Below are 113591 nucleotides of genomic sequence, written 5' to 3'. Positions count from 1 at the left end.
GCGGCGACGTGGCGCTCGCTCGCGGGGCTCGGTGCGACCGCGTTCGTGCGCGCCTTCGACCGGGCGCAGCGCCTGCAGACGGGGCTCGCCGGGCGGGGGTACGACGGGACCTTGCGGGTCCTGGTGCCCCAAGCGGCGGTGTCGACCCGCTTCCTCGCGTCGACGGCCGGCCTCCTGGCCGGTCTCGTCACGCTCACTCTCGTACTGGAAAGGTCCCTGCCGTGAGCCCTGCACCTCCTGTCGTGGAACTGGTGAAGGCCACGTTCGCCTACGAGGACGGGCCGGTCGTCCTCGACGGCATCGACTTCGCCGTGCCGGAGGGCCGGGCGATGGCTCTCCTCGGCCGCAACGGCGGCGGCAAGACGACGCTGCTGCGGCTGCTGAGCGGCGGTCTGCGCAGCAGCAACGGCGCGCTCCGGCTGGACGGCGAGGAGGTGTCGTACGACCGGAAGGGGCTGACCCGGCTGCGGACGACCGTGCAGCTGGTGGTCCAGGACCCGGACGACCAGCTCTTCGCCGCCTCGGTCGGCCAGGACGTGTCGTTCGGGCCGATGAATCTGGGGCTTCCGGAGGAGGAGGTACGGCTCCGGGTCCGCGAGGCGCTGGAGGCGCTGGACATCGTGGCCCTGGAGGACCGCCCGACCCATCTGTTGTCGTACGGGCAGCGGAAGCGGGCGGCGATCGCGGGCGCCGTGGCGATGCGGCCGCGGGTCCTCATCATGGACGAGCCGACGGCCGGGCTCGATCCGCACGGGCAGGAGCGACTCCTCGAGGTGCTCGGGCGGCTGCGGGACTCCGGTACGACGGTGGTCATGGCCACGCACGATGTCGATCTGGCGCTGCGCTGGGCGGACGAGGCCGCTGTGCTCTCGCCCGAGGGGCTGCGTACGGGCCCGATCGAGGAGCTGCTCGCCGACGACGAGCTCCTCGACGCGGCGCGCCTGCGTCGGCCCTGGGGCATGGCGGTGACGCGGCTGCTGCGCGCGCACGGCCTGCTCGCCGCGGACGCGGAGGGTCCGCGCACGGCGGAGGACCTGGACACCTGGGTCACGGCACCCCGAGGCGCGTGAGGCGCACGAGGCATCTGCGGCATTCAGGCACCAGAGGCGGCTGGTCGCCGCGACCGGTCCCCACAGGTGCCCGGGGCACGGGAAGCACCCGCGCGCCTGGGGCGCCTCACGCACCTGGCACCTGAGGCGCTCGAAGCACCACGACGGCCCCCTGGCGGATCCCCGCCAGGGGGCCGTGGTGGTGCAACGTCGCGCAGATCACCCTCCCCCTCTTATGCAACTTGTTGCACAAGCTCCCTCGGGTCGTCTACAACAGTCCTGACGACACTGCGCGAGGAGGCGCCCCCATGACCACCCCGTACCCGCACCTGCTGAGCCCGCTCGACCTCGGGTTCACCACCCTGCCGAACCGGGTGCTCATGGGTTCCATGCACGTCGGCCTCGAGGAGACCGAGAACGGCTTCGAGCGGATGGCCGCGTTCTACGCCGAGCGCGCCCGCGGGGGCGTCGGCCTGATCGTGACCGGCGGCATCGCCCCGAACGAGGCCGGCCGCCCCTGGGACGGCGGCGCCAAGCTCAGCACCGAGGACGAGGTCGGCGAGCACAAGCTCATCACCGAGGCCGTGCACGCCGAGGGCGGGCGCATCGCGATGCAGATCCTGCACTTCGGCCGGTACGCCTACCACCCCGCACTCGTCGCCCCCAGCGCGATCCAGGCGCCGATCAGCCCCTTCGTCCCCAATGAGCTCACCGACGCCGAGGTCGAGCAGACCGTCGAGGACTACGCCCGCTGCGCCGAGCTGGCCAAGGCCGCCGGGTACGACGGCGTCGAGGTCATGGGCTCCGAGGGCTATCTGATCAACGAGTTCATCGCGGCCGCCACCAACCACCGCACCGACCGCTGGGGCGGCAGCTACGAGAACCGGGTCCGCTTCCCGCTGGAGATCGTCCGGCGCATCCGTGAGCGGGTCGGCGAGGACTTCATCGTCATCTACCGGCTCTCGATGCTGGACCTCGTGCCGGGCGGTTCCACCCTGGAGGAGGTCGTCGCCCTCGCGAAGGAGATCGAGGCCGCCGGCGCCACCATCATCAACACCGGTATCGGCTGGCACGAGGCCCGCATCCCAACCATCGCGACCTCGGTGCCCCGTGGCGCGTACACCTGGGTGACCAAGAAGCTGATGGGCGCGGTGAGCATCCCCCTCGTCACCAGCAACCGCATCAACACCCCCGAGGTGGCCGAGCAGATCCTCGCCGAGGGCCGCGCCGACATCGTCTCGATGGCCCGTCCCTTCCTGGCCGACCCTGAGTTCGTCGCCAAGGCCGCCGCGGACCGCGCCGACGCCATCAACACCTGCATCGGCTGCAACCAGGCGTGCCTGGACCACACGTTCAGCCTGAAGATCACCTCCTGTCTGGTGAACCCCCGCGCCTGCCACGAGACCGAGCTCGTCCTCTCCCCCACCCGTCTCACCAAGCGGATCGCGGTCGTCGGCGCGGGACCGGCCGGACTCGCCTTCTCCGTCTCCGCCGCCGAACGCGGCCACTCCGTCACCCTGTTCGACGCCGCGAGCGAGATCGGCGGACAGCTGAACATCGCCAAGCGCGTGCCGGGCAAGGAGGAGTTCGACGAGACGCTGCGCTACTTCCGCACCCGGCTCGACGAGCGCGGGGTCGAGGTCCGGCTGAACACCCCCGTCGGGGCCGGCGACCTCGACGGCTACGACGAGGTGGTCGTCGCCACCGGAGTCACCCCGCGCACCCCGGCGATCGAGGGCGTCGACCACCCCAGCGTCGTCAGCTACCTCGACGTCCTGCGGGACGGCGCGCCGGTCGGTGAGCGCGTCGCGATCATCGGTGCGGGCGGCATCGGCTTCGATGTCGCCGAGTTCCTCACCGACGGCGGCGAGGGCGCGAGCCAGGACCCCGAGACCTACTTCCGCCAGTGGGGTGTCGACACCTCTTACGAGACGCGGGGCGGACTGCGCGCCCCCGAGCGGCCGAAGCCGCCGCGCCAGGTCCACCTGCTCCAGCGCAAGACCACCAAGGTCGGCGCCGGACTCGGCAAGACCACCGGCTGGATCCACCGCGCCGAGATGAAGCACCGGGGCGTCACGATGGTCGCGGGCGCGTCGTACGAGCGGATCGACGACGAGGGCCTGCACCTCACGATCGACGGCGAGCCGCAGACCGTTCCGGTCGACACGATCGTCCTGTGCACGGGCCAGGAGCCGCGCCGGGGCCTGTACGAGGAGCTGATCGCCGCGGGCCGCACCGCGCACCTGATCGGCGGCGCCGACGTGGCCGCCGAGCTGGACGCCAAGCGCGCCATCGACCAGGGCACGCGACTGGCGGCCACCCTGTGATCACCGTGGCCGGCCGCTTCTAGGATGCGTCCATGTCCCTCCCGCACGCGATCCTGACCGCGCTGCTCGAGAAGCCGTCCTCCGGCCTCGAGCTGACGCGCCGCTTCGACAAGTCGATCGGCTACTTCTGGTCGGCCACGCATCAGCAGATCTATCGCGAGCTGGGCAAGCTGGAGCAGGCGGGGCACATCCGTGCCCTGCCCGCCCCGGTGCCGGCGCGTGGGCAGAAGAAGGAGTACGAGGTCCTGCCCGCGGGCCGCGAGGAGCTGACCGAGTGGGTGGCGCGGAGCGAGGACCCCAAGCCGATGCGGGCGGCGCTGCTGCTGCGGATGCGGGCCGCGGCGGTCGTCGGGGCGCCCGGCATGCGGGAGGAGCTGAGCCGCCATCTCGACCTGCACCGGAGCCAGTTGGAGGAGTACCTGGCGATCGAGGCGCGGGACTTCCCGCCCGCGCGCCGGGAGAGCGAGCCGGACCGGCTGCGCCATCTGGTGCTGCGGGGCGGGATCGATCTGGAGCGGTTCTGGGTGGAGTGGCTGACGCACGCGCTGGCGGAGCTGGAGCGCTGAGGCGCACTCCATGAGGTGACGTGCCGACCTCCGCTCCGGTTCGTCGGCCCGCGCCTCGTCCTGCTACCCGGCGTCGCCGGCCAGCTGGTCCACGAGCTCCTTCTCGTCCTCCTCCGCGAGCGAGGTCTTGAGGACCGTTCCGCCGTACCCCTGCATGGCGGCGGCGAACTTCTCCTCGTTCATCTTCGACGCCATGATCACCACGGCGTTGGAACCGGGCTCGAGAAGGGACTGGACCTTCTCCCGGAAGCCCTTGTCGATGCCCATCTGGCTCAGCTTGCCGATCAGTCCTCCGATGGCGGCACCCACCACGCCGAGCCCGGGAGTGAGGACGACGATTCCGAAGACCAGGCCCCAGAGCGCACCCGCCGTGGCCGAGACGGCCGTCTTCTCGCTCTTCTTGGGCGTATCGACATGGATCTCGCCCTCCAGGTCCACGGAGACGACCGCGAGTCCGCCGAGGTCGACCACGTGGGCCTTCTCCAGCTCCTGAACCGTCTTGAAGGCCCTGTTCGCGACCGAGCGCTCTTCGTAGCCGATGACGATGAGATCTGACATCTGTTCCTCCGTGGTCAGTAGCGCAGGACGCCGGCGATCCGGCCCGCGCCGGTCAGCGTGTCGTCGGGTACGAAGCGCACTTCCGCCCCTGTCTGCAGGGCCTGCTCCACGATCTCGTCCACGATGTCGTCCCGCGAGTCGAGGTCGGCCGCCTCGGCCGGTTCCAGGTGGTCGCCGTAGTCGCGGACGATTGCCTGGAAGTGCTCCTCAACGGCCAGCAAACGGATACGGCCCTCCTTCGCGGCCTTCCACGCCTCGTCGAGACCGCCGGCGAACTCGCGTCGGCCCTGTGCCGCGTCCAGCTCGGAGACGACCGCCTCCTTCTCCGCCGCCGCCTTGTCCGTACGCAGGGGCTCGAGCGCCTGCCACACCTGGGCGGCCGGACCGGCGGCCAGCCCGCCGCGCTGGACGATCGTCGTGTCCTTGCCCAGCGGACCGATCTCCTCGAGGAGGGACACCGCCGCGGCCTCACCGAGCACGTACAGCGGGCGGGGGGAGGAGCTGAGGACCCTGCGCAGCGCCTCGTGCGCCTGGCGCATGAACTGGCGGGTCTGCTCGTCACGGAAGGTGCTCGGCATGTCGCCGATGCGCTCCTTGCGCTCCGCGTCCGGGTCCTCCAGGCTCCGCGTCAGCGGGAACCCGTCCTCGGTGTGTTCGGTGACGTGTTCGGCGTCGCCGTTCCACAGCGAGACCCGGTCGGCGGCCACGGCGAGCGCCCAGAAGGGCTGCTCGGCCGCCTGAGCGGCGACGAGGTTGCGCGTGAGAAAGGTGTCGGCGATCACGACGCGCTCGGGCACGGAGCGGGCCACGGACCAGACCTGGTGCTCTCCGGGCGCCGCATAGATCACGAGACCGTCCTCGGCATGGACGAGATCGACCTCCGCGAGGGCCTGCTCCAGCTGGCTCAGCACGTCGGTACGCCGCTCGCGGGTCACCGCCGGGTCCGCCTGGAGCAGCTCCCCGGCCTGGGCCAGAAGGTTACGGAGACGGACCGGATCCTGGGTGTTGTCCGGCTCTCGACGGTGTGTCGGCATGAGCAGCGACACGGCCGGATAGGGACGGGGCTGACGCAGTTTCGCAAGCACGTCGGTGCTGAGCGCGGGTTGCATGGGAGCCGACCTTTCGGAGTGCTTGGGCGCGAAGCCGTGGCAGGTCACGGCGGTACCGGAGGCCGGCCGGCTGGTCGGCCGGCCGCACTTCGGTGCGCGCCTGGGCCGCGGAGGCGTCGAGGACTCCTCCGTACGGCCATCGTCGCCCGGAGCGCGGTCGACCGCGAGCGGAGCGCCTCATCAGGGGCCCCGCCCTCCCCTTCCCGACCGCGTTTCCCGGCGCCTCGGCGTCACGGGACGCGGCGAACGGGTGCGCGCGGGGCCGAGCGACGGGGTCGGCCTGCGCGCCCGCCCGGACTCACTCCGACCGATCTCGGGCGATCGACAACCGCGACCGCCCGGCGGCGCGCTCGGGCCCGCGCGATCCGGCCGTTGGGCCCGCGCCCCGCGTGGGTGCTCGCTCCGAGCCTCGTGAGGTGGGGCGGCGCGGGCGCCCGCCCGGCTCGCTCCGACCCGCGCACCGGCAGTACGCCCGCGCCGTCGCCTGGGTCACTCCGAGCCGCGTGACGGCGGATCGGCCTGGTCGACCGTCTGCTCGCTCCGACCGATCCCGGGCGGTCGACAACCGCGACCACCCGGCGGCGCACTCGGACCCGCGCGATCCGGCCGTTGGGCCCGCGCCCCGCGTGGGTGCTCGCTCCGAGCCTCGTGACAGCGGATCGGCCCGGGCACCCGCCCGGCTCGCTCCGACCCGCGCACCGGTAGTACGCCCGCGCCGTCGCCTGGGTCACTCCGAGCCGCGTGACGGCGGATCGGCCCGGGCGCCCGCCCGGCTCGCTCCGAGCCGCGGACCGGCATAGCGCCCGCGCCACCGGTCGGCTCACTCCCCGGTCGCCGCCTTGCGCCAGGCCGCGTCGCGCAGGAGTCGCAGGCCGTTGAGGCCCACCAGGACCGTGGAGCCCTCGTGGCCTGCCACGCCGAGTGGCAGCGGGAGGTGGCCGAAGAGGTCCCAGATCACGAGGGCGCCGATGCAGGTGCCCGCGATCACCAGGTTCTGGACCACCAGTCGGCGGGCGCGCCGCGAGAGGGCCAGGACCGTGGGGACCGTCGCCAGCTCGTCGCGTACGACGACCGCGTCGGCGGTCTCCAGCGCCAGGTCGGAGCCCGCCCGGCCCATCGCGATGCCGCTGTGGGCGGCGGCGAGGGCGGGCGCGTCGTTGACGCCGTCGCCGACCACCAGGACCTTCGAACCGGCCCGCTCCCACTCCCGTACGGCCTCGACCTTGTCCTGCGGCAGCAGTGCCGCCCGTACGTCGGTGATCCCTGTCTGCTCGGCGACCCGGCCCGCCGCCCCGGCGTTGTCGCCGGTCAGGAGGGTGGGGGTGGTGCCGGTGAGGCGGGTGAGGGCGGCCACCGCCTCGGGGGCGCCGTCGCGGAGCCGGTCGGCGAGTTCCAGGACGGCGACCCTGGTGCCGTCGACGACGACCTCGACGGCGGTGTCGGCATGGTCGCCGTCCGCGCGTCGGACGCGTACCTCACGGCCCTCGACCACGGCCCGTACGCCCTCACCGGGCACCGAGACGAAGTCGCTCGCCTCGGGGACGGCCAGGCCGCGGGCGCGTGCCGCGGCGACCACCGCGCGGGCCAGGGGGTGTTCGCTGGGCAGCTCGGCCGCGGCAGCGAGGGCGAGCGCCTCCGGGTCCCCCTCGACACGGGTCACCCGGGGCGTGCCCTCAGTCAGGGTGCCGGTCTTGTCGAGCGCGACCCGGTCGACCGCGCCCAGGCGTTCCATCACGACGGCCGATTTGACCAGGACGCCATGGCGGCCGGCGGTGGCGATCGCGGAGAGCAGCGGCGGCATGGTGGCGAGGACGACCGCGCAGGGCGAGGCCACGATCATGAAGGTCATGGCGCGGAGCAGCGCACTGGTGAAGTCGGCACCGAGCGCGAGCGGGATCGTGAAGAGCGCCAGGGTGGCGACGACGACGCCGACGGAGTAGCGCTGCTCGATCTTCTCGATGAAGAGCTGGGTGGGCGCCTTGGTGGCGCTGGCCTCCTCGACGAGGGCGACGATCCGGGCGATGACGGAGTCGGCCGCGTCCTTGTCCACCCGTACGCGCAGGGCTCCGGTTCCGTTGAGGGTGCCGGCGAAGACCTCGTCACCGGGCGCCTTGGCCGCGGGCAGCGACTCCCCGGTGATGGTCGCCTGGTCGACGTCGCTCGCGCCGTCGAGCACCGTGCCGTCGGCGGGCAGCCGCTCCCCCGGCCGTACGAGAACGGTGTCGCCGATCCGCAGGTCCGCCACGTCAACCGGCTCCTCGGCCCCGGCCGTCAGCCGTACCGCCTTCGCGGGCGCGAGGTCGAGCAGACCTCGTACGGAGTCGGCGGTGCGGCGGGTGGCGAGCGCCTCCAGGGCGCCGGAGACGGCGAAGATGACGATGAGGAGGCCGCCGTCGAGGTACTGGCCGATCGCCGCCGCGCCGATCGCGGCGACCACCATGAGCAGGTCGACGTCGAGGGACTTCTCGCGCAGCGCCTGGAGCCCCGCCCAGCCGGGCTCCCAGCCTCCGGCGGCGTAGCTGACCGCGTAGAGCGGCCCCCAGGCCCAGGCGGGGGCGCCGGTCAGGTCCAGCGGCAGGGCGAGGAGGAAGGCGAGGGCGGACAGCGCGGCCCAGCGGACCTCGGGCAGGGCGGACGCACGCGTGCGGCGGGAGGCCGGCGGGGCCTTGTCCGCAGGGGCGGTGGTCCGGGCATCGAGCACCGGAGAAGCCATGGCTGGGCACCTCTTCGATCGGACGTCGGGGCGGAGGACATCACCATAGCGGAATACATGAAGAGGTCTTCATTCGTCAGTTTATCGCCGCCGCTACGATGAGCGCATGGGACACGGCGTGAACGGCGAGACAACCCCGGCAACCCACCTGGACGCGGAGTCCGCGGCCACCATCGCCGCCACCCTCCAGGCCCTCGCGACGCCCTCACGGCTGATGATCCTCACCAAGCTGCGCCAGGGCCCGTGCGGAGTGACCGAACTCGCCGACGCCGTCGACATGGAGCAGTCCGCCGTCTCCCACCAGCTGCGCCTGCTCCGCGCGTTGGGCCTGGTGACCGGGGTCCGGCAGGGCCGCCGGATCGAGTACAGCCTTTACGACAACCACGTCGCCCAACTCCTCGACGAGGCCGTGTACCACATCGAGCACCTTCGGCTCGGCGCACGCGACGTGCCCCGCGAGACCGTGGATACTTCTCAGTAGGAGATCCACTTCGGGGAAGGGGCGGGGATGGCCGACGAGTTGGGGCACCGCAGGACACGGCACGCGGTGGTCATCGGGGGAAGTCTCGCGGGCCTGCTGGCGGCGCGGGTGCTCAGCGAGCACGCGGAGAGGGTGACGGTCGTCGAGCGCGACCGCTTCCCCGAGGGACCGGACACCCGGCCGGGCGTGCCGCAGTCCCGGCACGTGCATGTGCTTCTCGACGCCGGGCAGCAGGCACTCGACGAACTGCTCCCCGGATTCACCGGAGAACTGCGCGAACTCGGCGCTCCCCGGGTGGGGATGCCCGAGGACATGGTCCAGTGGCAGAACGGAATGTGGTTCAGCCGCCACCCTGCCACCACCCACCTCTACACCGGACCGCGGGCCCAACTGGAGTGGCTGGTGCGCCGTCGGGTCCTCGCCGACCCTCGGATCGAGACGGTGCAGGGCACCGAGACCATCGGTCTGATCGGCGACGCGTCGCGGGTGCGCGGCGTCCTGCTGCGCAAGCGCGGAACGGGGAACCCGAGGGAGAGCCGCTCCCTCGAGGCCGATCTCGTGGTCGACGCGTCGGGCCGTGGCACGCACGCCTCGGACTGGCTTGCCGCCATCGGGGCGGAAGCCCCGCACGAGGAGACGATCGACACCGGCCTGTCCTACGCGACCCGGATGTACCGAGCCGGCGCGGGCCTGGACATGGACGCGCTGGGCTTCAACGTCGTGCCGAACCCTGACCAGGTGTACGGCGGCGTGATGCTGCCGATCGGGGACGGGCTCCATCTGGTCACCCTGTCCGGGCTCCGGGACGACCGGCCCCCGACCGACGACGACGGGTTCGAGGCGTTCGCCGCGAAGCTCCCCCACCCCATCCTGAGCGAGTGGCTGGCGAAGGCCACGCCGGAGTCCCCGGTCCACGGCTTCCGGCAGACCGCCAACATCCGTCGCCGGTACGACCGTCCGGGCCGCCGACCGGCCGGCTTCCTCGCCACCGGCGACGCGCTGTGCGCCTTCAACCCGATCTACGGACAGGGCATGACCGTCGCGGCGTTGAACGCCGTCGCCCTGCGCAGGGCGCTGGCCGACCCGCGGAACACGCCGACCACCCGTACCGTCCAGAGCGCGGTCCTCGACTCCTCGAAGCAGGCCTGGGACATCTCGGCCGGAGCGGACAAGAACATGCCGGGCGCCACCGGCAACGGGATCCAGGCGCGCGCGGTGGACAAGCCGGTCGGCTGGTACCTGAGGCGACTGCAGCAGCGGTACGGCGGGGATCCGGTCGTGGGCGCCGCGTTCCGCTCCGTACTGACCCTGACGGCTCCGATGACGACGCTGTTCGCCCCGGCCGTGGCCCGCGCGGTGCTCTTCGGCCCGGTCCCACGGACCCCTGCGGAGCCGCCGATGCGACGCGAGGCGTAGGGCGCACGACGGCGGTGTCCGGGGCGACGGCGACGGCGACGGCGACGGCGACGACCGGAACGCCGGCGGCCGCTCCGGGGTCCGACGGTGGCGGCGCGGGCGGTCGTCAGATCCCCGGCGCCGCCGTGATCACTCCGGCGGCGATCGCGGCGCTCAGCGCCGCGTAGTCGTCGGCGTTCTGGCCCGCGTACCGGATCGCGAAGTCGGCCATCGACCGGTCGAAGACGTCCGACGAGCCGAGGTAGGCGGCTATGGCGATGCGGTCGCCGGAGCGGGCGTGGGCACGGGCCAGGGCACGGCCGCAGAGGCCCGCGTACGCGCGGAGCATCGCCGGGGACATGGTCTCCACCTCGGCCGAGCCCTTCATGTCGCGCAACTGACGCCAGTAGAAGTGGCGCTTCTCGGGTCCGGTCATCCAGCCGAGGAAGATGTCGCTGGCGGCCTGTGTGAGGCGCTGTCCGCAGACGACGCGCTGTCCCTGATGGGTGTACGCGCTCGGGGACAGGTACGGCTCGAGGACCGAGCGGCCGGCCTCCTTGATCTGGAGGATCAACGGGTCGCCGTCGTCGCGGCCTTGGAGCAGCAGGACGAAGCAGCGGGTTCCCACGCTGCCGACGCCGACGACCTTGCGCGCCGCCTCCACGTAGTGGAACCGGTCCAGGAGCAGCCGGCGCTCCTCGGGGAGGGAACTGCGGTAGTCGCTGAAGATCTTGCCGAGGGTGACGCGGTCCACGTCCGTGACGCGTTCGAGGAGTGGTGGATCGTCGACGATGCGCCGGCCACCGCTCGCGTCCTCCTCGGTGATTTTGGCGAGCGCCTGGAGGCTGGTACGACGCCGGGCACGGGCGAGGCGGTTCTCGAGGCGCGCACGCCGCTCGGGACGTACGAGTGCGGTCAGGTCGTCGGCGTCGATCCGCTCGTACCAGACGGGGAGCTCGCCGAGTTCCGCGAGACGTGTCATGGCGGTGCGGTACGACTCGGTGGCGACGAGGGCGGCCCGGTGGGCCTTGGCCTTGGTGGTCCCGTTCTGGAGGGCTGCCACGACCACACTGGCGGCGAGCCGCTTCACATCCCATTCGAACGGACCGGGCAGGGTCTCGTCGAAGTCGTTGACGTCGAAGAGAAGCGTCCGTTCGGGTGAGGCGTAGACGCCGAAGTTGAGCAGATGGGCGTCCCCGCAGAGCTGGACGGTGAGCCCGGTGTGACGCTGGGCGGCGAGGTCGGCGGCCATGACCGCGGCGGCGCCGCGCAGGAAGGCGAAGGGCGAGACGGCCATCCGCCCGTACCGGATCGGGATCAGCTCCGGTACGCGGTCGACGGCCTGCCGCTCCAGCACGGTCAGCGGGTCAGGGCGCTGCGAGGACGGGATCCAACGGCCGTGTGAGGACCGTGGCACGCTCTTGCGGGCCGCTCTGCCGGCCTGGGCCCGCTCCGCCGGTGTCGTCATCCGGCCTCACCCGCCTCTTCCACCGCGCTTACCGGTCGTCACTCATTACAAGGTCAGACGGCGCCGCGCGCACCCCGGGGCGGTCCCGATTTCGGCCACTCCTCCCACCCCCCCTTCCTTGATGGTTTAGACCAATGGTAGAAATTGATCACCCACGCGGTCCGGACCGTCACGGTGAGCAGTCACGGCGGTCAGGCACCCGAGCAGTCACGCTGAGCAAAGAGAGGCTTGGAACATGACTGAGCCCGAACCCGAGCAGGCGGCGGTGGTCCCGCTCTACCTTCGCGTCGCCGCCGCACTGCGGAGCGACCTCGCCGACCGGCAGATCTCCCCCGGCAGCCGGCTCCCGTCCGAGCGCTCCCTCGCGCATCGCTACCACGTCAACCGGCAGACGGTCCGCAGCGCGCTCCAACTGCTGCGCGCGGAACGGCTCGTCGTCACCGACCGCCGCGGCACCTTCGCCGCGGGCAGCCAGCACAGGTCTCACGTACCGGCCCTGACGGCTCATCGGCAGACCTTTCCCGGCGGGGCGGAGGCGGCCGACGCCCTGGTGCGCGCCTCGCTCTCCTGGGAGGCGCCGCCGGCCTCGACGGCCGGGCGGCTCGCCCTCGCCCCCGGCGAACCCACCCTCGTCCACCGCCATGTGGTCCTCTCCCCCGGCGGCACACCGCTGCAGCGTTCGGTGTCCTGGTTCTCCAGACCTGCGGTCGCCGAGGTGCCGCAGCTCGCCCGCTATCGACGGGTCGGCAGCGCCGTGTCCCAGCCTGATCTGCGGCTGCTCTACCACTGGATGCACCAGGCCGGACTCCGGCTCACCCGCCGGGAGTCGATCGCCGTGCCACGGGCCTCCGCCACGGGCGTCGGGGACGGCACGGCCCGGCTGGTCGTCCACCGGGTGGTGTGCGACCAGCACGGGCACGCGCTGGAGATCACGGACATCGACTTCGCGGCGCACGGGGCCGCGTGGACCTACGAGTTCACTGGCTGACGATCCGTCCGCACCCGCGTCCGTCGCGAACTGTGCGCCGGCTCGCAGAACTCACACGATGCCCTCCGCGATCTCCGCCTCCTCGCGGGCGTTGCCGTACGCGGAAGGAGTGCCGTACGAGCGGCGGGCCACGTACCACCAGACGCTGGCGAGCAGGAGGACGACGGCGAGCGCGATGACGGCGTAGTTCATGGAGTCGATGGTCACCGGAGACTTCTGCGGCAGGCAGAACAGCACGGTGACCACGGCGACCCAGATCACGGCGATCCAACCGACCGGGGCGCTCCAGCGGCCCAGGTTCCACGGCCCCGGAGTGAACCGCTTGCCCGCCCGTAGCCGCAGGTAGATCGGAATGGCGTAGGCGGGGGTGATGCCGATGACGTTGATGGCGGTGACGGCCCCGTACGCGGTGGCGGAGTAGAGCGACGGCACGGCGAGGAGCGCGGCAAACCCGACCGAGAGCCAGACGGCCGGTACCGGGGTCTGCGTACGGCTGCTGACCTTGCGCCAGAGAGCGGAGCCGGGCAGGGCGTTGTCGCGGCTGAAGGCGAAGACCATCCGGCTGGCGGCGGCCACCTCCGCGTTGCCGCAGAAGAGTTGGGCCACGATCACCACGAGCAGCAGGGCGGTGGCGCCGCCGGAGCCGAGCGCGTCGAGCAGGATCTGGGCGGGCGGGACTCCGGTGGCGCTGTTCTGCGTACCGGCGTAGTCCTGGATGGCGAAGGTCAGTCCGGCGAGCAGCGCGAAACCGGCGATCCAGGAGACCCAGATGGCGCGGACGATGCCCTTGGCCGCACTGACCGAGGCGTTGGAGGTCTCCTCCGAGAGATGGGCGGAGGCGTCGTAGCCGGAGAAGGTGTACTGGGCGAGGAGCAGACCGACGGCGGCGACGTAGAACGGGTTGGCCCAGCCGGTGTCGTTGACGAACTCGGTGAAGACGAACTCTGCCGACTGGTGCCGGTCGGGGATGAACGCGAGGGCGCCGACGATCACGGCCACACCGGTCAGATGCCACCAGACACTGATCGAGTTGAGCACGCTGACGAGACGTACGCCGAAGAGGTTGAGTACGGCGTGCAGCAGCAGGATGGCGAGGAAGATCAGGAAGGTGGAACCGGCCGTGGGCATGATGCCCCACTGGAGGTTGAGAAAGGCTCCGGTGAACAGGGCCGCGCCGTAGTCGATGCCGGCGATGGCGCCGAGCAGACCGAGCAGGTTCAGCCAGCCGGTGTACCAGCCCCAGCGCCGGCCGCCGAGCCGGTCGGCCATGTAGTAGAGGGCGCCGGAGGTCGGGTAGGCGCTGGTGACCTCGGCGAGCGCGAGGCCGACGCACAGCACGAAGAGCCCGACGCCCGCCCAGCCCCACATCATGACGGCGGGTCCGCCGGTGCTGAGACCGAAGCCGTAGAGCGTCATGCAGCCGGACAGGATGGAGATGACCGAGAAGCTGATGGCGAAGTTGCCGAAGCCGCCCATGCGGCGAGCGAGGACGGGCTGGTAGCCGAGCTCGCGGAGCCGTGCCTCCTCGTCCTGCGCGGCGGGGGGCCTGCGTATCTCGTCGGCGGGGACGGTGCGGGACATGCCGGTACCTCCGGAAGTGGGTGGGCGGGGGCGGGCTGGGGAGTCGAGCGGGGTGGTGCGGGTACGTCGCGCCTTCGGAGTCACGGGTCGATACAGCGCGCGCGAGCGCGCACGAAGACCTCTTCGGCGAGGGCCCGGTCGTCGGGCCGTGGTGTGCGGTACGCCCAGGGCAGGACCGTCCAGTACGGGCCGAGGGCCTCGAAGACGCGGGCCGCGTCGGCGAAGCGGAGGGCGCCGAAGAGGGCGTGGGCGAGGTGGTTGAGGTCCAGGAGGGACGCCTCGGCGGTGGCACAGAAGAGGAACCAGGCGTCGAGGGCGCGGCGGGCGTCACGGATGGCGTCCTCGGCGACCCAGTGCAGGTCGAGTGCGTGCTCCTGCCCGCGCTCGCGCCGGTAGCGCTCCACCCGGACGTAGAGGGGGAGCGCGTGCAGGGAGCTGCCGGTGGGGGCCGAACCGGCTGCCCATTGCGCGTAGTTGACCGCCTCGGAGAGCGGTCCGGACTGGCGCCCGTAGAAGAACTGCAGCATCCGGTGGTGCGCCTCGCGGTTGTGCGGGTCGCGCTTCTCGGCCTCTGCGAGGAGTCCCCAGGGGCCGGGCGCCAGCATGGGCGCGGGCGGGCGGAGCCGGTGCTCCTCCATGCGCTGGCGCTCGTCGAGCGCGGCGAGGGCGAGCAGACAGACCCAGGGGACGGGGTCGTCGGGCGCCTGTTCTGCGGCGTCGCGGCAGGCGGTCCACGCCTCCTGCCAGAGGGCGCGGGTGCGGGGGTGGCCGCCGCGGTGGGCGCGTACGGCCCGCTCCACGGCGACCCGGGTGTGCATCACGGTCGCGGAGATGCTGTCCGGCTGTTCCGACCGCCAGATCCCTACGACATCGGTGCCGGCCGCGACGGCGGCGAGGACCTGGGTGCGCCGGGTCCAGCCGTCCCAGCCGGGCGTCTCGTCGAGTAATCGGGCCATGGACACCCAGCGGCCGGTCCGCAGGTCCTGGACGGCGTGACGCAGGGCGTGGTCGTGGCCCGCCGGATGGTAGACGGGCCGGAAGCCGTGTCCTGCCATCACGAAGCGGGGCGTGCGCTGGGAGACATGGGTCCTCGGTGGGCGGCGGGGGTGGTCAGTCCCCGGGTGGGTGTCCCGGCCGTTGATCGGCGATCACTATAGAGGTGCGTGGACGAGACCGATCCACTTTCACTTCTGACCGTAACTATCCAGCCACTGAATGAAATTGAAGATCCCTCACATATGCGTGACGAGCTGACCCCCGGCCGTGAACCGCTTGACGAGGAAGGGCCGCGTGCACCAGTCTGTCCGCTTCCGCGATCAGGAACCGAACGCGCTTCGGGGACGGGAGTACGACGATGACGGGCCCGGTACTCGCCGTCGACCAGGGCACTTCCGGGACCAAGGCGCTGGTCGTCTGTCCCGAGCGGGGCGTGATCGGCTCCGGTACGGCACCCGTGCGGCCGCGGTATCTGCCGGGCGGCCTGGTCGAGGTGGATCCGACAGAACTGTACGACTCCGTCGTCACCGCGGGCCGGGCCGCGCTGGCCGAGGCGGGCACACCGGTCGCGGCGGTCGGCCTGGCCAATCAGGGTGAGACCGTTCTCGCCTGGGATCCCGCGACGGGCGCGCCGCTCACCGACGCACTCGTCTGGCAGGATCGCAGGGCGGAGAACGTATGCACGGAACTCTCCTCGCATGCCGATGAGTTGAGGCGGTGGACCGGTCTTCCGCTCGACCCCTATTTCGCCGCCCCCAAGATGGCTTGGATCCGACGCCACCTCACCGGCGCGGGCGTGGTCACCACGAGCGACGCCTGGCTCGTGCACCGTCTCACGGGCGCGTTCGTCACGGACGCCGCGACGGCGGGGCGCACGGGACTGCTCGATCTCGACACCGTGTCCTGGTCCGATCCCGCCCTCGACGTCTTCGGGCTCGGCGGCGAACGCCTGCCGCGCGTGGTCGACGCCGACACCCGGGTGGGCGTCACCACCGCGTTCGGGCCGCCGCTCCCGCTGACCGGACTCCTCGTGGACCAGCAGGCGGCCCTCCTCGCCCAGAGCGTCACCGAGCCGGGCGCGGCCAAATGCACCTACGGGACAGGGGCGTTCCTGCTGGCACAGACCGGGCCGACCCCACGCCGCGGTGACTCGGGGCTCGTGAGCTGTGTGGCCTGGCGGCTCGCCGGACGGACGAGCTACTGCCTGGACGGCCAGGTGTACACGGCCGCGTCCGCCGTGCGCTGGCTGACCGACCTCGGGGTGATCTCGGGCGCCGAGGACCTCGACACCATGGGCGGCGCGGTACCGGATTCCGGCGGAGTCACCTTCGTCCCGGCCCTCGCCGGACTCGCCGCGCCGTGGTGGCGAGGCGATGTACGCGGCTCGCTGCACGGCCTGGGCCTGAACACGAACGGTGGACACCTGGTGCGCGCCCTGTGCGAGGGGATCGCCGCCCAGGTCGTGGAGCTGGCCGGCGCGGCCGGCACCGACCTCGGCAGACCGCTGACGGCCCTGCGCGTGGACGGGGGCCTGACCCGTTCCGCACTGCTGATGCAGACCCAGGCCGATCTCCTCCAACTCCCGGTGGAGGTGTCGGCGTTGCCGGACGCCACGGCGCTGGGCGTCGCCACGGTGGCGCGGCTCGGCCTCGACTCCGGCCTCACCGTCGAGGACGCCGTTCCGGAGTGGAAACCGTCGGCCGTCTACGAACCCGCCATCACGAGCACAGAGGCGGAGGAACGGCTGGACGGATTCCGCACGGCCGTGACGGCGCTCCTCGACGGCTCGCCCGGATCGTCACGGCCATGACCGCGGGACGGCCGGGCGGAGGCGGTACGGGGGCGGGAGCACGCGCGGGCGGCCTGGGCGGCGGGGCGCGGGCACTGCCCGACACCTCCGGCGTCGTCACCCGAAGAGGAGCGCTGCCGGACTCCTCCGCGCCGGGCTCGGAGTACGACGTCGTGGTGGTCGGCGCCGGAGTGGTGGGCTGCGCGATCGCCCGCGAGCTCGCCCGCCGGCCGCTACGGGTCGCGCTCGTCGAGGCGTCCGGCGATGTCGGCGAGGGCACGTCCAAGGCCAACACCGCGATCCTGCACACCGGATTCGACGCCGTTCCCGGTTCGCTGGAGGCCCGACTCGTACGGGAGGGGCAGCGTCTGCTCGCCGACTACGCCCACGAGACGGGAATCCCCGTCGAACCGCTCGGCGCGCTGCTCGTCGCCTGGGACGAGGAGCAACTGGCCGCGCTCCCCCGCCTCGCGGAGAAGGCGGCGCGCAATGGCCACCGCACCACACGCGTTCTCGATCCCGGGGAACTGGCCGCACGGGAAACGCACTTGGGGCCCGGCGCGTTCGGCGCGCTGGACGTCCCCGGAGAGTCGATCATCTGCCCCTGGACCACCACACTCGCGTACGCCACCCAGGCCGTCCGCTCCGGGGTCGATCTGCATCTCAACTGCCGTGTGGAGAAAGCCGATCGGGGCGATCCGCACCGGTTGGTCACCCCGCGCGGCGTGCTGCGTGCCCGGTACGTCGTCAACGCGTGCGGACTGTACGCGGACCGCTTCGACGCGCTGTTCGGCCGACACGACTTCACGGTCACGCCCAGGCGTGGCCAGTTGATCGTCTTCGACAAGTTCGCGCGCCCCCTCGTCCGGCACATCCTGCTCCCCGTCCCGGGTGCGCTCGGCAAGGGCGTCCTGGTCGCGCCGACGGTGTACGGGAACGTGCTGCTCGGGCCGACGGCGGAGGACCTGGACGACAAGGCGGCCACCGGTTCGACGGCCGACGGTCTGGCGGCGCTGCGGGCGCAGGGCCGACGGATCCTCCCCGAACTCCTCGACGAGGAAGTGACCGCCGTGTACGCCGGGCTACGGGCGGCGACCGAGTACGACGACTACCGGATCGCCGCCCATCCCGGCCGGCGCTACGTCACGGTGGGCGGCATCCGGTCCACCGGCCTGACCGCGTCCCTGGGGATCGCCGCACACGTGGTGGAGCTGCTCTCCGACAGCGGGCTGGCCCTGGGGGCGGAGCGTCCGCTCGTCCCGGTGCGGATGCCGAACCTGGGAGAGGCCTTCCCGCGCCCGTACCGGGATGCCGAACTCATCGCGCGTGAACCGGAGTTCGGCTCGATCGTCTGCCACTGCGAAAGAGTCACGCGGGGAGAGATCAGGGCCGCGCTCGCCTCGACGATTCCGCCGGGCTCGCTCGACGGTCTGCGGCGCCGGACACGGGCACGAGGCGGACGGTGCCAGGGGTTCTCGTGCGGGGCGACGGTCCGGGCGATGTTCGAGGAGGCGGAGACCCCGTGGTCGGAGCGGTGAACCGTACGGTGGATGTGCTCGTCGTCGGCGCGGGGCCCGCAGGACTCGCGGCGGCGGCCCGGCTCGCCTCGGCGACGGTTCCGGGCTGGGGCGCGGCCTCCGGCTCGCCCCCCGCCCCGGGCTCTGCGAGCCGGTACCGGATCGAGGTCCTGGAGCGGGAACAGGAGGCCGGTGGGGTGCCGCGCCACTGCGCCCACGGCGGCTTCGGCCTGACCGGACCGGGTCGCCCCACGGACGGGCCGGGTTACGCGCGGCGGATGGTGCGAGCGGCGGTCCTGGCCGGGGCCACGGTCCGTACGGGAGTCTCGGCGACCGGCTGGGCGGGCCCCCTCACCCTGGACGTCACCTCCCCGAGCGGACTGGAGACGATCAGCGCGCGGGCGGTGATCCTGGCGACGGGCGCTCGTGAACGGCCGCGCACCGCACGCCTGGTGCCGGGATCGCGGCCGGCCGGCGTACTGACGACCGGCGAGCTTCAGCAGTCCGTGTATCTGCACGGGGTGCGTGGTGCGCGGCTCGGGCGGCGGGCCGTCGTCGTGGGCGCGGAACCGGTGGCCCACCACGCGGTGCGGGCGCTGCGCCGGGGTGGGGCCGACGTGGTGGCCATGGTCACCGAACAGCCGCGCGAGCCACGGCGGTTGACGGCCGTCCGTCTCCCTCCGCTGCTGACGAGCGCCGTGGTGACGGAGTTGCTGGGCCGGCGGAGACTCACCGGGGTCCGCCTGAGCCGCCCCGACGGACGGAACATCACGATCCGGTGCGACACGGTCATCTTCACCGGTGACTGGATCCCCGACCACGAACTTGCCCGCGCAGGGGCGGTGCCGCTGGACCCCGGTACGCGAGGTCCCTCGGTGGACGGCGCGTTCCGTACCGGGTCCGCGGGCGTCTTCGCGGCGGGCGACGTTCTGCGCGGAGTCGAATCGGCGGGCGTGGCGGCGGCCGAGGGGCGCGGGGCGGCGGACGCCGTCCTCCGTTACCTGTCGGGGGAGGTGTGGCCGCTGTCGGCGGTGCCGGTGGTCGCGGACCGCCCGGTGGGGTGGGTGGCGCCGAACCGGATCACCGACGCGGAGGCGGGTCGTCCGCTACTGCTGAGGGTGAGGGAGCCGCTGGTGCGCCCGGTCGTGGAGGTCGCGCAGGACGGCCGGATCCTCCACCGCGTGAGGCTCCTGGGCACGGCGTGGCCGCACCGCTCCGAACGGCTGCGGGCCGCGTGGGCGCGCGAGGTGGACCCGGCGGGCGGCCCGGTGACGGTCCGGATCGTCCCGTAGACGCCACTGGCCTGGGCCAATGGCGAATGTTCGGCACCGTTGACCACGGCCTTCCGCATGGTCATGCTCATGGCGGAATCGGGCGGAGGTCCCGTGCGGTTCCGACACGGAGGTGTCATGGCCCGGCGCATGGTCAGATCTCTGCTCTCGATGGTTCTTCTGGTGGTCGCCGCACTGGCGGGCACCGTCGCCACATCCGGTACGGCACATGCCGACGAGTGCTACACCTGGGGCCGCACCCTGTCCTCGGGCATGTCCGGCGCGGACGTGACCCAGCTGCAGATCCGGGTCGCCGGATATCCCGGCTACGGCGCCGTGCTGACGGTGGACGGCGACTACGGCCCCGCCACCAAGGCCGCGGTGACCCGCTTCCAGCAGGCGTACGGACTCGCCGCCGACGGCGTCGCCGGTCCCGCGACCTTCTCGAAGCTGTACGCGCTCCAGGACGCCGACTGCACGCCGATCCACTTCACCTATGCCGAGCTCAACAAGTGCAACGGCGACTTCTCCGGCGGTGCCGTCACCGCGGCCACCGCGAGGTCGAACGCCCTGCGCGCGATGTGGAAGCTGGAGGCGTTGCGCCACGCGCTCGGCGACGTGCCGATCTCGGTGAGCAGCGGATTCCGCTCGCGGGCGTGCAACTCGGCGGTCGGCGGCGCGTCGGACAGCCGGCACCTGTACGGCGACGGCATCGACCTCACGGGCTCGCCCTCGCTGTGCACGCTGGCCAAGCAGGCCCGTAACCACGGATTCAACGGGATCCTCGGCCCCGGCTACCCGGGCCACGGCGACCACGCGCATGTGGACACCCGTGCCTCCCGGTTCTGGTCGGCGAGCAGCTGCGGCATCTGACGCGCTCCGCCACACTGGACGCCATGTCGGACAAGCGCAGTGCCGGGCTCCTTCTCTTCCGCAGGACGGCTGACGGTGACTTCGAGGTGCTCATCGGGCACATGGGCGGCCCCTTCTGGGCCTCGAAGGACGTCTCGGCCTGGTCGATCCCCAAGGGCGAGTACGGCCCGGAGGAGACACCGGAGGCCGCCGCCCGCCGCGAGTTCGAGGAGGAGCTCGGCCTGCCGGCGCCCGACGGCGAGCGACTCGCGCTCGGCGAGGCGCGGCAGGCCAACGGCAAGACGGTCACGATCTGGGCGGTCGAATCCGACCTCGACCCGACCCGAATCGTGCCGGGCACGTTCACGATGGAGTGGCCCCGCGGCTCGGGCACCCAGCGGGAGTTCCCGGAGATCGACCGGGTCGGCTGGTTCACCCCTGAGGCGGCCGCTCCGCTCCTCGTGTCGGGTCAGCGGGTCTTCCTCGAGCGGCTCGCCACGAGGCTGGACGGACGGAGCGAGCCCTGATCGGACCCCTGTTTCACACAGTGACGTCGGTGAGCGGCGCGTCGGGTTCCGGTTCCGGCAGGGGTTCGGAGAGCTGTTCGCGCAGGTAGCTCCAGATCACGGAGATCAGCGCGGCCACGGGCACGGCGAGCAGGCTGCCGACGATGCCGGCCAGGCTCCCGCCCAGCGTCACCGCCAGCAGGACCACGGCCGCATGGAGACCGAGCCCACGGCTCTGGATCATGGGCTGGAAGACGTTGCCCTCGAGCTGCTGCACGACGACGATGATCGCCAGCACGATCAGCGCGTCGGTCGGCCCGTTGGACACCAGGGCGATCAGCACCGCGACCAGGCCGGCGAAGAGCGCACCCACGATCGGCACGAACGCGGACACGAACGTCAGCACGGCCAGCGGGAGCACCAGCGGCACGTCCAGGATCCACAGTCCGAGGCCGATGAAGACGGCGTCGAGCAGGCCCACGAACGCCTGGGACCGCACGAACGTACCCAGGGTGTCCCAGCCGCGCTCGGCGACGACCGGAACGTCGACGGCGAGCCGGCCGGGGAGCTGTCGGGTGAGCCACGGCAGGAAGCGCGGGCCGTCCTTGAGGAAGAAGAACATCAGGAAGAGCGCCAGAACGGCGGTCACGACGCCGTTGAACACGGTGCCGACGCCCGTGGCGACGGCGGTGACCAGGCTGCCGACGCTGTCCTGGATGCGGGCCATCGCGGAGTCGAACGCGCCCGAGATCTGGTCGTCGCCGATGTTCAGCGGCGGCCCGGCGGCCCACTCCCGCAGCCTCTGGATGCCTTCGACCACCCCGTCGGCCAGCTCGCCGGACTGGGAAGCCACCGGCACGGCGATCAGTGCCAGGACGCCCGTGACGACCAGGAGGAACAGGACGGTCACGAATGCCGCGGCCGGCGCGGGCCGCCACCCGTGCCTGCGCAGGAATCGAGCAAGAGGCCAGGTGAGAGTGGTGAGGAACAGACCCACTATGAGCGGCCAGACGACCGGCCACATGCGCCCCACGATCCACAGGCTCACTGCGGCCATCACGAGGACCAGCAGGGACTCCGCGGAGACTCGTGCCGCGGTGCGAAGCGCGGCGGCGGCTTTGGTGGAACTCAACGTCGCAGACATGGGGTCACCCTATTGAGGCCGCGGGCACGTTGGGTAACCGCGCCTGGCCCATGAGGGCATGGGTGTCCGACGACAGAGGCGCTCGGACGTCAGGGCGGCGGTTCCTCGGGCGGGAACTCGAACGGATCGGGCCGCGGCTCCATCTGGGCCACCATCTCCGCGAACCGCATGCACACCCGTTTGATCTCGTCATGGGTCTTGTTGCGTTCGGTGATCACGACCGCGAGGAGGAGAGCCGTCAAAGCCGTCGTGCCGTTGAACGCCTGAAGCGTGACCATGCTGGAGAAGAGATCCTCGCCCTCGAACGGACCCTTCTCCGCGGTGGCGGCCACGATCGCCAGCGTCGAGACCACGAGCGCGCAGGGCGCCGCGCCGGCCAGCTGGAAACGGAAGGCCGCCCAGATCAGGAGGGGAGAGACGAGGAAGAGCAGGGAGGAGTCCGCCGCGCGCGTGGCCAGGAGCGTGACGAAGACCGTACCGAAGGCCAGCGCCCCCGCCTCGAGCCAGCGGGCGGGCCGGGCCCGCACCGGCCACCGGGCCCTGCGCAGCACGAGCAGGAAGGGTGTGACGACGAGGATCCCCATGGCGTCACCGGTCCACCACACCGACCATGTGGACCAGAAGTCGCCCGCGTCCTCGGCTCCGGACAGGACGAGTACGCCGCTGCCGATGGTCGAACTGATCAGCATGCCGGCGAGGGCGCCGAGGAAGATCAGCGCCAGGACGTCCCGCAAGCGGTCCAGCTCGGCTCTGAATCCGGCTCTGCGCAGCATCAGGAAGGCACAGACCGGCGCCAGGGTGTTGCCCACGGTGATGACCAGCACCGCGACCGCCGAGGGCCCGAGGAACACGTTCGCCAGGAACGCACCGAGGGCGATGCCCGGCCACACGCGCAGGCCCATGAGGAGCAGCGCGGCCAGCGCGACGCCGGTCGGCGGCCACAGGGGGGTGACCTGCTCGCGTACGAGTTGCTGGAGAAGCCCGATCCGGGCGGCGCCGTAGTAGACGGCTGCGACGGCAAGGACGCGCAGCGCAGCAGACCCGTAGCGACTCATCTCCGCACCGCGCACGACAGCAGTCTGCATGCGCATCGGGATCCCTGCGACTCCGGCGACGGACCCCGTGGTCAGACCGGTTCCTGCGGCGGGACCGTCTCCTGGGGGCCTTCGTAGCGCACGACGAGGACCGCGGCGTCATCCCGGTGCCCCGTCTGATCAGCCACTCTGACGACGGCGGAGGCCAGCACGTCCGGGTCGGCGTCGAACCCCGCGCGCACCAGATTGGCGACCTCGGCCAGACCGGACTCCATCGGGTAGTGCGGGCCCTCCACCACTCCGTCGGTGACCAGCACCAGGACGCCGGCCTCTCTCAGACGTCGATGGGTCACCGGATACTTCTCGCCCTGCACAATGCCCAGCGGCGGCCCGCCGCTGTCGAGCGCGATGCCCCAGTGGCCCGCGGCCGTGGCCCAGATCATGGGGACATGCCCGGCCCGGGAGACCGTCAGATCGCGGGTGACAGGGTCGAAACGCAGGAAACAGCAGGTCGCGAACCGGCCGCACCCCATGGCGATCAGCAGATCGTTGGTGCGCCCCAGCACTTCTCGGGTGTCGCTCGTCGACTCGGCGATGGCCCGCAGGCTGGTTCGTACCTGCCCCATGAAGGCGATCGCCTCCACATCGTGGCCCTGCACGTCGCCGATCGCGAGCCCCAGGGACCCGTCGCTCATCACGAAGGCGTCGTACCAGTCGCCGCCCACGTCCAATCCGTCACGCGAGGGCGTGTATCTGGCGGCGAACTGCAACCCGGGCACCTCCGGCAGTCCCGGCGGGAGCATGTGGCGCTGCAAGGCCATGGCCAGCTCGACCCTGGCCCGCTGGAACTTGATCCGCTCCAGGGCCTGATCGACGAGCTGCCCGAGTGCGACCAGAAGCTGCTGCGCATTGTCGGGCGGATCGGGACGGTGTCCGCGCATCACGGCTCCTGGGGGGTTCCGCCGACTCCCAACTTCACCCTAGCCGCCGGTGCCCCAAGGCTCCACACGGAGCCCCGCTCCACCGCACGACCGTCCAGGTCACCGAGGGTGACCACCGGAGGTGGCCTGCCGGGCGGCCCTGGAGCCCGGTGCCGGTGTCCGACATCCCGAACGATGTCGCCTCCACCCGCATTGTCAGACCCGTACGAGAGGGTGGAAGCGTCCAACCTGTCGAGAGGGAGCCCGACATGACCACGTTCTCCGTCCGTGAGCGCGCCGCCGCTCAGGCGTACCTTCGTCTGCTGGAGTCCACCCAGGCGGTGCTGACCGATCCGCGTCTGGAGCCGTACGCGGCGGCGATGCTCACCCACCCCATGGCCGAGGCCGACGCGGCGCTGCGGGCAGCGGGGCTCTCGGGCAACGAGGCGCATCTCCTGCGCCTCGTCTCGGCCCTGCGCGCCTCCCCCGCGCCGGATCGCGGCCGGGCGGGGTGAGGGGCGTGACGGGTTACCCGAGGCGCACCGGGAGGGACCTGACGCTGTTGCCGACGAAGCTCGCATGGCGGGTCAGCTCCGGCTCGGGGACGGCGAGGTCGAGCTCGGGGAATCGGGTGAACAGCGCCTCCAGGGCGATCGACGCCTCCATGCGGGCGAGCGGGGCGCCCAGGCAGTAGTGGGGGCCGTGGCCCAGGGAGAGGTGCTTGGCGGCGGGGACGCGGGTGATGTCGAAGTGTGCGGCGTCCGGGCCGTGGGCCTTGGTGTCGCGGCCGGCCGCCGAATAGGCCGCGAGGACCGGGGTGCCCTTCGGGATCAGCGTGCCGTCGACGGTCAGGTCGCGGGTGGGGTATCGGAACGGGAAGTAGCTGACCGGGCTGTCCCAGCGCAGGGTCTCCTCGACCACGTCGGCCCAGTCGGCGCGCCCCTCGACGACGTGGGCGAGTTGGTCGCGGTGCGTGCACAGCGCGCGGACGGCGTTGGTGACCAGGTTCAGCGTGGTCTCGTGGCCGGCGATGATCAACAGGACCAGGGTGCCGATGAGTTCGGGATGGCTGAGCCGGTCGCCGCCCTCGTCGCGGGCGGCGATCAGCGCGCTGGTGAGGTCGTCGCCGGGTCGGTCGGTGCGGTCGGCGGCGATGGCGGTGAGGACCTCCAGGAGTTCCCTGTTCGCGGCCATGGCCTGTGCGGGGCCGATGTCGGTGGCGACGACCTGGCTGGAGAGATGGTGCAGCCGGTCCTGGTACTTCTCGTCCACGCCGAGGAGTTCGCAGATGACACCGAGGGGCAGTGGCAGGGCGAAGTGACGACGCAGGTCGGCGATGCCGTCGCCGGCGTCGGCGGCATCGGCGAGCCGGTCGAGGAGTCCGGCGGCGACCGACTCGACCCGGGGCCGCAGTTGCTCGACGCGGCGGGCGGTGAACGCCTTGCTGACCAGGGAGCGCAGTCGGCGGTGGTCGGCGTCGTCGGCGGTGGTCATGCCCTGGACGGTGGCGAAGGTCCGCAGCGGCCATCCGTCGGGTATGCGGCCCTCGGTGAGCGCGGTGAAGTGCTGGGCGCTCTTGGCGACTTCCGGGTGCGCGAGGAAGTCGCGCAGGGCGTCGTGGCCGAGTACGGCCATGCCGTCGATCTCTCCGGGCAGCACCACGGGGGTCACGGAGCCCTGGGAGAGCAGCCGGGCATTGGCCGCGTGGGGGCAGCCGCCGGCGGGGTCGAGGCGGTACGGCGAGGCGTTCAACGGGCACTCCTGACGGCGAAGGCGGATCGATGCGGCTCGCGAGCGGTCAGATCCTACGGTCAACCCCGCTCGGGGCGTGTCGAGTTGGTCACCCCTTGGCGCGGCGGCGGTGGGCCGCGACGCGCTCGCGGGTGGCGCAGGCGGCGGAGCAGTACCGCTGCGCGCTGCCGGGCCCGGTTCCCGGGTAGAGCGTGGCGCACCGGGCGGAGGCGCATTCGCCCCAGGTGATCCGGCCGTGCTCGGTGAGGATCTGGGCGAGCGCGAGGGCGCCGGCCGCGAGGAACCAGTCGGCCCAGTCGGTGTCGTCACCCCGGTCGACGTGCAGGTGCCAGGGGTGTCCGTCGTGGCGCGAGAGCCGGGGCGGCCCCGCGTGTGCGGCGAGCAGGGAGTTGATCTCCTCGGCGGCTCGGTCAGGATCGGTCTCGGTGAGGACGCCGGTGATACGGACGACGGCCGCGCGCAGTTCGTCGGCATCGTGCACGGAGAACGCGGTCGGGGTGAGGTCCCGCGCGTTCTCCCCGTGGTGCGCGAGCAGCTCGGCGAGGGCTTCGCGAGACAGGTCGGGAGTGGCGCGTACGGCGTTGGCGAGGTCGATCATCCGTTGTACGGGCCGGAATCCGTGGCCGGAATCGTTCACGGGAGCCACCACGCCTTTCGTGTAACGTCTTGTCGAGATAAGACGTTACACGGGGGTGGGGGTCATGGGGAGAGCGGTACGGCTCTATCTGGCGACGGCGTTCCCGGCCCGCCTTGCGGAGGAGGGCTTCCCGGTTGCCCTGGTTCTGCTGGCGTTGGCCCGGACCGGCGACGCGGCCCTGGGCGCCCTGGTACTCACCGCGTGGATGGCGCCGCACATCGCGGCCGCCCCGCTGACCGGGGCGCTCGCCGAACGGGTGCGCAGACCGGCCCTGTTCTACGGCGGCGCACTGGCCGGCTTCGCGGCCGCCGTCGCGTGCCTGGCGTACGTGACGGGGCACGCGCCGGTCGCCGTCACGCTCACCGTCGCGGCGCTGGGCGGGAGTTGCGGCCCGGTGGTCTCGGGCGGCCTGTCCGGCCTGGTCGCCTCGCTCGTCACCGAGGGCCCGGCCCGGGACCGCGCGTACGCCTGGGACGCCACGGTCTACAACGCCGCCGCGGTCGCGGGCCCGGCCCTGGCCGGAGTGATCGCGGTGCTCGCCGGTCCGGCGGCCGCCGTGGCCGTACTCGCCGCCTCGGCAGCGCTCGCGACCCTACCGGCCACGGTCCTGTTGACCGGACTGCGTGGGTCACGGCCGGATCGGGAGCCCTTGGGTGCGGGGCGAACCGGATCCGGGCCGGGGCGGACGTCGGGAGCGGCGGCGGGGCCGACGTCGACGCGGGGGCCAGGGGCAGCGGCGGGGTCGCCGCCGGGGCTGAGGTCGGGACCGGGATCGGGGCAGACGTCGGGGCCGGAAGCGGGGTCGCCGCCGGCGCGGGGGCCCGGGGCGGGCTTCCGCCGGTCGACCGGCACCCCTGCCACCACGCCTGGGCCGCGCACCGACCCTCGCGAGAAGGCCGACACCGCTCGGCGGTCGTTGCGTGGTGACCTCGTCGCCGGGCTCGTGGCCGTTCGGGACGTGCGGGAGCTCAGGGCCGTCACCGCCGCCACCTGCCTCGGGTTCCTCGGCCTCGGTGGTCTCACCACCACCGCCGTGCTGCTCGCCACCGAGCGCGGTCGGCCCGGTGGCGGTGGGCTGTTGATGACCGCGTTCGCCGTCGGCGCGCTCGTCGGGTCGCTCGTCGTGGACCGGGTGTGGCCGCGGGTGCCGGCCGGGCGGCTCGTCGGCGTCACGCTCGTGGGCACCGGCGCGGCCCTCGGCGCGGCCGCCCTCGTTCCCTCGCCGTGGCTCTGCGCGGCCCTGTTCGGTGCGGCCGGGCTGTGCGACGGTCCGCTGCTGACGGCGACGTTACGGATCAGGGCGGATCACGCCCCCGCCGACGTACGGACCCAGGTGTTCACCCTCGGCGCCGGTCTCAAGATCTCGGCGGCCGCGTGTGGCGCCGCTCTGACCGGGCTCGCCTCCGGCACGCGGCCCGCGATCCTTCTGCTGGCTGCCGCCACCCTGCAGTTCGCCGCCGCGGCACTCCACCACCTGCTCCGCCGGGCCCCGGCCCAGACCCCGGAACCGGATGTCACATAGCCCCCCGTGGCTGACGCCCCAGCAGCTCCGCCAGCCCTCGGCGCGTGGCCGCCAGGACCAGCCGGTCCCCCGCGGCCAGGACTCGGTCCGGCTCCAGTTGCCAGACCAGGCCCGCTCCGTGGCGTCCCAGGGGCGCCGAACCCGTCGCCAGGGCGATCACCCGCCAGGCGCCCGGACGGAACGCCTCCGCCACCGTGCGGCCCTCCAGCAGCGGGTTGCCCGCGGCCTCCACCGCAGCGAACAGCAGCACGCGGCGCTCCACCGGGATGGCGCCCAGGATCTGGCGGCCCATCATGGCCCCGGCGAAGGCGGGCGCGGCCAGGTGGGAGACGCTGCGGCTGCGGGTGAGGGCGTCGGGGTGGGCCACGCGCAGGGTGCGGTACACGGCCGTGGCGAAGTCGTCGTCGTACAGCCGGAGAGCGACCCGGAGGTCGGCCTTGACGGAGCGGGCGGAGAGCGCGGCCTCCAGGTTGGTGATGTCGACGCTGGTCAGGGCGAGCAGGGCGTGCGCGCGGTGGACGCGGGCGGCCTCCAGGACACCCTCCTCGGTGACGTCCCCGATCACTGTGGGCACGCGCAACCGGCGCGCCAGTGCGATTCCGCGCGCCTCCGGGTCGGACTCGACGCAGACCACGGGGATGTTCATCCTCCGCAGTCGCGCGAGGACGCGCGTGCCGACCTTTCCGAGGCCGAGGAGGACCACATGCCCGGACAGCCCGCGCGGCGGGCGGCGCAGCGAGGTCGCCGACTTGAAGGTGCCGAGGGCCTCCAGGATTCCCGCGATCAGGACCGGCATCAGGAGGAGGCCGACGAAGCCGGCGAGGATCTGGAGCACCTGACGGCTGGTCGCGTCCTCGACGGCGGGATCGCCGATGGCGAAGAGGTCGAGAAGCGTCAGGTAGGCGGCGTGCAGGGGGTGGTCTCCGGTGGTGAGCCAGGTGGCGAGGGCGATCGCGCCGACTGCCGCTGTCACCCCCGCGAGCGACCAGCGCAGGCGGCGGGAGAAGAGCGAGCCGACGGGCAGGGCGGAGGTGCCGAACCTGTTCGAGGACAGCGTCGGACCGGCGTACGTGATCGCTTCCAGGGCGACCGTGCCCCGCCCGGGAGCGGCCCCGACCGCCCGGTCGTCGGGCAGCAGCAGCGGGCCCTGGTCGCCGCTGTGCTCCGAGCCCTCGCAGCCGGCCGGGTCGTTGGTGGTCGCCGACAGCAGGGCGAGCGTGCACAGGCCGGGGTCGGCGACCTCGCCACGGGCGGGCGGGGTCCGCTCGACGGCGTGCAGCAGCAGGCCACCGGCCTGCACCACCTTGCTCGTACCGGCGACGGCAGTGGCCGCGAGGGCGGGGGCGGCGGTGTCCGCGTCGGACAGGACGGTCGTGGAGGCGTCGAGGAGCTTGGGGTCGAGGCAGGGCTCGGCGATGGCCGCGGCCTGGTCGAGAAGCGTCTCCAGATGCTGGCCGAGCTTGCGGTTGTAGAGCCGGATGACCAGGCGCAGCCGCGGGTTGAGGCGGCGGGCGGCGAGCGCGGCCCGGATGTTCGTCTCGTCGTCGTCATGGACGAGGGCGAGGGCGGCGGCCTGCTCCGCCCCCGCCTCGACGAGCACCGCGTCGTCGACCTCCGTGGTCTCCACGACGCGTACCGCCCGGCCGGCGGGCACGCCCCGCTGTTCTCCGACCGTGGTACGGGTCACGGCCGCCGTCACGCGCCCGAAGAGCGCGGAAGCACGCCCCGGGCGGCCCGCGGGCTGCGGCTGGGCGTCGGTCCTCGCCGGTACGAGGAGGGTGACCCGCTCCCCGTAGACGTCGTTGAGCTCGCCCGCGAGCCGGTGGGCGAGGACGTCGTCCCCGCACACGATCATGTGGCCGACCGGAGCGGGTCGCTGCGGACGCTCGCCACGGAACACCGGTGCGCCGAACGGCCCGCCCTGCGGGTCGGCGGCGGACGGTGCCGCGGGCGGGCGCTCCACGGGATCCGGCGGAACGGGCGGGCTCTGGTACGGAAGTGAGGACACGTCACCAGGATGCCCTGCCGCACCGACAGCCCGACCGCCGGTCGCGGGTCACTTCCGGCAGGTCGTCGGAGCCTGCGAGGCCGGGGTTCGTCAGGGGGCGACGATCGCCCGTCCACCACTCGCCGTACGCCGGTCGGCGCACTACGAACTGCGGGCGCCGCCAGGGCTTCCTACGGTGGCTGAATGATCGTCACGTCAGCTGTGAGTCACGTTGCCGCCGGTACCGCGGCGCTGCTGCTCGTGCTGCCCGTCCCGGCGGCCACGGCATCGTCCCTCACCGAACCCACACCTCCCGCCGCCCGTGTCATCGACCCCGCCCAGCTCCACCGCTCGGGAACCCAGGTCCAGCCGCTGGCCGGAGCGCCTGACAGACCGTCCTCCGTCTCCGCGCTGTCGTGGGTGGTGGCGGACGCCTCGACCGGCGAGGTCCTGGCGGCGCGCAACGCCCATCGACGACTGCCGCCGGCCAGCACGCTCAAGGCGCTGTTCGCCGTGACCGCGCTCCCTCGTCTCGACCAGGAGCAGCGGCACACCGTCACCGAGTCGGAGCTGTCGGGCATCGGCGAGGGCAGCAGCATGGTCGGCGTACAGGCCGGCTACACGTACAAGGTGTCGGATCTGTGGAACGGGGTCTTCCTCAACTCGGGCAATGACGCGGTCCGGGTGCTCGCGGCGATGAACGGCGGCTGGAAGTCCATGGCCCGTCAGATGCAGGCGAAGGCCCGTGCTCTGGGGGCGCGCGACACCCGGGTGGTGTCGCCCGACGGGTACGACGCACCGGGTCAGGTGTCGTCGGCCTACGACCTGGCGGTCTTCGGCCGGGCCGGGCTGCAGGATCCGTCGTTCGTCCGGTACGCCTCCACGCGGTACGCCGACTTCCCGTCCGGGGACTGGTCGTACGGCATCCGCAACACCAACAGGCTGCTGACCGGGGAGGACGGCGTGGAGCGCTACCCGGGGCTCATCGGGGTCAAGAACGGCTACACGAGCAGCGCCGGGAACACGCTGATCGCTGCGGCGCGGCGGGGCTCGCGGACGCTGGTGGTGTCGGTGATGAACCCGCAGTCGGGCGGCGGACTCGCGGTGTACGAGGAGGCGCGCACGCTCCTCGACTGGGGCTTCGACGCGGCGGGCCGGGTGCAGCCGGTGGGTTCCCTCGCACAGGCTCGGGACAAGGCGAAGGAGAAGCCGGAGCGGACGGTGGAGGAGGTGAAGGCGACGAAGGGCCGACCGGCGCGCGAGTCGGCGCCGAAGGCGGGTCAGGCCGGTCCGCACTCGGGAACCACTCCGGCGGCAAAGGCGGCGGACGTGGCCGCGCTCGCCGCGCCGGCGAGGACCGTTTCACGCGAGTCGGTGCCGTCCCGTCCCTGGGCAGGGCTGCCCCTGGCCCTGGTGGGGGCGTCGCTCGGTGCCGCGATCTCCGTCTGGCTGTGGCGCCGCCGCTCGACCCGGCGCGGCGACGAGGGCGTCTGACGACCTCATCCGGGTCCAGGACGGTTCGGCGACCGCCGCACGATCCTGCGCCTAGCCTGCGGGAACGCCGTCGGGGAAGGACCCTGCGGCGATCCCGAAGGGGGCACGTGATGTCCGGACCGGACCTGCGGCGTCAGCTCGCCGACCGCTTTCGCGCCGTCAACGGTGACCATCCGATGACGGCGGCCGACGACGCCTACGTCTCGTCGCAGTTCGTCGCGCTGGGCGAGCTGTGCGCGTCCCGCGGCCGTGATGTCGACGAGACCCGGCGGCAGATGCTGGACGGGTTCCTGCCGCTCCCCGGCTATCTGAGCTCGGACGGTACGGAGATGGTGCCGGCCTCGCTCTTCGAACTGACCGAGGAGGCCGGAGGACCGGATCGACTCCGCTCCTGGTTCACCGCGCACTGGGACGACCCCGCCGTGGCCGGGGCCGAGTGGGAGGCGTATCTGAGCGGACAGTACGTCTGCCTGCACACGGTCACTCCGGGGACGATCCAGCGCAAGGACCGTTTGACGGCCGCGATCGGCGACGCCGAACTGGCCTCTGATGTGGGGTCGCCGCGGTGGACGGCGGCGCTGCACGCGCTCGTCGACGAGCTCGACCGGCTGGAGCCCGCCTTCACGGGGTACGACCGGCTGCGCTTCGGTGGCCCGACCTCGCGCGACACCTGCGTCGATGCGATACGGGCCCGGTTCCCCCGGCCCACCGAAGCGCCCTGACCGCGCCGGGGTCCCCGGCTCCCGGTCAGGCCGGCAGGAAGTCGCCCAGCAGGGTGGCGAACTCGTCCGGGTCCACCAGACGGATGCCCAGCTCCTCGGCCTTCGTCCGCTTGGAGCCGGCCTTCTCGCCCGCGACGACCAGGCCGGTGCGCTTGGAGACGCTGGACGAGGACTTGCCGCCCGCGCGCTCGATCAGTTCGTTCATCTGATTGCGGCTCAGTGCCTCCAGCGGGCCGGTCATGGCACCCGTGACGACCACCGACAGGCCCGCGAGCGGCCCGGCCGCCTCGACGGGGGCGGCCTCGGACGCGGACTCCGTCCCGGTCCCCGGCGGGGGCGGCGGGGTGGCTCCGGGCTCGGTCATGTTCACCCCGGCGGCGACGAGCTTGTCGACGACCACCGCGAGCTCCGCCAGCTCGGCGACGATGACCGGCGCCTTCTCCGCACCGATTCCGTCGACCTGCTGCATCGCCTCCGCGTCGGCCGCCCGGACGGCGTCCATGGTGGCGAAGTGGCGGGCTATGCGACGGGACATGGAACGTCCCGTCCCCCGGATGCCGAGGGCGCACAGCACACGGCCGAGCGGCCGGGTGCGCGCGGTGGCGATCGCGGCGAGGAGGTTGTCCGTGCTGGTCTCCCCCATCCGGTCCAGGCCGAGCAGCTGCTCGCGGGTGAGGGTGAACAGATCGGCCACGTCCGCGACCAGGGCGGCGTCCACGAGCTGGACGATCCTGCTCGCGCCGAGCCCCTCGATGTCGAGCTGGTCGCGGCCCACGGCGTACGAGAGGGAGGCCACGAGGTGGCAGTCGCGTCCGCGGGCGCACCGCCAGCGCTGCTCGCTGCGGTCGATCTCCGAGCCGCACTGCGGGCAGGCCTCGGGGAAACCGATCGGCTCCTCCTCGCCGGTCCGCAGGTGTGCGACGGGCGCTTCGACCCGCGGAATGATGTCGCCCGCCTTGTAGACCATCACGTGGTCGCCCACCCGAAGATCACGGCGGGTGATGTCGGAAGGGTTGTGCAGCGTGGCGTACGTGACCGTGCTGCCGTCGATCTCCACCGGCTCCAGGACGGCGCGGGGCGCGATGATGCCCGTGCGGCCCACGTTCCATTCGACCCCGACCAGTCGGGTGACCTTCTCCACGGCCGGAAGCTTGTACGCGATGGCCCAGCGCGGCGCGCGGGAGCCCGAACCGGCCTCGCGCCGGTCGGCCGCGAGATCGGCCTTGATCACGATCCCGTCGATCCCGAACGGCAGCTCGGCCCGCAGGGCCGCGATCTCGGCGACGCGGGCCAGTACCTCCTCCGTGCCCGCGACCGCGCGGCCGGGCGCGGCGGTGGCGCCCGAGGTGTGCAGGCCGAGGGCGACCGCCCGCGCGATCAGCTCGCTGTGGGCGAGCTCGTCCAGGCCGTCCGGGTCCACCGCCGGGCCGTCCGCGTCGGCTGCGGCCAGCGGCAGCATGTCGTAGGCGAAGAAGGTCATCTCCACGCGGTACGGACGGTCCTTGGCGCGCAGTGTCCCGGCAGCCGCGTTGCGCGGGTTGGCGAAGGGCTCGCCGCCGTGGGCGACCCGTACCGGGTTGGCCGCCTCGAACTGCTCGGTGGTCATCAGTACTTCGCCGCGTATCTCGACCGTGACGGGCTCCGTGAGTCGCTCCGGCAGCCCCACGATCGTGCCTCGCGCGTGCGACACGTCCTCGCCGGCCGTTCCGTCGCCCCGTGTGACGAGCCGGGTCAGCAGCCCTCGCTCGTAGCGCGCGGCGATCGCCAGTCCGTCGAGCTTCGGCTCCACGCTCCACCGCTCGACCGCACGGCCGATCCGGCGCTCCAGTGACGCGGCCCAGGTCGTGAACTGCTCGGCCGAGAAGACGTTGTCGAGCGAGAGCATCGGCCGGGTGTGCGGGACGTCGCCCTCCGCCGCGCCCCCGGCGACCTTGCCCGTCGGAGAGTCCGCGCGCACCTGGTCGGGGTGGGCGGACTCCCATGCGGCTATCGCCCGGCCGAGGCGGTCATAGGCGTCGTCGTCGAGCGGGGACGTGCCACCCGCGTAGTAGGCGGCGGCTGCCTGCTTGGCGTCCTCGACCGCCTGCGCGTACGCGGCGGCATCGGCAAGAACCGGAGTCGTTGTCATGGGTCCATCGTGCCGGGCACCACTGACAATCGGCCCTGGCCGCTCAGCTGCCGCCGAGCGCCCTCTTCAGTTCCGCCTTGTCCATGGACGAGCGGCCGTGGATGTTGCGCCGCTGTGCCTCGGCGTAGAGCTGGTCGTACGTCGGCCCCTGGGAGCCGCTGTGGGAGCGCAGGCCACCGCGCCGGGAGGAGGACATGTCCTCCGTGGAGCTCTTGCTCGCGGTCTTCGACTCGCCGGCGCGGGCACGTTCCTTGTTCACGGTGCGCGCCGCGATCTCCTCGGCGCGCTTCTCGCTCTCGCCACGGTCCTTCGCGCTCTCCTTGATGTGCTCGTACTGCCGTTCCCTCTTGGGGCTCGATCCACGGGGCATGGTGCGCTCCTCTTCCGTGATTCCGTGAGGCCCGGATACAGGACGGGACGGAACACCGGTCCGTTCCGTCCGGGCGGGTACCCCGGGGGCTCGGATTCAGGCACCCGAGCGGGGCCGACCGGTAGAATCCTGAGCGGACGCGATCATTCCGGACAACCACTCGGTGGAGGGACGGGAGGAGCCGTGACGACGCCTGCGGCGGAAGCTCCGGAGCCCGGCATCAGCGGTCTCTCTGCCGAGAACAGGCGGCTGCGTGCCGAGCTCACCCGCCGGCATCTCGTCGACCTGGCCACGGGTGTTCTCGCGGCCCAGCTGGGCGCGTCCCCGGCCGATGCGGCGGAGCACCTGGATTCCCTCTCCCACGCCACGGGCCTCGGCATCGAGGATCTCGCCGCCGACATCGTCAACGCCGTCGGCGGTACGACGGCCGAGCGACTCACACGGACCGGGTCCGCAGCCGCCGAGGCCACAGCCGCGCCCCTTGCCGCCCCGCAGGACGAGCCCGCGGCCCCGCCCGTCGTGTTCAGTACCCCCGACGAGCGGCGCGCACGGCGCGCGGCCACGGCCGCCGAGACGAAGGACACCGTCGGCGAGGCGGCCCAGGCGCTCCTGGAGGGCGGTCTCGTACCGCTCGGCGCGGGGAGCCTGTGGCTGTGGCGACGCGACGCGTGGGGATGTCTGCGGCTCGCCGGACACGCGGGCGTCGGGGCCGCCGAGGCTGCCGCCTGGCAGTGGATCCCTCCCGCGGCACCCCCCGCGTTCCGTTCGGCGCTCTCCGACGGCTCGCCGGTCTGGCTGGACTCCGGCCCCGAGAACGGCGAGGTACTGCCCGGGCCCACGCCCCACGCGGCGCGGGCGCTGCTCCCCCTGCGCCTGCGGGGCACGACGGTGGGTCTGGCGCTGGTCGCCTGGCCCGGCCCGAACCCCTTCGACGAGCCGCTGCGCAGGGCTCTGGTGGGCCTGACGGACGTGGCCGGCACCGTCCTCGACGCGGCCGACTCTCCCCCGTCCGTCGCACCGGTCCTCGTGGACGTCCTGGACGCCCTCGTCCATCCCGCGATGCTCCTCAAGGTCGGCCCGGCCGTCGCTCCGCCGACCGTCGAGCACCTCAACGACTACGCCGTGGCGACGCTCGGCGGCGCCCCTCCCGCCGAGGACCGTTCCCTGGTGCTCGTGCTCCCCCGGCTCCACGCGGACCTCGCCCATCTCGCACGACGCGCGCACCGGACCGGGCGCACCCAGCGGGTCGCCCGGCTGCCCGCGTCCACGGCCGCCGAGCCGGGTGATCCGGCGCCCCTGCTCGACGTGCGCGTGCTGCCGGCCGGCGACGAGCGGGCCGTGGTGCTGTGGCACGAGACCACCGATCCGGGGCTGGCCTCGGAGCGCGCCGTGTCCAGGCTGCAGAGCGTGGCCCTCTTCCAGGACAGCCTGACGGGCGGCGACACGGTGTGGTCGGAGCAGGCGTACGCCGTCTTCGGCAGGGGCCGTGACGAGCCTCCCGTACCCCTGCTGGGGCTGCGGGGGCTGGTGCACCCGGAGGACGGAGAGGCGTTGACCGAGCTGCTCAGGACGCTGGTGGAGCGTCGTACCGGCGCGCAGACGGTGCTGCGGATCGTGCTCGAGGACCGGGCCGTGCGCCACGTCCGGGTGGCGGCGGAGCCTCTCATCGACGCAGGCTCGGTCATCGGTGTCGCCGGGGTGTACCAGGACGTGTCGGCGAGCCGGCGCACCGAGGCCGCGCTGACCGCGACGTTCGACCAGCTCACCGAGGTACGGACCCAGGCCGAGCTCCGGCACCAGTTGGCCCTGCAGCTCCAGCAGGCGATCGTGCCCGAGGTCCCGGATCTTCAGGAACTGCCGGACTTGATGGTGGCGGCCCGCTACCGGCCGGCTGCCGAGGAGTACCGGGTCGGTGGCGACTGGTACGACGTCCAGCCGCTCCCCAGCGGCAAGGTCCTCATGACGGTCGGCGACGTGGCGGGCCACGGCATCGACTCGGTCACCGGCATGGTGGCGCTGCGCAACGCCCAGCGCGGCCTGGCGTGCACCGGCGACTCTCCGCGACGGCTGATGGAGTGGCTCAACGAGATGACACTGCGCACCAGCGGACAGCCCACGGCGACCGCGGTCTGCGCCCTGTACGACCCCGAGGACCGCGGCCTGGTCTGGTCGAGCGCCGGTCACCTGCCGATGCTGCTCCTGCGCGACGGAACGGCGCAGCTCCTCGAACCGCCGCACGACCTCCTGCTGGGCGCGGTGCCCGCGTACGCGTACCAGGAGCGCCGCATCGTGCTGCGGCCCGGCGACACATTGCTGCTCTACACGGACGGGCTTGTCGAACGGCGCCACGACGGCCTGGACCACGGGCTCGCGCAGCTCGCCGCGGCGGCCGAACGGCTCACCGGCTACCCGCCGAACGAGCAGGTGGAACGGCTGCTCGAGGCGGCCACGGGCGACACGGACGACGACACCAGCATCGTCGCGGTGCTCGTACGGTGACGGTGTGCGCGGGGTGCCGGCGCGCGAGGAACGCGGCGCGCGACGGCTTCACGTGGCCAGCCACCGCCGGACCTTGGCCATGAGCTCTTCGGCGTCGACGGGCTTGGCCACGTAGTCGCTGGCCCCGGCCGCCAGGGCGCGGGCCCGGTCACCGGGCATGGCCTTGGCGGTGACGGCGATGACGGGCAGGTGGGCGCGGCCGGGCAGCTTCCGGATGGCGTCGGTGGTGGCGTACCCGTCCATGCCGGCCATCATGACGTCCATCAGGACGAGTTCGACCTCGGGGTGGGACGCCAGCAGGTCGAGGCCGGCGCGGCCGCTGTCGGCCTGGAGCACCCGGACGCCGTGGCCCACCAGTACTTCCGTGAGCGCGTAGACGTTGCGCACGTCGTCGTCGACCACGAGGACGGTGTGGCCCGCCGCCCACGGGTCCTGACCGCCGGGGGCGTGGGCAGTGCCGGTCCCCGCGGCCTCGTCCGTGCCGGCGTCGGCGGCCACCTCATCGGCCCCGGCCGGTGCGCCCGGCGAAGCCGTGCGAGGGGCGGGCAGGTAGAAGGTGAAGCGGCTGCCCTGGCCGGGCGTCGAGCGGACGTCGATGGCACCGCCGAGGAGGCCGGCGACCTCACGGCTGATGGAGAGCCCGAGCCCGGTGCCTCCGTAGCGGCGGGCCGTGGTTCCGTCGCCCTGCTGGAAGGCGCCGAAGATGCCTTCGAGGCGTTCGGCGGGGATTCCTACCCCGCTGTCGGTGACATGGAAGGCCAGCACCGGTCCGCTCGCGCGCATCGTGGCCGGCGGTTCGTCCCCTCCGGCGTACTCGATCGTCAGGTCCACCCCGCCCTCGTCGGTGAACTTCAGCGCGTTGGACAGCAGGTTGCGCAGGATCTGCCGCAGCCGGGACTCGTCGGTGGTGAGTTCCTCGGGCACGTCCGAGGAGACCGTGACCGAGAAGCTCAGCCCGCGCTCGTCCGCCACCGGTCCGAAGGTGGCCTCCAGATACTCCAGGAGCTGGTGGAGCGGGAACCGTTCGGGGCGGATGTCCATCTTCCCCGCCTCGACCTTGGACAGGTCGAGGATGTCGTTGATCAGCTGGAGCAGGTCGGAGCCCGCGGAGTGGATGACCTCGGCGTAGTCGACCTGCTTCTCCGACAGATTCCCCTGCGGGTTCTGGGCGAGCAACCGGGCCAGGATCAGCAGGCTGTTGAGCGGGGTGCGCAGCTCATGGCTCATGTTGGCCAGGAACTCGGACTTGTACATGGACGTGCGGGACAGCTGCTGGGCGCGCGCCTCCAGCTCCTGGCGGGCCTGTTCGATGACGAGGTTCTTGGACTCGATGTCCTTGTTGCGTTCGGCGAGCAGCGCCGCCTTCTCCTTCAGCTCGGCGTTGGAGCGCTGCAGTTCCTGCTGCCGCTCCTGCAACTCCTGGGAGCTGGAACGCAGCTCATCGGTGAGCCGCTGGGACTGGGCGAGGAGTTCGTCGGTACGGAGGTTGGCGACGAGCGAGCTCACGACGGCTCCCGCGGTGTCCACGAAACGATCCAGGAAGTCGCGGTGGATGGCGGTGAAGGGCTGGAGCGAGGCGAGTTCGACGGCTCCGAGGACCTGGTCCTCGACGACGATCGGCAGGATGATCAGCATGGCCGGTTCACCGGAGCCCGCCGCGGAGGAGACCGTGGCGTATCCGACCGGCAGCCGCTCCACGACGACCGTGCGCCGGTCCTGGGCCGCCTGGCCGACGAGGGACTGGCCGAGCCGGAAGCGGCGGGGCGGCGTGGCGGGTTCCTCGGGTGCTCCGTACGACGCGGTCACGACGAGTTCGGTGCCGCGCGCGTCGTGGCGGGCGAGGAAGAAGGCGCCGTACTGCGCGGAGACCAGCGGCGGCACCTCGGTCATGATGAGTTCGGCGATGTCGGTCAGGGTGCGCGTGCCCTGCATGAGTGCGGCGATCCGGGCGATGTTCGTCTTGAGCCAGTCCTGCTCCTCGTTGGCGCGGGTGGTGGCCCGCAGTGACTCGACCATCGCGTTGATGTTGTCCCGCAGCTCGCCGACCTCGCCGGGGGCGTCGACCGTGATGGAGCGCGTGAGGTCGCCCTCGGCGACGGCGCCGGTGACCTCGGCGATGGCTCGGACCTGCCGGGTCAGGTTTCCGGCGAGTTCGTTGACGTTCTCGGTGAGCCGCTTCCACGTGCCGGAGACGCCTTCGACCTCGGCCTGGCCGCCGAGTTTGCCCTCCGTACCCACCTCGCGGGCCACTCGCGTGACCTCGGCGGCGAAGGAGGACAGCTGGTCGACCATGGTGTTGATGGTGGTCTTGAGCTCCAGGATCTCGCCGCGCGCGGACACGTCGATGCGGCTCGTCAGATCGCCCTGCGCGACGGACGTGGTCACCTGGGCGATGTTGCGCACCTGGTTGGTGAGGTTGTCGGCCATGGAGTTGACGTTGTCCGTGAGGTCCTTCCAGGTGCCGGAGACGCCGAGCACCGTGGCCTGGCCGCCGAGCTTGCCCTCCGTACCGACCTCGCGGGCGACCCTGGTGACCTCCTCGGCGAAGGAGGACAGCCGGTCGACCATCGTGTTGATGGTCTCCTTCAGCTCCAGGATCTCGCCGCGCGCGTCGACCCGGATCTTCCGCGTGAGGTCGCCGAGGGCGACGGCGGTCGCGACCTGGGCGATGGATCTGACCTGGGACGTCAGGTTGTCGGCCATGGTGTTCACACCGGAGGTCAGCTCGCGCCACACTCCGCTCACCCGTGGTTCGCGCGCCCGGCCACCGAGGAGGCCCTGCCCGCCGACCTCGCTGGCGACACGGGTGACCTCGGAGGTGACCAGGGACAACTGGTCGACCATGTCGTTGTAGACGGCCGCGATCTCACCGAGGATGCCTCCGGCGGAGTCCGGGAGACGGACGGAGAGATCACCGTCCCGTACGGCGGTGAGCCCGGCCAGGAGCTTTCCCAGCCCGTCCCCGCCCAGGTGTTCCGGCGGCACGCCGGGCTCGGACGCGGGCGGTCGGGGGGAACTCTCCATCGCGGACCTCGCGCGGCACGGAGACGACAGGGACGCGGATCGGGTCCCGCCGCGGCTCCGGGGTGGTGCGCCCGCGACGGCCCCCGCCCCGCTCCTCCACTCTAGGCACGGCGAGGGCGGGCGGCAGCGTCTGTGGGGGCGGCTGCCGGCGCGTCTTCCACGACGGGGACCGACGTCAGCTCCACCTCGAACCAGACCGCCTTGCCCTCACCGCGCCGGAGCGAGCCCCACGCCGAGGAGAGGCGTTCCAGCAGATACAGCCCGTGCCCCGAGGCACGGCTCGCGATGTGCGGGCCGTGGGGCCGCGGACGTACGGGGCTCGTGTCGCTGACCTGGACCCACAGCCGCCCGTCGGTGCGGTCGAGGCGGAGTTCGTACGGAGTGCCACCGTGGGTGTACGCGTTGGTGACGACCTCCGAGACGAGCAGCAGGACGTCCTCCACTAGGACCTCCTGCGCGCCTCCCACCGGGCCGAACCAGTCGAGCAACGCCCGCCGGGTGAGGTCGCGGCACTCGCCCACCACACCGGGGCCGTCGGGCAAGGCGTACCGGAGTGCCGTTGTCGTCATGGGACACGACTGCCCGGACAGACGGTGTCAAACCACTATCAAAGGGAATGGTTCTCTACAGGACGCTCGAACGACGGACCCCCGCCGCCCTCACGGCGGCGAAGGCCCACGCCACCCGTCGAGGGAGCCTTTATGTCCACCCGTAGCAAGCCCCTCAGCAAGCCGTCGTCCACAGAGCCCGCCGCCGTGCGCCGCCGTGCGCTGGACGGTCTGCCCGAGATCGACCGGCCCACCGAGGTGAGCACGACGGACGCCCAGACCCTGTCCACGGCGCTCTTCACCCGCCTGGGCAGCCTGGAGGAAGGGACTCCCGAGCACGCGTACGTACGGAACACGCTGGTGGAGCTGAATCTCAGCCTCGTGAAGTTCGCGGCCCGCCGTTTCCGGAACCGGGCCGAACCGACGGAGGACATCGTCCAGGTCGGCACGATCGGCCTGATCAAGGCGATCGACCGGTTCGAGGTCGGCCGTAACGTGGAGTTCTCGGCGTTCGCGCTGCCCACGATCGTCGGTGAGATGAAGCGTTTCTTCCGGGACACCAGCTGGTCCGTCCAGGTACCGCGGCGGCTCCAGGAGCTGCGCATCGAGCTGGCGAAGGCCGTCGACACCCTGGAGCAGCAACTCGGCCGGCGGCCGAGCAGAGCCGAGCTGGCCGACCATCTGCACCTCGACGAGGACAAGGTGGCGGAGGGCGAACAGGCGTCGAACGGCTATGTCGCCAGCTCGCTCGACACCCCGACCGGTGACGACGAGTCGGCCCTCACGGCGGGCGCACGGCGCCTCGGCGAGGAGGAGCACGCGTTCGAGCTCATCGACTCGCTGGAGTCGCTGAAACCACTCATCGCCGGGCTGGACGCGCGGGACCGCACGATCCTCGCGCTGCGCTTCGGCGACGAGCTGACCCAGGCGGAGATCGGCGAGCGGCTCGGCCTCTCGCAGATGCACATCTCCAGGCTGCTGGCCCGGATCCTGGACGAGCTCAGGACGGGCTTGGTGGAGGACCACGACAGCGTTCGACGGGCGTCGACGGAGTAGCGGGGCGACGGTAGGCCGCGGGGCGCCGCGGGCGGTGTCACGGTCTGCCGTCCCCGCGCCACGGCGGTCGGGACGGGCGGCCGACCTCCAGCCAGACGACCTTGCCGCGCTCGCGCGGCTCCGACCCCCAGTCCCCCGCGAGCCGGTCCAGGACCATCAGCCCGTGACCGCCCGGCAGCGACGGCGCTCGGGGCTGTCGCCGCCGGGGGTGCTCCGGGTTCGCGTCGGAGACCTCGACCCGCAGGCGGTCCCGGCGGTGGCGGAGAACCAGTTCCTCGGGGCCTCCCGCGTGGAGGCAGGCGTTGGTGACCACCTCCGAGACCAGAAGCAGCACGTCGTCCACCCGCTCCCGGGCCTCGTCGTCCTCGGCCGGAAGCCAGCCCCAGTCGGTGAGGGCGTCCGCGGTGAAGTCGCGGCAGCGCATCACCACGCCCTTGGTCCCGAACAGCACGAGCCTTCGGACCTGATCTTCCTCCACCGTTTCCTTGCCCACCGCTCCCTCCGCGATCACCCGCCTAGCCGTCCGCCCGCCGATCCGTGAGCGCCTCGGCCACGTTCTCGTACACGCGGAAAACGGTCCGCGCTCCCGTGATCTCGAACATCCGGGCCACCGGCGGGCGCAGCCCGGCCAGCTCCAGGCGGCCGCCGGCCTCCAGCGCGTGGAGACGGGCCCGCAGCAGTACGTTCAGGCCGGTCGAGTCGCAGAACCGCAGCCCCTCGCAGTCGACCAGGATCCGCACCGCTCCGTTTCGCCCCTCGAGCTCCCCGCGCAGCACGTCCGCGGTGTCGTGGTCGAGCTCCCCCGTGAGGGCAAGCACCACGACTCCGGGCTGCGGCCCGGGCTCCGCCGTGACGGTGAACCGCTCCGACGCCATCGGGTCACCCGCCTCCCTCGCTTCCGTACAGGGGCATCTACCCCACTCATGCCCCGGAACTCTCCTTTTGCCCCACGCGCCCGCCCACGGGATCACCCGATCGCCGACCCCTGCCACCCGCTCGCTCACTCGCTCACTCGCTCACTCACGAGCCGGGCATCCCCTCGAGCGCCTGCCGGGACGCGGGGCTCGCCTTCGCCACGTACCGCTCGGCGGCGAAGACGGCCTCACGCGCCGTACGCTCCCCCATCAGCACACACAGCGTGTAGGCCGTGTCCTCGAAGCGCCTGCGGACCGACAGGTCGCCCGGCCTGGCCAGGACCGCGCGTTCCTGCGCCCGGTAGTGCCGCAGCAGCCGGTCGATCGTGTTTCTGTCGGGCAGCAACATCATGTCCTCCTGGCACACCCCCTTCGCTCCGTTGCTCCATATTCGGGTCACTCCTTCACCCGCGCGACCCAACCGAACACGATCCGTCATGGTGCGGTCCGGGGTGCGCGCGGGCCGGTGATGACGGAAGGTCGAAGTATGAAGGCGAGTGAGGGACTGAGGGTGGTCGTCACGGGCGCCACGGGCAATGTCGGGACGAGCCTGGTCCGGGCCCTGGAACGAGAGCCGCGGATCGCCTCCGTCCTCGGACTCGCCCGCCGCAGACCCTCGTTGACCCTGTCGAAGACCGAGTGGGCCGAGGTGGACCTGTCGCTGGAGGGCGACGAACCGCGGCTCGCGCAGTACATCGCGGACGCCGATGCGGTCGTCCATCTGGCCTGGCGCTTCCAGCCGACCCACGACGTGGCCGAGACATGGCGGGCGAACGTCCTCGGCACGCTGCGAGTCCTCGACGCGGTGGCGGCGGCGCGGGTGCCCGTCCTGGTGCACGCCTCGTCGATCGGGGCCTACTCCCCCGGTCCCGGAAACGGTGCCGCCGTCTCGGAGTCCTGGCCCACACACGGCTGGCCAGGCGCCGCCTACACCCGCGAGAAGGCGTATCTGGAACGGGTCCTGGACACCTTCGAGCGCGACCATCCGACGACGCGGGTGGTACGGATGCGGCCCTGCTTCCTCTTCAAGGAGGAGTCGGCCAGCGAGCAGCGCCGGATCTTCGCGGGCCGCTTCTTCCCGGGCGGACTGATGCGCCCCGAGCTGCTGCCACTCCTACCCGAGCTGAAAGGGTTGCGGTTCCAGGCGCTGCACACCGACGACGCGGCCGATGCCTACTGCCGGGCGCTCGTACGTGACGTCCGGGGTGCGTTCAACCTGGCGGGGGATCCGGCGATCGACACCGCGGCCCTCGCCTCGCTCCTGGACGCCCGCGCGATCAAGGTGCCGAACGGCGCGGTACGCGGCGTGCTCTCGGCGGCCTGGAAACTGCGGGTGGCCGGCGCGTCCCCGGACCTCTTCGACGCCGTGCTGCGCCTGCCGCTGCTCGCCACCGAGCGCGCACGCCGGGAGCTCGACTGGGCGCCGTCCATGACCCCCGTCGAGGCCTTCGGCACCTTTCTGCGGGGCGTACGCGCGGGTAGCGGGGACGCGACGGCTCCGCTCGCCGGGCGCCGCGTCGGCTGACGGGCCCGTACCGGACGGCGGGCCCGTACCGGCCGCCCGTACCGGCCGCCCGGCCCGTACCGGCCGGCAGGCGCTCCCGGACGCGCAGCCCGCCGCATGGGCGGGAGCGATTCGGGTAGCCGCGTTTGCGTCGCACCCCGGCCTCGTCCGCGAGGCCCTGTCCTGAGAGACGAGCACACCATGGTTTCCCTCGCCGACCCGGCCGCGGCCGTTCCGATCCAGGAAGGCCGTGGCGTACGGCTGCTCGGACTGGCGCTCCGGTTCACCGGCCCGGGCGACATCTCCCTGCCGGTGCCTCCTTCGGGGGCGGCACCGGAGCCGTTCACGGTGAAGGAGGGCGCGGAATTCCGCGCCGTGGTGCGCTTCCGCGTCGAGGGTCCGTCGGTGACCGGCCTGAGGGTGGTCGACCAGCGGAGCAAGGACGGCGCCGAGCTGGGCGGGGTCGATGTGGTGCTCGGGAACTTCCGGCACGGCGGGCCGTACGATCTGGAGCTCCCGCCGGAGCGTGTCCCGAGCGGACCGCGGGCGCGCGGGGTCTACGACGTGTCCGCCTCGCTGGTCGACGGGGACGGCCGGGTGCTCGACCGGCGCGACTACCGCTTCGAGGTCAAGAAGGACTGGGAACCGCCCTTCGTCTGACGGTTCCGGTGCCGTCCCCTGCGTCGCCTCAGACGCGGTACGCCTGCCAGTCCACGATGCTCATGGCGGCGCCCGCCGCCTCCTGGCCCCGGCAGTGGGCGCGATGACGGCTCACGATGCCGTCGAGGTCGAGGTGGCGCCCGAACGCGGGCTGTGCGGCGAGGCGTTGGGCGTAGGCCCACAGTGCGGGATGGTCGGCGACACGCTCCATCGCTCCGGCGTCCAGGTGCCAGCGGTGCACGGTGTCCAGCTGGAGGAGCGTCACCCAGACGTGCACATCGGCGGCGGTGATCTCGTCGCCGAGCACGTACGACTGTCGCTCCACCCTCCGTTCCAGCCGACCCAGGGCGGCGAGGAGCACGGTGAGCGGATCGCGATGCGCGGCCAGGTCGTCGAGGCCCAGCTCGCCGGCGCGCTGCGCGGCACGGTTGACGCTTCGCTCGCACAGGTCGCCGATCGCCTCGACCTCGGACTCGCGGCACGCAGGCAGCAGTTCGGGGCCGGTGCCGCGGAAGCGCAGGGCGAGGTCGCGCAGGATGTCGGGGACATGGGTGCTCACGATCCGGCCGGTCCAGCCGTCGCTGAGCACGGGGGCGACGGCGGGCCCGGCGTACAGATGGGCACTGGCCTCGTACAGCGGGCGCAACGTGGCGTAACCGCCGCCGGGTGTGTCGGGGGTGGCGGGCAGCAGGGTGAGGGGAAGCGTGTCCTGGAGTCCGAGCAGGCTGTGGGTGACGGCGACGCGCAGACAACTGGGGCAGGAAAGCGCCAGATGAAGCCGGTAGCGGTGCGGAACGGCGTAGTGGCCGCTGCGTACGTCGCAGCCGATCCGGCCACGGAAGACGGGCGGTGCGACGACGGACGGGATGACGGACATGCTTCTCCCTGAGGGTGCTCGGTGCTGGGTCACGGCAGCGCGCCATCGACACGCGCTCGGAGGCAGCAGAGATACGGGAAGGAGGAGAGGACGCCGCGAAGGCGGCAGCGGACTCAGAGCGCGGTGGGGACGGCGGTGCCGGTGCGCCCGAGGGGCACACGACTCGCCGCGCTGCACACACGCAGGAGGTCGATGTGGCGTCGCGAGGTCAGGGGCAGGGAGCGGGGCAGCCGGACGGTGCGAGCCGCGTCCGTTCCCGCCGTGAGCTCCATGGTTCCCTACCCGTTCGCTCGGATTCCCGTCCCCGAGTGTCGGGGCGGTCACGGCCCGCGTCAAGGGTGCGGACCGCCCTGGGACCCGCGCCCGCGAGCGTACGAATCCGGTCACCGGGGTGCGGAATAATGCGGGCCATGCGCATCTCAGCCAGGGCCGACTACGCGGTGCGTGCCGCACTTCAGCTCGCCGCCGCCCAGGACACGGGGCCGTTGAAGGCCGAGGCGATCGCGGAGGTCCAGGACATCCCCCACAAGTTCCTCGAGGGGATTCTCGGCGACATGCGCCGGGGCGGCCTGGTGTTGAGTCAGCGGGGCGGGAACGGCGGGTACTGGCTGGCCAGGCCGGCCGACTCGATCTCCGTCGCGGACGTGATCCGATGCGTGGACGGCCCCCTGGTGTCGGTGCGCGGGGTGCGCCCTCCGGAGCTCTCGTACACGGGCCCGGCCGAGTCGCTGCTCACGCTGTGGATCGCGCTGCGGGCGAATGTGCGCCAGGTACTGGACGGGGTGTCGCTGGCGGACGTGGCCGCGGCGAAACTGCCCGCCGGGATCTCCGAGCTGGCTGACGACCCGGAGGCATGGACCAACCCCTGACCGGCACCCGACCCCCGCCTCGCCCCCGTCACCGCCACCGCCACCGCCTCGACGACACCCCACCGGTCTCGCTGTGCGAGACCTCGTTGTCCACCATACGAACGCCCCTTGGGACCTCCGCCACCCCTCTGTCAATATCCCTACTATTCCAGTGGGAATACTAGGGATCATGTGAGGTGACGTGAGAACGCCGAAGAAGTCAGCGATACGGCCCACCTCCGGACCGGTCGACCGCCCGGCCGACGACGAGATCTGGCCCCGTGTCACCCGGGAACTCGCCGACGACCTCGCGGTCGACGCGCCGGCCAGGGACCGGGCCGGCAAGGCCCCGTTCGACGAGGTTGCCCGACTCAGGGAGGCCGGACTGCCCGCGCTGCTCACCCCACCCGGGCCGAGCGGCCGCGGCGCCGACTGGCAGTCCGCCTGCGCGGTCGTCCGCGAGATCTCGGCGGCGGACAGCTCGATCGGCGAACTCCTCGCCCACCACTACGCGTTGTCCTGGACCGCCCGCTTCCTCTCGGGTGGCGCCACGGCCTCGAGCGCCCCGGAGACCCTGGAGAACCGCACGGCACAGGAGCGGTGGCTGCTCGCCGGCGCCATCGAACCGTCCCGTACGACCGGCCGGCCCGGACCGACCCTCACACCGGTCGACGGCGGTCACGTCCTCGAAGGGCGCCGGTCGTTCACCTCCGGCGTCGTCGTCGCCGACCGGCTGATCGTGGGGGCGCGGTGTACGGGGACGGGCGAGACCCTGGTCGCACTGGTGGATCCCGCGGATCCCGCGGTGTTCACCGAGGCCGCGACCGACCGAATGGGCCAGCGTCTCGCCGGCGCGGGGACCGTGACCTTCGATCAGGTCCTGCTGAGCCCTCGGGACATCCTGGGCTCGCTCTCCGGCGACGAGCACGCCGTGGCCCCCTTCACCACGCTGGCCCCGCTCGCCCGGCGACTTCTCCTGGTCCACGTGGGCCTCGGAATCGCCGAGGGAGCGCTCGCGGAGGCCCGGGACATCAGCCGCGCCACCCAGGCCGCCCCGCCGCCGACCGACGAGTACCCGGTGAGCGGCGGGGACGACCCGTACCTCCTGCTGACGTACGGGGAGTTGGCCACGGCCGCGCACACCGCCGCGGCGGTCGTCGAGCGGGCGACGGACGCCCTGGCGCGCGGACTGCGGGCGGAACGGTCGCTCGGCGTCGAGGAACGGGCCGACATCGCCGTACTGGTCGCCGCGGCCGAGGCGGTGACCAGCCGATCCGCGGTCCAGATCACCACACGGATCCTCGAACTCGTCGCCGACACCGCGGGCGGCGGACCGGACTTCGACCGCTTCTGGCGCAACGCCCGTGCTCTCACTGCAAGTTCGTCCCCGGCACACCGCCTCCGCGACATCGGCGACCACTACCTGAACGGCACCCATCCGCGACTGACACTGCGAGCATGAACCCCCACCGGGACCGTGAGGCGCCCTCTCCGGCGGCGAAGTCGGCGCCGCGGCGCCTCCCACCGACCGGAGTCGGCCACCGTCCCGGTGACCGGGATCACAGACACTTCCTGATCTGGCTCTCGACAAGATCAACTCGCGTATCGAGAATCGAACTCCAATGCCCAGCGGAGACCGTTGAGTTGACCATCTCGGATCCCGGGCGCCGATCAGGGAGACAAACCTACCTATGCGCACCCACAAGCTTGCCCGCCTGCTCACCAGCGCCGCCGTCGTCCTCGGCGTCGGTGTCGTCGCGCCGGTCGTCACCGCGCCCGTCGCGTCGGCCGGCGGCTATGGCTGCACCGGTGGCCTGGTGGACAGCTACGGCATCAACGCCGACCACGGTGTGCACGCCGGCAAGAAGATCGCGGACGTCTACACCTACTGGGACGGCTCTCAGAACTGTCAGGTCGTCGTGAAGCGCGGACCGCTCGCCGGCATCTCCACGCGCATGGACCTGACGACGTATGCCATGACAACGAGCCGGACCATCAAGGACTGGGACGAGGACCCCGGCTACTTCAGCAGCTACGCCGGGCCGAACTGGGTGAACGGCGCCGGGCTGTGCGTCGCCGAGGAGGTCAACATGTGGGACCAGAACGGGACTCTGGCCTACCAGGGCGGTTCGTACCGACTGCACAACTGCGGCTGACCGTCCCCCACGGCCCACCGCGTAGGACGGAGGCCGCCCCGTGCATCACGCACCGGGCGGCCTCCGTCGCGTCGGCCGACCACCCCGCGCCGGTGGTCGCCCTGCTACTCAGGGGTGGTGAGTACGTGCGCTCTGCCCCTGGGTCCGGGCGGCCGGGACGCTTGGGTCATGCCTCGGAGACCACTGAAACTCGCCACCACCCTGTTGCCGCTGGTTCTCGTGCCGGTTGCGGCATGGGCCGCCTGGCTGGGCTGGGACCAGCATCGCGACGTACACCCTGACGGGTCGGTCACCGGCCCGTACGAGGCATGGCAGGTGATCGGGCTGGTGCTGACCCTGGTGGCGCCGGTGTACTGGGCCGCGTCCCGGCACCGGATCCCCGGCGCCGTACTCGGCACGACGGCCGGACTGACCGCCGCCGCCTTCTACGACTGGTCGGACGACTCCAGCGGCCTCTTCGTGATCGGCGTCGGCATGGTCATGGTGGGAAGCCTCGTCGGCACCTACGCTCTCTCCGCCCTGGCCGCCGCCGTGACACGGCGCGGACGCCGCGACGACCCGGCACCGACCGGCGCCTGACGCGGTCGGCCGTCGAAGCGGCGGCGCGGCAGGCGGCGCCTTCGACGACGTGGCGAAGCCGACCGTGCACATCGTCGACCGGAATCCCGACAAGAGCGGCGCGGTCATCGACCGAGCGGAACTTCCTCCCGTCCGCCTTCCGACACGTCACCCTGACGACGGCTCAGCGCCGGTCGAGGTGCCGCGCCCACGGCATGAGCGGAGGCGGCGGGACCAGAACCGACGTACCGTCATGGCGGGACCTCGGCCCTCTCGTCGAGTGGTCGGCGGTCCCACGCTGGACGGGAGAGGGACCGGTCGACGGGCCGGGCCCGCCCACGGAGGGACGGAGTCACCCGATGAGTCGAGAGATCGTCGCAGGAGTGGACGGTTCGCCGGAGAGTCTCGCGGCGGCCGACTGGGCCGCCCGCGAGGCGCGACGCCGGCGCCTGCCCCTGCGTCTGGTCCACGCCTGGCGGTGGGAGCCCCTGGACATCCCGCTCGAGCAGGACCGGCCGAGCCAGGAACGGACGGCCGACGACGTCCTGCGGAAGGCCGAGTCGACGATCGCCGAGCGGCACCCCGGTCTCACCCTCACCGCCGAGGTGCTGCACGACACCCCGGTCGCCGCGCTGCTGAGCGCCGAGGAGGAGGCCGAGATGCTCGTCATCGGCTCGCGCGGGTACGGGGCGGTGGCCGGATTCCTGCTCGGCTCCTACGGTCAGCAGATCATCGCGGACGCCCGTCGGCCGGTGGTGTCGGTACGTTCCCGGGACGGCGAGGGCAGCGGTGACCCGGAAGGCGGGGTGATCGTCGTCGGTCAGCAGGGCTCGGCGGAGGACAGCGCTCCGGCGCTGCGCTTCGCGTTCGGGACGGCGGCGGCCCGGGGCGCGTCCGTCCGCGCGGTACGAGCCTGGAACCTGCCGCCGCTGTACGCGTACAGCCCCACGTCGACGGCGCTGTCGCTCACCGACGAGGCCGGCGGCCTGGTCCCGTACGAGGAGAAGGCGCTGCGCGAGGCGCTGGCGCCCTGGCGGGAGCGGTTCCCCGAGGTGCGGGTGACCGAACACGTGGAGATCGGCAGCGCCGGACAGGTACTGCTCGGCTCCTCTGGCGACGCCCGGCTCCTGGTGGTCGGCCGGCGGGCGCGGCGCCGGGCGATCGGGACCCGGATCGGTTCGGTCGCCCATGCGGCGCTGCACCTGGCGCCGTGCCCGGTGGCGGTCGTACCGCAGGAGTGAGCGGCGGCACACCTCATTGACGAGGCGTGTCGACAGGTGGGGGGCAGGAAAGGGTTATGTCCTCAGCCCCGGCGGCTCTCCCTTGCGCCGGACGGTCCGGTGGACTCGGAGAAGAGAGCGGAGCGCATGCAGCACCACGACGAGCACAGCCCCGACGACCGGCGGACCAACGGCGGCGGCAGGCACCGCAGAGGACGGCGTGCGGGACGGCGCGCGCGCCTCGTGCCGTCCTTCCGTACCGCCGTGACCGTCGCGGGCACGGCGACCGCCGTCCTCACCGTGGCGGCGGGAGCGTACGTCGCGTCCCTGGGCTCGCAGGAGGGTGCGGGCACCCGTCCGGACGCGGTCGCCCTGTCGCGGGTGGCGCCCCTGGCCGAGGGGTCCGTGCCGTCGGCCGTCCCGTCGGCCACACCCTCGGAACGGACGGCGCCGGCCGTACGGTCCGCTCCTTCGATCGCTCCGTCCCCGCCTCCGTCCGGGCCGGCGCCGGCCTCCGCGCCGAGCCCGTCGCCGACCTCCGTGCCGGCGCCCGCCCGCCCCACGCCGGCACGGCAGAAGGCCGCGGTACCCGGCCCGCTCCAAGCTGTGGCGCCCGTCGTCGGGAAGGTGGAGCAGTACGTCGAGCAAGTCGTGCTGCTCGCCAACGCCGAGCGGGAGAAGGCGGGTTGTTCCCCGCTCCGCTCCCACAGCAAGCTGCGGAGTGCGGCGCAGGCGCACGCGGACGACATGGCGGAGCGGAACTACTACGAGCACACCAGCCCCGAGGGACGGGACGCGGGCGACCGGATCACAGCCGCCGGGTACGCGTGGTCCGGCTGGGCCGAGAACATCCACCGCGGCCCGAAGAGCCCCGCGGCGGCGATGGAGGACTGGATGAACAGCGACGGGCACCGCCGCAACATCCTCAACTGCTCGTTCAAGGACATCGGGGTCGGGGTGAAGCTGACCGCCAACGGGCCCTGGTGGGTACAGAACTTCGGCACCGCCCGCTGACCCGGTCCGCGCCTCGCCCGGTGTGGGTTCAGGAGGCCGGCGAGGCCAGTTTCTGCACCCACACCGTGCCGTCGGGGCCGGAGACGGCGGCGACTCCCGTGTGCTTGTAACGGCAGTTCAGCATGTTCTCCTGGTGCATCGCGCCGTCCATCCAGCTCTCGAAGACGGCGGAGGGGTCGGACCCGCTGCGCGCCAGGTTCTCGGCCCAGGCGGACCAGGTGTATCCCGCGGACGAGATCCGCGTGTCGGCGAACTCGCCCTCGGGGCTGCTGTGCGCGTAGTAGCCGCGCCGGACCATGTCCCGGGCGTAGTCCCGGGCGGCCTCGGTGAGTCGGGGATCCTGCCGGAGCGGAGCGCAACCCTCTTCCGCGCGGCGCTGGTTGACCAGTCGAGTCAGCCGTTCCTCGGCGGTCGGGGTCCGCGTCGGCCTGGGGGTCGGCGTGGCGGAGGTCGGACTCGGCCGGGGCGCGGCCGTCGACGCCCGTACGGTGCTCGGCGCCGGGGGTGGCGCCGCCGCGGGCGTACGGGGTGCGGGCTGCCGGGTCTCGGGCTCCGACGGCACGAGGAGTATGAGCCCGCCGAGCACGCCGACGGCGACCAGCCCGGCGACGACGGACCGGCGCATGCCGGACCCCCCACGGCCCGCCCCGGGCACGGGGATCGAGGGCCCCGCCTCACCGAAGCCACCGCCTCCGCCGCCGGACACCGACCCGGTCCCGTCACCGGCGAACCCCGGCCCGGGCTCGAAGTGCGGAAGGGGATCCCCTCCGGACGGCTGCCCGGCCGACGACCCGGCAGCCCCCGGATCCGCAGGCGCTCCCCCGTACGGCGCGAGGTCGGGACCCGGGCCGGTCTGCCCCATGCCCCCGTCGGATCCCGGGCTGCCGGCCTGCCCCGCGCCCCAGTCGCCCGCCGCACCCGTGTCCGGGGACTGGCCTGCCCAGGCGGCCGTCTGGATGTCCGGGCGGGCCGCACCCCAGGCCAGCAGCGGTGGCACCAGGCCGAGGCCGACCAGGAGGCCCTCTGCGGGGGCCAGGCCCGAACGGTTGCGGCCGCAAGTGGAGCAGGTGGAGACGTGGCGGGCGATGCGTTTGCGCCAGATCGGTGCCGGGTGTCCGTCCCATCCGGCGGTGATGCCGATCAGTTCCGCGCACGGCGGCCGCGTGGCGAGGGCGCGGACGACGGCTCGGCCGGTCTCCAGTCGTTCCTTCATCCGCTGGACTCGGACGGCCGCGTGTGCCGGGGGGACGGCCAGGGCGTCGGCGAGCTCCGCGCGGCTCAGTTCGCCACCGGCCTCCAACCACCACAGGGCGAGCAGGTCGCGGTCGCTCTCGTCGAGCCAGCGGGTCGCCTCGGCTACCTCGCGCCGCTGCCCGGAGAGGCCGAGTCGCAGAATGGTGAGGTCGACGAAGTCTCCGGCGGGGTCGGCGAGCTCGGTCGCCCGGTCGAGGCCGGGCACGGGCCCGGCCTGCCGCTCGCGCCAGCGGTGGCGGATCTGGTTCATCGCGATCGCGACGAGCCAGGACCGGAAACGTTCGGGGTCGCGCAGCCCGGGCAGGCCGTCCAGGGCGCGGAACATCGTCTCCTGCACGACGTCGTCGACGTCGGCGTGCCCGTCGAGCGCGCGGCCGACGATGTTGTAGACGAGCGGAAGGTATGCGCGTATCAGCCGCTCTCCGGCATGCGGGTCTCCGGCCACTGCCGCGTTCACCAGTGCGGCCGTGCCGCGCTCGTCGCTGTGCATCCTGCCTGCTCCCTCGTGCCTGGGTCTGTCCGTCCCCGTCGTGAGGGAGACCCGCGGGCGCGGGTGGGATAACACTTCGCGCCAATGTTTATGCCGGTGGATGCGGAAGATACGGCACGGTGGCCGCGTTCCCCTCCCGTACGGCTTCGACCGCGGCCTCGTGGAGTTCGCGGCTCTCGAGCTCGGTGGCGCACGGAACCGGACTGCCCGACATCGTGAACCAGTCGGACGCGCCGCTGTACTGCACGGCCACACGTGCTTCGCCATCTGCCCAGGTGGTGTGCACGGTCAGGTCGCCCGTGACCGCACCGACTTCCTCGGTCAGCACGCCACCACGCCCGGTGTAGACGCCGGGGGTCGTCCATGATGCCCAGCTCATCCATCCAGGTTCACACCCGGATGCCACATCCGCCACCGACGGGACCGCCCCGGCCGGAGGAACTCCGGCCGGGGCGGAACAGCTGTCGCGCCGGGATCAGGCGAGGGACGCGATGGCCTCGTTGAAGGTGGCGGACGGACGCATCACGGCCGCGGCCTTGGCCGGGTCGGGCTGGTAGTAGCCGCCGATCTCGGCCGGGGAGCCCTGGACCGCGTTGAGCTCGGAGACGATGGTCTCCTCCTGCTCGGTCAGGGTCTTGGCGAGGCCGGCGAAGGCCTCCGCGAGCTGCGCGTCGTCGGTCTGCTTGGCCAGCTCCTGGGCCCAGTAGAGGGCCAGGTAGAAGTGGCTGCCGCGGTTGTCGATCCCACCGACGCGACGGGTCGGCGACTTGTCCTCGTTGAGGAAGGTGCCGGTGGCGCGGTCGAGGGTGTCGGCGAGGACCTGGGCGCGGGCGTTGCTCGTGGTGGTCGCCAGGTGCTCGAAGCTGGCGGCCAGGGCGAAGAACTCGCCGAGGGAGTCCCAGCGGAGGTAGTTCTCCTTGACGAGCTGCTGGACGTGCTTCGGGGCGGAGCCGCCGGCGCCCGTCTCGAACAGGCCGCCGCCGGCCATCAGCGGGACGACCGAGAGCATCTTGGCGCTGGTGCCCAGCTCCAGGATCGGGAAGAGGTCGGTCAGGTAGTCACGCAGCACGTTGCCGGTGACCGAGATGGTGTCCTCGCCGCGGCGGATGCGCTCCAGGGAGAACGTGGTGGCGTCGACCGGGGCGAGGATCTTGATCTCCAGACCCTCGGTGTCGTGCTCGGGCAGGTACTGCTTGACCTTGGCGATCAGCTGGGCGTCGTGCGCGCGGGTCTCGTCCAGCCAGAAGACGGCCGGGGCGCCGGTGGCGCGGGCACGGGTCACGGCGAGCTTGACCCAGTCCTGGATGGGCAGGTCCTTGGTCTGGCAGGCGCGGAAGATGTCGCCCTCGGCGACCTCCTGCTCCAGGACGACGTTGCCCGCGGCGTCGACGAGGCGGACGGTGCCGGCCGCGGCGATCTCGAAGGTCTTGTCGTGGGAGCCGTACTCCTCGGCCTTCTGCGCCATCAGACCGACGTTGGGTACGGAGCCCATGGTCGACGGGTCGAAGGCGCCGTGGGCGCGGCAGTCGTCGATGACGGCCTGGTACACGCCGGAGTAGCTGCTGTCCGGGAGGACGGCGAGGGTGTCGGCCTCCTGGCCGTCCGGGCCCCACATGTGGCCGGACGTGCGGATCATGGCCGGCATCGAGGCGTCGACGATGACGTCGGACGGCACGTGCAGGTTGGTGATGCCCTTGTCGGAGTCGACCATGGCGAGGGCCGGGCCCTCGGCGAGCTCGGCGTCGAAGGACGCCTTGATCTCGGCACCGTTCGGGAGGGCGGCCAGGCCGTTGAGGATGCCACCGAGGCCGTCGTTCGGGGAGAGGCCGGCGGCGGCGAGCGCCGCACCGTGGGCGGCGAACGTCTTCGGGAAGAAGGCGCGGACCACGTGGCCGAAGACGATCGGGTCGGAGACCTTCATCATCGTGGCCTTGAGGTGCACGGAGAACAGGACGTCCTCGGCCTTGGCGCGGGCGATCTGCTCGCCGAGGAAGGTGCGCAGGGCGGCGACGTGCATGACGGAGGCGTCGACTACCTCACCGGCGAGCACGGGGACCGACTCGCGCAGGACGGTGGTGGTGCCGTCGGCGGCGACGTGCTCGATGCGCAGCGTGCCGGCCTCGGAGACGGTCGCGGACTTCTCGGTGGAGCGGAAGTCGTTCTGCCCCATGGTGGCGACGTTGGTCTTCGAGTCCGAGGACCAGGCGCCCATGCGGTGCGGGTGCGTCTTGGCGTAGTTCTTGACCGAGCCGGGGGCGCGGCGGTCGGAGTTGCCCTCGCGCAGGACCGGGTTGACGGCGCTGCCCTTGACCTTGTCGTAGCGGGCGCGGACGTCCTTGTCCTCGTCGGTCTGCGGGTCGTCCGGGTAGTCCGGGAGGGCGTAGCCCTGCGCCTGGAGCTCGGCGATCGCGGCCTTCAGCTGCGGGATGGACGCCGAGACGTTCGGCAGCTTGATGATGTTCGCGCCGGGCGTCTTGGCCAGCGCGCCGAGCTCGGCGAGCGCGTCGTCGATGCGCTGCCCTTCGTCGAGACGCTCGGGGAAGCCGGAGATGATGCGTCCCGCCAGGGAGATGTCACGGGTCTCGACATTGACCCCGGCCGTCGAGGCGTAGGCCTGGATCACGGGCAGGAACGAGTACGTCGCCAGGGCGGGCGCCTCGTCAGTGTGGGTGTAGATGATGGTCGAGTCAGTCACCGGGTGTGCTCCGCTCCACGTCTGCGTCTGCGAGATTGCTCGACATCAAGATATCTCGTGATCCGCCTCGGTGGGAAAGGGCCCTGCCTCCTCTGCGGGAACGATGGTGCCGGAGAGCCGGTACGGAGTGGGGACGGCGTCCAGGTCGACATGGCGCAGGAGGGCGAGCAGCACCAGCGTGGCCGCGGCGCTCGCACCGACGGCGAGGCGCTGTCCGGCCTGGTAGGCGACGTGGGACAGGTTCGGATCGGTGGGCTCCAGGAGGAACATGGAGTCGACGAGGAGGACCAGGCCGGCGCCGAGCCCACCGACGGCGGCGATGCCCAGGGGAACGATCACGAAGACGGTGCGCAGCGGGAAGCGGCGCGAGCGCGCGGGACCCACCTTGCCGCGGCGGGCGAGGAGGGCGACGAGTCCGCACGCCACGGCGAGAACGAGCAGGTCGGCCCCGATCGTGTCACTGGGCCGGTGCCATCCGGCGGCCACCGTGTACGCGCCCACGGCCGTCGCCCACAGGGCGCAGAGGCCCACGGCGAGGCCGCGGACCCGGTACGGGACGACGAGGGCCAGGCCGAACATCACGCTCATCGCGACCGTGGTGTGTCCGCTGGGAAAGCTGTTGTGGGTCAGGTGGGCGGGCGCGTGGGCCAGATCCGGGCGGCCGAGGACATAGCCCTTGAGCAGCTCGGCCAGGAAGAGGGAGACGCCGACGGTGCCCAGTGCTGCGAGCGTGAGGGCGTGCCGTCGCCGCAGCATCCCGATGACGGTCATCACGAGCATGGCGACGGCGAGGGAGTAGACCGTGATGTGCTGCAGGGTGCGGTTCGCCTCGTGGGCGGCGGCCAGGGTCTCGTCGGTGAGCCGGCCGTTGAGCACGGCGTTCTCCCAGCGCTGGCCGGTGGCGGTCAGCACGAGGCCGGCGTAGACGATCGCGAGCAGCAGGACCGCGGCGAGGCAGGAACGCTTCATCCTCTTGCGCACTCGGGAACTGAAGGAGTCGGCCGCTTCACCGGCGATGTTGGCGTACCACCAAGTGCCGGTCTCCAGCGACTGCGTTCTGCGGTCGGCGCGGAGCCTCTCAAAGGGTGCCATGCTCCGATTCGAACCCGGAGCGGTCCGGGGCGCCCGTTGTGCGCACCCGAACGAATCGCCGAACGGTCTTTCCGGGGCCGTCGGCTCCGTGGGCCGGCGATCCTGGCGGGGCCGCTGGGCGGATGCGATCGGCGGGAGACCGCGGACGAGCGGGCCCGGGACGTCAGGACGAGTCGCGGACGACCAGTTCCGTCGGCAGGACGCGGTGGTGGCGCTCCTCCGACGCCCCCGCGATCTCCTCGAGCAGCAGTCTGGCCATGGTGCGCCCCATCTCCTCGATCGGCTGGCGCACGCTCGTCAGGGGCGGGTCCATGTGGCGGGCCACCGGCGAGTCGTCGACACCGACCAGGGCCACGTCCTGCGGGACCCGCCGCCCCGACGCGCGCAGGACGGCGCGGGCACCCGCCGCCATGACGTCGGAGGCGGCGAAGACGGCATCGAGGTCGGGGCTGCGCTCCAGCAGCTCGTGCATGGCCCGCCGTCCGCCGTCCTCGGTGAAGTCGCCGGTGGCCACGAGGGATTCGTCAGGGGTGAGCCCGGCCTCCGCGAGTCCCCTGTGGTAGCCGTCGAGGCGGCAGCGGGCCACGTACATGTCGAGCGGACCCGTGATGGTCGCGATGCGGCGGCGGCCCCGGCCTGCGAGATGGGCGACGGCCGAGCGCCCGGCGCCGACGTTGTCGGAGTCGACGTACGCCACCGGCTCGGCCTCGGCACGGCGACCGTTCAGCACGGCCGGCAGCCCGAGCGCCCGCACCTGGTCGGGCAGCGGGTCGTCGGCGTGGACCGACACCAGCAGCACGCCGTCCACCCGCTGGGCGGCGAGGTACTGCTCGAAGCGCTGGCGCTCCTTGTCGCTGCGGATGAGCGTGAGCAGCAACTGCTTGTCGGCATCGGCGAGTTCGGCGCTGACTCCGCGGATGATGTCGAGGAAGTACGGCTCGGCGAAGAGCCTGGCCTCGGTCTCGGGGATCACCAGCGCCACGGCGTCGGTGCGGCTGCCGGCCAGCGCCCGCGCCGCGCGGTTGGGTACGTAGCCGAGTTCGGCGACGGCCCGGTCGACGGCGGCCTTGGCGTGCTCGCTCACCCGCGGGGAGCCGTTGATCACCCGCGAGACCGTGCCGCGGCCGACGCCCGCCCTGGCCGCGACCTCCTCCAGGGTGGGCCTGCCGGTCTGGCGCCCGCTCACCACCATCTGCCGTCTCCCCTCGTGTCCCCTGCGTTACCCGTGACCCTATCAAGAGTGGGAGCGCTCCCACAGTCCACGTAACGGATCCCGGTCCACCTCTTGACACCCGTGCGGGCCAGCCAGCAGTCTTCCGGCGAGACGCAGTGGGAGCGCTCCCACGCGTGGCCCACAGCCCACGCATCGCACCACCCGGACGAGGAGAGTCGTATGCGCACTTCCAGCACCAGACGCACCAGAGAGGGGCGCCGGCGCACCACCATGGCCGCGGTCGCGGGCCTCACGGCGTGCGCCGCCCTGATCACCGGTTGCGGAGGCAGCGGTTCCGACGAAGCCGGCGGCGACGGGAAGATCACCCTGCGCATCGGCACCTTCGGCTCCTTCGGCTACGACGACAAGACCGGCGCCAAGCTCTACGCCGAGTACGAGAAGGCGCACCCGAACATCAGGATCGTCGAGTCGAATGTCGCCGACGGCCAGAAGTACTGGGACACCCTCAAGCTGCGCCTCTCCCGCAACAGCGGTCTCGCCGACATCCAGGCCCTCGAAGTCGGCTACATCGCGGAGGCCACCGGCCCCGCCATGGCCGACAAGTGGGTCGACCTGAGCAAGAGCGGCGGGGCCGACCTCGACGCCTTCCTCGACTGGAAGGTCAACCAGGCCACCACCTCCGACGGCAAGGTCATCGCCCTCGGTACCGACATCGGCCCGATGGCCATCTGCTACAACAAGGACCTGTTCGCCAAGGCGAAGCTGCCGACCGACCGAGCCGCGGTCGGCGCACTGTGGCAGGGCGACTGGGCCAAGTTCCTGGAGGCAGGGAAGAACTACCAGAAGAACGCCCCCGCGGGAACGTCCTTCCACGACTCCGCGAGCGGTCTGTTCAACGCGGTCATCTCCAGCCAGCCGGTGCAGTACGCCGACACCAAGGGCGAGTTGGACTACGAGAACAGCCCCGGGGTGAAGAAGGCGTGGGAGACCGCCGTCGCGGCGGCGCAGGGCGGGATCACCGCCAAGCTCCGCCAGTTCGACGAGAAGGGCACCTGGAACGCCGCCTTCAAGAACTCCAAGTTCGCGACCGTCGCCTGCCCGAGCTGGATGACCGGGATCATCAAGGACCAAGCGGGCGCGGCCAACCAGGGCAAGTGGGACATCGCCGCACCGCCCGTGGCGGGCAACTGGGGCGGCGCGTTCCTCGGCGTCCCCAAGTCGGGCAAGCACGCCAAGGAGGCCGCCGAGCTGGCCGCCTGGCTGACCGCGCCGGCGCAGCACGCCAAGGTCTTCGGCGTGAACGGCAACATTCCCTCGACCAAGCACACCCTGACCTCCGCGGTGGTGCAGGACGCCAAGCTGCCGTACTTCGGTGAGGCCCCGGTCGGGAAGATCTACTCCGAGGCCGCGGCCGGCATCACGCCCGCCCCGATCAGCCGCTGGGACGGCCAGGTGAAGACCTTCATCACCGACAACGGCATCCTCGACATCGAGCAGCGCGGCACCGATCCCGCGAAGGCGTGGGACAACGTCAAGAAGCTCATCGAGGACAAGATCGAGCAGTAGCGGCGCCCACGAGCCGCCCGGCGCTCCCCCGCCGGGCGGCCGTCCGGCCTTCCGGCCTCCTTCATCCCGACGCATCGCACGCGCACCGACACCGAAGGGACGCCCCTCGTGGCCACCTCCCTCCGGGCCGCGGCCGACGGCACCCCGCCGCCCGCCCCGCCCTCCTCCCCCACCCACCGAAGCGTCCCTCCGCCTCCCAGCGGTTGGCGCAGCCGGTTCTACCGGTGGGACCTGCGGCTCAGCCCGTACGCCTTCGTCTCCCCCTTCTTCCTCACCTTCGCGGCCTTCGGGCTCTTCCCGCTGCTCTACACGGGCTGGCTCTCGCTCCACCGGGTCGAGCTCGGCGGCGACGCGGAGTGGAAGGGACTGGACAACTACGCCAACCTGGCGGACAGCGAGTTCTTCTGGAACGCGCTCGCCAACACCTTCACCATCGGGGTCATCTCGACCGTCCCCCAGCTGCTCATGGCCCTGGGCCTGGCGCATCTGCTCAACTACAAACTGCGCGGCCGCGGTTTCTTCCGCGTCGCGGTGCTCGCCCCGTACGCCACCTCGATCGCGGCGGCGACGCTCGTCTTCGCCCAGCTCTTCAACACCGACTACGGCCTGATCAACACGGTGCTCGGCTGGGTCGGCTTCGACCCGGTGGACTGGGAGTCCTCCAAGTGGCCCTCCCAGATCGCCATTTCGACGATCGTGATCTGGCGCTGGACCGGATACAACGCGCTGATCTACCTCGCCGCGATGCAGGCGGTGCCCCAGGATCTCTACGAGGCGGCGGCGCTCGACGGGGCCTCCCGCTGGCGGCAGTTCATCAGCGTCACCATCCCGTCGATCCGCCCGACGATCCTGTTCACGATCATCGTGTCCACCATCGGCGCCACACAGCTCTTCGGCGAGCCGATGATCTTCGGCGGCAGTCTCGGCGTGAGCGGCGGCAGCGGCAACCAGTTCCAGACACTGAGCCTGCTGATGTACGAGAAGGGCTGGGTGACCGGCGCTCTGGGACAGGCATCCGCCATCGCCTGGGTGATGCTCCTGCTCCTGCTGCTGATCGGGGCGGTCCGGATGTTCGTCGCCCGGGCGAACCGCAAGAAGCTGGGGGCCTGACCTCATGACGCACACCACCCTCGACAGGAAGCGCCGCTTCGGGCGCCCGGCCGCAGGCCGCCAGCACCACGCCGGCCCGCTGACCTACGTCCTGCTGGGACTGGCCGCCCTGGTCTCGCTCTTCCCCCTGTACTGGAACCTCGTCGCCGCCTCCCATTCGGGCGAGCGCGTGGTCGAGGCTCCGGCACCGCTGCTGCCCGGCCCCCGGCTCTTCGACAACCTCACCTTCGCCTGGAACCAGGTCGACATGGGTGAGGCGCTGATCAACACCACCGTCGTCGCCGGCCTCGTCGCGGTGTCCACGGTCCTCTTCTCCACGCTCGCCGGCTTCGCCTTCGCCAAGCTGCCCTTCCGGGGCCGCAACGCCATGCTCGCCCTCGTGGTGGCGACGATGACGATCCCGCCGCAGCTGAGCGTGATCCCGCTGTACCGGATCATCACCGACCTGGGCTGGGTCGACCAGCTCCAGTCGGTCGTCCTGCCGTCCCTGGTCGCCGCGTTCGGCGTGTTCTTCATGCGGCAGTACCTGATCGAGGCGCTCCCGGTGGAGCTGGTCGAGGCGGCCCGCATGGACGGCGCCCACAGCCTGCGGATCATCTGGCACGTGGTCTTCCCGGTGGCCCGGCCCGCGATGGCGGTGCTCGGGATGCTGGTCTTCGTCCAGGCGTGGAACGACTTCTTCTGGCCGTTCATCGCGCTGACCCCGGACGGGAACCCGACCCTGCAGGTCGCCCTGGCAGGCCTCGGCGCGGGCAATCACAGCGTCGACCAGGCGGTCGTTCTGACCGGTGCGCTGATATCCACCCTGCCGCTGCTGCTGGTCTTCGCCGTGCTCGGCAAGCACATCGTCGGCGGCATCACCTCGGGCGCCGTCAAGAGCTGACCGGCGTGCTCCGTGACGGGTTCACCCCGTCTCCGTCCCCGACCGGGGCGGCGGCCCTCTCCGGTCCCCCTTCCGTCCATACACTCCTCTCACTCGGGAGCACTTCCGCATGACCGCGACAGATCCCCGACCTCGCACCACGACCCGCCGGTTTCCGGCCGGATTCCTGTGGGGCACCGCCACCGCCGCGTACCAGATCGAGGGCGCCGCGGCCGAGGACGGCCGTACCCCGTCGATCTGGGACACCTTCTCGCGCACCCCCGGCAAGGTCTTCGAGGGCCACACCGGCGATGTGGCGGTCGACCACTACCACCGCTTCCGTGACGACGTACGGATGATGGCGGACCTGGGCCTGAGCGCCTACCGCTTCTCGGTGGCATGGCCGCGGGTCCAGCCGACCGGCCGCGGCCCCGCCGTCCAGAAGGGCCTGGACTTCTACCGCCGCCTCGTCGACGAGCTGCTCGGCGCCGGAATCGAGCCGGTCGTCACCCTCTACCACTGGGACCTGCCACAGGACCTCGAGTCGGCCGGCGGCTGGCCCGAGCGGGCCACCGCCGAGCGGTTCGGCACGTACGCGGCGCTCGTCGGCGAGGCGCTCGGCGACCGGGTCACGCGCTGGACGACGTTCAACGAGCCCTGGTGCACCGCCTTCCTCGGCTACGGCTCCGGCGTCCACGCCCCCGGCCGCACCGACCCGGTGGCCGCCCTGCGCGCCGCCCACCACCTCAATCTGGCCCACGGTCTCGCCGCCCAGGCCCTGCACGCGGCGCTGCCCGGCCGGGCCCAGCTCTCCATCAGCCTCAATCTGCATGAGATCCGTCCCCTCACACCCTCGGCCGAGGACCGGGAGGCGGCCCGCCGGATCGACGCGGTCGGCAACCGGGTATTCCTGGGCCCGCTGCTCGACGGCGCGTACCCCGAGGACCTGTTCGCCGACACCGCGTCCCTCACGGACTGGGGCTTCGTACGGGACGGGGACACGGCCACGATCCGGCAGCCGCTGGACTCGCTCGGCATCAACTACTACACACCGACCGTCGTGTCGGCGGTCGCCGAGGGGGCGGAGAAGCCGCAGGACGACGGCCACGGGGCGAGCGACCACTCGCCCTGGCCGGGCGGCGACGACATCGCCTTCCACCGGGCACCGGGCGAACGCACGGCGATGGGCTGGGCGGTGGACCCGAGCGGGCTGTACGACCTGCTGACCCGGGTCTCCGCGCGCTATCCGGACCTGCCCCTGCTCATCACCGAGAACGGCGCCGCCTTCGAGGACGAGGTGGGGGCCGACGGCACGGTCCACGACCCCGACCGGATCGCCTACGTGCACGGCCATCTGGCGGCCGTGCACCGGGCGATCACCGACGGTGCCGACGTCCGGGGCTACTTCCTCTGGTCGCTCATGGACAACTTCGAGTGGGCGTACGGCTACGCGAAGCGGTTCGGAGCCGTCCACGTCGACTACACGTCGCTCGCTCGCACCCCCAAGTCGAGCGCGCACTGGTACGCACGCGTGGCGCGGTCGAACGAGCTCGCGGACCCGACGGAGGGCTGAGCCGGGCGGGCTGGGGTGGGCGCGTTTCTGCCAGGACCAGGAGGAATGCGCCCGCTCCCCTGTCGGGGCCGAGGGCACGACATATCTGCTGGTCAGAGGGGTACGACATGCGTACGCCACCCTCTCGGCGTAACGTCGCCGGTGGATCTCGGGTACCCCGACGGCACCGGGAGGCTGTGTGCGCGGCTCCACGCACGACGACGACGCGGCCGCCCCGTCCCGCCGCCACCGGCGCATACGCATCGCGGTGACGGCGGTCGGGGTGGTCCTCGTCGCCGCGGGTGGACTGTACGCCGCGGGACTCGTCGCCACCGGCGACGAGATATCCGAGGGCACCCGGGTCGACGGCGTGGACATCGGCGGCATGAGCCGCGAAGAGGCACGCGCGAAGCTGACGTCCTCGCCACCGGCGTCCTGGACCGCCCCGGTACCGGTACGGATCGGTCACAGCACCGGCACCGTCGAACCGGCCGCGGCGGGCCTGAGCGTCGACGTCGAGAAGACCGTCGAAAAGGCCGCCGACCCCTCCCGCGACCCGGTGACCGTGATCGGACGGCTGTTCTCCAGCCAGGAGCGGGACATCGAACCCGTCGTCGACTTCGACGAGGCCGAGGCCCGTACGGCGATGGCCGAGACGGCCCGGACGTACGACCGGGCGACCGTGGAGGGGTCCGTCTCCTTCAAGGAGGGCCAAGCGGTCACCGTCCAGGCCCGCGAGGGCCAGAAGCTGGACGTCGACGGCGCCGTCGACACTCTGCGCGACAACTATCCCGAGCCGGCGACGGAGAATCCGGTGACGCTGCCGACCGCCGTGTCCCCGCCCGAGGTGGACGAGACGGAGACGGTGCGCTTCCTGAACGAGTTCGGAACCCCGGCCATGTCGGGGCCCGTCACTCTCACCGTCGACGGCGAGAGCCTGCGGATCACGCCGACGACGCTCGGCGCCCATCTGACGGTGAAGGCGGACGACAAGGGCCGGCTCGTCCCCACGCTGAACTCCCAGGCGCTGATCCGCGACCCGGCGGTCGCGGGCCCGCTCGAAACCATCGCCACCGGGCCGGTCGAGGCGACGCTGGGCGTGGAGAACGGCCGGGTGGTGGTGCTGTCCGACGGCCGCGCCGGCCACGAGGTGACGGCGAAGGCCCTGGGCGACGCGGTGATGCCGTTGCTGCCGAAGAAGGGCGAGGCCGCGCGGACCGGACCGGTGGCCACTCAGCTGATCCAGCCGGTCCTCACCCGGAAGTCGGTGGCGGAGATGGGGATCAAGGAACAGATGTCGACCTTCACGGTCAACTTCCCCACCGCGCCCTATCGGACGACCAACATCGGCCGGGCGGTCGAGCTCATCAACGGCTCGCTCGTGAAGCCGGGCGAGGTCTGGAGCTTCAACAGGACCGTCGGAGAGCGCACGAAGGAGAACGGCTTCGTCGACGGCACGATGATCCTGGACGGGCAGTACCACTCGGCGCCCGGCGGCGGTGTCTCCGCCGTCGCCACCACGGTCTTCAACGCGATCTTCTTCGCCGGGGTCAAGCCGGTCGAGTACGGGGCGCACTCCTTCTACATCGAGCGGTACCCGCCGGGCCGGGAGGCGACCGTGGCCTGGGGCACGCTGGACCTGAAGTTCCGCAACAACTCCGATGCGTGGATCTACATCCAGGCGAAGGCTACGGACTCCTCGGTGACGATCACCTTCCTGGGCACGAAGAAGTACGACGCGGTGGAGGCCGTGGAGGGTCCCCGCACCAACCTCACGGAGCCCGCCGAGCGGAAGGGCACCGGTCCCAAGTGCGAGCCGCAGCCCCCGCTGGAGGGCTTCGACATCACCGTGGACCGGGTCTTCCGCGACAACGGGGCGGAGGTGGGCCGGGAGACCTTCCGGACCCACTACACGCCGCGCGACCGCGTCACCTGCGAATGACGTGATCAGGTCCGCACGAGTGGCGCCTCCGCCGCGAGCACATGGAGCAGATGGGTGACCGCCTCGGCGACGGCGGTGCGCGCGGGGCCGAGGTAGCGGCGCGGGTCGACCGTCGTGCCGTTCTCGCCCAGATGGGTCCGGACGGCCAGGGTGAAGGCCTTGTTCAGATGGGTGGAGACGTTCACCTTCGTCATGCCGGCGCTGATCGCCCAGCTGAGGTCCACATCGCCGACCCCGGACGAGCCGTGCAGCACGAGGGGTACGCCCACGGCCTCACGCAGCCGGGAGACGAGTGCGAAGTCGAGGACGGCGTCCCGGGTGAGCATCGCGTGGGAGCTGCCGACGGCGACGGCAAGGGCGTCGACGGCGGTGGCGGCGACGAACGCCCGTGCCTCGTCCGGGTCGGTGCGCACCCCGGGGGCGTGGGCGCCGTCCTTGCCGCCCACCTCGCCCAGTTCGGCCTCCACCCAGACGTCGTGGCGGTGGCAGTACTCCGTCATCTCGCGGGTGGCGGCCACGTTCTCCTCGTACGGGAGAGTCGACGCGTCGAACATGACGGAGCCGAAGCCGAGGGCGACGGCCTCGCGGACGAGCTCGGGCGATTCGGCGTGGTCGAGGTGGACGGCGACCGGGACGGCGGCCCGGCGGGCGATGGCGAGGGTGGCGAGGCCGATGGGTTCCAGCGAGCCGTGGTAGCGCGCCGTGTTCTCGCTGAGCTGGAGGATGACGGGGAGTCCCGCCGCCTCGGCCCCGGCCACGATGGCCTGCGCGTGCTCGATCTGGATCACGTTGAACGCGCCGGCGCCGGCGTTCCGCTCGCGCGCTCCGAGGACGATCTCGCCGGTGGTGGTCAGTGGCATCAGGACCGCTCCGTCCCACCGGAGGTCAGGACCACGGACCGGGTGAGATTGCGGGGCCGGTCCGGGTCCTGGCCCTGCACCTCGGCGAGCAGGACGGCGAGTCGCTGCGCGCGGACGAGGTCGGCCATCGGGTCCAGGTGCTCGTCGGCGTCGCCCGACCCGGCGACGAGGGTGCCGCCCACGCGGGCGACGTCGTCGGCGAGTCCGGTGGGGACGGGGCCGAAGGACCAGGCCACCCGGCCCGGCGCGGTGATGCTGATGGGGCCGTGGCGGTACTCCATGGCGGGGTACGCCTCGGTCCAGGCGCCGGCGGCCTCGCGCATCTTCAGTCCCGCCTCGAGGGCGAGGCCGTAAGTCCAGCCGGTGCCGAGGAAGGTGTACTGCTCGGCACCGGTGATCTCGGCGGAGAGGGGTTCGGCGACGGCCCGCTCGGCGTCCTTGGCGGCCCGTTCCACCGTCCGGACCCCGGCCGGCAGGGCGTCCTCGGCCTCGAGGTGGGCGCGGAGCAGGGCGAGGGCGGTGGTGGCGAACCGGGTCTGGACCACCGACTCCTCGTCGGCGAAGTCGAGGACGGCCACGGCGTCGGCGGCCGTCATGACGGGGGTCTCGGGGTCCGCGGTGAGGGAGCCGGTGGCGACGGTGCCCTTGACGCGGTTCAGCAGGTCGAGGACCTCGGTCGTGGTGCCGGAGCGGGTGATCGCCAGGATCCGGTCGTAACGGCGCCCGAGGGGGAACTCGGAGGCGGCGAAGGCGTCGGTCTCGCCGTGGCCGCCGCTCTCGCGGAGCTGGGCGTAGGCCTGCGCGATGAACCAGGAGGTGCCGCAGCCGACCACCGCGACGCGTTCGCCGCGCACCGGGAGGGCGGCACGGTGCTGGGGCAGGGTCTCGGCGGCCTTGCGCCAGGACGCGGGCTGGGACGAGATTTCGACGGCGGTGCGGGAGGGGGAGAGTCCCGAGGTGGGCACGTGCGGCTCCTTCACTGGCGAGTGATGCTCACTCTTGCTCGTAACACCATACTTTCAAGCAACTTCGAGCATCTGTTCTGTGCGCAGTATCCATCAGTCGAGGCCTCGGGTCCAGGGATCCCACGGCCGTTCGGGCTAAAATCGCGATCATGTCGAAGCACGAGCGGTGGAACACGCTCCTCGAACTCCTCGCCGCCACCGGCAGGCTGGAGGTCGAGGACGCCGCGGCGACGCTCGACGTCTCCCCGGCCACGATCCGCCGGGACCTGGACGAGCTCGCCGAACAGCGGCTCCTTGTCCGTACTCGCGGCGGGGCGGTGCCGCAAGGGGTGTCGTACGAGCTGCCGCTGCGCTACAAGTCCTCCCGGCACGCCCCGGAGAAGCAGCGGATCGCCGCGGCGGTGGCCGAGCTCGTCCACGAGGGCGAGGTCGTGGGTCTCAACGGCGGGACGACGACGACCGAGGTGGCCCGCTCCCTGGCCCTGCGCTTCGCGGGCGGTGGCGCGCGGGAGACGACCGGCACTCCGGCCCTGACCGTGGTCACCAACGCGCTCAACATCGCGGGGGAGCTCGCTGTCCGCCCACAGATCAAGATCGTGGTGTCCGGGGGTGTGGCCCGCTCGCAGACGTACGAACTGGTCGGCCCGCTGGCCGCGGGGGTGCTGGACGAGGTCGTGCTCGACGTCGTCGTCCTCGGTGTCGACGGCATCGACCCGCGGCTCGGGCTCATGGCCCATCACGAGGACGAGGCGGGGATCAGCCGGCTCTTCGCCGAGCGGGCGAGCCGGGTCGTCGTGGCCGCCGACTCCTCGAAGCTGGGCCGGCGGGCCTTCGCCCGGATCTGCGGGGTCGACCGCGTGGACGTCCTGGTGACGGACGCGGCGATCCCGGCGGAGGCGGTGCGGGAGTTGACGGACGCGGGCGTGCGGGTCGTCACCGTCTGACCCGCCGCACCGTCCGACCCGCCGCACCGCCCCTCTCCCGTGCTAGCCCGTGACGATGCCGGGGTCGCTGACGCCGGGGGCACCGGTCTCCACATGACCGGCGAAGCGGCGCAGGAAGGTGCTGTCGCCGCTGGAGACGACCGACACGTCGTACCAGCGCCCGCTGCCGCTCAGGTCCACGGTGTGCGTCACGGTGGCGCCCGGGGCCACCGTGAAGGTCCGCGACTGTCCCCCGTAGGCCGGGGCGTTGGTGACGGTGAGGGTGACGCCCGCGGCGCCCGCGTTCTTCATCGTCAGCGCCAGGTCGCCGCCGACACCGTCATGACGGGCCGTCACCTCGGGGCCGGCCTTCGTGCCGGGTCCCCGGAAGCGGCGCAGGAAGCCCTGCGGGCCGGTGGCGGTGAGGTCGTACGTCCCCGCGGAGTACGACGTGTTCCAGGTGTCCGGCAGGCTCGTGCCCGCCCCCGTGGTGTACGTCCACGGCCCGTCGGTGCGGTTCGGCGCCGTGATGTAGAAGTGGGCCCCGGCCTTGGCGCCCGCGCCGAAGGTCAGGGTGTAGCGGCCGGTGGACGGGGTCGCCGAGCCGTCGACGTACAGCTCGTACGGCAGCGGCCTGATCGGCCGTGCCCCTGCCTCCTGGACGGGCAGGACCGGCTTGGTCGGCGGCTTCGGCACATAGCTGGGGTGCCGCTCCTTGTCCGGCGGCTCGTAGGCCGAGGTGTCGGGCAGCGGGGCCGGCGCGGTGTCTTCGAGTGCGAAGTCGAAGGCCGAGGTGAGGTCGCCGCAGACGGCCCGCCGCCAGGGGGAGATCTGCGGTTCCTGGACCCCGAAGCGGCGCTCCATGAACCGGATGATCGAGGTGTGGTCGAAGACCTCGGAACAGACGTAACCGCCCTTGCTCCAGGGCGAGACGACGAGCATCGGCACGCGTTGGCCCAGACCGTAGGCACCGGCGGCGTATCCGGCGTTGCCGGTGAACCAGTCGAGGGAGGTGTCGACGGTGGAGCGTCCCTGGGCGGCGGAGGCCGGCGGGTAGGGCGGGACGACGTGGTCGAAGTAGCCGTCGTTCTCGTCGTAGGTGATGAACAGCGCGGTCCTGCTCCACACCTCCGGGTTGGAGGTGAGCGCGTCGAGGACCTGCGAGATGTACCAGGCGCCGTAGTTCGAGGGGAAGTTGGGGTGCTCGGTGAAGGCCTCGGGGGCGGCGATCCAGGAGATCTTCGGGAGCCGGTTCGCGGCCACGTCGGCGCGCAGGATGTCGAAGAAGCCGCCCCCGTTCTTGACGTCGGTGCCGGTGCGGGCCTTGTCGTACAGCGGGTTGCCCGGCTGGGCGTTGCGGTACTGGTTGAAGTAGAGCAGCGAGTTGTCGCCGTAGTTGCCGCGGTAGGCGTCGTTGATCCAGCCCCAGTGGCCGGCGGCGTTCAGACCGTCGCCGATGTCCTGGTAGATCTTCCAGGAGATCCCGGCCTGCTCGAGCCGCTCGGGGTACGTCTTCCAGCTGTATCCGGCCTCTTCGTTGCCGAGGACGGGGCCGCCGCCGGTGCGGTCGTTACCGGTGTGACCGGTCCACATGTAGTAGCGGTTGGGGTCGGTGGCCCCGATGAACGAGCAGTGGTAGGCGTCGCAGACGGTGAACGCGTCGGCGAGCGCGTAGTGGAACGGAATGTCGTTCCGGTTCAGGTACGCCATGGTGCCCGCGGACTTCGCGGGGATCCACTGGTCGTACTTGCCGTTGTTGAACGCCCGGTGGCCGCCCGCCCAGTCGTGGTTGAGCCCGGCGATGAACTGCATCCCGAGGTCGTCGGCCGTCGGGTGGTACGGCAGCACGGTCTTGGTGCCGTCCTGCTGGTGCCAGACCGACTTGCCGCTTGGCAGCGTGATCGGTCGGGGGTCGCCGAAGCCTCGGACGCCGTTCAGCGCGCCGAAGTAGTGGTCGAAGGAGCGGTTCTCCTGCATCAGCACGACGATGTGCTCGACGTCGGCGAGGGTCCCGGACGCGCGGGCGGCGGGAATGGCGGCGGCCCGGGCGATGCTGCTGCCGAGGGCGGAGAAGCCGGCGGTGGCACCGGCTATCTGGAGAAAGCGGCGCCGATTGAGTTCCGTCATGGGTCTGAGCACCTCTGATGGATTCCGGGGGGGACGGTGGTCCGAGCGAGCCCAAGATCAGTGGGTGAGGGGACGAGGACGTGTCGTCGAGACGAGGGGGCGCGGTACAGGACATGAACGCGGAACCGGGCGGGCGTCCCCACGGCCGGAATCACCGTAGAGTCCGCGGTCGCACGGCCGAGCGCGGTCGTCGAAGAGTCCATGGGGTCGTACGAGAAGTCCATGCGCCGCCCGTGCGCCCTTCCCGGGAACCGGCCGTGGCCGGAATCTGTCCCCAATGAAGGAGGAAGGGGGGCGGAATGGACGCATGGGTGGTCCCCGGGTACACGGAGTACCGGGAACTGGGTTCGGGCGCCAGTGGGCGGGTGGTCCTCGCCGTCCACGACGCGACCGGTGTGCCGGTGGCAGTGAAGTACCTCGGCGAACGCCTGCGGACGGACGCCGCGTTCATCCGGGGCTTCCGGGCCGAGGCGCGCCTGCTCGGCGGCCTCGACTCGCCGTACGTCGTGGGTCTGTACGAGTACGTGGAGGCCCCGCGCGGCGCGGCCATCGTCATGGAGCTGGTCGACGGGCTCGCGCTGCGCGCGCTACTGGCCCGGGAGGGTGCCACCGGCCCCGAGGCCGCGCTGGTCGTGCTCAAGGGCTCGCTCCTGGGTCTTGCCGCCGCGCACCGGGCGGGGGTCGTGCACCGCGACTACAAGCCCGAGAACGTCCTGGTCGCCGCCGACGGCTCGTCCAAGCTCGTCGACTTCGGCATCGCGACGGACCGCGGCAGCAGGCCCGGCGTCGCCGGCACCCCCGCGTACATGGCTCCCGAACAGTGGAACGGCGAGCCCGCCTCCCCCGCCGCCGATGTGTACGCGGCGACCGCGACCTTCTACGAGTGCCTCACCGGACACAAGCCGTTCACCGGCCAGAACATCGCCGAACTGGCGCTCCAGCACCTCGACGCCCCGGTCCCCGACGCGGACGCGCCGGAACCGTTGCGCCCGCTGATCCGGCGCGGTCTCGCCAAGGCTCCGGAGCAGCGGCCGGCGAACGCGGCGGCGTTCGTGACCGAGTTGGAGACGGTCGCCACGGCCGCCTACGGGCCGGACTGGGAGGAGCGCGGTCAGCGCAGACTCGCCGCGCTCGCGGCCCTTCTCCCTCTGCTCCTCCCCTCGAACGGTGGCGGGCAGGCCTCGGGCACGACCGCCCTCCACACGACCACCCTGCCGCCGAGCGGGGGTCGTGGGACGCGGCTGTGGCCGAGGGTGCTTCCGGCCGGTGTGGGGGCGCTGATCCTGGCCCTGCTGGCCGCCGTCGCCGCGCGCGCAGGGGACGAGGGTGCGGGCCGTACGACGGCCGAGGCCTTCGCCACCACGAGCGCGCTGCCGACGGTCTCGGTCTCCCCGACGGCCGTGCCGTCGGAGACGACGTCCCCGGAGACGACGCCTCCGGAACCCACACCGTCGGCGTCCACCGGATCGACTCCCCCCTCCACTCCCCCGCCGTCGGAGTCGCCGTCGCCGACCGGGACTCCGACGGCGACTCCGACGACGGCCGCTCCGACCACGACCGCTCCCCCCACGGATCCGGTGACCAGCCCGCCCACGAGCCCCCGGCCGGTCGGCGTGAAGTCGGTGTCCGTCACCGGCCTGCGGCAGACCGGCACGGGCACCGCCGAGGCGACCTTCGAGGTCGTCACCGACGGGACCGGCCCGGTGACCGTCCTCGTCGGCTGGTTCACGAGCGACGCCAAGGGAGAGCCGGGCATCGCCGACGGCTCCGAGAGCCTTCGCCGCAGCGGAGCGACGCGCTACACGTTCACACTGACCCACGCCTTCCGGGGCAACGGCTGTTACTGGGGTGTGCGGGCGACGACGGACCCCTCGGCCGCGAACGGCGGTTCCACGCAGCAGGTCCTCACCCGGGGGTGCACGATCTCATGAGCGATCCACGACAACGCCCGTACGACTCGGACGAGTACAGCGCCACGGTGCTCGGGAGCCAGTGGTTCGAACGGCCGGCGGACGACGTGCCGCCCGACCGTGTCGAGGGCGAGGTCCTGCGATTCGGCCCCGGCGTGACCGCGGCCGTCCGTCGACGGGCGGTCGACGGGCCCACGACGGCGCAGATCTGGCACGGCACGCTGCCCGGGCAGGACCCCGGCGGAACTCCCCCGCGCCCCCGCCGTCGGGGGCTGGGGCGGTACGCGCTGGCGGGTGTCGTGCTGCTGGCCGTGCTGGCGTTCCTGGCGTGGCAGCGGCTCGGGCCGACCGTGTCCGTACGCGGGGTGGCGGTCGCCGCGCCCGCGCAGCCGCTCGGCTGTGACGGTACGGCGGACGTCGTGGCGGTGGTGGAGACCGACGGGCGGCCGGGCACCGTGACGTACCGCTGGGAGCGCAGCGACGGCACTACGTCCGGGCTGCTGCGGGAGCGGCTCGCCCGGCATCAGACCCAGGCGCGCCTGCATCTGCTGTGGACGTTCCGCGGCCGGGGCGAGCATCGGGCGACGGCCAGGCTGGTGATCGTCTCGCCCTCCTCGGGGCACACCGCGGAGACCCGCTTCACGTACCGGTGCGACTGAGGCCGGGTACGACTGAAGCCGGGTGCGACGAACCCCGGGGCGGCTGAGACGTCAGCGCCCGCGGCGAACGCGGGCGGCCTTGCGGGCCTCGGCCATCTTGCGGTCCTCGGCCGACCGCCGGGACTCGTTCTTGGCACGGCCCGGCTTGCCGGGGACGGTCCCCATGCCGCGGAAGGGCTTCCCGCCGCGCTTGGGACCTTCGCTGCTCGGCGCGCTGCCGGCGACGGGGACGCCGGAGGGGGCCTTGGCGCCGGTGATCCGGCTGAGTTCGGCCTCGCCGGAACGGACCTGGGTGACCTGGGGGCGGAGCCCCGCGTCGGCCATGAGGCGGACCACGTCGCGCCGCTGGTCGGGCATGACCAGCGTGACCACGCTGCCCGACTCCCCGGCGCGCGCGGTGCGCCCGCCACGGTGCAGGTAGTCCTTGTGGTCGGCCGGCGGATCGACGTTGACGACCAGGTCGAGGTCGTCGACGTGGATGCCGCGCGCCGCGACGTTGGTGGCCACGAGGACCGTGACGTCGCCGTTCCGGAACCGCTCCAGGGTGCGGGTGCGCAGCGGCTGGGACTTGTCGCCGTGCAGGGCGGCGGCCCGTACGCCGCTGCCCAGCAGGTGCGCGGTGAAGCGGTCGACCGAGGCCTTGGTGGCCAGGAACATGATCACGCGCCCGTCGCGGGCGGCGATCTCGGTGGCGGTGGCGTACTTGTCGGCGCCGTGCACCTGGAGGACGTGGTGCTCCATGGTGCCGACGGCCGCGGCCGAGGGGTCGACCGAGTGGACCACCGCGTCGTGGAGGTAGCGCTCGACCAGGAGGTCGACGTTCTTGTCGAGGGTGGCGGAGAACAACATCCGCTGGCCGTCGGGGCGGACGAGGTCGAGCAGTGCGGTGACCTGGTCCATGAAGCCCATGTCGGCCATCTGGTCGGCCTCGTCGAGGACGGTGATGTCCACCCGGTCCAGGCGGGCGTCCTTGCGCTCGACGAGATCCATGAGGCGACCGGGGGTCGCGACGACGACCTCGGCCCCGTCGCGCAGCGCGGTCGCCTGCCGCCCGATCGACATGCCGCCGACCACGGTGGCCATCCGCAGCTTCAGCGCCCGTGCGTACGGCGTGAGCTCGTCGGTGACCTGCTGGGCAAGCTCGCGCGTGGGGACGAGGACGAGCGCCCGTGGCTTGCGCGCCTCGGCCCTGCGGCCGGCGGTGCGGACGAGCAGCGGAAGCCCGAAGGCGAGCGTCTTGCCGGATCCGGTGCGGCCCCGCCCCAGGACGTCGCGCCCGGCGAGGGCGTTCGGCAGGGTGGCGGCCTGGATCGGGAAGGGCGTGTCGACGCCGTGAGCGGTGAGCAGCTCCCGTACCTCTGCGGGCAGGCCGAGCTCGTCGAACGACGCGGCGGCGGAAAGGGCCGGGGTGTGGCTGACCGGCTGCGCGAATTCGTCCTTGGACGTGGAGGTACGACGGGTGTGGTCCGGGCGGGCTGAACTGCTCATGGAAACCTTTGTGGAACCTGGGTGGGCACCTGCGTGCCGGAAAATGGCCGGGATGACCGGAAACGGCCGAGAAACGCAACGAGCTGGGACCCTCACCACTCGGGTGAGGGTCCCAGCTGCGTCAAGACGCTGAGGACGTCAGGCGGGGAGGATGTTCTCCGCCTGCGGGCCCTTCTGGCCCTGCGTGACGTCGAAGGTCACCTTCTGGCCCTCCTGCAGCTCACGGAAGCCGGAGGTCGCGATGTTGGAGTAGTGGGCGAACACGTCCGGGCCGCCACCCTCCTGCTCGATGAAGCCGAAACCCTTTTCCGAGTTGAACCACTTCACGGTGCCAGTAGCCATGCCATATCTCCTTCGGGGCATTACCCGGAAATCCGCACTGTGCGAATCCCGGCGTCGCCGCGATGATTTCCCCGTCCGGAAACAGCACCGAAAATACAAAAAGTGCCCGACGATTCGTCATCGTCAAAGGCACTTGAAGTCTATGGGAACCACAACTGCAACTGATCTCGACTGTAGCACGGCGTGGTCATCTGCGCACGGAATTGCCCATTCCATCTTGGCTTCGCGGCAAGATCCTCGAGCGGTCGGCCCGGACCGGCCGCGGAGCCGGTGTCGCGCAGGGCGCCGGACGTATCCTCGCCCGGGACACGCCGAACGGAGGGCCGGGAACGTGGCGGACGACAGGAAGACCGGCTCGACGGCCTCGCTGAGCGCGCGAGCGCGCGAGGCCGTGCTGCAGAGGATCGTCGACCGGCGGTACGCGCAGGGCGCCCGGCTCGTCGAACGCGAGGTCGCCGAGGAGCTCGGCATGTCGCGCGTGCCGGTGCGCGAGGCGCTGCGCGCGCTGGTCGCCGAAGGGCTCCTCGAGCTGCTTCCGCACAGCGGGGTACGCGTACGCCGCCTGGAGCGCGCCGACGTGGAGCACCTGTACGAGGTGTGGGAACCGCTGGCCGTCCAGGCGTCGCGCCTCGCGGCGCGGGCCGCGGCGGCGGGACGCACCGAAGGGCTCGCCGCCCTGGAGGCGACGCTGCGTCAGGCCGAGTCGGCGGCCGCGGCGGACGAGGGGACGCGCGAGGTGGCCGCGCACACCGCGTTCCACGAAGGCGTCGTGGAGCTGTCGGGCAATCCGCTGCTCGCGCGCACGATGGAGCAGCTGAGCTGGCAGCTGCGCCTGCTGTTCGGCCTGCGCGCGGAGCCCGCCCACATGAGAGCCCAGCACGCCGAGATGTTCCGACACATCGCGGCCGGCGACACGGAGGCGGCGGGGGCGAGCACGCTTCTGCACGTGCGGGACAGCAGGGCCGTCGCCCTGCGCTCGCTCTTCGGCGACGCCTGAGGCTCTTTGTATACCAAGGCCCCGCGGGCCGTCCGCGACATCACCGACACCTTGCCGTTCTCCAGGTAAGACACCATCACGGGGGCATCACCCTTGCCTCACCTCTCGCGCTTGGTATACAAAATCGGGGAGCCGCCCCTCCTACTCCCCAAGGAGCTCCCATGTGCGTCGAAGCCACGCCGCCACCCCCCAGCAGGCTGACCCGTCGGGGCGTCCTCGCCGGTGCGGCCGCGCTCGCCGGCACCGTGGCCGCGGCCGGCTCCGCGGTGGCCGCCCCCGCCGACCGTGACGGGGCCTCGCCCACCGCTCGCCGGGACGACGGTGGCGCCGGGTCTCGGGGCGGAAGCCTCGTCATCGAGGGCGGTACGCTCCTCGACCCGGCCACGGGCGAGGTCACCGAGAACGCCGTCGTCGTCATCGAGGACGGGACCGTACGCGCGGTCGGCCGACGGGGCCGGGTCACCGTGCCGCCGGACGCCGAGGTCCTCGACGCCCACGGCCGCTGGGTCCTGCCGGGTCTCGTCGACGCGCACATGCACCTGAGCACCGCCGCCGAGGCCCGCTCCGCCGTTCTCAAGGGCGCGACCAGCGCGCGCAGCGGCTCGACCTCCTTCTACCAGGACATCGCCGTCCGCGACCTCGCCCGGCACAGCCCGGCCCTCGCGCCCCGGTTGACCGCCGCCGGAGTCTTCGTCACCCCGGACCTCGGCGACAGCCTGCTCGCCGACCCCGAACTCACTCCGCTCGTACGCCTCAAGGACGGCGTGCGCTCGGCCGAGGCACTGCGCCGTGTCGTCGAGGTGAACCTCGACCGCGGCGCGGACGTGATCAAGACGCGCGTCAACGAGCGCGCCGGGCTTCCGGAACAGGACCCGCTCGCCCAGGTGTACTCGCACGAACAGCTCGCCGAGATCGTCGCGGCGGCCCGACGGCGCGGCAAGGGCGTCCTGTGTCACAGCTACAGCGAGCAGGGCTGCCACGACGCCGTGACGGCGGGCATCCGCTCCCTGGAGCACGGCGCGTTCGTCGGCGAGCGCACGCTGCGCGAGATGCGGCGCAGAGGGACGTACTTCACCCCCACCCTCACGGCCATCGCCGGCCTGGCGGAGTCCACGAACCCGGTCCTCGCCGAGCGGGGACGCACCTACCTCCCCGTCCTGAAGCGGGCGGTCCTCGCCGCACACGAACAGGGCGTCCCGCTCGCCGCCGGGACCGACTCCTCGGGCGGCACCGTGCGCCCGATCGGCCGCGAGGTGGAACTGATGCGGGCAGCCGGTCTGCCGGCGCTCGACGCGATCCGCACCGCCACGACCGGCGCCGCCCGCCTCCTCGGTCACGAACGCACGGTGGGCCGCCTCGCGCGCGGATTCGCGGGTGACGCGATCCTCGTGGACACCGACCCGCTGTCCGACGTCACCACGCTCATGCGCCCGGTCCGCGTGGTGCGGGCGGGCATCCCGGTCTGACCCGGCGGCCGCGCGTCGGGGGCCGTCGGACAGCGCCACGGCCCGTGCGCCCCAGGCGAGCCGTGGCCCATGGGCCGGCCCCGTCCCGTCGGCGCTCACGCCACGCGGCCCATGGGCCCGCGCGTCGGCCCGTCAGGTACGAACCGACGCCCGCACGATGGCCCATGTCCCGGGCCGCCGCAGCGTCGTGGCCCGTTCCCCGGCCCGCCCGCCCCGTGCCGCCGCCGCGTCAACTCCCGTACGTACAGCCGACATCCCCCGCAGCCGGACATCCCCCGCTCCCCACCACCGCACGCCCCGGCTGTCCACCGTTCCTCGACACAGCCACCGAACCCTCCCCCTCACCACCCCGCCGAAGGAGTCCCCATGCAGCCGTCCTCGCCCTCCCCCAGCGCGCTCTCCCGTCGCACGATGCTGGCCGGTGCCGCCGCCCTGGCCGGCACCGCCACCTGGGCCGTCGGCACCCCCGCCGAGGCCGCGACCGTGTCCGCCGAAGGGTCGGCGTCGGCAGCCGTGTCCGGTGCGAAGGGGCGCCGCGACAAGGCCGTGGTCTTCCGTAACGTGCGCCCGTTCGGCGCGGCGAAGCCCACGGACCTGGTGGTCGTCGACGGCCGCGTCTTCGACGGCCCGGCGCCGCGCGGCGCGAAGGTCGTCGACGGCGGCGGCCGGATCGCGCTTCCCTCCCTCGTGGACGCGCACATCCACCCCGACAAGACGACCTGGGGCGGCTCCTGGGTGTCACGGAAGCCGGCGAGCGGCATCGCCGACTACGTCGCCCAGGACGTGGAGCTGTTCCGCAGCCAGCGCCGCCCCGTCGCGGAGCGCGCGTACGGGCTGATGGCCCACGCCGTCACCCGCGGCACGCGGGCCATGCGCGCCCACGCCGATGTGGCTCCGGCCTACGGTCTCACGGGTGTCGAGGGAGTGGCCGAGGCCCGGGAGCGGCTGCGCCACGCCCTCGACATCCAGATCGTGGCGTTCCCCCAGCACGGCGTCGTCCGCACGCCAGGCACGGCGGAACTGCTGGAGGAGGCGGCGCGCGCAGGCGTCATCGACATGATCGGCGGTATCGACCCGATCGGTTTCGACGACGCCCTCGACGAGCAGCTCGACCTCGTCTTCGGCATCGCGGACCGGCACGGCGTCGGCGTGGACATCCACCTGCACGACCGTGGCGAGAAGGGGATCAAGGCAATGCGCGGCATCATCGACCGCACGCGCGCCCTGTCCCTGGCCGGCAAGGTCACCGTCAGCCATGTCTTCTGTCTGCCCGGCCTGACCGACGGCGAACTCGGTTCCCTCGCCGCCGACCTGGGCGACCAGGACATCGCCCTCACCACGGTGGCGCCGTCCGACTCCCTCGTGCTGCCGATCGCCCGACTGCGCGAGCACGGGGTGCGGGTGGGGCTCGGATCCGACGGTGTGCGCGACTCCTGGAGCCCGTTCGGAAACGCCGACATGCTGCACCGCGCACATCTGCTCGGGTGGGTGACGGACGTACGCCTCGACGAGGAGCTGACGAACTGCTACCGCGTCGCGGCCCACGGAGGCGCCGACGTCATGGGGCTCGACCATGCGGACCTGGAGCCCGGCGCCCCGGCCGACTTCGTTCTCGTGCGGGGCGAATGCCTGCCCCAGGTCGTGGTGGACATGCCGCGGCGCGACATGGTCGTGCACGGCGGAGTCGTGGTGGCCCGCGACGGGGAGTTCCTCGACTGAGGATCAGCGGAGCACCAGCGCTCCGGGGACCTGGGCTTCGAAGATCTCGACGATCCGGTCGAAGACCGTCGGTCCCCGGCCGGCGCGTGCCGCGTCGAGCTTCTCGGCGACCGCCGGCCTGTTGTCGGGGTGGCAGCGCTTCAGCCGGAGCTCCAGTTGGCGGGCGGTCTCCGGGTGCCCCAGCGCGTGCCGGGAGTGGGCGTGGTCGTGCCACTCCACCGTGAAGTCGCCGTTCTCGGGGGCGCCGTAGCCGCCGCGGAGGCAGTCGTTGAACGCGTCGAGGCTGCTGCCGAAGTAGCCGCCGGGACCGTTGACCGCTTCACCCATCACCCGCCAGAAGTCCTCCAGCGCCTCGATGCGCCCGCCGTCCAGTACGAAGATCGTTGTCACTCGACAAGGCTAACGCCAGGGGGTGTCCGGCCGTGGTCCGCCGGACACCCCCTTCAGCACTGTGCGGCTTCGGTCAGCTGCCCACGTAGGCCGCGAGGTGCTCGCCCGTGAGGGTGGAGCGGTCGGCGACGAGGTCGGCGGGTGTGCCCTCGAAGACGACCCGGCCGCCGTCGTGGCCGGCGCCGGGGCCGAGGTCGATGATCCAGTCGGCGTGCGCCATCACCGCCTGGTGGTGCTCGATGACGATGACCGACTTCCCGGCGTCGACGAGCCGGTCCAGCAGCCCCAACAGGTGCTCGACGTCTGCGAGGTGGAGGCCGGTCGTCGGCTCGTCGAGAACGTAGACGCCACCCTTCTCCGCCATGTGCGTGGCCAGCTTGAGCCGCTGCCGCTCGCCGCCGGACAGCGTGGTGAGCGGCTGGCCGAGGGTGAGGTAGCCGAGCCCGACGTCGGAGAGACGTTCGAGGATCTTGTGCGCGGCCGGGGTGCGGGCCTCGCCGGCGCCGAGGAACTCCTCCGCCTCGTTCACCGACATAGCGAGCACCTCGCTGATGTCACGGCCGCCGAGGTGGTACTCGAGCACCGACGCCTGGAACCGCTTGCCCTCGCAGTCCTCGCAGGTGGTGGCGACACCGGCCATCATGGCCAGGTCGGTGTAGATGACACCGGCGCCGTTGCACGTGGGGCAGGCGCCCTCGGAGTTGGCGCTGAACAGCGCCGGCTTCACGTCGTTGGCCTTGGCGAACGCCTTGCGGATCGGCTCGAGCAGTCCGGTGTACGTCGCGGGGTTGCTCCGCCGCGAGCCGCGGATCGGGCTCTGGTCGATCGCGACCACGTCCTCGCCGGCGGGGATCGATCCGTGGACGAGGGAGCTCTTGCCGGAGCCCGCGACACCGGTGACGACGACGAGTACCCCGAGCGGGACGTCTACGTCGACCTTCCGCAGGTTGTTCGCGGTCGCGCCGCGGATCTCCAGGGCCCCGGTGGGCTTGCGTACCGTCTCCTTGACGGTGGCCCGGTCGTCGAGGTGGCGGCCGGTGACGGTGTCGCCGGCCCGCAGCCCTTCGACGGTGCCTTCGAAGCAGACGGTGCCGCCCGCCGTACCGGCGCCGGGGCCGAGGTCGACGACGTGGTCGGCGATCGCGATCGCCTCCGGCTTGTGCTCCACGACGAGCACGGTGTTGCCCTTGTCGCGCAGCCGCAGCAGCAGGTCGTTCATCCGCTGGATGTCGTGGGGGTGCAGTCCGATCGTCGGCTCGTCGAAGACGTAGGTGACGTCGGTGAGCGCGGAGCCGAGGTGGCGGATCATCTTGACGCGCTGTGCCTCGCCGCCCGACAGCGTGCCGGCCGGCCGGTCGAGCGAGAGGTAGCCGAGCCCGATCTCCACGAACGAGTCGAGGGTGTGCCTCAGTGCGGTGAGCAGCGGGGCCACCGAGGGCTCCTTCAGGCCGCGGACCCATTCGGCCAGGTCGCTGATCTGCATCGCGCAGGCGTCGGCGATGCTGACCCGCTTGATCTTCGACGACCGGGCGCCCTCGGCGAGCCGGGTGCCGTCGCACTCGGGGCAGGTCGTGAAGGTGACGGCCCGTTCCACGAACTCGCGGATGTGGGGCTGCATCCCCTCCTTGTCCTTGGCGAGCATCGACTTCTGGATCCGCGGGATCAGACCCTCGTAGGTCATGTTGATGCCCGCGATCTTCATCCGGGTCGGCTCGTGGTGGAGGAAGGCGTGCAGCTCACGCTTGGTGAACCGGCGGATCGGCTTGTCCGAGGCGAAGAGACCGGACTCGCTGTACAGCCGGTAGTTCCAGCCGCCCGGCTTGTAGCCGGGGATGGTCAGGGCGCCCTCGTCGAGCGACTTGGAGTCGTCGTAGAGCTGGGCGAGGTCGAGGTCGGTGACCGAGCCACGGCCCTCACAGCGGGAACACATGCCGCCGGTACGACTGAAGGTCGCCTTCACCGCCTTCTTCTCACCGCGCTCGACGGTGATGGCACCGGCTGCCCGGACCGTGGGCACGTTGAAGGCGTAGGCGCTGGGCGGGCCGATGTGCGGCTTCCCGAGGCGGCTGAAGAGGATGCGCAGCATGGCGTTGGCGTCGGTGGCGGTGCCGACCGTGGACCGGGGATCGGCCCCCATCCGCTGCTGGTCGACGCTGATGGCGGTCGTCAGCCCTTCGAGGACGTCGACGTCGGGTCGTGCGAGGGTCGGCATGAAGCCCTGGACGAAGGCGCTGTACGTCTCGTTGATCAGCCGCTGGGACTCCGCGGCGATCGTGTCGAAGACCAGCGAGCTCTTGCCCGAGCCGGAGACTCCGGTGAACACCGTCAGTTGGCGCTTCGGGATCTCGATGCTGACGTCCTTGAGGTTGTTCTCGCGGGCGCCGAGCACACGGATCACGTCGTGGTTGTCGGTGGCGCGCGGCGCGGGCGTCCGCGTGTTCGTCCTCTTGGCCATGCTCTTCGTGTCTCCATCTGTTGGGCGGGCCGCTTCGGCGGTCTCCGCGGGCGTCGCCCGGCTCGCGTGGACGCTGCCCTCTCCGTACCGGTCACGCTAGTGGCGGCGCGGGGTCCACGCTTCTTGATTCCTGATCCGTCGTGTTCCGATCGCCGGCCCTCTCACGTGGCGGCGAACCGGTCGAGCGCCGCCGTCGTGAGCGCGGCGATCGCCGGGCGCAGGGCGCTGCGGATGTCGGGCGCGAAGTACGGGGAGTGGTTCGGGGCGGGTGGCGGTGGGGTGTCGGTGCCGTCGACCGCGGCCCGGCCCCATTCGGCCGGGTTCAGCACGCCGAGCATCCAGTAGACCAGGGGCACTCCGTGCTGCCCGTGGATCCCGGCTCCGGCATCCCCGAACAACGGAAAGTCCTCCGTGGCCATGGATCCCGGCCAGGTCAGGGCCCGTCCCGGGCCCAGGAGACGCGTGTGGGAGCGCCGTATCGACGCGGTGGTGCTCGGGTCGCAGCGCAGGGCCGCCGAGCGGGAGGTGACGGTCACCTCGGGTTCCCTCGGGGCACCCGCGGCGGAGCTCTCGGCAAGGACGATGCGGTGCACAGCGGACAGGGCCCGGTCGAGAGTTGCCTCGCTCGACGCGCGGATCCCGATGCCGAGGGTGGCGTGGTCCGGTATGACGTTGGAGGCCGTTCCGGCCCGTAGCGTGCCCACGGTCAGCGTCACCTGGTCGGCGGGGGCGGTCTCGCGGGCGACGACGGTCTGGAGCCGGGTCACGATGGCGGCCGCGGCGACGACCGGGTCCACCGCGAGGTGCGGGGTGGCGGCGTGACCGCCCCGTCCGTGCACCGTCACGTCGAGCACCGCGCCTGCCGCCCCCATCGGCGTCCCTTCCGTCGCGTGCGCGACGGTGCCGGAGGGCATCGGTACGGCGTGCTGGGCGAGCACGACATCGGGCCTGCCGAACCGTTCGTACAGTCGGTCGCGCAGCATGGCCTCCGCCCCGCCGAGCGTCTCCTCGGCGGGTTGTCCCACCACCAGCAGGGTGCCCTGCCATCGGTCGGAGAGGCGGGCGAGCAGCTCCGCGGTGCCGGCCGCCGCGGCCAGGTGCAGGTCATGGCCGCACGCGTGCATGGCGTCGTTGCCGCTGGCGTACGGCAGCCCTGTCCGCTCGCGGATCGGGAGCGCGTCGAGCTCCGCCCGCAGCCAGACGCGGGGGCCGTCTCCGTTGCGAAGGACGCCCACGACGCCGTGGCCGCCCACGCCCTGGGTGACGTCGCAGCCGGCCGCGGTGAGTCGCCGGGCGAAGCGGTCCGCGGTGCGGGCTTCCTCCCCGGACGTCTCGGGATGCGCGTGGAGGTCCAGGTAGAGGGTGAGAGCCGGCCGCAGGACGTCTCCGGCGAGGACGAGGAGGGACGGCGGGTTCATGGGCGGACTCCGGGGAACGGCCGGGCCTCCGCCGTGGTGTGGGGAGGCCCGGGTGGCGTGGGTTCTGGGGATCCGGTGGTTCTGGGGATCCGGTGTGGGATCAGGGACGCGGGCGGGATCAGGGGAAGGGATGCGGAGCCCGGCGGATCTCCGCGTCGGTGAGGTCGCGGTCCCGGTGTCCGCCGCGTCGTGGCGCGGTGCGCAGCCGCGGCATCAGCAGGGCGCGCTGCCGGTTCCAGCCGAAGTCGATCGGCAGCAGCCCCGGCACGACCGTGGCGACCGTCCGCAGCCCCATCCGTTCCTGCTCGGGTGAGGTCTGGTCGACGACGATGACGTCATGGCCGGCCCGGACCAGCTCGTCCCCGACCACGGCGACGTCGTCCCGCAGGTCGCCGGTGCGGGGGCGGCCGTGGCTCTCCCAGTCCCGGTACACCTCGTCGAAGGGGCGGGCCTCCGACTGCTCCAGGTAGCCCCGCGCGTGCTCGGCCATGCGGGGCAGACCGTAGAGCTGGGGATGGTCCTTCAGATGACGCACCAGGGCGAAGTCGTCGGCCATGGCCTCCAGTTCGGCGCGGCGTTCGGCGGTCTGCCGGGCCAGGTGCGGGATGTAGCTCAGGACCTCGGACAGTGCCCCCTCGACCGCGGACCTCGGGTCCAAGGAGGCCGCGGCCGCGAAGGACAAGGTGCCCGGGCCCCCGTCCCTGCGCACGCCGACCACGGTCACGGCCGGGATCGCCATGTCGATCCGGTTGTCGAAGGCGTGCACGTCGTAACCCTGCAGGGCGGCCCGCTCGACCATGGCGGCGGCGGTGGGACTGCCGACAGACGCCAGGTCGATCCGGGGCAGCAGGACCGCGCCGTACCAGCCGTTCAGGAAGGAGTCGCGCTCGACGAGTTCGAGCAGCCCGCCGAGTACCGCCTCCTCCAGGCAGCCACCGATGGCACAGCCGTTGGAGCACTCGAAGACGAAGTCGTCGTCGGCGAGCGGGATGCTGTAGTAGACCAGCCGCGACGGTACGAGCACCGGGCGCTCGTCGCGCAGCGACCAGCCCCACTCCCAGGGGAGGGGCCGGCCGGGGTCGAAGGGCCTGACCATCGGGTCGTCCCGGTAGGTCTCCGGGCCGTAGAGGCCGCACACGGCCGGGTCGATCGCCCGGGCCTTCAGTTCGTCGTACGAGCCGACGACCGGCGCGTGGCCGCCGCGCCGGTGGGTGCCCGCGTACCGCTCCAGACCCTCGAGGAACGCGAGCCGGCGGCTGGTGGCGAACGAGTTCTCCTGACCGCTCCAGGTGACGTCGTGGAGCCCCGCGTATCCACGCACGAACGCGCTGCCGGCCACCGGAGCGGTGGTGGACGAGGTGACGTCGGTCCAGGTACCGGCCCCCAGGGCGCCGCAGACGGGATTGGCGAGGGCGTCGACGGGGAGCGGGTAGGCGAAGGCCGAGCGCAGCCGGTAGGTGCCGGGGTCCGGTTTGGGACGCGGTACGAGGGTGAGCGCGCGCACGTCGTCCGGCGCCTGGGCCCGGGCTCGCGGACCGCAGTCCGGGCAGAGCGGGTCGGCGAGCAGTGGATACGTCCTGATCAGGAGGTTCGCCAGGTCGAGCCGCGTCACCTGGGGCAGGGCGCGGTCCGCCGGGTGCTCGGCCGGCGGCACCGGGCGGGGCCCGCGCAGCAGGGCCTCGCACAGCGCGGCCACGGTGTCGTGGACGTGAGGGGTGAGCAGCGGCCAGGCCCCGGCCGGGCGGGGCCCGTCGAGGCCGCCGGTCTCCAGGGCGTTGCGCTCGCTGCGGCTGCGCAGCCGCTGCCATCGCAGGGCGAGACAGCGGCCGCAGGCGGGTGCGCTGCCGTCTCCTCCCCAGGGCCCGAGCAGGACCGCCGAGGCGCTGAGGTGGACCAGCGCCGTCGGACGGTCCGCACCCCAGGGGTCCGGTGCTTCGGTGGCCGCGCCCCGCGCGCCGACGGCGCCGACCGGCACGACCCGTGGGGCGTCGGCCCCGAAGTGGCCCTCCAGGAAGGTCTGGAGGGCGTCGCGGGCCTCCTCCATCGGATGCGGGAGCAGCCGGGTGGCGGTGCTCATGAGGTCTTCGTCCAGCGGAAGGTGCGCGCCGCGACCGCCCCGAAGACGACGGCGAAGGCGACGAGCCCGGCACACCCGACGCCGATGTCGGAGAGGTCGCCCCGACCCGTCAGGGCGGCCGACACCGCGTCGTTGAGATAGCGCAGCGGCAGGATCAGCGAGACGCGCTGCAGCCACTCGGGCATGGAGTCCAGGGGGAAGAACGACCCGGACAGGAAGGCCATGGGCAGCATCAGGAAGTTGGCGATGCCGGCGACCGACTCCGGGGTGTCGGCGATGCTGCCGATGATCACCCCGAGCAGCAGGAAGGTCGTGATGCCGAGCAGCATGACGGGTATCAGCAGGGGCCACCGGGACGCGGGCACGAGGCCGAAGCCGGGAAGCATCGCCACGCCGACGAACAGCACCGACTGGACGAACCCCACGCCCAGGGCCAGGACGTAGCGGGACCCGATGACGGAGGACAGCGGGGCCGGCGACATGCGGATCATCCGGAGGATGTCGTCCGCGCGCCACTGCATCAGCGTGAACCCGATACCGAACACGGCGGCATTCGCGACGCCCCAGGAGAGCACTCCCGAGGCCGTGTAGGAGAGGTACGAGAAGCCGCTCTCCTCGACGGCCCGGCCGCGGAAGACGAGCCCGAAGACGACGAGGAAGATCAGCGGGAAGGCGAAGGTGAAGAAGACGGTCGTCTTGTCCCGGACCTGGGCGCGGTAACCCGCTGCGGTCAGGGCGGAGTAGGCGCTCATGCCTGCTGCTCCTGGTTGTTCGGGGCGAGGGGGGTCCGCCGGGCGGTGAGTTCGAGGTAGACGTCCTCGAGGCTGGGAGTGCGGGTCTGCACGCCGTCCAGACCGGTCACGGCGTCGAGGGCGGCGAGCACCCGGCCGGTGGCGCGGGTCTCCAGGACGAGGTGTCCGCCCTGCACCGAGACGCCGTCCACGCCGGGCAGGGACCGGGCCCGCTCCTCGTCGATCCGGCCGAGCGGCACCAGCAGTCGGCTACTGGCGCCGAAGGTCCGGATCAGGTGCTGCGGTTCGTCGGTGACGACGAGACGGCCTGCCACCAGGATGCCGACGCGGTCGCAGAGCGCCTCCGCCTCGTCGAGGTGATGGGTGGTGTAGACGATGGTCCGGCCCTCCGCCTTGAGACCCCGCAGGACCTCCCACAGGTCGCGGCGGCCTTCCGGGTCGAGCGAGGCGGTCGGCTCGTCGAGGAAGATCAACTCGGGTCCGTGGACCAGGGCCGAGGCGATGGCGAGCCGCTGCCGCTGGCCGCCGGAGAGGTTGTCGACCCGGACGTCGTGCTGCCCGTCGAGGCCCACGGCGCCGAGGGTCGCGTCGACGGCCGCGCGGTCGGCGCCGAACAGCGCCGCGACGGTGCGCAGGTGCTCGTGGACGGTCTGCCGTACGAAGAAGGCCGAGGACTGGGTCTGCACACCCATGCGCGGCAGCAGAGCGGTGTTGCGCGGCCAGGGCGACTCGCCGAAGACCGTGACCGTGCCGGAGTCGGCCTTGCGCAGCCCTTCCATGATCTCCACCAGGGTGGACTTTCCGGCGCCGTTGGGGCCGAGCAGGCCGAAGAACTCGCCACGCCGGATGGTCAGGGTGACCCCGTCGACGGCCCTGCGGTCGCCATAGGTCTTGGTCACGTCGCCGACCGCGACGGCCGGTTGGGCTCCGGGATCTGCGAGGGGGGCGGTGGAGCTCATACGGGTACCTCATTCATGAGTTGCGTGATCTTTCGCCGTCGAGTCGGGAGGTCGAGGTCATCGGAGGAGCAGCAGGAGGACGGCCGTGCAGCTTCCGGCCACCGCGAGCAGCACCAGGGCGACCGCCGTGACGGCGTAGGAGGTGTGGATGCGGCGGGCCCGCCGCGGATACGCGGCGACCGCCTCCCGCCCCTGCCGCCGCAGCGCCACGTAGGTCCAGGTCTCCGGGGCGAGGTTGGCGGTGCCCAGGGCGTGACCGAGGATGCGGTACCCGTCCAGCGGCGGCAGCGGCACCAGGTTGCTCAGGGCCTGCACGATGCCGATGAAGAGCACTCCGGCGAGCGGCGGGCGGATGGGGTCCGCCTGCTCCAGGAGCGCCCACCAGAGCGCGAAGGGCAGCAGGAGCACGAAGTTGACGTGTGCGCCGGCGGCGGCCACGACCGACTTGGATCGCAGGCCGGGGAGGAACAGGTAGTTGTCGACCGTGCAGTACATCATCAGCGCCGGAAACCGCCAGCGCAGCCCGATCTCGGTCACCACACCGCCGTAGTGCCGGGCGGCGATGCCGTGAGCGAGTTCGTGCAGGCAGATGCTGAACCAGAGGAAGACCGCGAAGGGGATCAGCGCGAGGGGGCGGGTCAGCAGGTCGAGGGTGCCGCCGAGGAAGGTCACCGGATCCGCCAGTACAGTGCCGATCATCACCAACTCAGCGACCACCAATGGTAGTTGCGCCCATGGGCGGAGCACTGGCGACAGCAGCCGGTGGAGGCGTCCCGCGGTCCTGTGCGCGTCCGCGACGGTCCGTCGGCTGCCCTTCCAGAAGGTGCCGGTGCGGGCGGGCGGTGGCTCGGGCGGCGCGGGGTCCGGGGAGCCGGCCAGGAGTCCCCGGGTGCCGAGCAGGCCGAGCAGCCGGGTCCACTGCTCCTCGGGGAGCCTGAGGTGGAAGCGGGCCGCGTACTCGGACACGACGTCGTCGAGGTTCCGGGTGCCGTCGAGCCTGCTGATGACGAAGTGCTCCTTGGGGCCGACCTCGAACGTGGCGCCGCTGACCGGGTGTTTGATGAGGTGCACGGTGCGCGGCCCGCGCAGCACGGGCGGGCCGATCAGCACACCCGGCCGCAGCGCGGGCCGGTAGGCGCGGGCCGCGGCGGCACGGCCGGCGTGCTCCGTGGCGCTCATGAGTCCTCCCGCGGTCCGTCACCCGGCCGCTCACGCAGCACCCGGCCCAGAACGAACGCCAGGTACGCCTCGTCCCGGATCGTCACATGCAGCCGGTTGTTGGTCATGTGCATGTACGGCGAAAGCAGCCGGGGCAACACCGCCGGCGCATGGGTCACGGTCACCAGGGGAGCCGCGTCGGGATCCTCGGCGCGCTCCTGGCCGGTGTCCTCACGGGCCGGGCCTTCCCAGGCCGGGAAGGCGAGTTCGCCGCGATCGGTGAGATCCACCACCCGCTCGCGCAGTTCCAGGCAGTGCTCGGCCCAGCCGCGCAGGAACGCCGGGAGCCGGGCCAGGTCGCGGCTCGTGACCGCCTGCCTGAGCTGGGCGAACCGGCTGCCGAGGGAGGGCGCCATGCGCTCGTAGGTCTGCTCGTACTCGGCGGATCCGATGAAGCCGGTCCCCGGGAACAGCCGGTGCCAGAAGGCGTAGTACGAGTCGAGGTACTCCGCGAGCCGCTCCTCCTCGGGCAGGAAGCAGCTCGCCATCACCATCATCAGCTGGGCGGACGTCCCGAGCAGTACCGTCCGCAGATGGAGATTCATGCTCCGGTACGCCTCCAGGACCAGGTCGCTGGAGTGCCGGAAATGCCATTCGGCGAGGTCCACACCGGCCGGTCCGCCGTACTTGGCGTACTCGGGGGCGTAGACCTCGTAGGAGAAGGAGTTGTTGGGCCTGAGGTTCATCCGGCCGTCCGCGCCCATGTACCTGGCGCGGTCCTCGCCGGGGAACTCGATGTCGAAGAGGGCGTTGTAGAAGTCCTTCAGGAAACCGGAGTCGACCTCGTAGAGGGCCGGGCGGGTCTTGAGAAAGCCGTTGATGGCCTCCTCGGCGCGCCGACGCACCTCGGCCTCGGCGCCGGGGCCGCTCGGGCGGAGGCGCAGCCGCACGTGCGGCCCCTCCAGCCAGTAGGTGATGAAGAAGTGCCCCGACAGCAGACCGTCCTCGGTGAGCCGGTCGACCAGCGGACGGACGCAGTCGACGAGCAGCGGCTGGGGGTTGGCGGCGTAGAAGATGTGCAGCGCCAGCCAGGGCGAGGGTTCGGTGCCTTCCGGGGTCGCCCGGAAGGCCGCGGGCTCGGTCAGTTCGGGCATGACGGTGCGACCTCCTGGCCGGACTGCGGGACATGGCGGGTGGTGAAGGTCTCCACGGAGAGTTCGGCCACGTGCCGGCCCCGCCGCGAGGTGACGTGGAGCCCGTCCTCGGCGGGGAGCATTTCCTGGAAGGCCACCCGGGTGCCCGGCTTCCGCTCCACGAGGGCGTCGAGGGCGGACAGGGAGAGCGGACTGTCGAAATCGACGTAGAGCGGCTTGGCTCCGATCGGGCCCCGGCCCGGGTGGGAGACCGTGGCGAAGCAGCGGTCGGGCAGCCCGTGGGCGCGCCGCCAGCGCTGCCAGTCCAGGTAGTACTCCTCCTCCCCCGTGCCGGGACGGGGTGCCGGCAGGACCTCGGCGAGCGCGGTCCAGCTGCGCCGGCCCACCACCACGTTTCCGTGGCGGACCCGCGGCCTGCGGGTGACCCCGTCCTCCGCCTCGCCCTCGGGCACTCCCGCCCATACGTCGAAGGGGGCCATGGTGGACGGGGAGAGCAGCAGCAGGGTGCGCGGGATGGCGGGCAGCGCGATCGGCACGAGATAGCCGAGGTAGACCGGCACGACCTCACGGTCGAGGCGGCGGGAGCGGAGCACCAGACGGCCGGCCGACTCGTCGTGTTCGACGTAGAGGTCGTCGAGGTGGATGAGGGCCTCTTCGGGCGCGGCGCCGGCCTCGCCCGGACAGACGATCCGGTGGTCGGTGAGCCGGCCGTGCAGGTTCAGGTTGCTGGTGACCGGCCCTCCGGTGACTTCCGCGAAGACGGCGCCGTCCGGCCTACGGTCCGCGATCTCCTCGCGCAGGGCGTCGGAGAAGCCGGGTGACGCGGTGTCCGTGTCCGGTCCGGTGCCGTCGTAGAGGTGGGTGAACCGGCTGAAGGGGAAGGCCAGTCCGCCGTAGGACTTGTTGAGGACGACGAGCTGCCGTCCTCCGTCGGGCCGGGAGAGCTGGAGATGGTGGCTCTGCGGGACGAAGCGGCCCGCGAGCGAGGCGAGTTCGGCGGCCGTTCCGGTGAGCAGGTCACCGGCCAGTTCGACCTCCTCGGCATCCTTCGCTCCGTGCTGCTCCCACAGGGCTCGCATACCGCCGTGGAAATACCTTCGGGCTCGGTCGAGGGCCTTCATCTCGCTCTGCCCGAGCCAGTTCTCCTCGGGTACGTACGCGCCGTCCGCGTCGAAGGAGGCGCGCTTGGAGGTGAAGGACACGTACTGGTCGAAGAAGTCCTCGTGGAAGTCGTGGACCAGGCCCAGCAGGTCGTCGCAGCGGCCGCCCCGGCCGTACCGGGCGACGAAGAAGCCGAGCAGGGTGATGCGTTGAGGGAGCGTCAGGTCGAAGAGCGGCAGGACGCCCTCGACGGCCCGGAGCGCCCGGCCGGTCTCCCCGTTCAGCACGGCGGGTCCGCAGACCAGGTCGTCACCCGTGCTGACGTCCTCGTACAGCAAGGTCTGCGGAAGGGTCGGCTCGGCCGCCCCCAGTTCCCGCTGCACGTCCTGGAGTTGACCACGCAGGGTGCTCAGCAGGGTGCGGCTCTCGTCGACGTCGGCCTCGGGGTAGCGGGCGAGGCAGGCGGCCGGTCCGTCGAGGAGGTCGACGAGCCGGTCGGCCCACGGCGCCCCGAGGGAGCGCAGGGCGTCCTGGTAGGACCGCAGCGGGTCGCGGCTGTGCACGTCCGTACGGAGCGCGGGAACCTGCACCATGCCGACGTTCAGCAGGGCCGACGCGTACCGCTCGCACTCGTCCCGTCCGGTCCGGTGCTCCGTCTCCAGCCAGTCCACCAGGTCCCGGTGGCGCACCACGCCGTCGTGGCCGCCGAGCCATTCCAGGAGCCGGTCCAGGGTGCCGCTGCTGCCCAGGAAGAACAGCCGGTCGCGGACCGCGTCGAAGGTGACGGCGGCGCTGTCGTCGCCCGTGGTCGTCACATGGCGTACGTAGCGGATGCGATCGGCGTCCCGTTTCCAGCCCGGAGAGAGGACCACCGGCAGGTCCTGGCGGCGTTCGTGGTCGGCGGTGATCAGCTCGGTCAGCCGGCGCAGCACCACGACGTTGAGCCGTACGTGGCTCACCCACTCCCCGCCGACCTCCAACGCGGCCCCGTCGTCCGCGGGGTCACCCGCGAAGCCCGCGAGGCCGATGGCGGTGAAGGTGCTGAAGGGGCTGGTCTTGCAGGCCGTGCGGTACAGATAGGTGAGGGCGGAACGCTCGATCTTGCGCAGGCCGTTGCCGGGCCGCGGGCTCGTGTCGCGCAGGTAGGCGTCCAGTCGGCCGTCCAGGGCGGGCGAGGCGAGCAGAAGGCCTCGTCGCAGCCGCTCCTCGGCCAGCGCGCGGCGCAACGCGCCTCGGCTCTCCTGGAGTTCACCGGCGAACAACTCGGCTCCGGTGGCCATCAGCTCCCCGAGACGCGCACGGTCCCGAAGCCAGCGGGCGGTGCGCTCGCCGGCCTCCCGGTCCAGCTCCGCCACCAGACGGACGGCGGCCTCGGGGTCGGCCGGCAGCCGGTTGTTGAAGACCCGCCGCCGCAGGTCGAGGAGGCCGCGGCGCAGCGCGGCGTCGTCCGGGCCCTCGCCGGGACCGGTGGTCGACTTGACCAGGGCGTGCAGCAGATCGCTGAGGTCCGCTCCGGCGGAGGTCAGCCGCTCCTCCTCGGCCAGTACGGCGTCGGCCCAGCCGCGGGTGTCGGGGCAGCGCAGACCGGTAACCGTCTCGATGGGCAGACCGGCCGCGCGGAGCACGAAGCGTCTGCCGGGCTCCCAGTGGGTCCCGGGCTCCGTGCCGGCGCCCGCGACGGCGGTGTCGGGGACGCCGGGGTGCTGCACGCCGGTCTCCGGGACGCCGGACTCTGTGGGTGTCATGGGGGATCCTCCGAGGCCGTCAGGCGATCTCGTGGTGGAAGTCGGCGGGCCCGGGCCGTTCGTGACCGAGGGCCATGATGAGCAGCGGGGCCTCGTCGCCGTCCGCGAGGCCGAGGCGCTCGACGAACGAGACGTTGTCGAAGCCGAGGGCCACACCCGCGCCCAGGCCCAGCGCGGAGGCCGCCAGGTAGAAGCTCTGTGCGACGGCTCCGGCCGTGCCGACGGCGAGCCGGTAGCCACGGTCGCCCACGGCGTCCAGCACGGCGGTGGTCCGCACGGTGGGCACCAGGACCGCGCCGGCCTGCTCCAGGTTGTAGTTGGCCAGGAAATAGTTCGCCTGGAGGAACGAGCCCTGCGGGCCCGCGGCGACCAGGCACAGATCGCCGCGGTCGGGGTCGTAGGCGTACGCGCCCTGCTCGACGCCCTCGACGTGGTTGACGAAGGCGTAGAGCCTGGCGAGCCGGAGCTCACCGGACGGATCGGTGTCCCCGGCGAGTCGGGTCTCGGCACAGGCCGCCAGGACCGACGACAGGTCCCCGGTGGAGACCCGGCGCCGGGCGTCGAACCTGCCGAAGCTGGAACGGCGGTCGCGCAGAACCCGTCGTACGCCGGTGCCGGGCAGGGCGGGCTCGGTCAGAGCCACGCGGACTCCGTCGCCGTCGTCCGGGAGGGCCGCCGCGGCGGCCAGCGCACCGGGGAGGGGACGGGAGGTGGCGCCGTCCAGGGTCGCCTCGTGCATGGCCCTCAGCGTGCTGAAGTCCAGCAGGGTACGGGAGCGTTCGACATCCCGATGTCGGACGGTGGGGCGGTGGCAGGGGCACGTGCGCGGAGCGTCCCGACAGGCTGCGGGTCCGAAGGCGCACGCGGCGTCCTGAGATGCTGCGCGCCCGGGGCGCGGCCCGTCCCAGTGCAGCGGCACGACCGCGAACACCGCCTCCTCCTCGCCGGGTACGCCGAGCAACTCGTTCAGCGCGGGTTCGTCGAACCAGAGCACGGGGGCGAGTCGCAGTCCCCGGGCCGCGGCCCAGATCCGCCAGGTCTGCACCAGGGTGCCGAGGTCGGTGGAGACCACGTGGAACGAGAAGCTGTTGTACTTGAAGGAGTTCTGCCAGTACTTGACGCCGAGGATCAGGTACTGGTCGGTGTCGAGGGCCTCGGCGGGCGCGTCCGCGCCCAGGGCGTCACGGACCCGGCCCGTGACATCGCCGGCCAACAGCCGCTGCAGGGCGTGCCGGTGGACGTCGTAGTAGTGGAGGCCGGGGGTGAGGGGGCCGGAGGGGCCGGACGCCCAGTGGACGCTCACCGGGTAGAGGCCGCCACCGCCCGCGGTGCCGCGCGACCAGTTCGCATGGGTGTAGAACGGCAGCCCGGCCAGGTCGGTGTTGGCCTGGATCCCGAGGCGGCGCCCGGTCAGCCCGTACGAGTCCTTGAGCATGGCCGACAGCAGCGGAAGGCTGAACCCGCGCGGGCCGTCGGCGGTGATGGCCTGATGCCTGGCGGCGCCGGGATGCCTGGCGGCGCCCGGATCCTTGCCCTCGCCCGGCAGCAGGCCCTGCGCGATCGGTACGTCGGGGAGGTCCTCGGTGCCCGGCAGGGCGAACGTCTCGGCGTTCGGGTAGTACTTGCCCCTGCGCGGGCCGTCGGCCCAGTTCACGACATGGTCGGTGGGTTCCATCGGCACGCGGCCGCGGTGCAGGATGGCGTGCGCGTACTCATGGGCGTACCCCATGGGTTCCCCCTTTCCTCGGTTCGTGGCGCGCTCGCGCCGGTACGGACGGGCGGCCGGTCACGGGAACGGGTGCGGGCCGGGGTTGAGGTCGGCCTCGGTCAGGTCGCCCGGCCGCAGGCCCGCCTCACGCAGCGCGGTGCGCATCCGGGGCATGTGCCGGGCACGCTGTCGTGTCCAGCCGAAGTCGAGCGGGAGCAACCCCGGCACCAGCACTTTCACGGTGTGCAGACCCAGCGCGCGCTGCTCGGGCACGGTCTGGTCGACGACGACCACGTCGAAGCCGGCGGAGGCCACCGCGTCCACGGCGGCGATCAGGTCGTCCCGCACGTCCGTACCGGAGCCGTCGGCGCGGGGCCATCGCAGATCGGCCACCCGTCCACGCGCGAGCGGTTCCGGGGGCGAGGACGGGCGGAGCAGGAAGTCGGCGTGCCGGCCCATCTCCGGCACCGCGTAGACCAGCGGATGGTCGTGGAGGCTGGTGATCTTCTCGAAGTCCTCGGCCATGGCGCGGTATCCGGCCTCGTCGCGCCGGAAGCGCTGGAGGAGCTGCACGGAGTCGGTGGCGATCTCGCACAGCGCCGCGGCGAGCGCCGCCTCCGGATCCAGGGACGCCCCGGCCCCGAAGCACATCCGGGCCGGGCCGCCGTCGAACCGCTCGGCGACCGCGGTGACCACGGGAACCGGGAAGGTGATCCGGGTGTCGAAGAACCTGGCCCGGTACCCGTACATGGCCATCCGGTCCACCATGACCCGGGTGCGCGGGTCGGCGCTGGTCGCCGGGTCGATCTCGGGGAGGGACTGCATCCCGTGCCAGGCGAGCAGGAAGGCGTCCCGCTCCAGGACCTCCATCAGGCCGCTGAGCACGGCTTCCTCCAGGCTGCCCCCGGAGGCGCAGCCGTTGGAGCTCTCCTGGACGAACCGGTGCTCGATCCCGGGCTTGTGGTAGAAGGCGAGGACCTCCGGAACGGGGCGCGGCAGCGCGTCCCGCAGCGACCATCCCCACACCCAGGGGACGGGACGGTCCGGGGCGAAGGGCGGCACCCATGGGTTGGCCCGGTGGAAGTCGTCCGTGTACAGACCGGTTTCGCGCGGGTCGACGGCGGTCGGCCCGAGGTCGTCCAAGGAGGCGGTCGTGGGAAGGGCCCGGCCCCGGGCTCGCATCCCGGCGAAGCGCTCCAGGCCCTCCAGCACACCGATCCGGGTGCTGGCGTGGTACGTGTCGGCGTGACCGCCCCAGAACGTCTCCCGCAGATAGTCCCCGGAGCGGCTGGAGAAGCAGCCCACGGTGGCCGAGGTGGTCGGCGAGGTGACGTCGCACACCACCGACGGCCCGACGGCGCCCCAGTGGGGGTTGGCGAAGGCGTCCACCTGGATGCCGTACGCGTCCACCGGCCGGACCCTGCTGACGCCCGGCCGGTATTTCGGCGCGGGACGCAGGACGAGGGCGGCGGACTCCGCGGTCATCGGCTGCGGTGTGCCGCACCGGGGGCAGTCCGGTTCGGGCACCAGAGGATGGTGACGGACGGTCAGTTGCTCCAGGTCCACCAGCCAAACGTCGGGGAACGGCTGCCGCTCGTCCCGCGGAGCGGCGGCGAGCCGGGCGATCAGGGCGGCGACGGCCTGCGAGGCGAACGGCACGCGGTACGGCCAGGGCCCCGCCTCTCGTGTGTCGCCGCGCAGTTCGATGCCCTCCCGCAGCCCCACCGAGCGCACGCCCTGCCAGCGGCGCCGCAGACAGTCGGCGCAGCCGGCCCGTCCCTTCGCCGGCCAGGGGCCGACGATCGCCTGCCGGCCGTACAGGTGCACGGGAAGCGTCGACCGGTCGGCGCCGTCCGTGCGGATCGGGGTGGCGAAGGCGTCCCGTACCCCGAGGGCGGAGACGGTGATGCCGGGGAGCCGGCGGCCCGGCTCCGACGGCAGCTCCGTCAGGGCGTGACGGAGCTCCTCGGCGAAGAGCCGGCAGGCCTCGCGCCGTGGCTCCTCCGTCTCGTCGGCGGCCTCGACGAGGTCAACGGTCATCGCCGGCCGCCTTGGTGAGCAGAACCCGTACGGTGTGGATCCCGGCGGCCGGCAGGTCGGCGGCGTGCGTGGGCACCACGAAGGCGTCCCGCCCGGTGGCGGCGAGCCGGTCCAGCACGTCCGTCCACGTCACCCTGGACGGGCCGGTGGCCGATCCGGTGGGGCCGCCCTGTGCCGTGACCGGAATCAGGAAGGCGTCGAGGTCGGCAAGGAGCGGGTCACCGGTGTCGGGCGCGCCCCACGTCTCCTCCGCGGCGAGTTGGACCACGCCGAGCAGGTCGCGCAGGGCGTCGGTGGCCGCGTCCGCCCGGTCCAGGGCGACGCCGGTGGCCCAGCGGCCCGGTTCTTCCCCCGATTCCGCGGTCCGGGTCCTGGCCAGCACGACGGACACCCCGGTGTGATCCTGCTCCCCGAGGTCGAGGAGTTCGACGTCGAGGCCCAGATGCCCGGCCGAACGCAGCAGGAAGGTCGCCTCGGGGACGTCGGCGAACGCAGCCGGGGGGATCACCACTGTGCGCCCGGCCCCTCGTACGGATCGCTGCAGCGCGTCGTGGGCGATCGCGGACAGCAGGCCGGCGGCCGCGGCCGCCGGCAGGCCGTCGCCGGCGCCCGCCCCGGCGCGGGACGGCTCGAACCGGCGGTCCTGGTTGTCCGGTCCGAAGGGCCGCACGGCGCCGGCCGGCACCCGTGTCTCCTCCTTGGTCAGCAGCGATGTGGCCAGGACCCAGGAGGCCACCGGATCACCCCCGGCACCGGTGGCGGTGGTCAGCGCGTCCGGGTTCACCGCTCGCGGGGCGTCCGGCCGTCCCGCTCGGGAGATCACGTCCGGTGCGAGCACGGCAGGTACGACCCGCTCGGCGTAGACCTCGGCGGCGGCGTTGAGGGCCCGCAGACGGGCGCCGGCGGTGTGCTGGACGTCGAAGGCGACCACGGTTCGCCGTCCGGGCGCTCCCAGTCCGACCTCCACGGCGCCGACCTTCAGCGGTGTCTGTGTGACCGGATCGTCCGTGTACCGGGTGAAGACGCCGACGGACGGGCGGACCGCGAGCGAGCGACGGTCGAGCTCGGCGAGCGGCCCCTCGGTCGCGCCGTCGTCCGGAGCGGCGGCGACGACCGGCTGGAAGGCGGGCCGCTCGGGGGCCTCGGTCAGGTCGACGGGATCGGGAGCACCGGACCGGGCCGGGCAGAACGGGCAGCGCGGATGGGGCAACAGCCGTTCCGCCAGGACGTCGAAGGAGGCCATGTCCTGAAGCAGCACCTGCCCTCGGGTCTCGGCCGGCAGCGCCTTGGTGACCAGCCGGAAGACCTCGTAGCCGAGCAGATTGCCGAGCATCGCCGCGAGCGGGCCGCGCGGCGCGGGTCCACTCGCACCATCCCCCAGGGCCAGGCCGCTCCAGAGGTCGGCCGCGACGGCCGCGTCCCCTGTCGCGCCCAGCCTCAGCGCCGCGCAGGCCAGACATCCCGCCGAGTCCGGTTCGCCGACCGGGCCGACGACCGCGCGGCCGCCGAAGGTCCAGGCGGGGAGCAGGAAGCGGCCGTCCGGAACTCCCTGGCCGAGCAGGGCGATCGCGGTCCGGAACGCGTCGCGACCACCCGCGGCCACCACCACGTCGTACCGGTCGTACGCGTTCCAGTCGCCCGCGGCCCCGGATCCGGCGTCGGGCAGTACCGCCACCTCTGCGGGGCTGCCCTGCGCGGTGAGCTCTTCCGCCTCGGCCCGGAGCGCGCCGAACTCCGAGGCGGTGGCGGGACCTTCGGCCAGTGCGGTCTCCACACCGACGGCGGCACAGCCGTTGCGTATCAGGGAGAGTGCGCACCAGCGGGCGACCGGGCCGTCACCGAGCACGGCGACGCGGGTGCCGCGGAACGCGGCGAACCTGCTCTCGGCATCGTCGGTGTAGTGATCGATGTACGCGATCTGCTGCGCGAAGCGCGCGGCCACCGCCGGTTCCACCGACGCGCCGACTCCCGGCTGCGCGGGGTCCGGTACGGGCCGGGCGAACCCGCGGGCGTACAGCGCCTTGACCAGGCCGCCCACCATCGCCTTCTGCGGATCCTTGAAGCCCGCGCAGATCTCGGCCACGGTCCGGCGCCCGTCCATGTGCGGGACGAGGAGGGTGACGTACTTGTAAGCGGACGGGGAGTTGAGCTGGAAGCCACCGTCGGCGTTGTGGAAGATCACGCCCTTGGGCGTCTCGGTGAACAGCACGTCGCGGCGCACCCTGGGCCGGGTGTCGGCGGTCTCCTCGTACGGCGTCGTGGGCATGCGGGGATCGCACCTCCGGGTCGGGGCCTGTCGGCCGCTCGTTCTGAAAAGGCGGGACATGCGGGTGTACGGGCGCGGCCGGCGAGGCGGCTCCGCGCGGAGCGGCGCGGACCGTCAGGTGGCTCCGGACGGGAGCGCGCGCCGGGCCGTGGCGACGACGGCCTGCGGCATGCCGCCGGGTCGGGCGGCCCTGTGGAGCGCGTGGGCACGGAACAACTCGTTCATACGGAGGGTCCCGGGCTCGTCCTCCTCGAGGAGCCCGTGGTCGAGGAGCCGCTCGAGCAGCTCCTCGGCGTCCGTCTCGGGGACGGAGAGGGCCGCGGCCACGGCCGGTGCGGTGATCTGCCCGCTCAGTCGTGCCAGCCGCAGGTGCGCGTCGGCCAGCGGGGCGGGCAGCCGGCGCAGCGCCCCGTCGAGTGCGAGCGGTACGGACATCCGAGGGTCGTCGGGCAACGCCAGCCGGGCGGGCAGGTCCCGGCGCAGCCATGCGGCGTAGTCCGCCAGGGGCATCTTGGGCCGGGTCAGCAGCCGCGCCCCGACGATCCGCAGGGCCAGCGGCACATGGCCGCACATGTCCGTGAGGGTTCGCGCGGCCGAGGTTTCGGCCGCCACCCGCTCCTGGCCCAGAACGGTGGTGAGCAGTGCCCAGGACTCCTGCGGCGACAGGGCGCCGAGCTGCAGCACCGCCGGGCCATGGGTGGCGACCAGGGCGGCGAGTCCCATCCGGCTGGTGACGACGACGGCGCCCGCGCCGGTCAGGTCGAGAAGTCCGCGCACCTGGTCCGGGTGCACGACGTCGTCGAGTATCACCAGGCTCGATCCGAGGGACGCACCGGAGGGGAGTGCGGAGCGCAGTTCGGCGGCCGCCTCGTCGGCGGGTCGTGGTGTGCCGTCGGGTCCGCTCAGTGACACCAGCACGCCGCCCGCGGGGTACCGGTCGGCCACGAGGTGCGCGGCGTGCAGGGCCAGCGCGGTCTTGCCGATGCCCGGGCCGCCGGAGACGACCGCGAGCAAGGGGGCGGCGTCGGTCCGCCCGTCGGGCCGGTGGCCTCCGCTCAGGTGGCTGACCAGGTCGGCGGTCTCGCGGGGGCGTCCGGTGAAGCCGGGGACGTGGGGTAACCGGGGCCCCGGCGCGTGGGCGGACCGGTGTGCGCCGCCGACCGGATGGGCCTCGGCCGGGGCCGGTCGGCCTGGCGCGTGGGGCTCGGCCGGAGCGGTGCGTCCGTGCTGCGCACCCGGGGTGCCGGACGCGGCGTCGCCCGTGGTCGCGGCGGGCGCCGGGGCCACGTGCGGCGTCACCAGCGGCGCGGCAGTCTCCAGGGAGGGGCCGAGGGGTTCGTCGCCCCGCAGGATGGCCAGTTCCAGTCTCTGCAGATCCGCGCCCGGGTCGACGCCGAGTTCGTCCCGGAGATGCGCCCGGATCCGCCGGTACTCGGCCAGCGCCTCGTTCTGTCGTCCCACCCGGTAGAGCGCCCGCATCAACTGGGCGGCGAGCCCTTCGTGCTGGGGATGGGCCCTGGTGGCCTCCCAGAGGTCCACCAGGACCTCGCGACATCGTCCCCGGTCCAGCTGGATCTCGCAGACGCGTTCCAGGACGCGCAGACGCTCCTCGACCAGCCGGGGAACCTCGTCGCGGTGCAGGAGCTCGGAGGGGACGTTGGTGAGCAGCGGTCCTCGCCACAGGCCGAGTGCCGTGCGCAGCAAGGGGAGTTCGGACTCGCCGGCCCCGTCCGCCTCGGAGGTCAGTCGGCGGAAGTGCAGCAGGTCCAGGGTGTCGCCGTCGGCGGGAAGAAGGTAGCCCCCGGCGACCGCGACCACCGCCTGAGCCTCGATGTCGTACTTCGCGAAGAGCCGGCGCAGCCGCAGGACGCAGCTCTGCAACGCCGCCTTCGCCGTCGCCGGCTGCTCCTCGCCCCAGACCGCCTGCCGCAGACGGGACGTCGGGACCACCTCGCCGGGGCGGACCAGTAACGCCGCGAGCAGCGACGTCGGCTTGGCCGGCGGAAGGACGACCACGTCACGCCCGTCGGTGATGCTGAGCGGACCGAGCAACTGGAAACGCACGAGTACCCCCGTTGACCGTCGAACACCTGCCGAACCGGCGGTCGAACCGGCACTTCAGGGAAGTACGTCCTGGCGCCACGGAGCATGTGTGAAGGCGGCTTCACCAAACATTCGGTCGTGTGGCAGTGGTGAGTTTCTACTGGCGTAGATCGCCGGTCAAGGGGGGGCTGCGAAGGAGCTCCGGGCGGGGCCGTCGGAGTCGCTGCAGCAGCGTCACTGGTGGCGGGCCTGTCGGCGTCGCACGACGAACGCCCCTTCCCTGAAAGCGAGTTCGCAGTGGCGCGGCGTTCCCCGAGCGTTGTCGCGGTCTTCACGCCGGCGGGGCCTGCCCGAGACGGGCAGCCGCACCGCCGGGGCCGGTCCGGCGGGCATGCGAAAGGCCCGCTCGGCGCTCGTCTCCCTTCGGGAGAGGGCACCGACCGGGCGCGATCGCACCGGCTCCGAGGTCAGGCGGAGCAGGAGGTGGTGCTGCAGGTGGAGCTGGAGGTCGAGGTGGAGCTGGTGCTCGTGCAACCGGCCAGCACGACCTCACTGGCGTCCGAGTAGTCGGAGATCTCGAAGGTCTCGGCCTCGAGCTTGAGGATCTCGTCCGCGAGGGTGCTCAGGTCGTTGTTCATGGTGCCTCCCGATGAGTGAGGGCGCGGATCGCCATGACCGGCGACCTCGTGGGTACCGGTACGGGACCATTCCAGCGACCCCCGCTCACCGTTCGGCACGTCTCCCGCTGACATGCCGCTGGCACGGCGCGCCAGCGGACGGGCCGGGGCGCGGTTCTGGGCGCGGCCCGGGGGACCCGCCGTTCTCCGGCGAGCGCCTTCACGCCCACGCGGGCAGAGTGATGATCACGGAACAGGACACCGACCCCTGGGAGACCGCCATGACGGAATGGACCGATGCCGAACTCGACCGCATCGGGGCGGTCGAGGAGATCAACCTCGAATCGGAGCGCGGCGACGGAACGCTGCGCGCGCCCGTCACCATGTGGATGGTGCGGGATGGCGACCGTGTCTACGTCCGGTCCGTCAAGGGCCGTGAAGGCCCGTGGTTCCGCGGCACCCAGACCCGTCACCAAGGGCGCGTCCGCGCGGGCGGCATCACCAAGGACGTCGCGTTCCAGGACGCCGACCCCGCCGAGTACGACCGCATCGACGCGGCCTACCGGGCGAAGTACGGCCGCTACACCGGCATCGTCGACACGGTTCTGACCTCGGAGTCTCGCGCCTCCACGCTGCAGCTCGTACCTCGCTGAGCCGTTCGGGCCCAGGGTTGGACGTCGTCGCCGGGCCGTGGATTGCACCGGTCGAGGGCGGGTACCCCGGGCCGCTGCCCGTTCAGCCGCAGGCGTGGACCTCCGTCCTTCCCTTGCAGCGGAAGTATGGGCCGCCCAAGGTGACTCGTGCCGGCATGTGCTTGCCTGCTCTGCCGTCCGTCACGGTCTGACAGGTGTACTCCTTCATCTCCCGCTCGATGGGGACGAGAACGGCCTTGGGAATGTTGTTGCAGCGCACGAGATCGGGCATGTAATAGCCGTAGACGGCGTTGGCGGCACCGTCCCGCGTGAGGATCGCCATGCGAGGTTCAGCGCCCCACTTCAGGTCGTTCGGAGCGTCCGCCTTCGTGTAGACGAGGATGTCCCACTCGATCTTCAGGCCCTCCCACGTGCTCACGCACACGGCCTGAGCACCGTCCTTCATCTTGAGGGACGCAGGACATCGGGCCGTCGTCGTCCCGTCCGTGCCGGCCATGTCGCGAACCTTGTGGCGCAAGCCGAAGGCGACGGTCTCGTGGAAGGCGGCACCATTCGGCGGCGACGGGTGCAGGCTTCCCGTCGGTTGCGGTACCGGCTGCACGATCTTCTGGGGCAGTTCCGGATAGGCAGGCTTCGGCGCGGAGTCGTCGTCCGCGCCGGTCCCGCAGCCTGTGAGCAGCAGGCCGAGGAGCCCGGCGGCCGCGATCATCTTCATGCGCATGACGGAAACAGTAGTGAGACTGACCGGCCCGCCCTGCGCCAGGTGCAAGGCGCCCCGGGCGCAGCACAGTCACCTGGATGTGCTGCGCACTCCGTCGTACTCCCTCTTGCCGACTCCAGTACCGATCAAGGAGACAGGCCCTGCGTGTCGTGGGCGTGGTCACGGCGGAGGGCGGTGCGGACGCTCGTGATGACCACGGCGATCAGGCAGAGGGCGATGATGGTCTCGGCCCACAGGAAGGCGAACCAGTCCAGCACGCAGCCGATCGGAGGTGTGCCTGGGGCGGTGTTGCGGAATGCGGAGAGGGCGAACAGGGTGGCGGCCATCCAGGCGAGGGCCGGCCAGACCAGGCCCTGGCTGCGGGTCGTGAGGTACCAGGCCCCGATGAGTACGGACGCCGCCAGCGCCCACATCACGACCATCATGAAGACCGCGAAGACGAGCAGGCTGCCCGATCGGGACAGCACCAGCCCCAGGACGGCCTCTTGCGGGTTGCTCGTGGGCGTCGCGGAGATCGAGAAGAGGGTGTCGTTGTTGGAGAACAGCAACCGCACCGGCACCTCCTTGCCACCCAGCTGCGCCCAGAACTCGATGTCGGTCTCGAAGGTGTCGAACGGGTAGTCGCTGATCGATCCACCCGTCATCGCGACCTGCACGTCCCGAGTCGTCAGGCGCTCGTGCGCCTTGAACGCCAGGTCGCTGAGGGTCGCCGCGGAGGTCTGGAGGCTGAGATCGGCCACCGGGGCGATCCCGTCCTCCTCGCCGAGGGTCCCGCGCGGGGTGACCCGGATCCGCAGTACCAACTCTCTGGCCGCGGCGTCGACGTGTTGGACGGTGGCCTCCACGTCCACCCGGTCCGCGGCTTCCGATCCGGCTGTGTGGACCGTGTCCATCACCTGCCGTTCGGTGAACTGCAGCCACGACCCCACGGACACCGCCACCACGATCAGGACCGCGATGGGAATCAGCACCGGCAGGATCGACGCCCCGTAGCGGCGTGGGCGAGGTGAGTCCGAGGGTGGGGTCATGGTGACTCCGACGAGCTTGGGAAAGGGGACGGACTCGTCCGGCCGACGCCGGGAGCGGACTTCGCGCCGGGCGGCGCGGCCCGCCGAGGCCTGGCCTGCCACAGCGGGCAGCCTTCATGTCCGAGACGCGGGACGGTGGCCGCAGTGCGATCCTCGCCGACCGGGTCGACGTTCCGCCGCATTCGAGCAGGCGTGTCGGGGCGTACCGGGCAGCCCGGCGATTCGCTTCCCCACCCACCCCGTCTTGGACGTGCCGGCAGGTGGGTCTCCGGCCCGGCCTGGCGTGAGGTGGAACGCGAGCGGCCGGCGGAGCAAGAGAGTGGTCAACAAGCCTTGCGTGCGAGGACCTCGAATGCCTCTCTCGTCATGGTGCCTCGAAGGGTCAGAACCTCTCCGTCCGGCACCCCTGCGAGTTGCTTGGCGTCGAACGTCACTGAGGCGCTGTAGGCATAGGAGTCGTCGGGATCGGCGAACGCGAGCTCATACGAGTAGCCCGGTTGCAGGGTCTGTGGACCACGGGTCTCGGCCGCCCATGATGAGGGCGGGGCGAACAGCGGGAAGTCCGCAGCCTTGTGCCGCCCGCGGGTGTCCCAGCCGATCCAGGGCTCCTCCGTCCGGGACGCTTCCGGCGCGGTGCTCTGCCCCTCGTCCGACGTGGCCTGCTTCGTAGCGCGGACAGCGGTGCCACGCAGCGCCGGACCGCGGACCCGGCCGTCGTCGTCGCACGATCTCAGCAGCGCGTGTGCGGTGCCCTGCTGGTCCACGTACACCGCCGCCAGTGGACGTTGCTCCGGTGAGCATCCTGCGACAGACAGCATGATCGCGCCGCTCAGCACCGAAGCAAGGCACGCTCGCACCGTCGTGCTCGTCCCGACCCTCACCACTCCGTCCCCCCATGAGCATCAGCCTGGCGCGCAGTCTCGCACGCAACGATCCACATGGACAGAGATCATTTACTGATCCGGCATCCGGCACATGGGCGCCGCCAGGATCCGGAAGACGGGCCCTGGCCGCTTGCTCCCCCACCCCGCTCACCGCCCCGGGGGGAGGCGGGCAGGGCTGACGGCGTACCGCAGGCGCGCGGGCGCCGGGGTTAGCCGCGCGGTTGACGGGCAGGCGCACATCGCCACGAAAGGAATCGTCATGCTTCTGATCGGACTTCTTCTGCTCGCCGCCGCCGGAGCCTTCACCGGCCTCGTCGTCGCCGAGAACAGCTCCGGTGGCCCCGACTACACCCTGACGATGCTCGGCACCACGCCGGCCACCGTGAACACCCTCGGCGCCTTCCTCGCCGGTATCGGCATGGCCCTGGTCTTCTTCATCGCCCTCGCGTTGATCTTCGGCGGCCTGGCCCGGCGCCGGCGGAGCGCGGCGACTCCGCGCCACGCGGCTTCCCACGGACCGGCGGAGCCACCGCACGAAGTCCGCGCCGAGCCCGTGGCCCATGATGCTCGACCCGGGATGCGGGAGCGGGCGACCGGCCCCAAGGGCGACGTATCGGAGCCGACCGGTGCGGGAACGCGACACGGCCGGCTACGGCACCGCTCGCAGCCGTGAGTGCGGCCGCGTGCGCGTGAGGAGCCTTTCGACGCCGGCCGAAGCAGCAGGCCCGCAAGGGCCGTCTCTACCTCGACGTCCAGCGCAACGCCTACGGCCAGACCACCGTCGCCCCCTACGCGGTCCGAGCCCTGCCCGGCGCGCCGGTGGCCACCCCCATGAGCTGGGCCGAACTGGACGATCCGCGGCTCACCTCCCGGCGGTGGACGCTGTCCACCGTCGCGGAGCGGCTCGACGGGGACGATCCCTGGCAGGAGCCTCTGCGTCGCGGCCGCTCCCTGGCCGCGGCGCGCCGAAGGCTCGCGAAGCTCTGACGACGCCCGAAGTCAGGGCAGGCCGGGGCCGTTGCGGGGGCAGGAGCCCATCGCCCGTCGTTCACCGGCCGTCTCGTACGACACGTCGCCGAGGGCAGGCAGGATCTCCGCCCAGCCGAGGAACGGGAGTTGACGCGCGCCCCGATCCGGACGGGGGCGCGCCGGCGGGTTCGGGCGAGGCCGGTGAATCCCGCCTCGGCGCAGGCGCGGGCCGAGTCCACGACCGTGTCGGAGGTCGTCACCGCGCGGGACGGCGCGTGCCACGTCCTCGCCACGGCCGTCCGGAGGACGTCCTCGGGGGTGCCGGGAGCGGTCGAGCGGCGCGGGGCGGTGGCCCGTGCCAGGCTGAGGACATCTTGGCCACGAAAGGACATTTCCATGATCACCACCGACTTCGTCCCCGGCTCCCCCTGCTGGGTCGACCTCGGCGCCCCCGACGTCCCGGCCGCCGCGGCCTTCTACGGCGCCGTACTGGGATGGGACTACGAGTCCATGGAGGAGGGGGAGGACATGGAGGGTGGGATGTTCCGGAAGGACGGCAAGATCGTCGCCGGGCTCGGCAAGCTCACCGAGAAGGGCGCCCGCTCGGCCTGGATGATCTACTACGACGTCGCCGACGCGGATGCCACGACCCAGGCCGTCGAGCGTGCCGGCGGCACGGTGCGGGTCGCGCCGAGGGACCTCGACGAGTGGGGCCGGATGGCGCAGTACAGCGACCCGCTGGGAGGCCAGTTCGCCGTCTGGCAGCCCGGAGAGAATACGGGAGCCGAGCTCATGGACGAGCCGGGCTCACTGTCCTGGACCGAGCTGTACACGAGCGACGCCGCGGCTGCCAAGGAGTTCTACGGAGGGGTCTTCGGCTGGCAGTTCGGCGACATGGAACTGCCGGGCGGCGGAGGGACGTACAGCCTGATCACGCCCGCCGGACTGCCCGAGGAGCGCATGCACGGTGGCCTCATGGAGATGCCCGAGGAGAATCTCGCTCTGACGAACGGGCGGCCGTACTGGCACCCGGTCTTCAACGTCACGGACTGCGACGCCGCGGTCGCCAAGGTCACCGAGAACGGCGGCACCATCCAGATGGGGCCGGATGACGCGGAGGGCGTCGGCCGGCTGGCCGTCTGCGTCGACCCGGCGGGCGCCGACTTCGTCGTGCTGACGCCTTCACCGAGCGAGGCCTAGCAACGGATGTCTCGGTAGGCCGCTTCACCAGGAACCCTGCGGGCGCACCCCGGGGCTTCGTGCGGTTGACGCGTACCGGCCGTGGGGAGCGACGGGCCCCTCCACAGCTCCGCGTCAACCGGCGACCTCGGCTTCCCTCGGGAGAGTGTGCCCGGTTGCCGTCAAGATCCGCCGCGCCCTAGGCTTCTGACCTGCTGTGACACCATGTGCCCCTCCTGCGGGGCCGGTCGACCGCATCATCATGTGCGGCCCGGAACAGAAGGACGCCGCTGTGGCTGCCGACCGGCCTGACGACGAGGATCCGGCCCGCGCGTTGGGCCGGGCGCTGCGCGCGCTGCAGCGGCGCTCCGGATGCACGCTGCGTTCCCTCGAAACGAGTGTCCGCATCAGCGACTCGTCGCTGTCCCGGTACTTCCGCGGCACCACCGTTCCCCCGTGGGCGACGGTCCGCGACCTGTGCAAGGCCCTCGGCGGCGACCCGGCGGACTTCCGGCTCCTGTGGGAGGCCGCCGACCGGAGCCAGCGCAGACCGGTACAGGGCAACGGACCGGGGCAGGCGGAGGCCCCGGAAGCCCCGGAGGCCGGTGACACTCCGTCGGGCAACGCCCCTTCCGAGACCCCGCGGCGCCGTCTCTCCGTCCGGGGCGGGCGCACGGTCTGGGCCCTGGCCGGCACCGTACTCGGCCTGGTACTGGGAGCCGCGAGCACCGCACTCGTGCAGTCGTGGTCCCCTTCGTCAGGCGACGAGGACGCACCGGCGTCCGCGCACGGCCCGACCGCCGCGTCGGACGTCCACCGGATCTTCGTGAGCCGCGCGACAGGTGCCTGCCTCGACGACAGCCTCGACATGGGCACCCGGTCCTACGCGTGCAACGGGATGTCGTACCAGCGCTGGACCGTCCGCACGACGGCGGACGGCAGCGTGCAACTCAGGAACCACGCGACGGGAGAGTGCCTGGACCACCACCCCGGCGGCCTGCGGACCGTGGCCTGCGGACCGTCCGCGACCCAGCGGTGGAACGTCACCGCGGGGGACGACGAAGCGGTCGAGATCAGGAGCACCACGACCCGGCGCTGTCTGGACGACAGCGCGGGCGGCGTACAGGTGTTGTCGTGCGACCGGACCACACGTCAGAAGTGGGCCTGACGCCGGACCCCTTCGGCGTCGCGTGGCGTCGTGGCGGGGTTACGCCACCTCCACCGCGTCCAGCTCCGTATGGTGTTCCCCCTTCGAGAGGCGGACGGTGTTCCATCCCGCGCGCAGATCCACCGGCACCTCGCGGCTCTTCCACTCGTCCCACCCCGTGTACGGGTAGTCGACGGCACCCGCGGCCGCACCGTTCACGGCCAGCGTGTGCGTCGCGGCCGCCGGTGCGCCCGAGGCGTCCAGCGAGCCGTTGCCGTACCGGACGGTCAGGGTGTGGGGCCCCGAAGAGGCGGCGAAGACCCGGAACTCGACGAAGCTGTCTGGATGGTCGATGTACCCGACGGCCCGGCCGCCCGAGGCCTTCCTCGCATCGCGGACGGTCGCCCGGTGCACCCGGGCGAGCTCCGCCTCGTGGAGCACCTTGCTGCCGCGGACGACCGGACGACCGTCCGCGAATCCCAGATCGGCGACGTACAGCACGCGTCGTGAGCGGTCGGCGCCGTAGCCGTGGAAGAGGATCCGGTCCTTGCCACCGGGGCCTGTCACGACGTCCTGACCGCCCGGTCCGCCGATCGCCCCCGCGAAGGACTCCGTGGTCATGAGCGGCGCGTCCCCCTTCACGTACGGCCCGGTGAGGAGGGGTCGCGGAGGCGGGTGCGATCGGGGACGCGGGGGTCGCGGCGCCGGCGGGAATTGCGGCGAGGCCGGCGGCCGCGCCGAGCACCAGGGCCGCGACGAAGCCCCGGCGGGGAGCGACGAACTCCCAGCACGGAGCGGCGAACCCCCGGGGGCGAGCGTCGAACGCCCGGCGAGGGGCTGCCCGTACCCGTGCGATCAGGTCCTGAGCTCGACGGTGAAGTCCGCTCCCTCGTCCGTTCCGGTGGTACACGCGTCCACTCCCTCGGCTCTGGTCGCACCGCCCCGGCGGACGACGTCATCGGCGACGCACCCCACCTCCTGGGCACGTGGGGCACACCACGAGAACGACACGGCCGCCGCCGCGTTGCGCGTGGGGCAAGACGAGACGAAGCACCGGCGGGAGTGACCGTCCCGATTCCCTGTCCCGGGCTCGCGAGCGTCCCGGGACGACAGCGTCCCCGCAGGTCAGCGGGGTGGGAATCCCGACTTCGCCGAAGCAGGCGGGACACGGTTGCGGACCGCCTCTCGACCGGCACAGACTGCGGTTGTCCGGTTGCGGCGCCGCTCGACGGCAGCGCCTCTCCCGGATGTCCTACCCACGGTGCGCCCCGCGCCGTGCGGCGGAACCACGTGGACGCGACACCTCTTCGTCCCTACGCCGACAGCCGGCCGGCGCCCCTCCCCGCGACACCTCGCCCCAGGGTCCGGTCTCGTCGCACCCGTTCCTCGACCACCACAGGAGATCCCTCATGCCCCGGAACAGCCATGCCCACCGCTCGCTCGTCGCCACCACCGTGGCGGTCACCGGTGCCGCGGTCGCCCTCGTCGCGACGGTGCTGACCGGCCTCGGCGAACCGGCCGTCGGCGAACGGGCGTCTCCGGTCCCGCCCGTTCGCCAAGGGGCGGTCACCGAGGACGACCGACTCCTCCACGACGCCGAACAACGGCTGTTGCGCGACTGCATGCGCCGACACGGGTTCACCTACCGGGTCTTCCCGCTGGACGAGGACCCAGGAACCAAGGCCTTCGCGTACGTCCTCGATGACGCGGCCTGGGCCCGACGGCACGGCTACGGGTCAGAGCTGCGCGGCAAGCGGGCGGCCCTGGCCAAGACGGACCCGAACCGCGCCTACTTCGCCGCACTGCCGGCGGACCGCAAGGCCAAGGCCCTGGTCGCCGCCAACGGGCCCTCCCCCGAAGGTCTGATCGTGCGCCTCCCGGGTGGCGGAACCGTGCAGCGCAGCGACCGCGGCTGTGTCGCGGAGTCCCAGCAGCGGCTGTACGGAGACGTCGGTGCCTGGTTCCGTGCCTCGACCCGTGTGGAGGCCCTGGAGCAGATCCGTCGGAGCCGCGTCATGGCCGACGCCGGCTACCTGGAACGGCTGGGTGAATGGCGGGTCTGCATGAGGCGCGCCGGGCACGCCTTCGCGACTCCGGCCGCCGCCCGAGCCGCCGCGGTCTCGGCCGTCCACTCCCTCGGAAAGGACCGCGAGGTCGGCCTCGCCCTGACGGAGGTGCGCTGCGCCGAGGAATCGGCGCTGGCCCGCACGGCCCGGCGTCTCGACGACCACCACGGCGGGCTTCTGGCCCGCGATTACCGCGCGGACGTGGAGGCGCGGGACCGGCTGAGGGCCGCCGCGCTGCCACGTGCCCGCCGGCTTCTGAACGGCGGCCCCCAGGGCTGACCGGCCGGCACACGCGCCGTCCGTCCCCCAGCCTCCACGACCACCGGGCTCACGCCCGGCCCCTCGACTCCGCCGCGAGCCCCATGGCACCCGGCGGCCCAGCGGCCGCGCCGCACACAGCGGTACGGCCACCACCCGAGAAGGAGACACACCATGCGAACCACGCGCGCCCTCGTAACGGCACTCACCGTCGGAGCCCTCACCCTGCTGACCGCCCCGGGGGCCGACGCCCGCGGCGCCGAACCCGCGGCGGCCGCACCCCTGTCCGTCACGGCGCCGGCCGTCGTCGCCCCGGCGGCCGTTCCCGCCCCGGACGGATTCCTCTACGCCTGGGAGCACCCCCACGCGGGCGGATTCCACTGCAAGTGGAACGCGAACAACGGCAACTGGGCGGGCTGCCGCAACAAGGTCTCGGACGTCTGGAACAACGGATTCCCGGGCCGCGCCGAGGACGTCCGGCTCTTCTACGGCCTGAACTGGAGCGGCTCGTGGGTCTGCCTCCACCAGGGCCACTCCCTTCCCGACCTCGGCCTCTCCGGCCTGAGGTTCTTCAGCCCGGGTGCGGGCAAGGGCCAGCTCGTCAATGACAACGTCTCGTCGCACGACTGGGTCGACGCCTGCTGAAGTCACCCTCCCTCGGAGCCGGTCCGGCGGTCACCCCGCCGGTCCGGCTCCTCGCGTTCCGCGATCGGGGAGAGGCGAAACGGCTGCCGATGAGGGGTGACGCCGCTCAGCAGGGCGGCTCGTTCGGCCTGGGGAGCGTCGTGGTGCTGTCATCTCAGGCGGTGCGTCGACGGGTACTTCGCGGGGCGCATGTTAGGGCACGGGGTTTGATTTCTGCCATTTTCCCGGTGTTCCCGTAACTCCTGGCAGCGTGTGGGTAGCGTCTGCGGTCGTCACTCGGCCGGCCTCACAATTCCGGCCGACGTCGTTCAGAACAGAGGGAGTGGGTACGGATGCTGACTGTGGAGACGTCTCTGAAGGAGGCGATGACCTCGATCGAGGGGAGCGTGGCGGTCGCGCTGGTCGACTACACGAGCGGCATGGCGCTGGGAACGCTGGGCGGGGGCAAGGATCTCGATCTGACGGTGGCCGCGGCGGGGAACACCGATGTGATCCGGGCGAAGGTCCGCACGATGGAGATGCTGGGCCTCAAGGACGACATCGAGGATGTGCTGATCACCCTCGGCAGTCAGTACCACCTCATGCGGCTGATCAAGGGCCGCGGGGGCAACGGCCTGTTCCTGTACCTCGTTCTGGACAAGGGCCGGGCGAACCTGGCCATGGCCAGGCACCAGCTCAGGCGTATCGAGGCGGAGCTGGAGGTGTAGCCGTCTCCCTGTTTCCCGGCTCTGTGTGCCCATGAGTTGAAAGAGTCTTCAACTCGGCATATCTGAATGTGATCAGGCCAGGGCAGGCCGGGCCGGGAAACGGGAGGATGGCTGGAGCTGGGTACCTTGGAGCCGGCAGGTCCAGCTGCCGGCCCTGGAATGGTCGAACCGCGGGTTGGGAGTGTTGTCGCATGCAGGTGCCGCTCTATCAGGCCAAGGCGGAGTTCTTCCGCATGCTCGGGCACCCCGTCCGGATCCGTGTGCTGGAGCTGCTCCAGCACGGTCCCGTACCCGTACGCGAGCTCCTGAACGAGATCGAGATCGAACCGTCGAACCTCTCCCAGCAACTTGCGGTACTGAGACGGTCCGGCATCGTGATCTCCATTCGTGACGGTTCCACCGTCAGCTACGCCCTCGCCGGCGGCGACGTGGCGGAACTCCTGCGCGCCGCACGGCGCATCCTCACTGAACTCCTGGCCGGACAGAATGAACTCCTTGCCGAGCTTCGGCACACCGACAGCGCGGCGCAGGCGGAGTCCTCGGCTCTCCCCTCTCCGGGGAGATGACGGCCCCGGACTCCGTGGACCAGGGCCACGAGCGCTGCGGCAGCCAGGGGTGTCCCGTGAGGATGATGCGGCGTCGGGTGAGCGCGCGGCGATGACCGAATCGACGGCCGTCGGCTCGCCGCTCTCGCCCGGGTCGGCCGCCAGATCCCGCAGCTGAAGCAGGGGACCTGGGTGCGTACGGCGGTGATGGGGACTCCACCACCGTCCACGAACGCGGCATGTGCCGCACGCCGAGATGGGCCGTTCGCCTGTGGCCTCGGATGCCACAACGGCCAAGCACAGCCCGCCGGGTGGACCGGCCGGGATGGAGGGTCCGCCGGCGTCCCGGGCGCTGGGGAGCGGGCGATCGCGGCGGCCCCGCCGGCTACCCCATGGTGGTGACGCGCACCCCGACGCCCTGAACTATGGTGTCCCACCACATACGCCAGTGACCTGCGTGTTTCTACGGTGTGGCAACACCAAAACGTCCCCGCACATCCCCTGGAAGTGGTGCACATGGCCTCCCCCGCGTCGGCTCCACCCGCCGAGTCGAATCTCAAGCGCATCGTCGCCGCGAGTCTCATCGGCACCACCATCGAGTGGTACGACTTCTTCCTCTACGGTTCGGCCGCCGCACTGGTCTTCAACAAGCTCTTCTTCCCCGAGTCCGACCCGCTCGTCGGAACGCTGCTCTCCTTCCTGACCTACGCGGTCGGGTTCGCCGCCCGGCCGCTGGGCGCGCTCGTCTTCGGGCACTACGGTGACCGGCTCGGGCGCAAGAAGCTGTTGGTTCTGAGCCTGCTGTTGATGGGTGGCGCGACCTTCGCGATCGGTCTGCTGCCGACCCACGCCGCCGTCGGGTCCATCGCTCCCGTGCTGTTGACCGTGCTGCGTCTGGTGCAGGGCTTCGCGCTCGGCGGGGAGTGGGGCGGGGCGGTGCTGCTCGTCTCCGAGCACGGGGACGCCAAGCGGCGCGGGTTCTGGGCCTCCTGGCCGCAGACCGGGGCGCCGGCCGGGCAGCTGCTCGCGACCGGTGTGCTGTCCGCGCTCACGGCGCTCCTCTCCGACTCGGCGTTCCTCTCATGGGGCTGGCGCATACCGTTCCTGCTCTCCGGTGTACTGGTGATCGTGGGTCTGTGGATCCGGCTCTCGGTCGACGAGTCGCCCGTGTTCAAGGCCGCGCTGGCCGCCTCCGAGGAGCGCAAGGCGGCTGCCGCCGGCCAGGTCGAGAAGATGCCGCTGGTCGCGGTGCTCAAGCACCACTGGCGCGATGTGCTGATCGCCATGGGCGCCCGCATGGCGGAGAACATCTCCTACTACGTGATCACCGCGTTCATCCTCGTCTACGCGACGACTCAGGTGGGCCTCTCCAAGCAGACCGCGCTGAACACCGTCCTCATCGCCTCCGCCGTCCACTTCGCCGTCATCCCGGCCTGGGGCGCGCTGTCGGACCGGATCGGCCGCAGGCCGGTCTATCTGATCGGCGCGGTCGGCGTCGGTGCCTGGATGTTCCCGTTCTTCATGCTGATCGACTCGGGCACCTTCGGCGCCCTGCTGCTCGCCGTGACCGTGGGTCTGGTCCTGCACGGGGCGATGTACGCGCCGCAGGCCGCCTTCTTCTCGGAGATGTTCGCGACCCGGATGCGCTACTCGGGCGCCTCCATCGGAGCGCAGTTCTCCTCGGTGGCCGCCGGTGCCCCCGCCCCGCTCATCGCGACCGCACTGCTCGCCGACTACGACTCCTCGACGCCGATCGCCCTGTACGTGATCGCCGCCGCGCTCCTGACCGTCGTCGCCATCGCATGCGCCCGGGAGACCCGTAACCGCGACCTGTCCGAGGTGGCCGAGGACGCCCCGCGGGCCGCGGCCGCCCAGGTCCGGGCCGACGCCTGACCGCACTGTTCGACGGGGAGCGAGCGGCCCCCTCGGCCGAGAAGGCCGAGGGGGGCGCGTCGTGGC

Annotated in this window: 95 protein-coding genes and 1 pseudogene (1 of these 96 running past the window's edge); 47 read left to right on the top strand and 49 right to left on the bottom strand. The window is 72.1% G+C overall.

Features of this window, described 5'->3' with window-relative positions; genetic code table 11:
- The 4 genes from cbiQ to ACFC0D_RS07165 form a co-directional block, all read left to right on the top strand.
- Positions 1 to 225 carry the final stretch of a cobalt ECF transporter T component CbiQ gene (cbiQ, locus tag ACFC0D_RS07180; RefSeq protein WP_376431955.1) on the top strand. It extends 525 nt beyond the left edge of the window, so only the last 225 of its 750 coding nucleotides appear in the window; its start codon lies off the left edge, out of view; the stop codon is at positions 223 to 225.
- Entirely contained in the window at positions 222 to 1070 is an 849-nt protein-coding gene (locus ACFC0D_RS07175; protein WP_376431952.1) for an ATP-binding cassette domain-containing protein, read from the top strand. Before cbiQ ends, ACFC0D_RS07175 begins: the two co-directional genes overlap by 4 nt.
- A 287-nt stretch (positions 1071 to 1357) precedes the next feature.
- Positions 1358 to 3376, top strand: coding sequence for an FAD-dependent oxidoreductase (locus ACFC0D_RS07170; RefSeq protein WP_376431950.1), 2019 nt, complete (start codon positions 1358 to 1360; stop codon positions 3374 to 3376).
- A 32-nt stretch (positions 3377 to 3408) separates the two neighbouring features.
- Complete coding sequence (locus ACFC0D_RS07165) at positions 3409 to 3942, top strand: helix-turn-helix transcriptional regulator (protein ID WP_329123869.1); 534 nt, start codon at positions 3409 to 3411, stop codon at positions 3940 to 3942.
- Between the two features lie 63 nt (positions 3943 to 4005).
- Here the strand turns inward: ACFC0D_RS07165 and ACFC0D_RS07160 are convergent, their stop codons facing one another.
- The 3 genes from ACFC0D_RS07160 to ACFC0D_RS07150 form a co-directional block, all read right to left on the bottom strand.
- Positions 4006 to 4500 (bottom strand): DUF1269 domain-containing protein, encoded by a 495-nt coding sequence (locus ACFC0D_RS07160; protein WP_376431947.1) that lies wholly within the window; start codon positions 4498 to 4500, stop codon positions 4006 to 4008.
- A 14-nt stretch (positions 4501 to 4514) separates the two neighbouring features.
- Positions 4515 to 5609, bottom strand: coding sequence for a chemotaxis protein (locus tag ACFC0D_RS07155; protein WP_376431945.1), 1095 nt, complete (start codon positions 5607 to 5609; stop codon positions 4515 to 4517).
- An 820-nt stretch (positions 5610 to 6429) separates the two neighbouring features.
- Positions 6430 to 8322 (bottom strand): heavy metal translocating P-type ATPase, encoded by a 1893-nt coding sequence (locus tag ACFC0D_RS07150; protein ID WP_376431943.1) that lies wholly within the window; start codon positions 8320 to 8322, stop codon positions 6430 to 6432.
- Between the two features lie 106 nt (positions 8323 to 8428).
- Here ACFC0D_RS07150 and ACFC0D_RS07145 point away from each other — a divergent pair, with 106 nt between their 5' ends.
- Together ACFC0D_RS07145 and ACFC0D_RS07140 are read left to right on the top strand one after the other, a co-directional pair.
- Positions 8429 to 8803: an ArsR/SmtB family transcription factor gene (locus ACFC0D_RS07145; protein ID WP_376431941.1), complete on the top strand. Its 375-nt coding sequence runs from the start codon at positions 8429 to 8431 to the stop codon at positions 8801 to 8803.
- Positions 8804 to 8830: 27 nt separating this feature from the next.
- A complete protein-coding gene (locus ACFC0D_RS07140) occupies positions 8831 to 10219 on the top strand; it encodes an FAD-dependent oxidoreductase (protein WP_376431939.1) in 1389 nt (462 codons plus the stop codon).
- A gap of 106 nt (positions 10220 to 10325) precedes the next feature.
- Here ACFC0D_RS07140 and ACFC0D_RS07135 read toward each other — a convergent pair whose 3' ends face one another.
- Positions 10326 to 11666 carry a DUF2252 domain-containing protein gene (locus ACFC0D_RS07135; RefSeq protein ID WP_376431937.1) on the bottom strand — a complete coding sequence of 447 codons (1341 nt, stop codon included), beginning with the start codon at positions 11664 to 11666 and terminating at the stop codon, positions 10326 to 10328.
- Between the two features lie 235 nt (positions 11667 to 11901).
- Between ACFC0D_RS07135 and ACFC0D_RS07130 the strand changes: the two genes are divergently transcribed.
- A complete protein-coding gene (locus tag ACFC0D_RS07130) occupies positions 11902 to 12654 on the top strand; it encodes a GntR family transcriptional regulator (RefSeq protein WP_376431935.1) in 753 nt (250 codons plus the stop codon).
- Between the two features lie 51 nt (positions 12655 to 12705).
- On the opposite strand, the gene ACFC0D_RS07125 is transcribed toward ACFC0D_RS07130, so the two are convergent.
- A complete protein-coding gene (locus tag ACFC0D_RS07125; protein ID WP_376431933.1) occupies positions 12706 to 14235 on the bottom strand; it encodes an amino acid permease in 1530 nt (509 codons plus the stop codon).
- Positions 14236 to 14315: 80 nt separating this feature from the next.
- The gene (locus tag ACFC0D_RS07120) at positions 14316 to 15290 is read right to left on the bottom strand and encodes a hypothetical protein (RefSeq protein WP_376431998.1); all 975 of its coding nucleotides are present in this window, start codon (positions 15288 to 15290) and stop codon (positions 14316 to 14318) included.
- Positions 15291 to 15589: 299 nt separating this feature from the next.
- On the opposite strand from ACFC0D_RS07120, the gene ACFC0D_RS07115 reads away from it, so the two are divergent.
- The 5 genes from ACFC0D_RS07115 to ACFC0D_RS07095 all read left to right on the top strand — a co-directional run bounded on the left by ACFC0D_RS07115 (position 15590) and on the right by ACFC0D_RS07095 (position 21187).
- The gene (locus tag ACFC0D_RS07115) at positions 15590 to 17041 is read left to right on the top strand and encodes an FGGY family carbohydrate kinase (protein WP_376431931.1); all 1452 of its coding nucleotides are present in this window, start codon (positions 15590 to 15592) and stop codon (positions 17039 to 17041) included.
- Entirely contained in the window at positions 17038 to 18558 is a 1521-nt protein-coding gene (locus tag ACFC0D_RS07110) for an FAD-dependent oxidoreductase (protein WP_376431929.1), read from the top strand. The genes ACFC0D_RS07115 and ACFC0D_RS07110 overlap by 4 nt, the downstream gene beginning before the upstream one ends.
- Entirely contained in the window at positions 18543 to 19829 is a 1287-nt protein-coding gene (locus ACFC0D_RS07105) for an NAD(P)/FAD-dependent oxidoreductase (protein ID WP_376431927.1), read from the top strand. The genes ACFC0D_RS07110 and ACFC0D_RS07105 overlap by 16 nt, the downstream gene beginning before the upstream one ends.
- Positions 19830 to 19946: 117 nt before the next feature.
- Positions 19947 to 20681, top strand: a complete 735-nt coding sequence (locus tag ACFC0D_RS07100) for a D-Ala-D-Ala carboxypeptidase family metallohydrolase (RefSeq protein WP_376431925.1) — start codon at positions 19947 to 19949, stop codon at positions 20679 to 20681.
- A 23-nt stretch (positions 20682 to 20704) separates the two neighbouring features.
- Positions 20705 to 21187: an NUDIX domain-containing protein gene (locus ACFC0D_RS07095; protein ID WP_376431923.1), complete on the top strand. Its 483-nt coding sequence runs from the start codon at positions 20705 to 20707 to the stop codon at positions 21185 to 21187.
- Between the two features lie 13 nt (positions 21188 to 21200).
- Here ACFC0D_RS07095 and ACFC0D_RS07090 read toward each other — a convergent pair whose 3' ends face one another.
- The 3 genes from ACFC0D_RS07090 to ACFC0D_RS07080 form a co-directional block, all read right to left on the bottom strand.
- On the bottom strand, positions 21201 to 22310 hold the full coding sequence (locus ACFC0D_RS07090; protein ID WP_376431921.1) for an AI-2E family transporter: 1110 nt from the start codon (positions 22308 to 22310) through the stop codon (positions 21201 to 21203).
- An 89-nt stretch (positions 22311 to 22399) separates the two neighbouring features.
- Positions 22400 to 23395, bottom strand: coding sequence for an MASE1 domain-containing protein (locus tag ACFC0D_RS07085; protein WP_376431919.1), 996 nt, complete (start codon positions 23393 to 23395; stop codon positions 22400 to 22402).
- Positions 23396 to 23436: 41 nt separating this feature from the next.
- Positions 23437 to 24285 (bottom strand): PP2C family protein-serine/threonine phosphatase, encoded by an 849-nt coding sequence (locus tag ACFC0D_RS07080; RefSeq protein ID WP_376431917.1) that lies wholly within the window; start codon positions 24283 to 24285, stop codon positions 23437 to 23439.
- Between the two features lie 248 nt (positions 24286 to 24533).
- Between ACFC0D_RS07080 and ACFC0D_RS07075 the strand changes: the two genes are divergently transcribed.
- The gene (locus ACFC0D_RS07075; RefSeq protein ID WP_376431915.1) at positions 24534 to 24779 is read left to right on the top strand and encodes a hypothetical protein; all 246 of its coding nucleotides are present in this window, start codon (positions 24534 to 24536) and stop codon (positions 24777 to 24779) included.
- A 13-nt stretch (positions 24780 to 24792) separates the two neighbouring features.
- Here the strand turns inward: ACFC0D_RS07075 and ACFC0D_RS07070 are convergent, their stop codons facing one another.
- Both ACFC0D_RS07070 and ACFC0D_RS07065 read right to left on the bottom strand, forming a co-directional pair.
- Positions 24793 to 26016, bottom strand: coding sequence for a cytochrome P450 (locus ACFC0D_RS07070; protein ID WP_376431913.1), 1224 nt, complete (start codon positions 26014 to 26016; stop codon positions 24793 to 24795).
- A gap of 88 nt (positions 26017 to 26104) precedes the next feature.
- Positions 26105 to 26614 (bottom strand): CGNR zinc finger domain-containing protein, encoded by a 510-nt coding sequence (locus ACFC0D_RS07065; protein WP_376431996.1) that lies wholly within the window; start codon positions 26612 to 26614, stop codon positions 26105 to 26107.
- Between the two features lie 103 nt (positions 26615 to 26717).
- Here ACFC0D_RS07065 and ACFC0D_RS07060 point away from each other — a divergent pair, with 103 nt between their 5' ends.
- Positions 26718 to 28175 carry an MFS transporter gene (locus tag ACFC0D_RS07060; protein ID WP_376431911.1) on the top strand — a complete coding sequence of 486 codons (1458 nt, stop codon included), beginning with the start codon at positions 26718 to 26720 and terminating at the stop codon, positions 28173 to 28175.
- Here ACFC0D_RS07060 and ACFC0D_RS07055 read toward each other — a convergent pair.
- Positions 28168 to 30030 (bottom strand): potassium channel family protein, encoded by a 1863-nt coding sequence (locus tag ACFC0D_RS07055; protein ID WP_376431994.1) that lies wholly within the window; start codon positions 30028 to 30030, stop codon positions 28168 to 28170. The two genes, ACFC0D_RS07060 and ACFC0D_RS07055, sit on opposite strands and share 8 nt — an antisense overlap.
- 336 nt (positions 30031 to 30366) lie before the next feature.
- Between ACFC0D_RS07055 and ACFC0D_RS07050 the strand changes: the two genes are divergently transcribed.
- Together ACFC0D_RS07050 and ACFC0D_RS07045 are read left to right on the top strand one after the other, a co-directional pair.
- Positions 30367 to 31656 (top strand): D-alanyl-D-alanine carboxypeptidase family protein, encoded by a 1290-nt coding sequence (locus tag ACFC0D_RS07050; RefSeq protein ID WP_376431909.1) that lies wholly within the window; start codon positions 30367 to 30369, stop codon positions 31654 to 31656.
- Positions 31657 to 31766: 110 nt separating this feature from the next.
- Entirely contained in the window at positions 31767 to 32378 is a 612-nt protein-coding gene (locus ACFC0D_RS07045) for a DUF6058 family natural product biosynthesis protein (RefSeq protein ID WP_376431907.1), read from the top strand.
- Between the two features lie 25 nt (positions 32379 to 32403).
- Here ACFC0D_RS07045 and ligA read toward each other — a convergent pair whose 3' ends face one another.
- Positions 32404 to 34506, bottom strand: a complete 2103-nt coding sequence (gene ligA / locus ACFC0D_RS07040; RefSeq protein ID WP_376431905.1) for an NAD-dependent DNA ligase LigA — start codon at positions 34504 to 34506, stop codon at positions 32404 to 32406.
- Positions 34507 to 34549: 43 nt separating this feature from the next.
- Positions 34550 to 34876 carry a plasmid stabilization protein gene (locus ACFC0D_RS07035; RefSeq protein ID WP_376431903.1) on the bottom strand — a complete coding sequence of 109 codons (327 nt, stop codon included), beginning with the start codon at positions 34874 to 34876 and terminating at the stop codon, positions 34550 to 34552.
- Between the two features lie 183 nt (positions 34877 to 35059).
- Between ACFC0D_RS07035 and ACFC0D_RS07030 the strand changes: the two genes are divergently transcribed.
- On the top strand, positions 35060 to 37375 hold the full coding sequence (locus tag ACFC0D_RS07030; protein ID WP_376431901.1) for a SpoIIE family protein phosphatase: 2316 nt from the start codon (positions 35060 to 35062) through the stop codon (positions 37373 to 37375).
- Positions 37376 to 37423: 48 nt separating this feature from the next.
- Here the strand turns inward: ACFC0D_RS07030 and ACFC0D_RS07025 are convergent, their stop codons facing one another.
- Positions 37424 to 40399: a HAMP domain-containing protein gene (locus ACFC0D_RS07025; RefSeq protein WP_376431899.1), complete on the bottom strand. Its 2976-nt coding sequence runs from the start codon at positions 40397 to 40399 to the stop codon at positions 37424 to 37426.
- 101 nt (positions 40400 to 40500) lie between these two features.
- Positions 40501 to 40968, bottom strand: coding sequence for an ATP-binding protein (locus ACFC0D_RS07020; protein WP_376431897.1), 468 nt, complete (start codon positions 40966 to 40968; stop codon positions 40501 to 40503).
- Positions 40969 to 41100: 132 nt separating this feature from the next.
- Here ACFC0D_RS07020 and ACFC0D_RS07015 point away from each other — a divergent pair, with 132 nt between their 5' ends.
- Positions 41101 to 42003, top strand: a complete 903-nt coding sequence (locus ACFC0D_RS07015; RefSeq protein WP_376431895.1) for a SigB/SigF/SigG family RNA polymerase sigma factor — start codon at positions 41101 to 41103, stop codon at positions 42001 to 42003.
- Between the two features lie 37 nt (positions 42004 to 42040).
- Here ACFC0D_RS07015 and ACFC0D_RS07010 read toward each other — a convergent pair whose 3' ends face one another.
- The 3 genes from ACFC0D_RS07010 to ACFC0D_RS07000 form a co-directional block, all read right to left on the bottom strand.
- Complete coding sequence (locus ACFC0D_RS07010; RefSeq protein ID WP_376431893.1) at positions 42041 to 42496, bottom strand: ATP-binding protein; 456 nt, start codon at positions 42494 to 42496, stop codon at positions 42041 to 42043.
- Between the two features lie 22 nt (positions 42497 to 42518).
- Positions 42519 to 42878: an STAS domain-containing protein gene (locus tag ACFC0D_RS07005; RefSeq protein ID WP_376431891.1), complete on the bottom strand. Its 360-nt coding sequence runs from the start codon at positions 42876 to 42878 to the stop codon at positions 42519 to 42521.
- A gap of 145 nt (positions 42879 to 43023) precedes the next feature.
- Complete coding sequence (locus ACFC0D_RS07000; RefSeq protein ID WP_376431889.1) at positions 43024 to 43266, bottom strand: DUF5133 domain-containing protein; 243 nt, start codon at positions 43264 to 43266, stop codon at positions 43024 to 43026.
- A 138-nt stretch (positions 43267 to 43404) separates the two neighbouring features.
- Here ACFC0D_RS07000 and ACFC0D_RS06995 point away from each other — a divergent pair, with 138 nt between their 5' ends.
- Positions 43405 to 44442 (top strand): NAD-dependent epimerase/dehydratase family protein, encoded by a 1038-nt coding sequence (locus tag ACFC0D_RS06995; protein WP_376431887.1) that lies wholly within the window; start codon positions 43405 to 43407, stop codon positions 44440 to 44442.
- Positions 44443 to 44622: 180 nt separating this feature from the next.
- Positions 44623 to 45081 carry a hypothetical protein gene (locus ACFC0D_RS06990; RefSeq protein ID WP_376431885.1) on the top strand — a complete coding sequence of 153 codons (459 nt, stop codon included), beginning with the start codon at positions 44623 to 44625 and terminating at the stop codon, positions 45079 to 45081.
- Positions 45082 to 45109: 28 nt separating this feature from the next.
- Here the strand turns inward: ACFC0D_RS06990 and ACFC0D_RS06985 are convergent, their stop codons facing one another.
- Both ACFC0D_RS06985 and ACFC0D_RS06980 read right to left on the bottom strand, forming a co-directional pair.
- The gene (locus tag ACFC0D_RS06985) at positions 45110 to 45958 is read right to left on the bottom strand and encodes a glutathione S-transferase C-terminal domain-containing protein (RefSeq protein WP_376431883.1); all 849 of its coding nucleotides are present in this window, start codon (positions 45956 to 45958) and stop codon (positions 45110 to 45112) included.
- A gap of 113 nt (positions 45959 to 46071) precedes the next feature.
- Positions 46072 to 46230, bottom strand: coding sequence for a hypothetical protein (locus ACFC0D_RS06980; RefSeq protein WP_376431881.1), 159 nt, complete (start codon positions 46228 to 46230; stop codon positions 46072 to 46074).
- 138 nt (positions 46231 to 46368) lie between these two features.
- Between ACFC0D_RS06980 and ACFC0D_RS06975 the strand changes: the two genes are divergently transcribed.
- From ACFC0D_RS06975 to ACFC0D_RS06950, 6 genes are all read left to right on the top strand, one after another.
- Positions 46369 to 46827 (top strand): RrF2 family transcriptional regulator, encoded by a 459-nt coding sequence (locus ACFC0D_RS06975; protein WP_376431879.1) that lies wholly within the window; start codon positions 46369 to 46371, stop codon positions 46825 to 46827.
- Positions 46828 to 47008: 181 nt separating this feature from the next.
- A complete protein-coding gene (locus ACFC0D_RS06970) occupies positions 47009 to 48268 on the top strand; it encodes an acyl-CoA dehydrogenase family protein (protein WP_376431877.1) in 1260 nt (419 codons plus the stop codon).
- Between the two features lie 229 nt (positions 48269 to 48497).
- Positions 48498 to 48962 (top strand): hypothetical protein, encoded by a 465-nt coding sequence (locus ACFC0D_RS06965; protein ID WP_376431875.1) that lies wholly within the window; start codon positions 48498 to 48500, stop codon positions 48960 to 48962.
- 168 nt (positions 48963 to 49130) lie between these two features.
- A complete protein-coding gene (locus ACFC0D_RS06960) occupies positions 49131 to 49541 on the top strand; it encodes a hypothetical protein (protein WP_376431873.1) in 411 nt (136 codons plus the stop codon).
- 338 nt (positions 49542 to 49879) lie between these two features.
- Complete coding sequence (locus ACFC0D_RS06955) at positions 49880 to 50761, top strand: universal stress protein (protein ID WP_376431871.1); 882 nt, start codon at positions 49880 to 49882, stop codon at positions 50759 to 50761.
- Between the two features lie 126 nt (positions 50762 to 50887).
- A complete protein-coding gene (locus ACFC0D_RS06950) occupies positions 50888 to 51754 on the top strand; it encodes a CAP domain-containing protein (RefSeq protein WP_376431869.1) in 867 nt (288 codons plus the stop codon).
- Positions 51755 to 51782: 28 nt separating this feature from the next.
- Here ACFC0D_RS06950 and ACFC0D_RS06945 read toward each other — a convergent pair whose 3' ends face one another.
- From ACFC0D_RS06945 to ACFC0D_RS06925, 5 genes are all read right to left on the bottom strand, one after another.
- Positions 51783 to 53498: a sigma-70 family RNA polymerase sigma factor gene (locus ACFC0D_RS06945; protein ID WP_376431867.1), complete on the bottom strand. Its 1716-nt coding sequence runs from the start codon at positions 53496 to 53498 to the stop codon at positions 51783 to 51785.
- An 88-nt stretch (positions 53499 to 53586) separates the two neighbouring features.
- The gene (locus ACFC0D_RS06940) at positions 53587 to 53877 is read right to left on the bottom strand and encodes a hypothetical protein (protein WP_376431865.1); all 291 of its coding nucleotides are present in this window, start codon (positions 53875 to 53877) and stop codon (positions 53587 to 53589) included.
- 96 nt (positions 53878 to 53973) lie between these two features.
- Entirely contained in the window at positions 53974 to 56193 is a 2220-nt protein-coding gene (locus tag ACFC0D_RS06935) for an NADP-dependent isocitrate dehydrogenase (RefSeq protein ID WP_376431863.1), read from the bottom strand.
- A 45-nt stretch (positions 56194 to 56238) separates the two neighbouring features.
- Positions 56239 to 57285: a phosphatase PAP2 family protein gene (locus ACFC0D_RS06930; RefSeq protein ID WP_376431861.1), complete on the bottom strand. Its 1047-nt coding sequence runs from the start codon at positions 57283 to 57285 to the stop codon at positions 56239 to 56241.
- A gap of 163 nt (positions 57286 to 57448) precedes the next feature.
- Entirely contained in the window at positions 57449 to 58477 is a 1029-nt protein-coding gene (locus ACFC0D_RS06925; protein WP_376431859.1) for a LacI family DNA-binding transcriptional regulator, read from the bottom strand.
- Positions 58478 to 58678: 201 nt separating this feature from the next.
- Between ACFC0D_RS06925 and ACFC0D_RS06920 the strand changes: the two genes are divergently transcribed.
- The 5 genes from ACFC0D_RS06920 (at position 58679) to ACFC0D_RS06900 (ending at position 65491) form a co-directional block, all read left to right on the top strand.
- Positions 58679 to 60025, top strand: a complete 1347-nt coding sequence (locus ACFC0D_RS06920) for an ABC transporter substrate-binding protein (RefSeq protein WP_376431857.1) — start codon at positions 58679 to 58681, stop codon at positions 60023 to 60025.
- A 108-nt stretch (positions 60026 to 60133) separates the two neighbouring features.
- Entirely contained in the window at positions 60134 to 61135 is a 1002-nt protein-coding gene (locus tag ACFC0D_RS06915; protein ID WP_376431855.1) for a carbohydrate ABC transporter permease, read from the top strand.
- 4 nt (positions 61136 to 61139) lie between these two features.
- On the top strand, positions 61140 to 62018 hold the full coding sequence (locus tag ACFC0D_RS06910) for a carbohydrate ABC transporter permease (protein WP_376431853.1): 879 nt from the start codon (positions 61140 to 61142) through the stop codon (positions 62016 to 62018).
- Positions 62019 to 62127: 109 nt separating this feature from the next.
- Positions 62128 to 63570: a GH1 family beta-glucosidase gene (locus ACFC0D_RS06905; protein WP_376431851.1), complete on the top strand. Its 1443-nt coding sequence runs from the start codon at positions 62128 to 62130 to the stop codon at positions 63568 to 63570.
- A 178-nt stretch (positions 63571 to 63748) separates the two neighbouring features.
- Entirely contained in the window at positions 63749 to 65491 is a 1743-nt protein-coding gene (locus ACFC0D_RS06900) for a VanW family protein (protein WP_376431849.1), read from the top strand.
- A gap of 5 nt (positions 65492 to 65496) precedes the next feature.
- Here ACFC0D_RS06900 and ACFC0D_RS06895 read toward each other — a convergent pair whose 3' ends face one another.
- Positions 65497 to 66351: a ketose-bisphosphate aldolase gene (locus ACFC0D_RS06895; protein ID WP_376431847.1), complete on the bottom strand. Its 855-nt coding sequence runs from the start codon at positions 66349 to 66351 to the stop codon at positions 65497 to 65499.
- Positions 66351 to 67316 carry an SIS domain-containing protein gene (locus tag ACFC0D_RS06890; RefSeq protein WP_376431845.1) on the bottom strand — a complete coding sequence of 322 codons (966 nt, stop codon included), beginning with the start codon at positions 67314 to 67316 and terminating at the stop codon, positions 66351 to 66353. The genes ACFC0D_RS06895 and ACFC0D_RS06890 overlap by 1 nt, the downstream gene beginning before the upstream one ends.
- Before the next feature lie 149 nt (positions 67317 to 67465).
- Here ACFC0D_RS06890 and ACFC0D_RS06885 point away from each other — a divergent pair, with 149 nt between their 5' ends.
- Positions 67466 to 68260, top strand: a complete 795-nt coding sequence (locus ACFC0D_RS06885) for a DeoR/GlpR family DNA-binding transcription regulator (RefSeq protein ID WP_376431843.1) — start codon at positions 67466 to 67468, stop codon at positions 68258 to 68260.
- Positions 68261 to 68302: 42 nt separating this feature from the next.
- Here ACFC0D_RS06885 and ACFC0D_RS06880 read toward each other — a convergent pair whose 3' ends face one another.
- Positions 68303 to 70366: a phosphocholine-specific phospholipase C gene (locus ACFC0D_RS06880; RefSeq protein WP_376431841.1), complete on the bottom strand. Its 2064-nt coding sequence runs from the start codon at positions 70364 to 70366 to the stop codon at positions 68303 to 68305.
- Between the two features lie 299 nt (positions 70367 to 70665).
- On the opposite strand from ACFC0D_RS06880, the gene ACFC0D_RS06875 reads away from it, so the two are divergent.
- Together ACFC0D_RS06875 and ACFC0D_RS06870 are read left to right on the top strand one after the other, a co-directional pair.
- The gene (locus tag ACFC0D_RS06875) at positions 70666 to 72297 is read left to right on the top strand and encodes a protein kinase (protein ID WP_376431839.1); all 1632 of its coding nucleotides are present in this window, start codon (positions 70666 to 70668) and stop codon (positions 72295 to 72297) included.
- Positions 72294 to 72935, top strand: a complete 642-nt coding sequence (locus tag ACFC0D_RS06870) for a hypothetical protein (RefSeq protein ID WP_376431837.1) — start codon at positions 72294 to 72296, stop codon at positions 72933 to 72935. The genes ACFC0D_RS06875 and ACFC0D_RS06870 overlap by 4 nt, the downstream gene beginning before the upstream one ends.
- 51 nt (positions 72936 to 72986) lie before the next feature.
- Here ACFC0D_RS06870 and ACFC0D_RS06865 read toward each other — a convergent pair whose 3' ends face one another.
- The gene (locus ACFC0D_RS06865) at positions 72987 to 74423 is read right to left on the bottom strand and encodes a DEAD/DEAH box helicase (protein ID WP_376431835.1); all 1437 of its coding nucleotides are present in this window, start codon (positions 74421 to 74423) and stop codon (positions 72987 to 72989) included.
- Between the two features lie 138 nt (positions 74424 to 74561).
- Positions 74562 to 74765: a cold-shock protein gene (locus ACFC0D_RS06860; protein ID WP_033201600.1), complete on the bottom strand. Its 204-nt coding sequence runs from the start codon at positions 74763 to 74765 to the stop codon at positions 74562 to 74564.
- A 331-nt stretch (positions 74766 to 75096) separates the two neighbouring features.
- Here ACFC0D_RS06860 and ACFC0D_RS06855 point away from each other — a divergent pair, with 331 nt between their 5' ends.
- From ACFC0D_RS06855 to ACFC0D_RS06845, 3 genes are all read left to right on the top strand, one after another.
- The gene (locus ACFC0D_RS06855; RefSeq protein WP_376431833.1) at positions 75097 to 75762 is read left to right on the top strand and encodes a GntR family transcriptional regulator; all 666 of its coding nucleotides are present in this window, start codon (positions 75097 to 75099) and stop codon (positions 75760 to 75762) included.
- 161 nt (positions 75763 to 75923) lie between these two features.
- Positions 75924 to 77228 carry an amidohydrolase family protein gene (locus tag ACFC0D_RS06850; protein WP_376431831.1) on the top strand — a complete coding sequence of 435 codons (1305 nt, stop codon included), beginning with the start codon at positions 75924 to 75926 and terminating at the stop codon, positions 77226 to 77228.
- Between the two features lie 366 nt (positions 77229 to 77594).
- Entirely contained in the window at positions 77595 to 78947 is a 1353-nt protein-coding gene (locus tag ACFC0D_RS06845; protein ID WP_376431829.1) for an amidohydrolase family protein, read from the top strand.
- Between the two features lie 3 nt (positions 78948 to 78950).
- Here ACFC0D_RS06845 and ACFC0D_RS06840 read toward each other — a convergent pair whose 3' ends face one another.
- The 14 genes from ACFC0D_RS06840 to ACFC0D_RS06775 form a co-directional block, all read right to left on the bottom strand.
- The gene (locus ACFC0D_RS06840; RefSeq protein ID WP_376431827.1) at positions 78951 to 79337 is read right to left on the bottom strand and encodes a barstar family protein; all 387 of its coding nucleotides are present in this window, start codon (positions 79335 to 79337) and stop codon (positions 78951 to 78953) included.
- 73 nt (positions 79338 to 79410) lie between these two features.
- Positions 79411 to 81792, bottom strand: coding sequence for an ATP-binding cassette domain-containing protein (locus tag ACFC0D_RS06835; protein WP_376431825.1), 2382 nt, complete (start codon positions 81790 to 81792; stop codon positions 79411 to 79413).
- A 161-nt stretch (positions 81793 to 81953) separates the two neighbouring features.
- Positions 81954 to 83210: an amidohydrolase gene (locus ACFC0D_RS06830; protein ID WP_376431823.1), complete on the bottom strand. Its 1257-nt coding sequence runs from the start codon at positions 83208 to 83210 to the stop codon at positions 81954 to 81956.
- Between the two features lie 118 nt (positions 83211 to 83328).
- Positions 83329 to 85287 (bottom strand): TOMM precursor leader peptide-binding protein, encoded by a 1959-nt coding sequence (locus ACFC0D_RS06825; RefSeq protein WP_376431821.1) that lies wholly within the window; start codon positions 85285 to 85287, stop codon positions 83329 to 83331.
- Positions 85284 to 86039 (bottom strand): ABC transporter permease, encoded by a 756-nt coding sequence (locus ACFC0D_RS06820; protein WP_376431819.1) that lies wholly within the window; start codon positions 86037 to 86039, stop codon positions 85284 to 85286. The genes ACFC0D_RS06825 and ACFC0D_RS06820 overlap by 4 nt, the downstream gene beginning before the upstream one ends.
- A complete protein-coding gene (locus ACFC0D_RS06815; protein ID WP_376431817.1) occupies positions 86036 to 86998 on the bottom strand; it encodes an ATP-binding cassette domain-containing protein in 963 nt (320 codons plus the stop codon). The genes ACFC0D_RS06820 and ACFC0D_RS06815 overlap by 4 nt, the downstream gene beginning before the upstream one ends.
- Before the next feature lie 57 nt (positions 86999 to 87055).
- The gene (locus ACFC0D_RS06810) at positions 87056 to 88177 is read right to left on the bottom strand and encodes a metalloprotease (RefSeq protein WP_376431815.1); all 1122 of its coding nucleotides are present in this window, start codon (positions 88175 to 88177) and stop codon (positions 87056 to 87058) included.
- Complete coding sequence (locus ACFC0D_RS06805) at positions 88174 to 89310, bottom strand: lantibiotic dehydratase C-terminal domain-containing protein (RefSeq protein WP_376431813.1); 1137 nt, start codon at positions 89308 to 89310, stop codon at positions 88174 to 88176. Before ACFC0D_RS06805 ends, ACFC0D_RS06810 begins: the two co-directional genes overlap by 4 nt.
- A complete protein-coding gene (locus ACFC0D_RS06800; protein WP_376431810.1) occupies positions 89298 to 92156 on the bottom strand; it encodes a lantibiotic dehydratase in 2859 nt (952 codons plus the stop codon). Before ACFC0D_RS06800 ends, ACFC0D_RS06805 begins: the two co-directional genes overlap by 13 nt.
- A 19-nt stretch (positions 92157 to 92175) precedes the next feature.
- Positions 92176 to 93885: a nitroreductase family protein gene (locus tag ACFC0D_RS06795; RefSeq protein WP_376431808.1), complete on the bottom strand. Its 1710-nt coding sequence runs from the start codon at positions 93883 to 93885 to the stop codon at positions 92176 to 92178.
- Positions 93886 to 93942: 57 nt separating this feature from the next.
- Positions 93943 to 95904, bottom strand: a complete 1962-nt coding sequence (locus ACFC0D_RS06790; protein WP_376431806.1) for a TOMM precursor leader peptide-binding protein — start codon at positions 95902 to 95904, stop codon at positions 93943 to 93945.
- Positions 95894 to 98170 carry a TOMM precursor leader peptide-binding protein gene (locus ACFC0D_RS06785; RefSeq protein ID WP_376431804.1) on the bottom strand — a complete coding sequence of 759 codons (2277 nt, stop codon included), beginning with the start codon at positions 98168 to 98170 and terminating at the stop codon, positions 95894 to 95896. The genes ACFC0D_RS06790 and ACFC0D_RS06785 overlap by 11 nt, the downstream gene beginning before the upstream one ends.
- A gap of 114 nt (positions 98171 to 98284) precedes the next feature.
- The gene (locus ACFC0D_RS06780; protein WP_376431802.1) at positions 98285 to 100234 is read right to left on the bottom strand and encodes a BTAD domain-containing putative transcriptional regulator; all 1950 of its coding nucleotides are present in this window, start codon (positions 100232 to 100234) and stop codon (positions 98285 to 98287) included.
- Between the two features lie 446 nt (positions 100235 to 100680).
- Positions 100681 to 100851 carry a thiazolylpeptide-type bacteriocin gene (locus ACFC0D_RS06775; RefSeq protein WP_376431800.1) on the bottom strand — a complete coding sequence of 57 codons (171 nt, stop codon included), beginning with the start codon at positions 100849 to 100851 and terminating at the stop codon, positions 100681 to 100683.
- Positions 100852 to 101072: 221 nt separating this feature from the next.
- Here ACFC0D_RS06775 and ACFC0D_RS06770 point away from each other — a divergent pair, with 221 nt between their 5' ends.
- The gene (locus ACFC0D_RS06770; protein ID WP_376431798.1) at positions 101073 to 101483 is read left to right on the top strand and encodes a DUF2255 family protein; all 411 of its coding nucleotides are present in this window, start codon (positions 101073 to 101075) and stop codon (positions 101481 to 101483) included.
- An 82-nt stretch (positions 101484 to 101565) separates the two neighbouring features.
- Here ACFC0D_RS06770 and ACFC0D_RS06765 read toward each other — a convergent pair whose 3' ends face one another.
- The 3 genes from ACFC0D_RS06765 to ACFC0D_RS06755 all read right to left on the bottom strand — a co-directional run bounded on the left by ACFC0D_RS06765 (position 101566) and on the right by ACFC0D_RS06755 (position 104068).
- Positions 101566 to 102204 carry a hypothetical protein gene (locus tag ACFC0D_RS06765; protein WP_376431796.1) on the bottom strand — a complete coding sequence of 213 codons (639 nt, stop codon included), beginning with the start codon at positions 102202 to 102204 and terminating at the stop codon, positions 101566 to 101568.
- Between the two features lie 125 nt (positions 102205 to 102329).
- Entirely contained in the window at positions 102330 to 103232 is a 903-nt protein-coding gene (locus tag ACFC0D_RS06760; protein ID WP_376431992.1) for a DUF4436 family protein, read from the bottom strand.
- Between the two features lie 323 nt (positions 103233 to 103555).
- A complete protein-coding gene (locus ACFC0D_RS06755) occupies positions 103556 to 104068 on the bottom strand; it encodes a hypothetical protein (RefSeq protein WP_376431794.1) in 513 nt (170 codons plus the stop codon).
- A gap of 307 nt (positions 104069 to 104375) precedes the next feature.
- Here ACFC0D_RS06755 and ACFC0D_RS06750 point away from each other — a divergent pair, with 307 nt between their 5' ends.
- The 4 genes and pseudogenes from ACFC0D_RS06750 (at position 104376) to ACFC0D_RS06735 (ending at position 107432) form a co-directional block, all read left to right on the top strand.
- Positions 104376 to 104789, top strand: coding sequence for a hypothetical protein (locus tag ACFC0D_RS06750; protein WP_376431792.1), 414 nt, complete (start codon positions 104376 to 104378; stop codon positions 104787 to 104789).
- Positions 104790 to 104842: 53 nt separating this feature from the next.
- A pseudogene (locus ACFC0D_RS06745) lies at positions 104843 to 105103 on the top strand (ATP-dependent DNA ligase); the annotation flags it as partial.
- A gap of 378 nt (positions 105104 to 105481) precedes the next feature.
- Positions 105482 to 106285: a VOC family protein gene (locus tag ACFC0D_RS06740; protein ID WP_376431790.1), complete on the top strand. Its 804-nt coding sequence runs from the start codon at positions 105482 to 105484 to the stop codon at positions 106283 to 106285.
- Positions 106286 to 106556: 271 nt separating this feature from the next.
- Entirely contained in the window at positions 106557 to 107432 is an 876-nt protein-coding gene (locus ACFC0D_RS06735; RefSeq protein ID WP_376431788.1) for a helix-turn-helix domain-containing protein, read from the top strand.
- Between the two features lie 39 nt (positions 107433 to 107471).
- Here ACFC0D_RS06735 and ACFC0D_RS06730 read toward each other — a convergent pair whose 3' ends face one another.
- Positions 107472 to 108032, bottom strand: coding sequence for a hypothetical protein (locus tag ACFC0D_RS06730; protein ID WP_376431786.1), 561 nt, complete (start codon positions 108030 to 108032; stop codon positions 107472 to 107474).
- A 788-nt stretch (positions 108033 to 108820) separates the two neighbouring features.
- Here ACFC0D_RS06730 and ACFC0D_RS06725 point away from each other — a divergent pair.
- The 5 genes from ACFC0D_RS06725 (at position 108821) to ACFC0D_RS06705 (ending at position 113525) form a co-directional block, all read left to right on the top strand.
- Positions 108821 to 109756 (top strand): hypothetical protein, encoded by a 936-nt coding sequence (locus ACFC0D_RS06725; protein WP_376431784.1) that lies wholly within the window; start codon positions 108821 to 108823, stop codon positions 109754 to 109756.
- A gap of 153 nt (positions 109757 to 109909) precedes the next feature.
- Positions 109910 to 110380, top strand: a complete 471-nt coding sequence (locus ACFC0D_RS06720) for a peptidase inhibitor family I36 protein (RefSeq protein ID WP_376431782.1) — start codon at positions 109910 to 109912, stop codon at positions 110378 to 110380.
- A 332-nt stretch (positions 110381 to 110712) separates the two neighbouring features.
- On the top strand, positions 110713 to 111087 hold the full coding sequence (locus ACFC0D_RS06715; protein ID WP_376431780.1) for a hypothetical protein: 375 nt from the start codon (positions 110713 to 110715) through the stop codon (positions 111085 to 111087).
- A 191-nt stretch (positions 111088 to 111278) separates the two neighbouring features.
- Complete coding sequence (locus ACFC0D_RS06710; protein ID WP_376431778.1) at positions 111279 to 111653, top strand: ArsR/SmtB family transcription factor; 375 nt, start codon at positions 111279 to 111281, stop codon at positions 111651 to 111653.
- Positions 111654 to 112148: 495 nt separating this feature from the next.
- Complete coding sequence (locus tag ACFC0D_RS06705) at positions 112149 to 113525, top strand: MFS transporter (protein WP_376431776.1); 1377 nt, start codon at positions 112149 to 112151, stop codon at positions 113523 to 113525.
- The last annotated feature ends 66 nt before the right edge of the window (positions 113526 to 113591 follow it).

It is taken from the genome of Streptomyces sp. NPDC056222 (assembly GCF_042264065.1).
Classification (GTDB): domain Bacteria; phylum Actinomycetota; class Actinomycetes; order Streptomycetales; family Streptomycetaceae; genus Streptomyces.
This window is presented reverse-complemented; position numbering and strand designations above follow the sequence as displayed.

Coding starts and splice junctions, on each gene's coding strand:
- ACFC0D_RS07170 (WP_376431950.1), top strand. CDS start 1,358: ATGACCACCCCGTACCCGCACCTGCTGAGCCCGCTCGACCTCGGGTTC.
- ACFC0D_RS07165 (WP_329123869.1), top strand. CDS start 3,409: ATGTCCCTCCCGCACGCGATCCTGACCGCGCTGCTCGAGAAGCCGTCC.
- ACFC0D_RS07160 (WP_376431947.1), bottom strand. CDS start 4,500: ATGTCAGATCTCATCGTCATCGGCTACGAAGAGCGCTCGGTCGCGAAC.
- ACFC0D_RS07155 (WP_376431945.1), bottom strand. CDS start 5,609: ATGCAACCCGCGCTCAGCACCGACGTGCTTGCGAAACTGCGTCAGCCC.
- ACFC0D_RS07150 (WP_376431943.1), bottom strand. CDS start 8,322: ATGGCTTCTCCGGTGCTCGATGCCCGGACCACCGCCCCTGCGGACAAG.
- ACFC0D_RS07145 (WP_376431941.1), top strand. CDS start 8,429: ATGGGACACGGCGTGAACGGCGAGACAACCCCGGCAACCCACCTGGAC.
- ACFC0D_RS07140 (WP_376431939.1), top strand. CDS start 8,831: ATGGCCGACGAGTTGGGGCACCGCAGGACACGGCACGCGGTGGTCATC.
- ACFC0D_RS07135 (WP_376431937.1), bottom strand. CDS start 11,666: ATGACGACACCGGCGGAGCGGGCCCAGGCCGGCAGAGCGGCCCGCAAG.
- ACFC0D_RS07130 (WP_376431935.1), top strand. CDS start 11,902: ATGACTGAGCCCGAACCCGAGCAGGCGGCGGTGGTCCCGCTCTACCTT.
- ACFC0D_RS07125 (WP_376431933.1), bottom strand. CDS start 14,235: ATGTCCCGCACCGTCCCCGCCGACGAGATACGCAGGCCCCCCGCCGCG.
- ACFC0D_RS07120 (WP_376431998.1), bottom strand. CDS start 15,290: ATGGCAGGACACGGCTTCCGGCCCGTCTACCATCCGGCGGGCCACGAC.
- ACFC0D_RS07115 (WP_376431931.1), top strand. CDS start 15,590: ATGACGGGCCCGGTACTCGCCGTCGACCAGGGCACTTCCGGGACCAAG.
- ACFC0D_RS07110 (WP_376431929.1), top strand. CDS start 17,038: ATGACCGCGGGACGGCCGGGCGGAGGCGGTACGGGGGCGGGAGCACGC.
- ACFC0D_RS07100 (WP_376431925.1), top strand. CDS start 19,947: ATGGCCCGGCGCATGGTCAGATCTCTGCTCTCGATGGTTCTTCTGGTG.
- ACFC0D_RS07095 (WP_376431923.1), top strand. CDS start 20,705: ATGTCGGACAAGCGCAGTGCCGGGCTCCTTCTCTTCCGCAGGACGGCT.
- ACFC0D_RS07090 (WP_376431921.1), bottom strand. CDS start 22,310: ATGTCTGCGACGTTGAGTTCCACCAAAGCCGCCGCCGCGCTTCGCACC.
- ACFC0D_RS07085 (WP_376431919.1), bottom strand. CDS start 23,395: ATGCAGACTGCTGTCGTGCGCGGTGCGGAGATGAGTCGCTACGGGTCT.
- ACFC0D_RS07080 (WP_376431917.1), bottom strand. CDS start 24,285: ATGCGCGGACACCGTCCCGATCCGCCCGACAATGCGCAGCAGCTTCTG.
- ACFC0D_RS07075 (WP_376431915.1), top strand. CDS start 24,534: ATGACCACGTTCTCCGTCCGTGAGCGCGCCGCCGCTCAGGCGTACCTT.
- ACFC0D_RS07065 (WP_376431996.1), bottom strand. CDS start 26,614: ATGATCGACCTCGCCAACGCCGTACGCGCCACTCCCGACCTGTCTCGC.
- ACFC0D_RS07060 (WP_376431911.1), top strand. CDS start 26,718: ATGGGGAGAGCGGTACGGCTCTATCTGGCGACGGCGTTCCCGGCCCGC.
- ACFC0D_RS07055 (WP_376431994.1), bottom strand. CDS start 30,030: ATGATCGTGTGCGGGGACGACGTCCTCGCCCACCGGCTCGCGGGCGAG.
- ACFC0D_RS07050 (WP_376431909.1), top strand. CDS start 30,367: ATGATCGTCACGTCAGCTGTGAGTCACGTTGCCGCCGGTACCGCGGCG.
- ACFC0D_RS07045 (WP_376431907.1), top strand. CDS start 31,767: ATGTCCGGACCGGACCTGCGGCGTCAGCTCGCCGACCGCTTTCGCGCC.
- ligA (WP_376431905.1), bottom strand. CDS start 34,506: ATGACAACGACTCCGGTTCTTGCCGATGCCGCCGCGTACGCGCAGGCG.
- ACFC0D_RS07035 (WP_376431903.1), bottom strand. CDS start 34,876: ATGCCCCGTGGATCGAGCCCCAAGAGGGAACGGCAGTACGAGCACATC.
- ACFC0D_RS07025 (WP_376431899.1), bottom strand. CDS start 40,399: ATGGAGAGTTCCCCCCGACCGCCCGCGTCCGAGCCCGGCGTGCCGCCG.
- ACFC0D_RS07020 (WP_376431897.1), bottom strand. CDS start 40,968: ATGACGACAACGGCACTCCGGTACGCCTTGCCCGACGGCCCCGGTGTG.
- ACFC0D_RS07015 (WP_376431895.1), top strand. CDS start 41,101: ATGTCCACCCGTAGCAAGCCCCTCAGCAAGCCGTCGTCCACAGAGCCC.
- ACFC0D_RS07005 (WP_376431891.1), bottom strand. CDS start 42,878: ATGGCGTCGGAGCGGTTCACCGTCACGGCGGAGCCCGGGCCGCAGCCC.
- ACFC0D_RS07000 (WP_376431889.1), bottom strand. CDS start 43,266: ATGTTGCTGCCCGACAGAAACACGATCGACCGGCTGCTGCGGCACTAC.
- ACFC0D_RS06995 (WP_376431887.1), top strand. CDS start 43,405: ATGAAGGCGAGTGAGGGACTGAGGGTGGTCGTCACGGGCGCCACGGGC.
- ACFC0D_RS06990 (WP_376431885.1), top strand. CDS start 44,623: ATGGTTTCCCTCGCCGACCCGGCCGCGGCCGTTCCGATCCAGGAAGGC.
- ACFC0D_RS06985 (WP_376431883.1), bottom strand. CDS start 45,958: ATGTCCGTCATCCCGTCCGTCGTCGCACCGCCCGTCTTCCGTGGCCGG.
- ACFC0D_RS06980 (WP_376431881.1), bottom strand. CDS start 46,230: ATGGAGCTCACGGCGGGAACGGACGCGGCTCGCACCGTCCGGCTGCCC.
- ACFC0D_RS06975 (WP_376431879.1), top strand. CDS start 46,369: ATGCGCATCTCAGCCAGGGCCGACTACGCGGTGCGTGCCGCACTTCAG.
- ACFC0D_RS06965 (WP_376431875.1), top strand. CDS start 48,498: ATGCGCACCCACAAGCTTGCCCGCCTGCTCACCAGCGCCGCCGTCGTC.
- ACFC0D_RS06960 (WP_376431873.1), top strand. CDS start 49,131: ATGCCTCGGAGACCACTGAAACTCGCCACCACCCTGTTGCCGCTGGTT.
- ACFC0D_RS06955 (WP_376431871.1), top strand. CDS start 49,880: ATGAGTCGAGAGATCGTCGCAGGAGTGGACGGTTCGCCGGAGAGTCTC.
- ACFC0D_RS06950 (WP_376431869.1), top strand. CDS start 50,888: ATGCAGCACCACGACGAGCACAGCCCCGACGACCGGCGGACCAACGGC.
- ACFC0D_RS06945 (WP_376431867.1), bottom strand. CDS start 53,498: ATGCACAGCGACGAGCGCGGCACGGCCGCACTGGTGAACGCGGCAGTG.
- ACFC0D_RS06940 (WP_376431865.1), bottom strand. CDS start 53,877: ATGAGCTGGGCATCATGGACGACCCCCGGCGTCTACACCGGGCGTGGT.
- ACFC0D_RS06930 (WP_376431861.1), bottom strand. CDS start 57,285: ATGGCACCCTTTGAGAGGCTCCGCGCCGACCGCAGAACGCAGTCGCTG.
- ACFC0D_RS06925 (WP_376431859.1), bottom strand. CDS start 58,477: ATGGTGGTGAGCGGGCGCCAGACCGGCAGGCCCACCCTGGAGGAGGTC.
- ACFC0D_RS06920 (WP_376431857.1), top strand. CDS start 58,679: ATGCGCACTTCCAGCACCAGACGCACCAGAGAGGGGCGCCGGCGCACC.
- ACFC0D_RS06910 (WP_376431853.1), top strand. CDS start 61,140: ATGACGCACACCACCCTCGACAGGAAGCGCCGCTTCGGGCGCCCGGCC.
- ACFC0D_RS06905 (WP_376431851.1), top strand. CDS start 62,128: ATGACCGCGACAGATCCCCGACCTCGCACCACGACCCGCCGGTTTCCG.
- ACFC0D_RS06895 (WP_376431847.1), bottom strand. CDS start 66,351: ATGCCACTGACCACCACCGGCGAGATCGTCCTCGGAGCGCGCGAGCGG.
- ACFC0D_RS06885 (WP_376431843.1), top strand. CDS start 67,466: ATGTCGAAGCACGAGCGGTGGAACACGCTCCTCGAACTCCTCGCCGCC.
- ACFC0D_RS06880 (WP_376431841.1), bottom strand. CDS start 70,366: ATGACGGAACTCAATCGGCGCCGCTTTCTCCAGATAGCCGGTGCCACC.
- ACFC0D_RS06875 (WP_376431839.1), top strand. CDS start 70,666: ATGGACGCATGGGTGGTCCCCGGGTACACGGAGTACCGGGAACTGGGT.
- ACFC0D_RS06870 (WP_376431837.1), top strand. CDS start 72,294: ATGAGCGATCCACGACAACGCCCGTACGACTCGGACGAGTACAGCGCC.
- ACFC0D_RS06865 (WP_376431835.1), bottom strand. CDS start 74,423: ATGAGCAGTTCAGCCCGCCCGGACCACACCCGTCGTACCTCCACGTCC.
- ACFC0D_RS06860 (WP_033201600.1), bottom strand. CDS start 74,765: ATGGCTACTGGCACCGTGAAGTGGTTCAACTCGGAAAAGGGTTTCGGC.
- ACFC0D_RS06850 (WP_376431831.1), top strand. CDS start 75,924: ATGTGCGTCGAAGCCACGCCGCCACCCCCCAGCAGGCTGACCCGTCGG.
- ACFC0D_RS06845 (WP_376431829.1), top strand. CDS start 77,595: ATGCAGCCGTCCTCGCCCTCCCCCAGCGCGCTCTCCCGTCGCACGATG.
- ACFC0D_RS06835 (WP_376431825.1), bottom strand. CDS start 81,792: ATGGCCAAGAGGACGAACACGCGGACGCCCGCGCCGCGCGCCACCGAC.
- ACFC0D_RS06830 (WP_376431823.1), bottom strand. CDS start 83,210: ATGAACCCGCCGTCCCTCCTCGTCCTCGCCGGAGACGTCCTGCGGCCG.
- ACFC0D_RS06825 (WP_376431821.1), bottom strand. CDS start 85,287: ATGAGCACCGCCACCCGGCTGCTCCCGCATCCGATGGAGGAGGCCCGC.
- ACFC0D_RS06820 (WP_376431819.1), bottom strand. CDS start 86,039: ATGAGCGCCTACTCCGCCCTGACCGCAGCGGGTTACCGCGCCCAGGTC.
- ACFC0D_RS06815 (WP_376431817.1), bottom strand. CDS start 86,998: ATGAGCTCCACCGCCCCCCTCGCAGATCCCGGAGCCCAACCGGCCGTC.
- ACFC0D_RS06810 (WP_376431815.1), bottom strand. CDS start 88,177: ATGAGCGCCACGGAGCACGCCGGCCGTGCCGCCGCGGCCCGCGCCTAC.
- ACFC0D_RS06805 (WP_376431813.1), bottom strand. CDS start 89,310: ATGCCCGAACTGACCGAGCCCGCGGCCTTCCGGGCGACCCCGGAAGGC.
- ACFC0D_RS06800 (WP_376431810.1), bottom strand. CDS start 92,156: ATGACACCCACAGAGTCCGGCGTCCCGGAGACCGGCGTGCAGCACCCC.
- ACFC0D_RS06795 (WP_376431808.1), bottom strand. CDS start 93,885: ATGGGGTACGCCCATGAGTACGCGCACGCCATCCTGCACCGCGGCCGC.
- ACFC0D_RS06790 (WP_376431806.1), bottom strand. CDS start 95,904: ATGACCGTTGACCTCGTCGAGGCCGCCGACGAGACGGAGGAGCCACGG.
- ACFC0D_RS06785 (WP_376431804.1), bottom strand. CDS start 98,170: ATGCCCACGACGCCGTACGAGGAGACCGCCGACACCCGGCCCAGGGTG.
- ACFC0D_RS06775 (WP_376431800.1), bottom strand. CDS start 100,851: ATGAACAACGACCTGAGCACCCTCGCGGACGAGATCCTCAAGCTCGAG.
- ACFC0D_RS06770 (WP_376431798.1), top strand. CDS start 101,073: ATGATCACGGAACAGGACACCGACCCCTGGGAGACCGCCATGACGGAA.
- ACFC0D_RS06765 (WP_376431796.1), bottom strand. CDS start 102,204: ATGCGCATGAAGATGATCGCGGCCGCCGGGCTCCTCGGCCTGCTGCTC.
- ACFC0D_RS06760 (WP_376431992.1), bottom strand. CDS start 103,232: ATGACCCCACCCTCGGACTCACCTCGCCCACGCCGCTACGGGGCGTCG.
- ACFC0D_RS06750 (WP_376431792.1), top strand. CDS start 104,376: ATGCTTCTGATCGGACTTCTTCTGCTCGCCGCCGCCGGAGCCTTCACC.
- ACFC0D_RS06740 (WP_376431790.1), top strand. CDS start 105,482: ATGATCACCACCGACTTCGTCCCCGGCTCCCCCTGCTGGGTCGACCTC.
- ACFC0D_RS06730 (WP_376431786.1), bottom strand. CDS start 108,032: ATGACCACGGAGTCCTTCGCGGGGGCGATCGGCGGACCGGGCGGTCAG.
- ACFC0D_RS06725 (WP_376431784.1), top strand. CDS start 108,821: ATGCCCCGGAACAGCCATGCCCACCGCTCGCTCGTCGCCACCACCGTG.
- ACFC0D_RS06720 (WP_376431782.1), top strand. CDS start 109,910: ATGCGAACCACGCGCGCCCTCGTAACGGCACTCACCGTCGGAGCCCTC.
- ACFC0D_RS06715 (WP_376431780.1), top strand. CDS start 110,713: ATGCTGACTGTGGAGACGTCTCTGAAGGAGGCGATGACCTCGATCGAG.
- ACFC0D_RS06710 (WP_376431778.1), top strand. CDS start 111,279: ATGCAGGTGCCGCTCTATCAGGCCAAGGCGGAGTTCTTCCGCATGCTC.
- ACFC0D_RS06705 (WP_376431776.1), top strand. CDS start 112,149: ATGGCCTCCCCCGCGTCGGCTCCACCCGCCGAGTCGAATCTCAAGCGC.